This window comes from Marinobacter alkalisoli (assembly GCF_045449855.1).
Taxonomy (GTDB): Bacteria; Pseudomonadota; Gammaproteobacteria; order Pseudomonadales; family Oleiphilaceae; genus Marinobacter.
Genome location: NZ_JBJJLC010000003.1, coordinates 112,325 through 226,916 on the forward strand (window position 1 = coordinate 112,325; position 114,592 = coordinate 226,916).

Consider the following 114,592-nt stretch of genomic DNA (forward strand, 5'->3'; position numbering starts at 1 on the left):
TGTTTTCGCCAATGCCGCCAGTGAACACCAGGGCATCAAGCTGAGTCAGGGATGCCATCATGGCGCCGATATAGCGGGCCAGGCGGAAACAGAATACCTCAATGGCCAGGGCTGAGGGCTCGTGGCCGTCTTCGGCCTGCTCACTGAGGGATCTCATGTCGTTGGTTTTCCCGGACAGCCCGAGTAACCCGCTGTCGTTGTTGAGAATCCGGTGTACTTCTTCCGCGTTGATCCCCTTGCCCTTGAGGAAATCGAACAGCCCGGGGTCAATATCGCCGCTGCGGGTGCCCATCACCAGGCCTTCCAGGGGTGTAAGGCCCATGCTGGTATCCACGCTGACCCCGTCACGGATGGCCGTAATGCTGCAGCCGTTGCCGAGGTGGGCGGAGATGACAGACGTCTGGTCAGGGGCCTTCTCCAGCAGGCGGGCCGTCTCGTTCGCCATGAACTGGTGGCTGGTGCCATGGAAGCCATAGCGGCGAACGCCCCAATCCCGGTAAAACCGATAGGGTAACGCATAGAGATAGGCGTGCTTCGGCAGCGTCTGATGGAAGGCGGTGTCAAAGACCGCCACCTGCGGTACGTCCGGGAACAGATCTCTGGTCGCTTCTATGCCGGTGAGATTGACCGGATTGTGCAGCGGTGCGAGGCTGGCACAGTCCTCAATGGCCTGAAGGACATCATCGGTTATCAGCGCTGCCTGGCGAAAGGTTTCTCCCCCGTGAACCACCCGATGGCCAATGGCCACCGGCGCGGCGGTGAGCAGGCCATGGTCACGGAATGCCGTAACCACCGCACGTAGGGCGTCACGGTGGTTACAGCCGCTTTGCAGCGGGATGTCCAGTGATTGCGAAGGCACGCTGGCGAAGGCGTCTTCTGTCCCGAGCCTCTCGGCGAGCGCGGAGGCAAGCTTGTTGAAACTGGTGTCAAACAGGGCCGCTTTCAGGGACGAGCTGCCACAATTGATAACGAGTAGGGTGTCTTCCATGGATGAATCCGTTCAGTTGAATGTCAGGGCTGGACACGATGATTGGTACGTAGCCACTTTTCAAACTCTTCCTCTGGCATCGGCCGGCTGTAGAAGTAACCCTGGGAGTAGTCGCATCCTTCCTCTTGCAGGAAGTGAGTCTGGGCTTCGTTTTCAACGCCTTCGGCAATGACCGTCAGGCCCAGGCTGTGGGCCATGTTGATAATGGCTTTGACCAGCGAGGCATCGTCCTGTTCGGTCATGACATCCTGAACGAACGACTTGTCGATTTTAAGGGTATCGAACGGGTAGCTCTTCAGGTAGCTCAGAGCCGAATAGCCGGTGCCAAAATCGTCCACGGAAAGCCGTATGCCTGCAGTGTCGAGCTGTCTCAGGATATCCGCGGTTTCGATGGTGTTATCGAGAATCAGTCGCTCGGTGATTTCAAGTTCCAGTGTACTGGCTTCCAGGCCGCTGGCCTCCAGGGCGTTCATGACGGCGTCGGTGAAGCCCTGGTCCCGGAACTGGCGGGGGGACACGTTCACCGAGACACCCACTTTGGTGCCCGTGATTTCGCGCCATTTCATCGCCTTGTGGCAGGCCTCCTGAAGCACCCATTCACCGATGGGAGTAATCAAACCGGTCTCTTCCGCCAGGGGGATGAAGCGGTCTGGCATGACCATGCCCATACTGGGGTTATTCCAGCGAATCAGTGCCTCGGCGGAGCACAGTGCGCCGGTGTCGGTACGGACAATGGGCTGGAAATAGAGTTCGAATTCGTTCTGTTCCAGCGCCCGGCGCATTCGCGATTCCATTTGCAGCCGTTCATGGGAGACTTCCTTCATTTCCGGTGCAAAGTGGGCATAGGAACTCTTGCCCATGTGTTTGGCCTGGTACATGGCGGCATCGGCGTGCTGCAGCAGGGTTCCGCTGTTGTCGGAGTCGGTCGGGAAGATGGCGATGCCAATGCTGGTGGTGACGAACACTTCCTGATTATTGAGCAAGTACGGCGGCTCGAAGGTTTTCAGGATCCGTTCAGCGACCTGGGAGGTTGCGTTGGCGCCGGTCAGCCCCGGCAGGATCACCAGGAACTCATCACCACCAAGGCGTGCCACGGTGCTGGTGCCGCGAAGACAGCTTGATACCCGGCGTGCCGCTTCGATCAGCAGGTTATCGCCGGCATCGTGCCCCAGGGTGTCATTGATGTGCTTGAAGTTGTCCAGGTCCAGGAACATCACGCCGACCAGGGAATTTTCCCGCCTGGCTTGTGCCAGGGCGAGTTTCAGGCGATCCAGCGCCAGCATCCGGTTGGGTAGGCCGGTGAGGATGTCATAGTTGGCCTGCCGGAGCAGTTGTTGCTCGTACCGTTTGCGGATGCTGATATCTTCGCCGAGGATCAGGTAACCGGTTGCCTGGCCGTCGGAATTCTTGATGGGGGTGACGATCAGTTGCTCCCAGAATCGCTCTCCGTTGCGGCGTACGCTGTTGACCTCGCCCTGCCAGACACCCACCCGCTGGACCTGCAGGCGAATGGATTGCCACAGATGCTTGGTTTCACGGTGCTCCATGGCGTTCTCGGACAGTGCGCCCGGGTGTTTGCCAATAATCGCGTTGGCGTCATAACCGGTCAGTTGGGTGAACTTCTGGTTGGCGAACTCGATCCGCCATTGGCGGTCGCAGATCAGGACCGAAGACGGGCTCTGTTCAATGGCTTTGGAGAATTTCCGAATTTCCGCCGCATCCCGTTCCTGGCGGGCGACATCCTTATTTAGCCGGTCCCGCATCTGGTTGATGGCATCGGTGACCCGAGCCAGTTCATCCTGACGGTTCAGTGGGGAGTCTGGTCGATCCAGCTTCAGCGGTTCGGCCAGGTTGGTCAGGGAGATCTGACGGGCATAACTGGCCATGGTGGATAAGTGGCGGGCCACGAAGTGTTGGAAAATCCAGATGATCAGAATGGATACCAGGAATGTCTTGAAAAACTCGGTGACCAGGATCAATCCCGCTTTCCGCTTCATTTCCCCGTAAACCCGGTCCAGGTCTGCCGTAACGGTCAGTTCGCCGAGCTTGAATATCTCATCGCCATGGTGGATGAGATCGAAGCTGTGGGATCTGGTCTGTGCGTCACGGGCGACCTGGCCCATCACCAGCTCCGAGTCGGGCTCGATGCGAAGGCGCAGGTGAGCGATGTCGGGAAGGCTGAGTATTCCTTCCATCTGGGTCTGGAGCAGTTTCTGGTCCAGTGCCCACAGGCTTCGGGCCAGGCTGGTGGCGTAACCGGTCTCCACTACACGCATGCGGTTGTCAATCTGGCCAAGGTCTTTGTGGTAATCGGAATACAGTTGGATGGCGGATGCGATGAGGGTGAAAACGGAACTGAACAGCAGTATCCAGGCAAGTAACCGGAAAGACAGGGGAGATCCCGTTCGGAAGCGTCGCACACGCGTCGACAGTTTTTGCATGTCGTTACTTCAGCCACCCTGACCAGTTATTCGTGAAACGGACAGTTCATTACCTTCAGGACTATAGCAGCAGTTTCTTTCAAGTGCTTCGCAAATAAAGAAAAAACGGAAGAATTGTGGTGGGGTCCGAGTTTTAAAACGAATAAAGCGGGGTCACTGTTTGATGCAGGTCAATATCGTTGCCGGGCCTTCGGCGTAATCTGGGACTGGTTAAATGAAATGGCCGATGGAGGTCGGATTATGTATATGGACGCGGTAGTGATGGCTGGAATTGCGACCGTCTTTCTGATGGTGCTGTTTTTTGTTGGTGTTGGGCTCTTCGTGATGAAGGATTCCAGGGACCATAAGGAAAGAAAACACGGGGGAGAATCTCACCAGCCCGGAAAGGTGGTGTAGTGTCAGAAAAAAAATGGCGTCCCCTAGGGGGTTCGAACCCCTGTTGCCGCCGTGAAAGGGCGGAGTCCTGGGCCACTAGACGAAGGGGACGCATCGTTCTTACTGACTTGCCTCGTCGAGGTGGCGCGTATATTAAGTAAGGCTTTATTCTCTGTCAAACAGTTTCTTGAAAAAAATTCGGTTGTTAGCGAACGCAGCTTTCCAGTGCCGCTGTCAGGTCTGGGTAGGTAAACCGGAAATCCTGCTGTAACAGGCGTTGCGGGACAGCCTGTTGGCCTGTCAGTAAAAGCCGTGACATTTCGCCGAGTGCGGCCCTCAATACGGGCGCCGGAGCCGGAAAGATCGCGGGCCTGTTGAGGGCGCTGGCCAGGCAGCGGGTGAACTCACGGTTGGTGACCGGATTCGGACTGACCACATTGTAGGGGCCGGTGGCATTCTCGGATTCCAGCATGAAGATCAGTGCTGAAACGACATCGTCGCGGTGAACCCAGGGCATGTACTGGTTGCCACTACCCAGGCGCCCGCCAAGGCCAAGGCGGAAGGGCAACAACATGCGTCGGAGGAACCCGCCATCCGCGCCGGCGACGACACCAGTCCGGGACAGGCATACCCGAACGCCATCAGCCTCAAGCTTGTTCGCTTCCGCTTCCCAATCCCTGCAGAGCCGATGGGTAAATTCGTCGTTGGGAGGTGTGTCTTCGGTGACCCGGATCGAGCCCTGATTGCCGTAGAACCCAACCGCAGATCCCGAAACCAGCACTGTCGGCCTGGAACTCCAGGTCCTGATCACCGACACCAGTCGGCGGGTGAGGGCAATACGGCTGTCCCTGAGCTGCTGTTTGCGCTGGTTGCTCCAGCGTTTGTCGGCAATGCCTTCCCCGGCGAGATTAATCACGCCGTCGAATCCCGGATGATCCACCAGCAGGTCAAGATCCGACACCGCCTCGACCCGGCCACAGGCCGCAAGGACGTCCGCTTCACTCTGGCGGCTGAGCACCGTCAGGCTGTAGCCTTTGGCAATCAGTTTCGGGCATAGCACCTGGCCGATGAATCCGGTGCCTCCGGTTACTAGAATCCGATGGTTCATTTGAACGCCCCCTCTGGCCTGTCCGTGGTTTCCGGGTGATACTATTTTGCCAGCTCCTGCTCAACAACGTCGCGAATGGCTACGCCAAGCCGGGGATTCTCCCCGATGGGTGGTGCAAGGCTGATGGAAATACCGTGAGCTTCCTCAAGCGAGCGGATCATGGCCGGTACATCCTTGCGAAGATGCCTTCCAGCGGCCAGGAACAGAGGCACCACGGTAAAGGTTTGGACGCCTTCCTTAACACCTTGCTCGACGATTTGCTCCAGAGAAGGCGTGGCCAGTTCCATATAGGCGATCCGCGAGCCCGCTACCGAGTTGACGGTGGGCGCGGCCAGTTGTTCGAATGTCTCGCACCAACGCTTGTCGCTGCTGCCGTGGGCGAGAAGAATAATACGGTGTCCTTCGGACATGAGCTCTCCTGTGAAGAATGCTGGCCTGCATCTTATGAATTGTAGCAGGATAGATGATGTACTGACCCTTTGGCCTGGCCATAACTGACGGTGTAGCCCCTTATGTTCGATTGGAATGACATTCTGGATTTCTGGTTTGGTGAACTTGATGATGACGGGTTGCCGGACAGCTTTCATCGCAACCGCTGGTTTCGCTCGGACCGCAGGTTCGACCAGGAAATTCGTCACCGCTTTTTATCCCTTGTGCTTTTCGCATCCGAGAGCGGCCTTGTGCACTGGCGCAAGCAGGCGGGCGGTGCGTTGGCGGAGATTGTGTTGCTGGACCAGTTTTCGCGGAACATCTACCGGGGAAACGCCCTGGCATTCGAACATGACAAGGTAGCCAGAACGCTGACCCGTCAGGCCATGGATCATGGTCAGGATATGATGCTGCCCGCCGTACAACGGGCTTTCCTCTACATGCCCCTGCAGCATTCCGAACGCCGGGAAGACCAGAACCTGTCGGTGGAATGCTATGAGCAGCTGGCGGCCTCCGCCGATGGCATTCTGGGGGATTTCATGAAGAGCTTTGTTGAGGCAGCCCATGATCATCGCGATATTATCTGTAAATTTGGCCGCTTTCCCCACCGCAACGCGATACTGAAACGCCCATCCACGCCTGAAGAAGCAACCTACCTGAAGCAGGGGCGACGCTTCGGTCAGTAACGCCGCCGCTGCTGCCGTCAATGGGTCAGAGCGTGAAAAGTGCCGATTCCGTCAACGTTTGCCCCGCGTGTTTTCGTCATGATTTACAAAAAGTAACAATAACTCCGGGTGACGCCCGGCCATGCGACCGGTTCCTCGCCGGCCGTCAGGATGACGAAGCAGGATGGCAACCATGGGACACGCGCAGGCATTGAATCTATGGCATTCAAGGGAGCTTCCCGAGGATCGCTCCTTCCGGGAATCGATTCACTACAGCGGCCGCAAAACCGTCAGGGCCAAAAGTGAGAATCGACGTGTACAGATTCTCGAAGCCACGTTGCGCATCGCCGCCAGGGACGGCCTGCGGGGAATCAAGCATCGCGCTGTTGCACGCGAAGCGAAAGTTCCCCTGGCCGCAACAACCTACTACTTCCGCGACATCAATGAGCTGATCAGCGATTCGTTCATGCTGTTTGCGGAAAAAGCCCGGGAAGACCTCGGCAGATTCTATGACACCATTAACCTGGTGCTGGACAACGTTCCGCCAGACAGTCTCCATCGCGGAGGTAGCGGACGTCGTGAACTGGCGTCAAGGTTGACCGCTATTACCGCAGCTTACCTTGCCGAACAGTTTTCCGATCGTCGTGAGCAGGTGCTGGCCGAGCAGGTGTTCCTGATGGAATCGTTGCGGGATGAGCGGCTTGCGGATCTGGCGCGCAGTTACCGCAGTGCCTGGGTGGCGGGCCTGGAGCAGATCCTTCAGAGGCTGGATTCACCCACTCCGGCAAGGGACGCATCGCTACTGGTTAATGTGGTACTTGGCCTTGGCTACGATACCCTGCTGAACCGGCGAGTGGTGGAACAGGAAGTGCTTGAGGCGTCTGTGCACCGGATCGTGTGCCTGATATTGGCGGTCCATTAGCCAGTGGTGGTTCTCTATGGTGTTTTGTATAAATATTGTACATTATGACGGACATCCCGATTTTCCCTGATAGAATGCCCGACACTTGGGCTCAGGCGCGGGTTTTTATTGCCCGCTATGCTATTTGTTGAGCTGATCTGACAGGGTTTATCGAATGCTGAAAAATCGAAGGGCGGGCCGTTTCGGTCTGGTGCTGGCCACGGCGCTGTTTCTCCCCGGGCAGGGTGCTGCAGCATCTTTTGACAATTCTCTCCTGACACGACTTTCCGGCGTTGCTCCGAAACTGAATGTGGAGGTTTTGCAACGGGCATTGCAGGCTTCTTCATGCGCGGTGTCGAACGGTGTTGAAATGCCGGAGCGGCTTGCGGTGATCGATTTCTCACTGCCGTCCAGTGAGGAACGCCTTTGGATTTTTGATCTGGCCAGCGGCGAGCTCTTGCTCAAGGATCTGGTTGCCCATGGCAAGAATTCGGGAAATCTGGAATCCACGGCGTTCTCCAATATTGAAGGGAGCTACCAGTCCAGTATTGGCCTGTTCAAGGCCAGTGAATCCTATCGCGGAAAGCATGGATACTCCTTGCGACTGGATGGGCTGGAGCCCGGCATCAATGATCTGGCGCGACAGCGCGCCATCGTGATCCATGGCGCGGACTATGTGAATGACAACTGGGTCCGTGATTACGGCCGGATCGGGCGCAGCCATGGCTGTCCCGCCGTGGATCAGCAGGTGATTCAGAAGGTGGTGGATAACCTGAAGGGCGGGCAACTGGTATTCAAGTATTACCCGGATCAGAACTGGCTGCAGTCATCGGGGTATCTGAATTGCGAAAGCGGCCAGATTGCGAGCACCTCAGAGCGGAGGCAGGATAATACCTGATCAGTCACCACCGGCAGGGCCAAAAAACTTGCCAAAAAGTGGTTGACGCCCGCGAACGAATCCGTAGAATACGCCTCCGTTGTCGGCATCAAGCCAGCAACCACAAGCGGGAATAGCTCAGTTGGTAGAGCACAACCTTGCCAAGGTTGGGGTCGCGAGTTCGAATCTCGTTTCCCGCTCCAGATTCCGGAAACCTGGCCCTTAAAACGGCCGGGTTTCTTCGTTTCCAGGCACTGCATTTCCACGTTTCCCGATTTAACTCGGTTATACTCTTCGCCCGATCTTTCAGTATTTGTGGCTGCGGGAGGCATTGTGCGAATCCATTCCCTGTATATCTATCCGGTCAAGTCCCTTGCCGGCATTCCGGTCAGTTCCTTTGATATGGACGACTTCGGTCCAGCGAATGATCGTCGCTGGATGATTGTTGATTCCGAACGGCGATTCGTGACCCAGCGTGATTACCCGATGCTGGCGCGGATACATACATCGCTTGAAGGGGATTGTGTTAGGGTGAGCATCCCGGGTGAGGGCGAGTACCTGCTGCAACCTGGTGAAGACGAAGCCCGGGTGCTGGTATGGCGCGATTGGGTGAAGGCGGTTTACGGGGCGCCAGAAGTCTCAGGCGCGTTAAGCCGTTTCTGTGGCGAGGATTTCCGTTTTGTCTACATGCCGGATGCCTCTTTCCGCAGGGTTGATGCCGGGCGGGTGACCGAGGAGCGAAGAGTAAGCTTTGCCGATGGTTTTCCGTTCCTGATCACCAATCTCGCTTCGCTGGGTGAGCTGAACGGCCGGCTCGACAGACCGGTGGAGATGCGTCGGTTCCGCCCTAATATCGTGGTTGAGGGGGGAGAGCCCTGGAGCGAGGACGATTGGCGTCAGTTGCTGATCGGCGAGCAGGCATTCAGTGTGGTCAAGCCCTGTTCCCGGTGTGTCATGACGACCGTCGACCCGGATACCGGCACGAAAGGAGCGGACCTTCAGCCTTTGCGAACCCTCGGACAATATCGCCGCACCGCCGACGGCATCATTTTCGGCATGAATGCAATTCACGAGTCGCCAGGCACCATCCGTGTCGGCGACCCGGTCATCAACAGAATTACGGAGTAATAACACGGTGCCATTGTTAACGCTGGACGCCATTTCCCTGGCTTTTGGTATGCAGCCGCTGCTGGATCACGCCTCGCTGAATATCGAAGCGGGGGAGCGGGTGTGTCTGCTTGGCCGCAACGGTGAAGGCAAATCCACCCTGCTGAGGATCGTCAGCGGTGAGATAACCCCCGAAAGCGGCGTCGTGCGGTTGGATGAAGGGGCGACGCTGGCAGTGTTGCCCCAGAACCTGCCCGCCGAGGATAACCGCACATCCTACGAAGTGGTTGCCAGCGCGTTTCCGGAGACCGGTGAGCTGCTGGCCCGTTTCCATACCCTTTCGCAATTGGCGGATGAGGCGAGCCTGGATCAAATGATGAAGGTTCAGGAGCGGCTGGAGGCCCTCGACGGGTGGCGCCTGGATCAGAAGGTTAACGCGATTCTTGAGCAGTACAGCATTGACCCTGAGCAGACTCTGAACACCCTCTCCGGGGGCTGGCAGCGGCGGGTGCTGTTGGCGAAAGCGCTGGTGGCCGAACCGGATATCCTGTTGCTGGATGAGCCGACCAACCATCTGGATGTGCCGGCCATCGCCTGGCTTGAGGAAGCGCTGACGCAGTTTCGGGGCGCTATCCTGTTCGTCAGCCACGACCGGGCATTCATTCGCAAGATGGCCACCCGGATCGTCGAGCTGGATCGAGGCAAACTGATCAGTTTCGCGGCGACTTATGACAAGTACCTGGAGCTGAAAGAGAAAGCGCTGGAAGACGAGGAGCGACAAAATGCTCTGTTCGACAAGCGCCTGAAGCAGGAAGAAGCCTGGATCAGGCAAGGGATCAAAGCCAGGCGAACCCGCAACATGGGGCGGGTCAGGGCCCTGAAGGCCATGCGTGAGGAGCACCGTCAGCGTCGTGTTCGTGGCGGCACGGCCAGCTTTGTGGTGGAAGACGCGGCCCGATCAGGCAAGCTTGTTGTGGAAGCGAAGGAGGCCGGATTCCGTTACCCGGACGGCAGCCCGGTGATCAGCGACATGGACCTGACCGTGCTCCGTGGCGACAAGATTGGTCTGGTGGGCGAAAACGGTACCGGCAAAACCACCCTGGTGAGGCTCATGCTTGGAGATCTGAAGCCGACAGAGGGCTCGATCCGGCTGGGGACGAATCTGGAAGTGGCGTACTTTGACCAGCTCCGGGGGGAACTGGACCTGGAGCGCAACGCCCTCGACAATCTTTCGGAAGGGCGGGAGTTTATTGAGATCAATGGTCAGAGCAAGCACGTTTTGGGCTACCTGCAGGAGTTCCTGTTCAGTCCTCAGCGGGCCCGTTCGCCGGTCAGCGTATTTTCCGGCGGCGAGCGAGCGCGTCTGTTGCTCGCCAAGCTGTTCAGTAAACCGGCCAACATCCTGGTGCTCGATGAGCCCACCAACGACCTGGATGTAGAAACCCTGGAACTGCTTGAGGCCCAGTTGGTGGAGTTCAAGGGCACTGTGCTGGTTATCAGTCACGACCGGGAATTCCTGGATAACGTGGTCACGGATACCATTTTCCTGGATGGCTCCGGTGCTGTGCGGGAATACGTAGGTGGTTACAGTGACTGGCGCCGGCAGGGTGGTTTTTTCCCGGCAGAGCGTAAAAGCGCTCCGGAAAAGCCGGAAAAACCAGTAAAGCCGGTGGAATCGACCCGGAAAAATGTCGCAGATGTGGCGGAATCCACAAAATCAAAACCCGCTAAATTAAGTTACAAGCTTAAGCTTGAGCTTGAGGAATTACCGGGCAAAATTGAATCATTGGAGGCAGATGTTGCTGCACTCCGGAAGCAAATCTCGGATCCGGAATTTTATTCAGGCCCACCGACCGAAGTCTCGGCTACGCTGGCGGAGTTGTCGGACAAGGAAGCCCGGCTGGAACAGGTAATCGAGCGGTGGATGGAGTTGGAAGAACAGGCCAATCAATGAACGTTAATTATAATTTCAGGTTTCAGGATGGGCGGCAGGTTGAGTTCAAGGTGACCAGCCAGCCTGCGGAGGTCGTTTCACCTTTGCCATCCTGGGCTCGCCTTGAGCATTGCCAATGCTCCAACTGTCCGCTGAAACCGGCGGATTCTCCCCATTGTCCCGCAGCGACGGAAATCCTTCCGGTCGTCAACGCCTTCCAGGCCGAGGAGGCGTACCAGAAGGTCGAGGTGACGGTCACCGATGAGCGCCGCACCTATTCCAAGTCCACCTCCCTGGAGGAGGCACTGCGCTCCCTGCTCGGACTGAAGATGGCGACCAGCGGCTGCCCGGTGTTGGGAGAGCTCAAATCCATGGCGGTCCACCACCTGCCGTTCGCCAATACCGATGAATTCATCATGAGAAGCGTGTCCCATTACCTGCTTCAGCAATACTTTGCCAAACGCAACCATCAGGAGCCCGATTGGGAGCTGAAAGGTCTGGTGGAGCGGAACCAGCGGCTACAACTGGTCAACCAGGCGCTGTGGCAAAGGATTCATTCGGTGTGCAAGGGTGACAGCAACCTGAAGGCGCTGTTGAATTTCTTCTCCATGGCCTCGAGTGTCAGCTTTTCCCTTGAAAGCCAATTGCGCAAGCTGGAGAGCAAAATGGAAGGCGGATCTTGAATCCGGCGGATGTACCGGGCGGCCTGGCGGGAGCCAGCACCTGCCCGGTGAAGGGAAGGAAGGGAATCAGCGAATCCTGACAGCCAGGACATCACACTCCGTGCCATGAAGTACGCCGTTGGCGGTTGAGCCCAGTAACAGCTGAAAACCCTTGCGACCGTGGCTGCCAACGATGACGAGGTCCACATCCTGTTCCTTGGCCAGTCGGTGTATTTCCGACTCCGGCCTGCCCACGGTAATCACCTGGTTGTCGGTCGTTACGCCGTATTGATTGCCATAGGCGGCCAGTTGCTCCCTGGCTGCCTTGTCCAGTTGATCCTGCAGTTCCGTCAAATCCATCGGGATGTCGCCCCCATAGGCGTAGCCCACGGGTTCCACCACATGCACCAATAACAGTTCAGCGTCATGGGCCTTGCTGATTTCCTGGGCCTTATTGAGGACCTGGGGGGCTTCCTCGGTGAGATCGATGGCGACCAGCATTTTCTGATAGGTTGACATTGTATTACTCCTTGACGAACCGAGACTCTTAAAGCCTTGCCATGCATTGAGGATAGTCGAAAAAGTCCTTTCCGGAACTGACTGGCATCAAAAAAAACGGGGAATGGCGGACCCGGGTGCCGGCAAGCGCAGGGCCCGATGTGACGTCAGGCGTTTTGCTGAAGCAGTTCGATGGTGGCGTCCAGCCCGCGAAGGATGCCCTTGGAATAGCGATCAATCACGAATGAGACGTTGTTGGCGTTGTAGTTGATGTAGGAGCCGCGAATGAACTGCCACTTCGATGACAAATCGTCCAGGGCGGCCTTCAGTTCACCCTGACTGTTCCCCTGATTGATTTTCTCCAGCAGGGTATCGAATTTGCGGGCTTGCTCGTCAAGGGCCTCTTCAGTCGATGACCCCTGGAATGTCTGCGCCACCGTGGAATGGGTCCTGGCTGAGTACTTGGCCATCATCTGCGCCAGGGTGATGGCTGCGGATCGTGCGGCTTCGACGCGATTGTTGGTAGACGTCTGGCTGCTTTCGCTGGAGACCTGATAGAGCTCTGTGGCCATCTCGCTCATGGTCAGGGCCTGGTTGGCCATATCAGACACCAGCCGCAGATCGGGATAGCCAGTGTCGCGTACGTCGTTGATGTTGTCCCGCATCAGGCTCTTGAACGTATCGAATTCCTGGTTGAGGTTTTCGACTTCCTCATTGCTTAACACGCCTGCGGTACTTTCAGCGAGATTGTTCATGGAAGAATTGGCGCTGTTGATACTGCCGACAATCTCGTTGAGGGTGTCGGTATCGCCGTCGGTGCTGAAGCGGTAGTAGGCATCCAGGGCGAGGTAATTGCTTACCCGGAATGTGTGCAGGTCGGAAAGAAACCCGTCTGCGGTTTCCGCTCGTGCGGTAAGGGAGGTAAGGGCAAGCAGGATAAGGGCTGCAATGAGTGAGCGTACCCGAAGGCGAGCGTCGGTCATCGGATAGATCTCCGTACGTAAGTTTTATTATTGTGGACTAAAGTCTCGGTCCGAAGGTAAAGTAACTCAGCCAGCCGATCAAGCGGTTTTACAGCCTGTAACGCGGGTAAATGTAAAGAACTGCCAAATTTGCGTGACGAAGTTCCGGTTTCTTGTCCAGACCTGGATGTACCGCACAGAAAACAATAATCCGCATTATCAGTTTCCCGGTGCCTTCGCCGATTTTGAAGACTTTTGCACCGATTCTTCCAGAAACAAATTGACAAACGAGCTGTTTTTTTTCATCGTGTGCCCTCTCGATTCAAACGACTGTATGAATTTTGGATCGGTTTATCGGGCAGTGACCGAAATCTCGCTGCATCCGCAGGCGCTTGCCAGCTACTGAATTGGCGAGACGCCTGCAAGCAGTTCCAAACACAGACTGGAGATCAGTTGATGATTTACGAAGGTAAAGCCATCACGGTTAAAGAGATCGAAGGCGGGATCGCTCAGTTGAACTTTGACTTGCAGGGCGAGTCTGTCAACAAGTTCAACCGTCTCACCATCGAAGAACTGGGCGCCGCAGCTGAAGCACTCAAATCCCAGAAGAATCTGAAGGGTCTGGTCGTAACCAGCTCCAAGGACAGTTTTATTGTCGGTGCTGACATCACCGAGTTTACCGAGCTGTTTGCCGGTACCGAAGAAGACCTCATCGCCAACAACCTGAAGGCCAATGAAGTTTTCAACGCTATTGAAGACCTGCCGTTCCCGACGGTTACCGCCATCAACGGTATTGCACTGGGCGGTGGATTCGAGATGTGCCTGGCGACCGACTACCGTGTTATGGCTCCGAAGGCCAAGGTAGGTCTGCCAGAGGTCAAGCTGGGCATCTTCCCGGGCTTCGGCGGCACCGTACGCCTGTCCCGTCTGGTGGGCGTGGATAACGCCATCGAATGGATCAGCGGTGGTACCGAAAATCGCGCTGATGCCGCTCTGAAAGTAGGCGCTGTTGATGCTGTTGTAGAAGCCGACAAGCTGGTAGAAGCGGCTGTTGCCATTATCGAACAGTGCAACGAAGGCAAGCTGGACAACCAAGCTCGTCGCGAAGAGAAGAAGGGCAAGATCAAGCTCAACGCCATGGAAAGCATGATGGCGTTCGAGATTTCCAAGGCGTTCGTCGCTGGCAAGGCTGGCAAGAACTACCCGGCGCCGGTTGAAGCCATCAAGGTGATGCAGAAGCACGCCGGTATGACCCGTGACAAGGCCATCGAGGTGGAAGCCAAGGGTTTCGCCAAAATGGCCAAGACCAACGTGGCGGCCTGCCTGGTTGGCCTGTTCCTGAACGATCAGGCTCTCAAGAAGAAAGCCAGCGCCTGGGAGAAGGAAGCCGCAGACGTGAAACTGGCCGCCGTATTGGGTGCCGGCATCATGGGTGGTGGTGTGGCTTACCAGTCCGCACTGAAGGGCACACCGATCATCATGAAGGACATTGCTCAGGAGGGTATCGCCCTGGGTCTGAAGGAAGCCAAGAAGCTTCTGTCCAAGCGTGTTGATAAGGGCAAGATGGACGCCGGCAAAATGGCCGACGTGCTCAACAGCATTACTCCGACCCTGAACTACGGTGATTTCAAGAACGTAGACCTGGTTGTTGAAGCCGTTGTTGAAAACCCGAAGGTGAAAGACGCCGTGCTGCGTGAGACCGAAGAGATGGTTCGCGACGATGCCATCCTGACCTCCAACACCTCTACGATTTCCATCGACCTTCTGGCCAAGAACCTGAAGCGTCCGGAAAACTTCTGTGGCATGCACTTCTTCAACCCGGTGCATATGATGCCGCTGGTTGAGGTTATTCGTGGCTCGAAGACCAGCGACCGCGCTATCGCGACCACCGTTGCTTACGCCAAGGCCATGGGCAAGACCCCAATCGTGGTCAACGATTGCCCGGGCTTCCTGGTTAACCGTGTACTGTTCCCGTATTTCGGCGGCTTCGCTGGCCTGCTGCGTGACGGTGCGGACTTCCAGAAAGTCGACAAGGTGATGGAAAAGTTCGGTTGGCCGATGGGCCCCGCGTACCTGTTGGACGTGGTTGGCATGGACACCGCCAAGCACGCCGACGAGGTCATGGCGGAAGGCTTCCCGGAACGCATGAAGTCTGACTTCAAGTCCGGTGTCGAAGTGATGTTCGAGAACAACCGTTACGGACAGAAGAACGACAAGGGCTTCTACAAGTACGAACTGGACCGCAAGGGCAAGCAGAAGAAAATTGTCGACGAAGAGGTCTACAAACTGCTTGAGCCGGTTGTTCAGGGTAAGAACGATTTCAGCGACGAAGACATCATCGCCCGTATGATGATTCCTCTGTGTCTTGAAACCGTTCGCTGTCTGGAAGACGGCATTGTCGAGGATCCGGCAGATGCTGATATGGGTCTTATCTTCGGTATCGGCTTCCCGCCGTTCCGCGGTGGCGCCCTGCGCTATATCGACGACATGGGTGTAGACAAGTTCGTCGAACTGGCAGACAAGTTTGCAGATCTTGGTCCCCTGTACCATCCGACCGAGAAGCTGCGTGAAATGGCCAAGACTGGCGAAAAGTTCTTTGGCTAACCCTGAACGAGATTTCCGAACGGAGAAAGATCTATGAGCCTTAATCCGAGAGACGTTGTCGTCGTCGATTGCGTGCGGACTCCGATGGGGCGTGCCAAAAACGGCTGCTTCCGTAACGTGCGTGCCGAGACTCTGTCTGCCGCGCTGATCGAAGCACTGTTTGAGCGCAACCCGAAGCTCGACGCGAAAGAAGTTGAAGACGTGATTTGGGGCTGTGTTAACCAGACCAAAGAACAGGGCTTCAACGTGGCGCGTCAGATTTCACTGCTGACCCGCATCCCGCACGAATCTGCGGCACAGACCGTCAACCGTCTGTGTGGGTCCGCCATGAGCGCGATCCACACCGCCGCCCAGGCGATCCAGACCGGCAACGGTGATGTGTTCGTGGTTGGTGGTGTTGAGCACATGGGCCACGTGCCCATGACCGCCGGTTTTGATCATAACCCGGCTGCTTCCAAGTATACCGCCAAGGCGTCCAACATGATGGGCCTGACCGCGGAAATGCTGGCGAAGATGCACGGTATCACCCGTGAGCAGCAGGATGAGTTTGGCGCGCGTTCTCACCGCCTGGCCCACGAAGCGACTGTAGAAGGCCGCTTCAAGAACGAAATCGTGCCCATCGAAGGTCACGATGAGAATGGCTTCAAGGTGCTGATCGAGAACGACGAAACCATTCGTCCTGAGACCACTGCCGAGTCCCTGGGCCAACTGAAGCCGGCGTTCGATCCGAAGAACGGTACCGTGACTGCGGGTACCTCTTCACAGCTGACAGACGGCGCGGCAGCCATGGTTATGATGTCTGCAGAGCGTGCTGAAGCGCTGGGCCTGAAGCCGATTGCCAGGGTTCGCGGCATGGCGGTTGCCGGCTGTGATCCCGCAATTATGGGTTACGGACCGGTTCCTGCCACCAAGAAGGCGCTGAAGCGTGCAGGCCTGAAAGTCGAGGACATCGACTTCTGGGAACTGAACGAAGCCTTTGCTGGTCAGTCCCTGCCGGTTCTGAAAGACCTGAAACTGCTGGGCGTGATGGAAGAGAAAGTGAACCTGAACGGCGGCGCGATTGCCCTGGGCCATCCGCTGGGCTGCTCCGGTGCACGTATCTCCACAACCCTGCTGAACGTTATGCAGGCCAAGGGCGGTAAGCTTGGTGTATCCACCATGTGTATCGGCCTGGGTCAGGGCATTGCGACGGTATGGGAGCGTCTCTGATTCGGTAGGCCGAATTGGTAACGCTGTCCTGAAGGCCCGGCAATTGCCGGGCCTTCCTGTTTATGCTTCCTTTAAAAAAGCAGGGCGGAAACTAAAGAATGGGTTGTCTTGCTTTTCTTGACCCTGTAAAACAATGCACCTATACAATGTGGCGGCTATTGAGTGTTTTCTAGCCGACTGATTTTACAGCGAGTTTACGGTTTGCTGATTTTTTAACCGATTATCGCCAAGGATACAGATCTCCGATATGGGTAAAAGTCTCGTTATTGTCGAGTCGCCAGCGAAAGCGAAGACCATCAACAAATATCTGGGCTCCGACTTCATTGTGAAGTCGAGCGTCGGGCATATTCGTGATCTTCCGGTCAGCGGCAGTGGCTCTCAGTCAGATCCCAAAGAACGTGCGAAACAGGCGGCAGCGACTCGCAAGATGAATCCGGAAGAGAAGGCCGCGCACAAGAAGCGTAAGGCCCGCGAGCAGCTGGTTGCCCGTATGGGCGTGGACCCGGATCATGACTGGAGCGCGCGGTACGAGATCCTGCCCGGAAAGGAAAAGGTCGTCAGTGAGCTCAAGCGCCTGGCGAAATCCGCAGACCATATCTATCTGGCAACGGATTTGGACCGTGAAGGGGAGGCGATCGCCTGGCACCTTCAGCAAACCATTGGCGGCGAGTCTGACAAGTATCGCCGTGTTGTCTTCAACGAGATTACCAAACGCGCCATTCAGGCGGCCTTTGAAGATCCGGGCAATCTGGATAACAACCGTGTGAATGCCCAGCAGGCGCGGCGTTTCCTGGACCGGGTCGTGGGTTACATGGTGTCGCCGCTGCTGTGGGCCAAGATTGCCCGGGGTCTGTCGGCAGGTCGTGTCCAGTCTGTGGCGGTACGCCTGATCGTTGAGCGTGAGCGCGAGATCCGCAAGTTCATTCCTGAGGAGTTCTGGCAACTGCACGCGGACCTTGGTGCCAAGCAGGCGAAAGAGCCAGTGCGCTTCGAGGTGACCCGTTACCAGGACAAGCCTTACCGTCCTGAGAATGAGCAGCAAAGCAAAGAGCATGTCGATCGCCTGAAAGGGGGCTCGTTCCGCGTAGCCAAGCGGGAAGACAAGCCGACAAAGTCACGGCCGTCAGCACCTTTTATCACGTCCACACTGCAGCAGGCCGCCAGTAACCGCATGGGCTTCAGCGTCAAGAAAACCATGATGCTGGCGCAGCGGCTCTATGAAGCCGGCTATATCACCTACATGCGGACGGATTCCACCAACCTGAGCCAGGATGCCGTTGGTAGCTGTCGGGACTTTATCAAGAAGCAGTTCGGCGATCGCTACCTGCCGGAGAACCCCAGGGTCTATGGCAGCAAGGAGGGCGCTCAGGAAGCCCACGAGGCGATTCGCCCGACGGAAGTGAGTCGCAGGTCGGCTGACATTAGCGGCCTGGAGAAGGACGCTGAGAAGCTCTATGACCTGATCTGGCGACAGTTCCTTGCCTGTCAGATGGCGGACGCTGAGTTCCTGAGCACCTCGATCGTGGTGGCCAACGGGGATTACGAGCTACGTACCCGCGGCCGCATCATCAAGTTTGACGGCTTCCTCAAGGCCGCGCCCCAGTCTGCGAAGAAAGACGAGGATGTGGCACTGCCAGACATCAAGGTTGATGAGTCTCTGGATCTGGCCAAACTCGACCCGAGCCAGCACTTTACCAAGCCCGCGCCCCGCTATACGGAGGCGAGCCTGGTCAAGGAGCTGGAGAAGCAGGGGATTGGTCGTCCATCCACCTACGCCTCCATTATTTCCACCATTCAGGACCGAGGCTACGTCCGGCTGCAGAACCGCCGTTTCTACGCTGAGAAAATGGGCGAGATTGTCACCGAGCGCCTGTCCGAGTCCTTCCCGAACCTGATGGACTTCGATTTCACCGCGAAGATGGAAGACGAGCTGGATGACATCGCCGAAGGTGAGGTGGACTGGAAAAAAGTACTGAACGACTTCTACGGCCGTTTCCGCAAACAACTGGAGACCGCTGAAGGTAGCGAAGAAGGGGGGATGCGCGCCAATACCCCCACAGAGACGGACATTCCGTGCCCGACCTGTAGTCGTCCGATGCAGATTCGCGTTGCCAGCACCGGTGTGTTCCTGGGGTGCTCCGGTTACTCGCTGCCACCGAAGGAGCGCTGCAAGACCACCATCAACCTGGTGTCAGGGGATGAGGTGGTCAGCGCCGATGATGACGTGGAAGGCGAGGGCGAAACCCGCCTGCTGCGCAAGAAGCGCCGTTGCCCGAAATGCGGAACCGCCATGGACAGCTACCTGGTGGATGAAGGTCGCAAACTGCATGTGTGTGGCAACAACCCGGACTGTTCCGGTTTCGAGGTGGAGAAGGGCACCTTCCGCATCAAGGGCTATGAAGGTCCGACGCTGGACTGTGACAAGTGCGGCTCCGAGATGCAGCTGAAAACCGGCCGTTTCGGCAAGTATTTTGGCTGTACCAACACCGAGTGCAAAAACACCCGCAAACTGCTCAAAAGTGGCGAGCCAGCTCCGCCCAAGATGGATCCGGTGCCGATGCCGGAGCTGCAGTGCCAGAAGGTGGACGATACCTACGTACTGCGGGACGGCGCTTCCGGTCTGTTCCTGGCGGCCAGCAAGTTCCCGAAGAACCGGGAAACCCGGCCACCGCTGGTGATGGAGATCAAGCCGCACCGGAAGGAAATCGACCCGAAATACGATTACCTGATGGACGCGCCCGAGCGTGATCCGGAAGGCAATCCGACGGTGATCCGCTACAGCCGCAAGAGCAAGGAGCAGTACGTCATGTCCGAGAAAGAGGGCAAGGCGACGGGCTGGTCGGCGTGGTATGTCAACGGGAAGTGGCAGCCTAAGGAGAAGAAGTAGGAGAGAGGTTCACCCCCTCTCCCGCTAGGGGAGAGGGGGCGGGCCCTACCTCAACTTCCGTAAGCGCTGAATCAGCGAGGAAGTATCCCAGCGGCGCCCCCCCATATCCTGGATATCCCCATAGAACTGGTCCACCAATGCCGTTACAGGTAGCTTGGCGCCGTTCTGGCGGGCCTCCTCAAGACACATCCCCAGATCCTTGCGCATCCAGTCAACGGCAAAGCCGTAGTCGAACTTACCGTCGATCATGGTCCCGGAGCGGTTATCCATCTGCCAGGACTGAGCAGCCCCCTTGGAAATCACATCCACTACCTTGCGTACATCAAGCTCGGCCTGCTCGGCGAAATGCAGCGCCTCGGAAAGGCCTTGTACCAGTCCCGCAATGGCAATCTGGTTGACCATCTTGGTTTTCTGGCCGCTGCCGGCCGGCCCCATCAGGTTAAGGGCCTTGGAGTAGCACTCCAGAGCGGGCTTTGCCCGTTCGAACATCTCCGGCTCACCACCACACATGATGGTGAGTTGACCGTTTTCTGCACCTTGCTGACCGCCGGAAACTGGTGCATCGATAAAACCCTGATGCTTTGCTTTCGCTGATTGTGCGAGCTGTTCTGCGATGCCCGCGGATGCGGTGGTGTGGTCCACCAGGATGGCGCCTTCGGGGGCATTTGAAATAATGCCCTCGTTACCCTCATAGATTGCGTCCAGATCCTTGTCCGCCCCCACGCATGTCAGCACGATGTCGGCATTCTGGACGGCTTCGGCAATGGACTGGCAGGCGGTTCCTGAATAGTCCCTTGCCCAAGCTTCAGCCTTGGAAAAGGTCCGGTTCCAGACCCTGACGTTATATCCGGCGTTTGCCAGATGGCCTGCCATGGGATAGCCCATGACGCCCAGTCCGATAAAGACGGCTGTGGTGGTCATTCATCCTCTCCTGAACGTTGTTCTATTCGGGTTAACTTATCACAGGCCCCATACCCACACACAAAAAAAGGCCGCTGAGTCAGCGGCCTTTTCGGGGTTTCGGTTTCCCGGGTGATTACTTTTTGTCGTAATCGCGGCTTTCGGGACCGGTATACAGCTGGCGAGGGCGACCAATGCGGTAATCGCCGGACACCATTTCGTTCCAGTGGGAGAACCAGCCGATGGTGCGTGACATGGCAAAAATCACTGTGAACATGGACGTGGGGATACCGATGGCTTTCAGAATCAGGCCGGAGTAGAAGTCCACGTTCGGGTACAGTTTGCGCTGGACGAAGTATTCGTCTTCCAGTGCGATCTTCTCCAGGCGCTGGGCAATCTTCAGAAGCGGATCGTTTTCCAGGCCCAGCTCGGTCAGCACTTCGTGAGCGGTTTCTGCCATCACTTTGGCGCGCGGGTCGAAGTTCTTGTAAACCCGGTGGCCAAAGCCCATCAGGCGGAACGGGTCGTCCTTGTCCTTGGCCTTGGCGATGAACTTCTCGATGTTTTTCTCGTCACCGATTTCAGCCAGCATGTCCAGAACAGCTTCGTTGGCGCCGCCGTGAGCCGGACCCCAGAGGGCAGCAATGCCGGACGCAATACAGGCGTATGGATTGGCACCGGTGGAGCCGGCCAGACGCACGGTAGAGGTTGAAGCGTTCTGCTCGTGATCGGCGTGCAGGATGAAGATCTTGTCCATGGCTTTCGCCAGGATCGGGTTCGGCTTGTACTCTTCACAGGGCACGCCAAACATCATCTGCAGGAAGTTCTCGGAGTATGAGAGTTCGTTGCGCGGGTACATGAACGGCTGGCCGATGCTGTACTTGTAGCACCAGGCGGCGATCGTCGGCATTTTGGCGATCAGGCGGTGTGCAGTGATTTCGCGCTGGTGTACGTCAGTCACATCCATCTGGTCGTGATAGAACGCGGACAGGGCGCCCACCACACCACACATGATCGCCATCGGATGCGCATCCCGGCGGAAGCCCTGGAAGAAATTGCGCATCTGGTCGTGCAGCATGGTGTGGTTTTTGATGGTGTCGTGGAACTTGCTGTTTTCTTCTGCGGTCGGCAGTTCGCCGTTCAGCAGGAGGTAGCAGACTTCCAGGTAATCGGAATTTTCCGCCAGTTGTTCGATGGGGTAGCCGCGGTGAAGCAGAACACCGTTGGCGCCATCAATGTAGGTAATCTTGGATTCGCAGGCTGCGGTGGATACAAAACCTGGATCGTAGGTAAATACGCCTTCCTGGACCAGACTCCGTACGTCGATAACGTCGGGGCCGACGGTGCCTGAGTAAACCGGTAGCTCAATGGACTTGTCACCCACCGAGAGCGTGGCTTTCCTGTCGGTCATGGTGCTCTCCTATATATCAGCTTTGACAGCTTTTCAGTATTTGGATGCGCTAGAAGGCGCGTATTATCGCAAAACTGGCGGCAAAATATAGGGCGTTGGCTTTTTTTGTCAATGGAAGAGGGCGGAAAAACCATTATTTGACATTCCATGTAAATGAGGGAATTCACGAATATGGCCGTTTTCAGGGCAAAATTAATTTTGTCAATAATTCTTATAGCCGGTGCAAGGCCGCTGATTACAGGCGCTTGGGCGAGTTGCGCGTTTGTAATTAACAGGGGTACTCCTTATAATCCGTAGCCCGGAATCGGGGATAGACCTTGTCTGGGCGCCTTCCAATGTCGGTAGCGCCGGGCGGGCGGGTGTATTCTCCCTCCTGAGCCAATCGTGTGCCGGTTTCGTATCAGCACACCGATCCTTACATACCAACTATCCGCACCGGTCACTTCGACTGATTGTGGAACCAAGAGAGAGTGTGAGAGCGCTGTGAATAGCAAACGACCAGTTAATCTCGATCTCGGCAAGTTTCATTTTCCGCTGCCAGCCATTACGTCCATATTGCACCGTATCAGCGGCATCATCATTTTTGTTGGTGTTGCGTTCCTGCTTTACGGGCTCCAGCTTTCCCTGTCCGGGGAAGAAGGCTTCAGTCGCGTCGATGAATTGCTGAACAGCTTCCTTGCAAAGCTGATCATCTGGGGCATTTTGTCTGCTCTGCTTTACCACCTGGTGGCAGGTATCAAACACCTGTTGATGGATATGGGTATTGGTGAAGAACTCGAAAGTGGCCGCCTCGCCGCGAAAATCACCATTGTGGTTTCCGTTATTCTCATTGTTCTGGCTGGAGTCTGGGTATGGGCAGCGTAAATAGCGTAACGAATCTTGGTCGTAGTGGTGTTTTTGATTGGCTGATTCAGCGTGTCACTGCCTATGTTCTGGCACTCTACACATTGTTCCTGCTGGGCTTCATGGTGTTCAGCGACGTGAACTACGAGACCTGGTCGGCATTGTTCGGGCAGACCTGGTTCCGCATCTTCACCCTGCTGGCGCTTCTGTCTCTTGGCGCTCACGCATGGGTAGGGCTCTGGACGGTCACTACGGATTACATCAAGGCCATGGCGCCGCGTTTCCTGGTGCAGGCGGCGTGTGGTCTGGTCATGTTCGTCTATGTGGTCTGGGGCATTCAGATTCTTTGGGGGCTTTAATCGATGGCTAATATCAAGACCATGTCTTACGACGCGATTGTTATCGGTGGTGGCGGTGCCGGTATGCGAGCCGCCCTGCAGCTGACCGAGTCAGGCGTCAACACTGCGTGTATCACAAAAGTATTTCCGACCCGTTCCCACACGGTATCCGCCCAGGGCGGGATCACCTGCGCCATCGCCAGCGCGGATCCTAACGATGACTGGCGCTGGCACATGTACGACACCGTTAAGGGGTCTGATTACATTGGTGACCAGGATGCCATCGAGTACATGTGTTCTGTCGGCCCCCAGGCGGTGTTCGAGCTTGAGCACATGGGGCTGCCGTTCTCCCGGACCGAGCAGGGCCGTATCTATCAGCGTCCGTTCGGTGGTCAGTCCAAGGATTATGGTAAGGGCGGTCAGGCTGCCCGTACCTGTGCCGCAGCCGACCGTACCGGTCACGCACTGCTGCACACCCTTTATCAGGCCAACCTGAAAGGCGGCACCACGTTCCTTAACGAGTGGTACGCCGTTGATCTGGTCAAGAACAGTAAAGACGAAGTGGTTGGTGTTGTCGCCATCGAAATCGAAACCGGCGAAGTGGCCTACATCAAGTGTAAGGCAACGGTTCTCGCCACTGGCGGCGCCGGTCGTATCTACTCGTCTACCACCAACGCCCTGATCAACACCGGTGACGGTATTGGCATGGCGCTGCGCGCGGGCTACCCGGTGCAGGATATGGAGATGTGGCAGTTCCACCCGACCGGGATCCACGGTGCCGGTACGCTGGTAACGGAAGGTTGTCGGGGTGAGGGCGGTTACCTCATCAACGCCGAGGGTGAGCGTTTCATGGAGCGTTACGCTCCGAACGCGAAGGATCTGGCTGGTCGTGATGTTGTTGCCCGCTCCATGGTTATCGAGATCCTTGAAGGCCGCGGCTGTGGTCCCGACAAGGATCACGTGCTGTTGAAACTGGATCACCTGGGTGAAGAAACCCTGAACCTGCGTCTGCCGGGTATCTGTGAGCTGTCCCGCACCTTTGCCCACGTGGATCCGGTGAAAGAGCCGATTCCGGTTGTGCCGACCTGTCACTACATGATGGGTGGTATTCCGACCAATGTCGGCGGTCAGGCCCTGACTCTGGACGAGAATGGCAAAGATAAGCCGATTCCCGGTCTGTTTGCCTGTGGTGAGGCTGCCTGTGTATCCGTACACGGCGCCAACCGTCTGGGTGGTAACTCCCTGCTGGATCTGGTGGTCTTTGGTCGTGCGGCGGGTCTGCACATTGAAGAGCAGCTTCGTGGCGGCTTTGAAGTCGATGGCGCCAGCGAGGATGACATCAAGCGTGCCATGGCTCGCCTTGATCGCCTGAACAGCGCCTCTGAAGGCGAAAGCGTTGCCGAGGTCCGCAAGGACCTGCAGAACTGCATGCAGCTATACTTCGGTGTGTTCCGTGACGGTACCAGCATGGAAGAGGGTCTGAAGAAGCTCGAATCCATCGGGGAGCGTGTGCGCAAGACCAAGCTGGCTGATACCAGCAGCGCGTTCAACACCGCGCGGATCGAAGCGCTGGAGCTGGACAACCTCTACGAAGTTGCCCTGGCGACGGCTATCTCTGCCTTTGAGCGTAAGGAAAGCCGTGGTGCCCATGCCCGTAACGACTTCACAGAGCGTGATGACGAGAACTGGCTGAAGCACTCCGTATACTTCCCGCTCGAGAAGCGTGTTGGCAAGCGTGACGTGAACTTCGCACCGAAGACCGTCGACACCTTCCAGCCGAAGATCCGGACTTACTAAGGGGGACGCACGAAATGTTGGTAAGCCTTTATCGTTATAACCCGGAAACTGACAACGCGCCCTACATGCAGGACGTGGAGCTGGAGCTTCCGGAAGGCAAGGACCTGATGGTTCTGGATGTCCTGAACCTGCTGAAGGAAAAGGACCCGTCGGTTGCTTATCGTCGTTCCTGCCGCGAGGGTGTTTGCGGCTCTGACGGCATGAACATGAACGGCAAGAATGGTCTGGCGTGCATCACGCCCATGTCCCAGGTGCTGAAGAACAACAAGCTTGTTCTTCGCCCGCTGCCGGGGCTCCCGGTCATCCGGGATCTGGTGGTGGACATGAGTCTGTTCTACAAGCAGTACGAAAAGGTCATGCCGTACCTTGTAAACGACCAGCCGGCACCTGCCATTGAACGTCTGCAGTCTCCCGAGGACCGGGAGAAGCTGGACGGCCTGTACGAGTGTATTCTCTGTGCCTGCTGCTCCACCGCTTGCCCGTCATTCTGGTGGAACCCGGACAAGTTCGTTGGTCCGGCCGGTCTGCTTCAGGCCTACCGCTTCCTGGCGGACAGCCGTGATACCGCCCAGGCAGAGCGTCTTGCCAATCTGGATGACCCGTTCAGCGTCTTCCGCTGCCGGGGCATTATGAACTGTGTCAGCGTTTGTCCGAAAGGCCTGAACCCCACAAGGGCAATCGGCCATATCCGGAACCTTCTGCTCCAGCGGGCGACTTAAAAGCAGAAAATAAAACAAACGCTATACTGTTCTGATCAATTAGCATCCGGAAGGCCCCGCAACGGCGCGGGGCCTTCAACCAAAGGCTTATAGTCAATAGTCTTAACAGGGTGCACACTACGCGAGCCGTGACGGGAACTTATAAGGTTCTCTCGCGGTTTCGCTGAGTACAAAACCACCGGGGAACGGAAAACATCCTTGCTGGGTGTGGTGGCCAAAGTCGATCCCGTAAAAACCCGTATTGACTGAGATTTACCCCTGGCCGACCATACTGAGCTCCCCCGCACCAGCCCAAGGTGAGCTATTCAAAATGCACGAAAGCATAATGGAGCAGTTATGGCAGACTTCCCACTTGCAGGGTGGAAATCTGGCCTATGTTGAACAGCTTTTTGAAACCTACCTGACAGACCCCAATGCCGTTCCCGAAGAGTGGCGCAACTACTTCGACAAGCTACCCAGCGTCGACGGCTACAAAGGCCGTGATATTGATCACTCTTCCATTCGCGAACAGTTCGAGCACATCTCCCGTAATCAGCGTTTCCTGACCAATGGCGTTCCGGCCAGTGCAACCTCCGATGCTGATAGAAAGCAGATCCGTGTTCTGCAGCTGATCAATGCCTTCCGTTTCCGTGGTCATCAGGAATCGAAGCTGGATCCGCTTGGCGTATGGCAGCGTCCCACGGTAGAAGATCTTGATCCGGCCTTCCACGAACTGTCGGAAGCGGATAATGACCTGGAATTCCAGACCGGTTCACTGAGCTTTGGTTCCGAAACCATGAAGCTCGGCGATATTATCAGTGGCCTCCGCCAGACCTATTGCGGAAGCATCGGTGCCGAGTACATGCATGTAGTCGACACCCGCATCAAGCGTTGGTTCCAACAGCGCATGGAGCCGGTGCGTTCACAGCCCCAGTACGAAGCGAAAACCCGTAAACATATTCTTGAGCGCCTGTCAGCCGCGGAAGGCCTGGAAAAATATCTGGGATCCCGTTACCCCGGCGTCAAGCGTTTCGGCCTCGAAGGCGCTGAGAGCCTGATTCCCTGTCTTGACGAGTTGATCCAGCGTTCCGGTTCCTATGGCGCCAAAGAGATTGTTCTCGGGATGGCTCACCGTGGCCGTCTGAATGTCCTGGTGAATACCCTCGGCAAGAACCCGAAAGAACTTTTCGACGAATTCGAAGGCAAGAAGCTGGCTGATTCCGGCTCAGGTGACGTGAAATACCACCAGGGCTTCTCGTCCAACGTGATGACGCCGGGCGGCGAAGTCCACCTGGCGATGGCGTTCAACCCGTCCCACCTGGAGATCGTTTCTCCGGTTGTTGAGGGTTCGGTTCGCGCACGCCAGACCCGTCGTAATGATAATGATGGTACCCAGGTTGTGCCGATCATCATGCACGGTGATGCGGCCTTTGCCGGCCAGGGCGTGGTAATGGAAACCTTCCAGATGTCCCAGACCCGGGGCTATGGTATTGGCGGTACGATTCACATCGTCATCAACAACCAGGTCGGCTTCACCACCAGCAAGCAGGAAGACGCCCGCTCGACCGAGTACTGTACCGACGTGGCCAAGATGGTCCAGGCGCCGATTCTGCACGTGAACGCAGATGATCCGGAAGCGGTCATGTTCGTTACCCAGATGGCGATGGACTACCGCAACGAGTTCAAGCGTGATGTGGTGATCGATCTGGTCTGCTACCGTCGCCGTGGGCACAACGAGGCGGATGAGCCGGCCGCTACCCAGCCGCTCATGTATGAAAAGATTCGCAAGCTGAAAACCACCCGTGGGCTTTATGCCGACGTGCTGATTGCCGATGGCGTAATTTCAGAAGACGAATCGAAGGAGATAGATCTCGACTACCGGGACGCCCTGGACAAGGGAGACCACGTGGTCAAGTCCCTGGTCAAGGAACCGAACAAAGAGCTCTACGTGGACTGGACGCCTTACCTCGGCCACGAGTGGACCGCCAAGTGTAAGTCCAGCGTTTCGCTCAAGACTATCCAGGCGCTGGGCAAGAAACTGACCCAGGTTCCGGAAGGGTTCAGTATTCAGCGCCAGGTTTCCAAGATCGTTTCCGACCGTGAAAAGATGACTGCCGGTGCGTTGCCCATTAACTGGGGCTACGGCGAAGTCATGGCCTATGCCACGTTGCTGGAAGAAGGTCATCCTATCCGGATAACCGGTCAGGACGTGGGTCGTGGCACCTTCTCCCACCGCCATGCGGTCTTGCACAACCAGAAAGATGGGTCTACCCATATTGCTCTGGAGCACCTGTCGGAGAATCAGCCGCAATTTGAAATCTACGACTCACTGCTGTCTGAAGAAGCCGTGATGGCGTTCGAATACGGCTACTCCACGACGGCTCCCAGTGGTCTGGTCGTCTGGGAAGCCCAGTTCGGTGATTTTGCCAACGGCGCCCAGGTGGTTATCGACCAGTTCCTCACCAGTGGGGAGCACAAGTGGGGGCGTCTCTGCGGCCTGACGCTGCTGTTGCCGCACGGTTACGAAGGGCAGGGGCCGGAGCACAGTTCCGCGCGTCTGGAGCGCTTCCTGCAGCTGTGTGCCGAGCACAACATCCAGGTGTGTGTGCCAACAACGCCCTCCCAGGTTTTCCATATGCTTCGCCGTCAGGTGAAGCGTCCGCTACGCAAGCCGCTGGTAGCGATTACTCCGAAGAGTCTGCTGCGTCACAAGGAGGCGACCTCTGACCTGGACGACCTGACCTCCGGAACGTTCCAGACCGTGCTGCAAGAGAAAGAGCCATCTGATCCGAAGAAGATCACTCGTCTGATCCTGTGCAGCGGCAAGGTCTATTTTGACCTGCTGGAGCGCAAGAAGGCGGACGAGCGGGAAGATGTTGCGATTGTTCGTATCGAGCAGCTGTATCCCTTCCCGGGGGATGACCTGGACGAGGTTCTGGCCCTGTATCCCAAGCTCAAGCACGTGGTTTGGTGTCAGGAAGAGCCGATGAACCAGGGCGCCTGGTACTGCAGTCAGCACCATATGCGTAATGCACTGCACCGCAAGAACCCGAAACTGTATCTTGAGTATGCCGGTCGTGATGCTTCTGCTGCCCCTGCGTGTGGACACATGTCCGTGCACATTGAAGAGCAGAAGAAACTGGTTAACGACGCGTTTGAAATCTGACGAGCTACCGAACTAAGGATCCGAGATGTCAACTGAGATTAAAGCCCCCGTTTTCCCAGAGTCGGTCGCAGAGGGCACCGTCGCGACCTGGCACAAGCAGCCGGGTGAAGCCTGTTCCCGCGATGAACTGATTGTCGATATCGAAACCGACAAGGTAGTTCTGGAAGTGGTTGCACCGGCTGACGGCGTGATTGAAGAGATTGTCAAAGGCGAAGGCGACACCGTGGAAAGCGGCGAAGTCGTCGGCAAGTTCAAGGAAGGCGCCGCTGGTGAATCCAAGCCGGCTGAAAGCAAGAAGGAAGAGGCTCCGAAGGAAGAGTCCAAGAGCCAGGCTGCATCCGGCGATGCCATTCTCAGCCCGGCAGCCCGTAAGCTGGCCGAAGAGAATGACGTCGATCCGAATGCCGTCAAGGGCACCGGCAAGGACGGTCGCGTCACTAAAGAAGACGTTCAGAATCATGTAGATAGTGGAAAGTCTTCAGCACCTGCTTCAAGTTCCAAGCCGGCGGGCGACATGCCCAAGGTTGAGCTGGCAAGCGGCGAGCGCGCGGAGAAGCGCGTACCGATGACGCGTCTGCGGGCCAGCATTGCCAAGCGTCTGGTCAGTGCCCAGCAGAATGCTGCGATGCTCACCACCTTCAATGAGGTGAACATGGCGCCGATCATGGAGCTGCGCAAGCAGTACCAGGACAGCTTCGTGAAGCGTCATGGCATCAAGCTTGGCTTCATGTCTTTCTTCACCAAGGCCGCTACCGAGGCTCTGAAGCGTTTCCCGGCCGTGAATGCCTCCATTGATGGCAATGACATGGTGTATCACGGATACCAGGACATCGGTGTGGCTGTTTCCACCGACCGTGGTCTGGTGGTTCCGGTGGTGCGTGACGTCGACGCCCTGGGCCTGGCGGATATCGAGAAGAAAATCGTCGAGTACGGCACCAAGGCCAAGGACGGTAAGCTGGGCATTGAGGAAATGACCGGTGGTACCTTTACCATCACCAACGGCGGCATTTTCGGCTCGCTGATCTCCACGCCGATCCTGAACCCGCCGCAAACTGCGATTCTGGGTATGCACAAAATCCAGGAACGCCCGATGGCGGTCAATGGCAAAGTTGAAATCCAGCCCATGATGTACCTGGCGCTGTCCTATGACCATCGCATGATTGATGGCAAGGAAGCGGTGCAGTTCCTGGTGGCGATCAAGGAAATGCTTGAGGATCCGGCGCGTATTCTGCTGGACGTCTGAGCTGACACTTAACGAATTGGAAAACGGGATCAAATATGTCTGATAAGTACGACGTCATTGTCATTGGTGCAGGCCCTGGTGGTTACGTAGCTGCTATCAAAGCCGCCCAACTCGGTCTGAAGACTGCGTGTGTGGAATCCTGGACCTCTGAAGACGGCAAAGCGCAAGTGCTTGGCGGCACCTGCCTGAACGTGGGCTGTATTCCTTCCAAGGCCCTGCTGGAGATTTCCCACAAGTTTGAGGAAGCCAGCCACGATTACGAAACCCAGGGCATCATCGCCAAGGATGTCAAAATCGACATCGCGAAGATGATGGAGCGCAAGAGCGGTATCGTGAAGCAATTGACCGGCGGTATCGCCGGTCTGTTCAAGGCCAACGGCGTAACCTCTATTCATGGCCACGGTAAGTTGCTGGCCAATCGTCAGGTTGAAGTCACCGATAAGGGTGGCAAGACCACCACTTACGAAGCGGACAACGTCATCCTGGCGACCGGTTCCAAGCCGATCGAAATTCCACCGGCACCGTTTGACGGTGATTACATCGTGGATTCCGAGGGTGCGCTGGAGTTCACTGAAGTGCCCAAGCGTCTTGGCGTCATCGGCGCCGGCGTTATCGGCCTTGAGCTGGGCAGCGTATGGTCCCGTCTGGGATCGGAAGTGACTGTGATCGAAGCCCAGGACACGTTCCTGCCGATGGTTGATCAGCAGGTTGCCAAGGATGCGCAAAAGCAGTTCAAGAAACAGGGACTGGACATTGTCATGGGTGCACGTATGACCGGTGCTGAAGTCAAGCGCAAGCTGGTTAACGTGGCCTATGAAGACTCGAACGGTAAGCAGGAGAAGAAATTCGACAAGCTGATCGTGGCTGTTGGTCGTCGTCCGTACACCGATAATCTGTTGGCTGAAGACTCCGGTGTAAAGATGGACGAACGCGGCTTCATCTTCGTGGACGATAACTGCAAGACCGAAGCACCGGGTGTCTGGGCGATTGGCGATGTGGTTCGTGGTCCGATGCTGGCACACAAGGCATCCGAAGAGGGTGTCATGGTTGCCGAGCGAATCGCTGGCCATAAGCCACAGGTCAACTACGACTGCATTCCAAACGTCATCTATACGGCGCCGGAAGTAGCCTGGGTTGGCAAATCCGAGGAAGAGCTGAAGGCAGAAGGCGAAGCTTACAAGGTGGGTACTTTCCCATTTGCGGCCAACGGCCGTGCCATGGCAGCTAACGCAGCGTCCGGTCTGGTGAAGATCATCGCCGATGAAAAGACCGACCGCATCCTCGGTTTCTACGTGGTTGGACCACAGGCGTCCGAGATTGTGGCGCAGGGTGTGATCGCCATGGAGTTCGGCTCCAGTGCAGAAGATCTGGCCCTGACCTGTTTCGCGCACCCGACTCTGTCCGAGTCAGTGCATGAGGCAGCTTTGGCTGTCGATGACGGCGCGATTCACATCGCCAACCGTCGCAAAAAGAAGTAACGCAGGGCAGGGAACAGGGGCGCCAAAGAGGGCGCCCCGCTGCCATAAAACGGCAGGTTTCCGACTGCGTCAGTGGTGTGTTGAGGTGATCCCCGGCATGCCTAACCGAATTCGCACCAGATTGTTGTCGGATTTATGGCCTAAATTCGACAGGATCCGGCGGGTTCAACTCCGTACGTGGTTATCCTCCATCAAAAAGCGGGACATTAACTATGAATTTGCATGAATATCAGGGCAAGCAGCTGTTCGCTGAATATGGCCTGCCAGTATCCAAGGGCATTGCCTGCGATACTCCGAAAGAAGCAGTGGACGCAGCCGGTGAAATCGGCGGAGACGCATGGGTCGTCAAGGCACAGGTTCACGCCGGTGGCCGTGGTAAGGCCGGCGGTGTAAAGCTGGTCAAGAGCAAAGACGAGATTCGCGAGTTCGCCGAGAACTGGCTGGGCAAGAACCTGGTGACCTACCAGACCGACGAAAACGGTCAGCCGGTCAGCAAGATTCTGGTTGAATCCCTCACCGACATCGATCAGGAACTGTACCTGGGCGCCGTGGTAGACCGTGGTACCCGTCGTATCGTGTTCATGGCCTCCACCGAAGGCGGTGTTGAGATCGAGCAGGTTGCCGAAGAAACCCCGGAAAAAATCCTGAAAGCGGAAGTTGATCCGCTGGTCGGCGCACAGCCGTACCAGGGCCGCGAGCTGGCTTTCAAACTGGGCCTGGAAGGCAAGCAGATCGGTCAGTTCACCAAGATTTTCCTGGGCCTGGCGAAACTGTTTGAAGACCGTGACCTGGCGCTGCTGGAAATCAACCCGCTGGTGATCACTCCGGCCGGTGACCTGCACTGCCTGGACGCCAAGATTGGCGTTGACGGTAATGCTCTGTACCGCCAGAAGAAAATCCACGAGATGCACGATCCCTCCCAGGAAGATTCCCGGGAAGCGGAAGCGGCCAAGTGGGAACTCAACTACGTTGCGCTGGAAGGCAACATCGGCTGCATGGTTAACGGCGCTGGTCTGGCCATGGGTACCATGGACATCATCAAGCTGTCCGGCGGCCAGCCTGCCAACTTCCTGGACGTAGGCGGCGGCGCGACCAAAGAGCGCGTTTCCGAAGCGTTCAAGATCATCCTGTCCGACGACAATGTACAGGCGGTTCTGGTTAACATTTTCGGTGGTATCGTCCGCTGCGACATGATCGCAGAGGGCATCATCGGTGCGGTCAAGGAAGTGGGCGTCAAGGTTCCCGTGGTTGTTCGCCTTGAAGGCAACAACGCCGAAGTCGGCACCAAGGTACTCGCTGACAGTGGCCTGAATATCATTGCCGCCACCAGTCTGGCGGATGCCGCAGAGCAAGTCGTTAAAGCCGCAGGGGGTAAATAATGAGCATCCTGATCAACAAAGACACCAAGGTTATCTGCCAGGGCTTTACCGGCGCACAGGGTACTTTCCACTCTGAGCAGGCGATTGAGTACGGCACCAAGATGGTTGGTGGCGTAAGCCCGGGTAAGGGCGGCACCGAGCACCTGGGCCTGCCAGTGTTCAACACCGTACGTGAAGCCGTTGAGCAGACCGGCGCTGAAGCAACCGTGATCTACGTGCCGGCTCCGTTCTGTAAGGACGCCATCATTGAAGCCGCGGACGCTGGCATCCAGCTGATCGTGTGCATCACCGAGGGTATCCCGACCATCGACATGCTCTACGCCAAAGAGTATGTGGATCGTAAAGGCGTGCGCATGATCGGTCCGAACTGTCCGGGCGTGATCACGCCGGGTGAGTGCAAGATCGGCATCATGCCGGGTCATATCCACAAGCCGGGCAAGGTGGGCATCGTCTCCCGTTCAGGCACCCTGACTTACGAAGCGGTCAAGCAGACCACAGACTTCGGCTACGGTCAGTCCACCTGTATCGGTATTGGTGGTGACCCGATTCCGGGCTCCAACTTCATCGATATCCTGAAGCTGCTGCAGGAAGATCCGCAGACCGAAGCCATCGTGATGATCGGTGAAATCGGCGGCACCGCTGAAGAAGAAGCGGCGGCGTTCATCAAGGAAAACGTCACCAAGCCGGTGGTTTCCTACATCGCTGGTGTGACTGCGCCTCCTGGTAAGCGTATGGGCCATGCCGGTGCGATTATCTCTGGTGGCAAGGGTACCGCAGACGAGAAGTTTGCTGCCCTGAATGACGCCGGTGTCAAAACCGTGCGCAGCCTGGCCGAAATCGGCAAGGCACTGAAGGAAGCAACTGGCTGGTAAATCATTACCGCCAGTTATAAAAGCCCCCGGGTCTGCCGCAAGGCGCCGGGGGCTTTTTCGTTCTGTGATTACGGCCTGGCGCCGGTTTTTCAAAGGCTTCTTAACGCCGGCGTCACATAAGACTATAATGCCCGGTCAGCCTGCACTAAGATGGGCTGGTCTAAAACCACCAGAAGGAGTTCATGCTTTGAGTTCTGTAGATTCCCAGCAACGGGTTTTGTCCGGGATGCGTCCGACCGGCAAACTTCACCTTGGCCACTACCATGGTGTTCTGAAAAACTGGGTGAAACTCCAGCATGAGTATGAGTGCTTCTTCTTTGTCGCTGACTGGCATGCGTTAACCACCGACTACGAAGACACCTCGGGCGTCGAGCAGAGTGTCTGGGACATGGTCATCGACTGGCTGGCAGCGGGTGTGAACCCCGGCTCTTCCACCATGTTTATTCAGTCCCGGGTGCCGGAGCACGCTGAGCTGCATCTGCTGCTGTCCATGATTACCCCGCTGGGGTGGCTGGAGCGCATCCCCACCTATAAGGACCAGCAGGAAAAGCTGCGGGAGAAGGACCTGGCCACCTACGGCTTCCTGGGTTATCCGCTGCTGCAAAGTGCGGACATCCTGATGTACCGTGCCGGCAAGGTTCCGGTCGGAGCCGATCAGGTATCCCACGTGGAGATTACCCGGGAAATAGCCCGTCGCTTCAATCATATCTATGGTCGTGAGCCTGGTTTTGAAGAACAGGCCGAAGGCGCCATCGTGAAGATGGGCAAGAAAAACGCCAAACTGTATCGCAATCTTAAGAAGCGATATCAGGAAGAGGGCGATATGGAAGCCCTGGAGACCGCCAGGGCGTTACTGAAAGAGCAGCAGAATATATCCCTCGGCGATCGTGAGCGTCTGTACGGTTACATCGAGGGCGGCGGCAAGGTGATTCTGCCGGAGCCCCAGCCACTGTTGACTCCGGAATCGAAAATGCCGGGGCTGGACGGACAGAAGATGTCCAAGTCGTACAACAACTACATCGGTTTGCGGGAAGACCAGGACTCGGTCGCCCAGAAAATCCGCACCATGCAAACCGATCCCCAGCGCGTACGCCGGACCGATCCGGGCGAACCGGAGAAGTGCCCGGTATGGGGTATGCACAAGATCTATTCCGATGCGGAAACCCAGGAATGGGTGCAGACCGGTTGCCGCAGCGCCGGGATTGGCTGCCTGGACTGCAAGAAGCCCCTGATCGACGCCATCATTGAGGAGCAGCGTCCGCTTCATGAGCGTGCCCGTGAGTATGAAGGGAATCCCGACCTTGTACATTCGATTATCGAGGAAGGGTGCGAGCAGGCCCGGGATGCTGCCAGGGGCACCCTGGAAGAGGTTCGCAGCGCCATGGGCCTGAACTACCGTTAACGACGGAGTGCACGCCATCATCTGCCGGATACCGGAGAAAGTATGACCGATGACACTGTGAGCACATCGCAGCCCGAGGCGGGAGAAGACGCTCCATCACCCGCTCCCGAGCAGGCGCCCCTGGCTCTCGTGTCCGGCAAGCCGGTGGTGGACCTGCCGCGGGATCTGTACATTCCGCCCGATGCCCTGGCGGTGTTCCTGGAGGCCTTCGAGGGGCCCCTGGATCTGTTGTTGTACCTGATCCGCCGCCAGAACATGGATATCCTGAATATCGATGTCAGTGAAATTACCCGCCAGTACATGGACTACATTGGCGCCGTCGAGGCCATGCGGTTTGAGTTGGCAGCGGAATACCTGGTGATGGCAGCGACTCTGGCGGAGATCAAATCCCGCATGTTGCTGCCAAGGCAGGAAAGTGACGACGAGGAAGAGGTTGACCCCCGTGCTGAACTGATCCGGCGACTGCAGCAATACGAGCGTTTCAAGCAGGCTGCGGAAGACATTGATGAACTGCCGCGGATGGAGCGGGATACCTTTGCCGGTTCCGCAGCCTTGCCGAAGCTGCCTTCCAGCCAGCCACATCCTGATGTGGACCTGAAGGAGCTGTTGTTTGCCCTGCAGGGCGTCCTCAAGCGGGCGGATCTGTTCTCCAGCCACCATGTTGAGCGTGAAAAACTGTCCACGCGAGAGCGCATGTCCGCGATCCTCTCGGTGCTGCAGGATGATCGCTTTGTGAACTTTGAAAGCCTGTTTACGCCCGAGGAGGGGCGACTGGGGGTGGTGGTGTCATTCCTCGCGACCCTTGAGTTGGTAAAGGAACAGCTGATAGAGGTTGTCCAGGGGGAAGTCCTTGGTCCCATTCATGTCAGGGCCAGAGCGGCCAGTTAAGCGAAAGCACGGGTGTCATGAACGAAGAGAACCTGAAAAAGATCCAGGCGATTGTCGAGGCTGCGCTGTTGGCGGCGGGAAGACCGCTGTCATTTGACCAGTTGAGGGAGCTGTTCCCGGAGGATGAACGGCCTGCCCGACAGGTTATGGAGCATGTCCTGGTGTTGCTGGAGAGCGCCTGCGAAGGCCGTGGGTTTGAGTTGAAAAAGGTTGCCAGCGGCTATCGTTTTCAGGTGCGCGAAGAGTTTGCTCCCTGGGTAGGGCGGTTGTTTGAAGAAAAGCCGCAGCGATACTCGCGGGCCTTGTTGGAAACCCTGGCGTTGATTGCGTATCGCCAGCCGATTACCCGGGGTGAAATCGAGGATATTCGCGGGGTAACCGTCAGCAGTAACATCGTGCGAACCCTGTTGGAGCGCGAGTGGGTCAGGGTGGTCGGCCATCGGGATGTGCCCGGCAGGCCCGCCATGTACGCTACGACGCGCCAGTTCCTGGATTACTTCAACCTGCAGGGGCTGGACCAGTTGCCGCCCTTGTCGGAGGTGCGGGACCTGGAAGAGATCGGACGGGAAATTGAAAAAAACATACAGGCGGAGATCAAGTTCGAATCTTCGGCCGATGAAGGGGAAAATGGCTCCGATCAGCCGGACCAGGACGCCCCGTCAAGTCAGACACTTCACTGATGCCCGTCGGGATACCGGGGCATCAGCCCATATGAAAGGATGAATTCATGGCGTCAGAGCGCCCGGGTAAGCCAGGAGGAAAGTCCTCCGCTACCAGTAAAACATCGTCGGCCACTGCCGGTGGTCCGGAGAGAATCCAGAAATTGCTGTCCCGTGCGGGGGTTGGTTCCCGGCGTGAGGTTGAGAGCTGGGTGGAGGCTGGCCGTTTAACGGTGAATGGCGAACTCCCTGATCCTGGCCAGAAGGTGACCCTCGGTGACCGTATCGAGCTGGATGGTAAGCGCCTTGATCTGGCATCGGGGTCTGAAGTGGTGCGCCGAGTGCTGATTTATAACAAGCCGGAGGGCGAAGTCACTACCCGCCGTGACCCGGAAGGCCGACCCACAGTATTTGACAGTCTGCCGCGGCTGAAAGATCACCGATGGATTTCCATTGGTCGCCTGGACATCAACACCACGGGGCTGGTGCTGTTCACCACTGATGGCGAACTGGCAAACCGGCTTATGCATCCGTCCAGCGAGATCGACCGGGAGTATGCCGTCCGGGTATTTGGTGAGGTCGATGATGCGATGTTGCAGCGGCTGATGGACGGCGTGTTGCTGGAAGACGGCATGGCGAAGTTCTCGGATATCTCCCCGGCCGGCGGCAGCGGTATCAACCGGTGGTTCCATGTCACACTGCTGGAAGGGCGTAACCGGGAGGTCCGTCGCCTGTGGGAATCCCAGGGTGTCCGGGTGAGCCGGTTGAAGCGTGTTCGCTACGGCCCGATATTCCTGCCGAGCCGGTTGAGCGTTGGAAAGTGGGAAGAGCTCGACCAAAAGGCCGTTGATACCCTGAGTCGCTCAGTCGGGCTGGATTCGGTGGCCATTCCTGCCAAGACGCCCAACGAACAGGCGGCGCTTGAGCGCAAGCGTAACAAGCAACCGGGCCGCCCCGCCGCCCGCAAAGCCGGCGGCCGGAAATGGGATGTCAGCTCGACAAAGCCGGCAGGTCAGGGCAGGAAACCGGCCCGTAAGTCGGGGCGCAGCATCAAGAAGAGTTAGCCGATACTGGCGAAGACCCGGGTGCAATTGCGGCCGTGGTCTTTCGCCTGATACAGCGCTTCATCGGCGCGAGCCAGCCACTGGTCTGCCACTTCGCCCGTCAGGTGCGTGGCGACGCCACAGCTCGCGGTGACCGAAACGTCAATGTCGCCACAGTTGACGACGATGGCGTCAATGTTTTCGCGGATCCGGTCTGCCACCTTGCGTGCTTCCTGTTCGGCGGTGTGGGGCAGCAGGATGGCGAACTCCTCACCACCGAACCGGTAAACCGAGTCTGAACTCCGCACCGCTTTTTCCAGCTCCCGAGCCGCCAGTTTCAGGAGATGGTCTCCCACTACATGGCCATGGCTGTCATTCACAGCCTTGAAATGATCCAGGTCGCAGAGAATCAGTGAGTACTTGTCACCGTGGCGGTCCGAGAGCTGACGGGCCCGCTGCATAGCCTCGTCCATGGCGCGTTTATTGGGAACTCCGGTCAGTGAGTCCGTCAGTGCGGCCTGCTCTATGGTGATAAATCGGCAGGCATTCCTGATCGGGCAGATGGCTGCGCCCAATATCAATTCAATCGCTTCAAGTTCCGGTTCCGCGAACTTCTGCCGGCGTCGCAGGGAAAGCGTGCCATAGAACTCGCCTTCCAGGTTAAGGCGATAGTCGCAACGGTGGGGGCCGCCCACTCCGGATGCGTAGATAAAATCCGTTCCGCTGATCTGATGCCGATACTGCAGCGCGTCAAAAGGTACGACACCGCCAATCTCCTCCGCCAGAATTGCCATCTGGTTGTCGAGGGAGAGAGTGGTGGATAGCCTTCTGGTCAGGCGCGTCAGAATGTCGGGAGAATCGTTCCATTCCTGATGAGCCTGTCGCAGGACTGCGAGTTTTTGGGGTTGCGATCCATTCCTGGCAATAGAAGGGATGTGTTTCACGGGTGAGTCGCCATGTGTCAGAATTCTTTACTCTTTAAGCACAAAGCGTGCCGAGTGAATAATTGATATATTAAACAGTCGGATATCGGGCGTATGCTGTCTGAATTATCGACTATGCTGCAAAATGATGACAAAGCGTCAGAATGTCGGCAGTTCCTTGCCGCTGTACGGTATGGTCGAAATGTCAGACAAGGGGATGGGGTCAGCCAATCCCTGTGGTAAACTTTTGCGCTTATTATCGTGCCGTCTGCAGCAAGTGAGCGACCAACTTTATGAGGTTCCAGGCCCCCGAAAGTCTATCCGAGCAAATCGCCCAGCATCTGGGCCAGCGCATCATGACCGGTGAACTCAAACCCGGCGAGCGGATCCAGGAGCTCAAGGTAGCGGGTGATTTGAACGTCAGTCGCGGCTCCGTCCGTGAGGCGTTGCTGATTCTTCAGCGTCGGCACCTGGTCGAGATTTTCCCCCGTCGGGGTGCGGTGGTCTCAAGACTGACGCCGGAGCTGGTAAACAGCCTTTACGATATCTATATCGATCTCCTGTGTATGCTTGGTCGTAAGGTCATGGAGCGCTGGTCCTCCCAGGAGCTGGCGGGTATTGTCGGCCAGGCCCGGGAGCTTCAGGCGGTCACCGATGCTTTGAACTCGTCCGGAGGCGATGCCGCCGAGCAGGTAATCGAAGCCGGCTTCGGCGTCATGCGCTATGCCTACACCCTGGTGGATAATCCGTTTCTTGAGGAAACCCTGGAAAACTTCCGGCCTGCCATCAGCCGTACCTACTTTGTTGCCCTGGAGAATTTCCGCGAGGAACTGACGGAAACCGGCCGGTTCTTTACCGATGTTGCCGATGCGGCAGTGAACGGTGATGCCGACAAGGTCGAGGCTGCCATTATCCGGTTCGGGGAACATCAGCGGCACCAGGTGTTGAGCATACTCAGGGAGGAGGCAAGCGCCTGATATGCGCCTGAAATCCATCAAGCTGTCCGGCTTCAAATCCTTTGTTGATCCGACCACGGTGCCGTTTCCCTCCAATATGACCGCCGTGGTTGGTCCGAACGGGTGTGGCAAGTCCAATATCATCGATGCGGTTCGCTGGGTCATGGGGGAGAGTTCCGCCAAGTACCTGCGTGGCGAATCCATGACCGACGTTATCTTCAACGGCTCCAGTGCCCGCAAGCCGGTGGGGCAGGCGTCCATCGAACTGGTGTTTGATAACAGCGATGGTTCCGCACCCGGCGAGTTTGTCCGCTTTAACGAAATTTCCGTTCGCCGGCGGGTGTCCCGCGAAGGCCAGTCTGAATACTTCCTCAACGGCTCGAAATGCCGTCGTCGCGACATCACCGATCTGTTCCTGGGCACCGGCCTGGGTCCGCGAAGCTATGCCATCATCGAGCAGGGCATGATTTCCCGCCTGATTGAGGCAAAACCCGAAGAACTGCGGATCTATATCGAGGAAGCGGCAGGCATTTCCAAGTACAAGGAACGGCGCCGTGAAACCGAGAATCGCATTCGGCGCACCCAGGAAAACCTTGAGCGCCTGACCGATCTGCGGGAAGAGCTCGGTCGCCAGCTGCAACACCTGGAGCGTCAGGCTGCCGCAGCGGAAAAGTACAAGGCCTACAAGCAGGAAGAGCGCCAGAAGAAGGCTGAACTGACGGTCCTGCGCTGGAAGTCCCTGGACAATGACCTGCAGACCTGGCGTTCGAAAATCCGTGATACCGAACTGGAGCTTGAGAAATACCTGACCGATCGGGTGAGCCTGGAAACGTCCCTGGAGTCCCTGCGGGACCGCCATCAGGAGCGCACCGAGCACTTTAACCGGGCGCAGGCGCGGTTCTATGAAGCGGGCGCCGATATTGCCCGGATAGAGCAAAGCCTCGAGCACCAGCGGGAGCGGGGCCGGCAGATTGCCACCGAACTGGATCAGGCCATGGCAAACCAGCGAGAGCTGGCCAGGGAGCTGGAACAGGACGAAGAGAAGCTGTCCGGTATCCAGGAAGAGCTGGACATGATCGAGCCGGAACAGGAAGCGCTGTCGATTCGCGCCGAGGAGTCCGGGGAAAAGCTGCAACTGGCGGAAGACGCCATGAGCGATTGGCAGCAGAGCTGGGAAGAGTTCAGTTCCCGTTCCGCGGATGCCCGACGTCAGGCTGAGCTGGCCCAGTCCAGAATACGCTCCCTGGAAGATGCGATTACCCAGTTAAAGACCCGCCAGCAGAGGCTGGCAGACGAACAGGAACTGCTGGACGGTCAGTTGGATCGCGCAGAGCTGGAGGATTTGCTGGAGCAGCAGGAAACGCTGGAGCTTCAGCGTGAAGAAGCGGCGGAACGAATCACAGCGGTTCAGGACGAATTGTACGGGGCTCGCCAGCAACAGAAGGACGCCGAACAGAAGGCGTCCGATTATCGCCAGAAGGTGCAAAGTCTTCGTGCGTCCCTGGAATCCCAGCAGGCACTGCTGGATGAGCAGATGGGCGCTCAGGACGATGCGCTGCAATCCTGGTTACGGGAGTTTGGCCTGGAGTCAGCCCCCCGGATTGCCCAGCAGCTGACGATCGATAATGGCTGGGAGTTTGCCGTAGAACAGGTGATTAACCGCTTCAGCCAGGGCGTGAGCGTTGCTGGCATGGAATCGCTTCATCACGCACTGTCTGGCGCTCCCAAGGGGTTGGCGCTGGTTACTGCCGACGGCCAGGGTATGGCAGGTTCGGGCGGCTTGGCTTCGAGGGTTTCCGGCGCCTCGGGAATTGGTGGATTGTTGGCGGGCATAGACACCGCCGAGTCCCTGGATGACGCGCTGGCCCGTCAGGATGCCCTGAACAATGGTGACAGTGTGATTACCCGGGAAGGTGTCTGGGTGTCCCGGGACTGGATTCTGATGCCGGACTCCGACGCCGGTCAGGTCGGGGTTATCGAGCGCCAGAAAAAAGTCAGTCAGTTGGCGGAAGAGCTCGACGAAGCTGAGGCATTGCTGCAGGAGGCCAACGAACAACTGGACGATCTGCAGGAGAAATCCGAACGGGCGGAAGCCAACCGGGATGATGCCCAGGGTCGTCTCAGCGACGCGGAGCGCGAGCTTGGCGGGTTGTCCTCGAAAATCAGCGGCCTGAAAGCCCGGGCGGAACAGATCAATGACCGTCTTCAGCGTATCCGGGATGATGCTGAAGACGTGGCGCTCAGCCTTGAGGAACAACAGGAGCAGTTGCAGGAAGCGCGGGAAGAGTGGCAGGAGGCGCTGGCGTCCACGGAAGACAGTGACGAGGAAAAAGAGCAGCTGCTCGAACGGCGGGATTCGCTTCGGGAGAACCTGGATCATCTGCGCCAGGAAGCCCGGCACGACCGCGATCACGCCCACCAACTGCAATTGCAGTTACAGTCCCTGAACAGCCAGCGGGACGGGTTGCGCCAGACCATTGACCGGATGCAGATGCAGAAGGAGCGGCTGGAAGAGCGCCTGGAAATCCTTCGAGAGTCCCGCGAAAGTGCCGAAGAGCCCATTGAGGATCTCCAGATGCAGCTCGAAGGGCTGCTGGACCGGCGCCTCGCCGAGGAAGAGAAACTCGGTGTCGCCAGGGATGCCCTGGAGGAAATTGACCGGGAAGTCCGGGAGAAGGAGCAGGGCAGAAGTCGCACCGAACATGAAGTGCAGGATATTCGCGCCCGGCTTGAGAAGCTGAAAATGGAATCCCAGGCACTGGAGATTCGTTCCGGCAACCACATCGAACAGCTTCAGGAGCTTGATGTGAAGTTGCAGGACATTCTCGAACAACTCCCGGAAGAGGCCACGGAACAGGCGTGGGCCGATGAGCTGGAAAAAATCGGCAACCGGATCCAGCGGCTGGGCGCCATTAACCTGGCGGCGATTGAGGAATACCAGGTCCAGAGCGAGCGTAAGACCTACCTGGACAGTCAGCATGAAGACCTGATGGAAGCGCTTGAGACCCTGGACAATGCGATCCGGCGGATTGACCGGGAGACCCGCCAGCGTTTCAAGGAAACCTTTGACCAGGTCAATGGCGGACTGCAGGCATTGTTCCCCAAAGTGTTCGGTGGCGGCAACGCCTACCTCGAGCTGACCGGGGAAGACCTGCTGGAAACCGGGGTTACCATCATGGCGCGCCCGCCGGGTAAGAAGAACAGTACCATTCACCTGTTATCCGGTGGTGAAAAGGCACTGACCGCCATTGCGCTGGTATTTTCCATTTTCCAGCTCAATCCGGCTCCGTTCTGTATGCTGGACGAGGTAGACGCGCCGCTGGACGACGCCAACGTTGGCCGCTATGCCAACATGGTGAAGGAGATGTCAAAGCAGGTTCAGTTCATCTACATTACCCATAACAAGATCGCCATGGAAATGGCGGACCAGTTGATGGGGGTTACCATGCATGAGCCCGGCTGTTCACGGCTGGTATCGGTGGATGTGGATGAGGCGGCCGCCCTGGCGGAAGCGTAGGGCTCCGGGCTCAGGGGGCCTGGAATACCGCCAAAGATGACAAAACGGCCATCTGGCCCACCTGTGCGTTGTATTCATTACAGGCTTTTCTTAGAGTAGCAACGATATCCGATCTGCAAACAGGACAGCATCACTATGTCACTAAGGGAATGGTTAATTGCCATAGGTACCCTGGTTATCATCGGCATTGTTATCGACGGCCTCCGTCGAATGCGCCGGGCTCGCAAGGAATCCATCGCGATTTCATCCGGTATGGGCGCCAATGACCTGGATGAGTCCCCACTGGACGACGAATACAACCCGGAGTTGCCCAATGGCGGCGCCCGCACGATTTCCAGGGATACCCTGGAAGAGCGGGGCTATCTGAAGCGCGAGCGCTCCAGTCGCTTCGGCAACCCGGTGCAAAAGCCGACGCGCCCGATTGTCAGCGATGCAGAGAAAAAGGCCTTGGCTGAAGAGTCACAACCGGATACTTCGCAAACGGATGTCGGAGAAGACGGTGTGGCTTTCGAGTCCGATGATCGTGACGATTACGAAACCGCTGATACCGGTTGGGGCGCAAGGGACGATGACCCGGAACCGGATGAGGGCATTGTCGACGAGCCCTGGCAGGAAGAGCCTCCGGAAACGGTTCCCGAGCCAGAAAGTGAACCTGCGGCCCGTAAGCCGGACACCGAGACAACGCCGCCCCCGATGGTGACCAGCGAAGTGCAGGAGGACACTGCCCGGCGTGATCAGACGCCAAAACGATCCGGGCAGCCCCTGGCGGGCGCAAACCGCCCGGAGGCGCGGGAGGTTGTGGTGATTAACGTTCTGGCGCGTAAGGGCGAGGATTTCAAAGGCAGCGTCCTGAAGGAACTGTTTGAAGCCTGTGGCCTGGAATACGGTGACATGGACATCTACCATCGCCACGAGGAATCGGATACCACCAGCCCGGTGCAGTTCAGTGTGGCAAGCGCGGTAGAGCCGGGCACCTTCCGGCCCGAGGACATGCCTGCCATGTCGACCCCCGGTATCAGCTTTTTCATGAGCATGCCTGGCCCGTCCAATGCGTTACAGGCCTTTGAATTCATGCTTGAAACTGCCCAGTGCGTGGTCCGCAACATGGGCGGGGAGCTGAAAGACGAGCGGCGCAGTGTGATGACACCACAGACCATCGAGCACTGTCGCCAGCGGATACGAGAGTTTGAACGTAAACAGCGGTCGCCACGCCACTGAGCGCTGAAGCGATCGTTAAGAGTAAAATACCCGGTAAAATCCGGGTATTTTTTTGTAGCTCCAAGGGATGACAGGTATGAGTACAGCGACACCCGAGACGGCAAACCGGGTACAGGAACTGCGGCAAACCATAGACGAGCATAATTATCGCTATTACGTGCTTGACGATCCGCAGGTACCGGATGCCGAGTACGATCGCCTGTTCCGTGAGCTGCAGGATCTGGAGGCGAGCCACCCCGAGCTGGTCACGGATGACTCTCCCACGCGGCGTGTCGGCGCCAATGCGGAAACCAGCTTTGAAGAGGTGGTGCACCGGGTCCCCATGCTGTCGCTCGACAATGCGTTCAACGATGAGGAACTGCGGGACTTTGACCGCCGGGTGAAAGACCGCCTGAAAACCGGTGAAGACATCGAATACGTTTGTGAACCCAAGCTGGATGGTCTGGCGGTCAGCCTGCATTACGAACAGGGGGTTCTTACCCGGGCAGCCACCCGGGGCGATGGCTACGCCGGCGAGGATATCACCGCCAATATCCGCACCATCCCTTCCGTTCCCTTGAGGCTCCGGGGTAGAGACGTGCCGGAGATGGTGGAGGTGAGGGGCGAGGTGTATATGCCCAAAGCCGGTTTCGAGAAGCTGAACCAGACCCTGGCGAATCAGGGTGAGAAGACATTTGTGAATCCTCGCAACGCGGCAGCCGGCAGCCTCAGACAGAAAAAACCGTCGGTCACCGCCCGTCGGCCACTGGAACTCTGCGCCTACAGTGTTGCCGTTGCCGATGATTCCATTCTGCCCGGTACCCACTGGGACTGCCTGCAGCAGGTTCGTGAATGGGGGTTCCGGATCAACCCGGAAATGCGTAAGGCGACCGGAGCCGATGAATGCCTCGCCGCCTACGAGGCTTTAATGGAAAAGCGCGCTGAGCTTCCGTACGAAATCGACGGGATCGTATTCAAGGTTAACAGCCTGGAACAGCAGCAGGCCCTGGGTTTTGTATCGCGCGCGCCGCGCTGGGCGATCGCCCACAAGTTTCCGGCCCAGGAAGAGCTCACCGTCATCGAGGACGTGGAGTTCCAGGTCGGCCGCACCGGCGCGGTCACACCGGTGGCGCGGCTCAAGCCGGTGTTTGTGGGCGGTGTGACGGTCAGTAACGCCACCCTGCACAATATGGATGAGATTCGTCGTCTGGATGCCCGTATCGGCGATACCGTGTTTATCCGCCGTGCCGGTGATGTGATCCCCCAGGTGGTCAAAGTGGTGCTGGAAAAGCGGCCTGGTGATGCCCGCGAGGTTGAGCTGCCCGACACCTGTCCGGTTTGCGATTCGGACGTTATCCAGATTGAAGGCGAGGCGGTGGCGCGGTGCTCCGGTGGCCTGTACTGCCCGGCGCAGCGAAAGGAAGCGATCCGGCACTATGCCTCCCGCAAGGCGCTCGACATCGAGGGGCTGGGGGATAAATGGATCGATATCCTGGTGGACAAGGGCCTGGTGGAGACCGTGGCGGATATTTACGGTTTGACCAAAGACAATCTAACCGGTCTGGAGCGCATGGGCGACAAGTCCGCAACGAACCTTCTGGCGGCAATTGATAAGTCCCGGAATCCGGTGCTTTGGCGGTTTGTCTACGCCCTGGGAATCCGCGAAGTAGGTGAGGCAACTGCCAAGTCCCTGGCCAGTCACTTTGGGACCCTGGAGGCGATTGGCGAAGCGGATGAAGACGCGCTTCAGCAGGTGCAGGATGTTGGGCCCATCGTGGCCGGCCATATCCGCAGCTTCTTTGATCAGCCCCACAATCAGGAAACCATTGCCGCCCTGAGAAACGCAGGCGTTCAGTGGCAGACGGAAGAGATCACTGCTGAGCCAAAGCCGTTGCTTGGAGAAACCTGGGTATTGACGGGAACGCTGACGGAAATGACTCGGGACGAGGCAAAAGAACGCCTGGAAAAGCTGGGTGCCAAGGTTGCCGGCAGTGTTTCCAAAAAAACATCGTGTGTCGTCGCCGGAGAGGCCGCCGGTTCCAAGCTGACCAAAGCCGAGTCCCTTGGGGTCAAGGTACTGGATGAAGACGGTTTCCGCACCCTCCTGGAATCTCTCGGCGCATAGTCAATCAGGCCGGGATCCTCAGCAGGGCTCCCGGCCTGCGAATCTGAGAACTCGCGCAGATCCCCCCGTGTACAAATTGATTACCATGGCGTTGTTCTGTAACGGTGTGTAACGCAGGCCCACTGTCCTGCTTGCGCGCCCATAATAACAACGCTTTAAAACGGACTTTTCCATGCGCGCCGACTTGCTACCACGCATTGCCTTTCTGGCCAGATGCCATGGCCTGCTGATTGTTCTGGCCCTGATTTCCACCGGATGCAAGACCGACAAGGGTTCCGATGATCCGACCGTTCTCGGCGTGCCGCCGGGGGAAGCCTACCTTGGCGTGGAGTATTACTACAATTTCGGTGCCTATGGCGGCGAGCGGCTACTGGACTTTTCCCTGACCAACGCGCCGTCCTGGCTGGCATTGGAAGACACCAGCAACAAGGCGCGCCCGGGCATTATTGTACGGGGGGTTCCGGGGCTCAGTGGCGGTAACCGGGGCGACGCCGATCTGGGCAAGGTCGAGAATATCAACCTGATTACCACCGATGGTGAGCGCGCGGGTGTCCAGCCGTTCGATATTGAGGTCAAGCGCAACCCACTATCACTCGACGCCGATACTATTGCCGAAGGTCAGTCAGCGGAAACGCCTGAAGCCGGAGAAACCCGCTGCGAGGCGCCGGAGCTCGATGAGACCGGCTCACACAGTTACCACATCAACCTGTACGACGATGAGGGTGCGGTGACCGCTACCGAGCCCCGTACAACCGACACCAACCCGGTGCTGGTCCGGGTGTTACTGGAACAGCCATCGGTGACGCGGGTAGCGGTTGCCTTCGAGTTGTCTTCGGATTTCGACCCGGATTCCTGCGACGAGGGTTTTGATCCGGAGCATCAGCGCTGCGAGGAGGGCGATGCCAACCGCGATGATGCCATTATCGGCAAGGATATCGTGGCCCTGGGCAGTGACAGCGAGGACGCATTACCGGTTCCGGACTACCTGGATTATCAGCAGGACGAAAACGGTGTCTATTCGAAGGGCGTGGTGACCCTGGAGCCGGGAATTACCGAATGCTATATCCGCCTGGAGGTGGTTGACGATACCGTGCCTGAGCCCTCGGAGTCCCTGCAGATTGCTCTCACGGAAGTACGAAACGGCCTGGCGGCCCTTGGGCCATCCGACAGCGGCGTAAGGACCACCCTGGTGGTTGATGACAACGAACCCCGGGTACGCCTTGAAACGGTCAGTGGTCGTCAGCGCGATGCGCTCACGGTGGGGACGAAACGGCAGTTCGAGGCCATCCTCAGTGGCGAAAGGGAAGGGAGCATTCGCGCCCGGCTGGGAGAGAGTGAGGATTCCGTTGCCAAGGCCGGTGACTATTACATCCAGGTTCTTAACGACGCGGGTGAGTGGGAAGATAACGACATAATCGAATTCCCCGCGGAGACAGACCGGGTTCGCTTCCGCGTAAGAATTCCCGATGCCGATGAATACGCCAATATCGGGATGGACGACCGCTTCCTGTTACTCGGGGTTGATCAGACGTACCAGGCAGGCCGCGAGGGGTTTGCGGGGGGCGAGGAAGACGGGGAGTTGCGGATCAACATCAACGAGTTATCGAGCCCGCTGGTCCTGAACGAGACGGATGACTTTGTGCCAACCGATATTGCCCTTGGGCACGAGGGCAGGCTGTACGTAACCGGGTACAACGACGCCGCGAATGATCAGGTTCTGGTCCGCATATTCGACCAGAAGGGGGAGCTGCTACAGGAAGTGGCGGTCAGCGACGGCGCGACAGTGCTGAACGAGCCGCAACCGGTGATCCACTATACCCGGCGTCAGGTGACCCAGGGCAGTACCCGGGTGGATCGTTTTGAATTTGTTGTTGCCTACGCCGCTGAAGCCGACATGCCAGGGCAGCCTGCCCACGGTGGACTGGATGTGGTCACCAGCCTGTACTGGTTTGATTCGGCTGCCGCAGAGGGCAGCGAGTATTCACCGGTCTGGACACTTCGTACCGGCACATCGGCGGACGACATCCCCCGCTGGGTTGGTATCAACGACGACAGCGGGTTTGTGGCGGTTGCCGGGGAAACCAGCGGCCGCTGGACTGGCGAATCCCGGGTAGGCGGGGTCGACAGCTTTCTGCAGCGAATAGACACCGACACCGATGGTGACGACCGGGTGCCCAAACTGGCCTGGACGAGGCAGATCGGCTCTGGCCAGGATGATTCCGTGGTGGCCGGCAGTGCGGTTAATGCCAGTCCATACCTGTTCGGGGCTTCGAGTGGCGCCGTCGCGGGCCAGAGTAGCGCGGGCTCCACTGATGTGTTCTTTTATAATGCGTCCGCCGCGAACAGCAATATCACGGTATACCAGCGTGGAACCGATGGCGGGGAAGCGTTAACGGATGGGCTCTATGGTCTCAGCAACATCTGGCTGGCGGGAAACAGCGACCGGCGCTACTCCATCGATGAATCGGGTGATGATGACAATGTCCTGCTAGGCGGGCCCGTGGCTGGAAGTAACGGATTCGTCCTTGGGTATTCCGTCTCGGGTCATGTGAATTATGCATTCTCCTATGCAGATCCTTCGCGGACCGGTAAGGACCACCTGTTGACGCTGCAGGCGTTCGATAATGACCTTGTTGTTGCCGGGGCGACAACGGGTGCCTTTGCCGAAGACGCGGTGGACAGCGGCATTCAGCAACCGGTTATTGCGCGTATTTCCCCGGGCGAGACGGTAACCAGCGAAGAGGACAATCCGGATGCCTGGGATCTCTGGAGAATACAGCCGAAAATTGATGGTGCCCGCATCGAAGCGCTGGCCAATTACCGTGATGACGAGATTGTTACCCTGCTGCGCGAGAGCGTCGGAGGGAGCATCGAATGGAAAATCGTACTGTTCTCTGCGGAGGGCGAGCGGCTGAACTAAACGTTACCCTGCTGACGACCTGCGGCGGCGTACAGCTTCAGATAATCGGTACTGGTGACGATCCCGGCGGGAGCTCCCTGCTTGTCGATGACCAGCGCGGCATTCAGTTGATGGGCCAGCATCAGCCTTGCCAACTGGTGGGCGTCGGTTTCAGGCGATGCCGTCAAGAATGCCGGCAGCTCGATATGTGCCAGGCTATAACTCATGGCGTTGGCCTGGTTCTCGTGTAACCAGGCGAGAAGCCAGCGCAGGTCGATCAGCCCGGCGACGTTGTCCTCCGCGGTGACCACCAGGTGGTGCACGCCATGGGCATCCATGATGGTCAGGGCTTCCGACAGGGTAGCGGTGGCCGGCAGTGAGTGGATAGCCGGTGTACAGATTGTCGATACTGGAAGGTAACTGCGTTGTTCCCTGGGCTCGTCATAGGCTGCGGAGCCGTACTCTTCCATCGCCCGATAATGAGCAGGAGAATGGCTGGCCCGCTGAAATTCCGCGTCCGTCACTTCACTGTGGCCAGTGTTAATGGCGTGGGATTCCGTCATTTCCGTAACGTTACCCACGCGCCGTCCCCGGAACATCTCCGGTAAGCGTGTTCCGACAGGTCTGCCGGGTTCACTGACAAATATGGCCATGGGTATCTCCGGGGTGTGAGCGCCCTTTCATCGGTTATCGGCCGTGTTGTGGAAACCTTCAGTCCAATCACCCACTGGATCTGGAAATTTTCATCTTATAACACCTGTGCGGGTCCACCCGTTTCGATAACGAACGGGGCAGGCATGGCGGCTGCCCCGTGAGCTTATCCGCAAGGAATTCCGCGAGCAACGGGGCATAGGTGAGCCCCTTGCTGCCGAGCCCGGTGAATACGAACAGGCCATCGAGAGTACTGCCTTCAAGATTCGTCAGCTCGCCCGCAGCCGGTTGATAGTCATGGGTCGTGCACCGGAACCCGACCCGTCCCTGAAGTCGGGCTATCTCTGACTCTGCTGGTGGCTTGTCTGGCCAAAGGTCGGGAAGCATGGCCGTCAGTTCGTTGAGATTTTCCCGATGGCTGTCCAGGCTTTGCTGTGGTGACAGGTCATGAAGGTCAAAGGTGGCGCCGGTCACGCAGAGTCCGTTGCGGGCAGGGTTGATGTACCTGGGGCCGCAAATCACAGCACTTGGTGCGCGGACGCTGTCTTCGGGCAAGTGGCTGACCTGGCCGCGTATTGCTTTAAACCGGAATGCGCCCGTGCCACCCGCCATGGGAATCAGTTCCGGTGTCTGATGACCGGCGCAGAGGACGACCTTGTCGGCGCTGATGTCGGTTCCAGCGCCCGAGATCAGCCACCGATCTTCCAGCTGCGTGAGGCGGTGGACATCCATGGAAAAATGGTGGCGGATGTTGGGATGATCCGTCAGTGTCCGGCAGAGGGATGCTGGTTCCAGCCAGCCACTGTGGGGAAACCATAACCCGCCCGTGCCTATGGGGATGCCGGTCAGCTTGCCGGCGGTTGCCGAATCCACCGGTGTCACTATGTCCGACGGGTAGCGGTTACGATTCAGGAATCGCTCCTGGCGCTGTTGTTCCTGATCACTCCAGGCCGTTTGCAACAGCCCGGTAGGGTGCCAGCCGTTGCCCGTTAACGGTGAGTAATAGCGTTGACTGAACAGCAGGGAGGCCAATGCCAGCTGGGTCTGGGCATTGAATTCAACGCCCAGTTTGACGTACAGCGCACCCTGCAGGTTGCCGGATGCGGCCGTGCCGGCATCACCGGCTTTGTCTATCAGGGTGACTTCAATCCCTCTCTCGGCGAGGTTTCTGGCCAACAGGCTGCCTGCGATACCGGCGCCGATAACCGCGACGGAGCCCGGTTTGCCGGCCTCTGGTTCCAACGTGGCGGACGCGGGAAGCGGGATTTCACCTGTAATCATTTCCCGTTTACGGCCGAACCCGGCGGTTTTGATCATCGTAAAGCCGATGTCCGTGAGCGCACGCCGGATGCGGCCAACAGCCGTGAAGGTGGCCAGAGTGGTGCCCGGTTTGCTGTGTTGGCGGACCTGACTGATGGCATCGTCCAGCCACATACCCGGATTCAGAGAGGGGGCGAAGCCATCCAGGAACCATGCATCGGCGGTGAATTCCAGTTCCCGCCAGGCATCGAGAACATCCCCGAAATACAGCGTAAGACGAACCCGCCCCCCATCCAGCAATATTCGGTGGACTCCCGCCACCAGTGGCGGGTACTGATCGATCAACTGGCTACTGAGGTCAGCCAGTTCCGGCCATAATCTCATCGCCCGGACCAGGTCGTCCCGGGTCAGGGGATAACGTTCCGCAGACACAAAGTGGAGGGTGGCGTGCTGGCTGGCGGGACTGTTCCGCCAGGCCTGCCAGGTCGCCAGGAAGTTCAGGCCGGTACCAAAGCCTGATTCCGCGACAACAAACGAGGCGTGCTTTCCGACCCGGGCAAAGCGTTCCGGTAATCGATTGTGCCCGATAAATATGTATCGGGTCTCTTCCAGCCCGTTGTCCCGGTTGAAATAGAGATCACCGAACAGCCGGGATTCCGGAACGCCGTCATGCCAAAGGATATCGGCCGGCTCCATGGCCGGCGCTGTTACTTCTGCCATCAGTTCCCGGCTGCGTTGCCGCTATTGATAATGGTGATGTTGCTGATGGTGACCGGTTCCCGGGGAACATCCGCCATGCCGCCGGAGTGACTGGTTGGCGTACTGGCGATCGCATCCACGACACCCATGCCTTCGGTTACTTTTCCAAAGACTGCATATCCCCATTTTTGGGGGTTGTCCGATGCGTTCAGGTATGGGTTGTCGACAACATTGATAAAGAACTGGGAGGTGGCCGAGTGGGGCTGGCCGGTACGCGCCATGGCAATGGTTCCTCTCAGGTTTTTCAGGGTGGGGCTGCCTTCGTTGGGGATCGGGCTGCGGGTGTCCTTGCGAGCCAGGTTGCGATCGAAGCCACCGCCCTGAATCATGAATCCGGGAATCACCCGATGAAAGATCGTGTCCCGGTAATAGCCGCTTTTCACATATTCAAGGAAGTTCGCCACGGTTTTCGGAGCCACATCCGGACGAAGCATGATCTCGATAACGCCTTCACTGGTCTCCATGCGGATCTGGGGCAACGGGTTGTCCGCGGAGCGGGGTTCTTCCGCCAAGACCTGAGTGCTGAACGAAAGTGACGCCATCAGGATCAGGATGATGCGGGTCACAAAAAGCGGGGAAGCGGCCTTGGATTGCGATTGATTCTGGGTCACCTTGTTCACTCCGTGGAAAGTGCTGGCCATCGCGAAGCGGTAGCTATGGGTAGTCGGATGTTAGCAGATATTCCTTCGGGAACGGGTAATCTCCAGGCACGATGCGTCGTGATCGTCTAACCTTCTTAAGATTGTTTAACAACAAAGTAGCGCCGGGCCGGGATGTACGGTGAGTACAATCAAGGGAGGGGCCAAGTGAACATCCGTCAGGGATTTGAAGAGAGATCAAGGCTGGGGCGATTGCTCATCAACCGGGGGTATCTATCCCCGGTACAGCTGGAAGAGGGATTGCGCCTTCAGGAGGAAACCGGGCAGCGTCTTGGGGAGGTGCTGGTCCAGGCCGGGTGGATCACCGAGCGGGAGCTCTACAGGGTTCTTAAGCACCAGTCCCGGTACCGCAACGCTGCAGCGTTGATCACCATGGTGGCATTGCCGCTGCAGCCGCTGGTCAGTTTTGCGGCCAGTAGTGGTGCAGACTCTCCGCAGGCGGCTTCGCCGGACTCCGGAGAGATGTATCGGAGCAAGGGATTCTCACCGTTGAGTGATGACGATCTGGCGAGGGTGGCCGGGCAGGGGGATAGCGCGTTGGCGCAACGTATTGCTGCCGCCACCGCCATGGTGCCGGGGGGCGGTGAAGGCAGCCAGGAGCCGGATGTGGTGGAAGGTATCAAGCTGACGGCCCATATTTTTGTTCCGATCCTGAACTTCCTGGACTCCGACCTGACGATTACCGGGGTTCACTATCGCGATGACGAACCCCGACACCAGCTCGGAAGCGATGGATCGCTCACCCTGGCTTTCCCGGAGCGGATAGAAGAGATCCGCATGGATAATATCCGGGTCAGTGGCGGGCGAACGCCGGCCCTTGGCAACGTCAGCATCCACGATATCCGCTTCGATCCGGATTCGCGGATGACGATCTATACCAGGTAAGGTCAGCAGGCGCTCTGCAGGTATTCTGGAGAGTGCGCTGGTCGGGATCAGGCGCTGGCCAGGATGGTTCTCTGGGAGGCGCCGGTCTGTTCGCCATGGGCGCCGTAAAGCTTTTGCTGGCTGCTGGCGCCGCGGAAGATGTCTGTCAGGCGCGCCAGGCGCTTCTGCATGTGGCTGATGACGCGACCGTTGTTCTGGTTGATCTCCTGGCAGAACGTCAGGCGTTCATTGGCCTGCGACCACAGCGACGCAAGATCGGATAATCCGGCGCTGCGGATAAAACGGGATGGTGCTCCGCTTTCGGGGCGATAGCCCATGGCAACGAGGGTATGGATTTTCTGCCTGGCACGGCCACGGATCTGATCGAGAAGGGTATTTTTCTCAGTCGTTATCGCTTGCAGTGCCTGCATGTCCGAAGAAGAGAGGCAGGACTTTTCCTGCTCCAGAATATCCGCCAGTGCATCCAGTTGACGGATATCCTGAGAAAGAAGATCTTTCAGTTCATCGATTGCGGCCATGATTTACTCACCCGAATATGCTTTTATCCATCTCAAGCATTTTCTGGGCCAGTTTCTCGGCGTCAATCTTGTATGAACCATCGGCCAGCGCCGCACGGATCTGCTCAATGCGGTCATCATCCATTTCCGGATAGTCACCCAGCTTCTGTTCCAGCTGTTTCAGGTTCTTGGCCTGATTGCTCAGGTTCACGTTCTCACCACGGGCACCCTGGCTCTTGGCCTGCTCGGGTGCCTGTGGCTGGGTATTCTGGGTGGAGCCAGACTTGTCGGCCGTGGTTCTCTGGGTGTTGACCTGGCCGGGGCCAATTCCATTAAAGTCAACTGACATATCGGTACCTGCTTACCTTATTGACTGTACGGGGGACAGCATTCGCGAATTTTATACCTGCGTATCGGCCGCGAGGCCGGAAGCTTTAGCGAATTTTTAGCTCCAGAAGATTACACTTCTGTCATTCGCAGAGCGTGGAGCGGCAAGACTCTGCCGCCTGCGGAAAAAGCGCGCCGCACCTACATTGGAATTTCAACCTGGCCCGGGGCGGTCACCAATGCTTTCACGGTGCGGGACGATGACAGATTCTCTACCAGTACCTGGTCGCCCACACCTGCGTCGGCCATGGCCTTGCCGCGAGAATTGACCGAGAAATTTCCACTTCTGGCGGTGATGATAACATGATCGCCTCTGGTCACCGCTGCCGGAGCTGAGAGCAGATCTGGCGTCATCAGTGTGCCGGCGTTGACGCCGCGTCGCATCTCCATGCCCACCAGTTGGTCAACGTTGGTAATCACACCCTTGCGGGTGGCATTAACCACGACTGAGTCCGTTTCGATCATGTTCGCCATGACCCGCTCTCCCCTGGCCAGTGGGCGCGCGGCCACAAGGCCTTCTCCGGTAATGGACACGGACGCGTTGAGAAACATGCGCCACGGCCGTTCGCCGCGACAGGAGACCTGTAGCGTCGGTTGCGTGGTTTTCCAGGGATCACCGCTGAAACTGACGTCCAGGGGGGCGTTACAGGTCGCCAGGGCCAGTCGGCTGTCCAGTCGGCCGGTTTTGTGTATGACCTCGAAACCGTTGTCCGCCTGTTGTTTCGAGAACTCGTCAAGGAACGAAGCCGCAGCGCTCCTGATCTGTTCGGCGGTGGTGTTTGCGGCCTGCACCAGCACCGGGACAGACGTTAACAGTGTGACGACAAAAATGGTGATGCGCATACGCTGCGGTTTGTCCTATGCTGTCAATTGTCGGTGGAAAATCCCGAAAAACTTAAGGGTTCGGGGGAATCGGCCGTTAACTTCACATAGTGAGTCAAAATTCCGGCGAAAAGCTGGCTTCATCCGCTCTTGAGAGCAAAAAAAGCAAAATGCATGCCGGCATGTCCGCGGGCAGACCTGGGGGAAAAGTAATGGCAGGGGTACTCGACAGTGTAAATCAGCGCACGCAGCTGGTAGGGCAGAACCGCCTGGAGCTCCTGTTGTTCCGTCTTCGCGGCAGGCAGATGTATGGCATCAACGTTTTCAAGGTAAAGGAAGTCCTGCAGTGCCCCAAACTGTCGTCGATTCCCAAAAGTCGTAGCGTGGTTCGGGGGGTTGCCCATATCCGCGGTGAAACCATCCCCGTCATTGATCTGGCCATGGCCATTGGCCATCCTGGAGTTCCCCGTGAGGAACTGGCGAACAGCTTCGTCATCATCACCGAGTACAACCGCAAGACCCAGGGGTTCATGGTTACCGGTGTGGACCAGATTGTGAACATGAACTGGGAAGATATCCTGCCGCCGCCCAAGGGTGCCGGCAACGATGTGTACCTGACATCGGTCACAAAAATGGATGATAAACTGGTTGAAATCATCGATGTAGAAAAGATTCTTGCGGAAGTTTCTCCACTCAGGGAAGATGTAACCGAGGAGTTGTTGACCCGTAGCGCCCAACGCGTTCAGGCGCATCTGCCGGTTCTGGTGGCGGATGATTCCAGCGTGGCCCGGAGGCAGATAGAGCGGTGCCTGACCGCTATCGGCATGGAAGTGATCACCAGGGACGATGGCAAGCAGGCTTTCGATTACCTGAAAGAAATCACGGCAGACGGCACAAAGGCCAGTGATCATCTTTCGCTGATCATTTCCGATGTCGAAATGCCCGAGATGGACGGCTACACTCTGGCTACCCGGTGCAAAAACGATCCGGCGTTGCGGGATACCTTTATCATGCTCCACACTTCGCTGAGCGGTGTACTGGACAGTGCGATGGTGCAGAAGGTCGGGGCGGATGAGTTTATGGCCAAGTTCAGTGCGGATGAATTGGCCGAAAAGGTTATGGAGATCATCGATCGGAACTAATACCGTCGATCATCCTCGATTCACCTGGCGCAGAGATTCAATGAAAGCGGACATTACGCCACAGGAATACGAAGCTTTTAAGACGTTCCTGCAGGATGCCTGTGGCATTCTGTTGGGCGAGAACAAACAATACCTCGTAAAAAGCCGTCTGCGTCGCATTCTCGAAGAAAATCAGTTAACAACACTCGGGGATTTGCTGGGGCAGCTCAAACGTCCGGGGCGCAGCAATCTCAGGGAACTGGTCATCGACGCGATGACGACCAACGAAACCCTGTGGTTCCGCGACAACCACCCGTTCCGGATCCTTCAGGAAAAGCTGCTGCCAGAGTTTGCTGAACGCAACTCCATGCAGCCTTTGAGGATCTGGTCGGCTGCCTGTTCCACGGGGCAGGAGCCGTACTCGGTGGCCATGATCATCGAGGAGTTCCGGCGTCAGCGCCCGGGTAAACTCCGGGACGTGAAGCTGACTGCAACGGATATATCCAAAAGCGTTCTGGAAGTTGCCCGCAAAGGTGAGTACGAAATGATCGCGATTGGTCGCGGGTTGTCGCCGGAGCGCCAGAAGCAGTTCTTCACGCCCTCGCTGAATGGTGGCTGGCAGATACGCCCCCAGATCAAGAGCATGGTAGAGTTCAAGGAGCTGAACCTGCTGGAGCGGTATATGCTGGGCAAGTTCGATATTGTCATGTGCCGCAACGTGTTGATCTATTTTTCCGCGGAACTCAAAAAGGACATTCTGACGCGCATCCACGCCACCCTGAATCCCGGTGGTTACCTTGTTCTGGGCGCGTCGGAATCACTCAATGGACTGCCCCACCTGTACGAAATGGTGCAGTGCCACCCGGGCATTATCTACAGGAAGAGATAATTCACCATTATGCCTCTCAACGTCTGGATACTGGTTGCCGCCCAGGCACTGGCCATGTGTACGGCGCCCTTCATCGTCTTTATCGGCAGCATCCATGGCCGGATCCTGGCACCGTCCCCCGAGTGGGCCACTCTACCGGTAGGGCTGGTTGTCGTCGGCACGGTGCTCGCCATCAAGCCAGCGACCTGGTTGATGGAACGCCTGGGTCGAATGCCGGTCATGCTTCTTGGCGCATTGATGGGCGTGCTGGCGGGCCTGACAGGCGGGGCCTCGGCCTGGTTTTCCAGTTTTCCGATGCTGTGTCTGGCAGCCGTCGTCGGCGGGACAGGGCTGGCGGTGGTTCATCAGTACCGCTTTGCCGCGATGGAATCCGTAAAGCCGGAGTTGGCGGGTTCAGCCGCGGCCCGGGTGTTACTTGGTGGCCTGATTGCTGCGTGGCTGGGACCTGAAATTGCTCTCCTCGGCAGCGCCGGGCAGGGAGATCACCCGTTTCTTGAAGGCTGGCTGGGGCTGGGCGTCGTCCAGTTACTGGCGATGGGGGTGCTGGCGCTGGGGTATCGTTCGAAGGGGGAACTGGTCAGGGAAACCCCGGCGGGTGGTGGTCGTCCGCTGAAGGAGATCCTGCGGGCGCCTGTGGTGTGGACTGCTATCAGCGGAGCAGCCATTGGTTATGCCGTGATGAGCTTTATCATGACAGCTACTCCGCTAAGCATGACCGAGATGGCCGGTCACGAACTTCCGGACGCCAAGCGGGTGATCCAGATTCATATCGTTGCGATGTATCTGCCGTCGCTGATCAGTGGCTGGCTGACCCGGGTGGTTGGCATTCCCCTGATGATGGCCGGCGGGTTGCTAGCCTACCTTGCCTGTATACTGCTGGCGTTCAGTGGCATCACTTTCCACCATTACCTGTTTGCGCTTATTCTGCTGGGTGTGGGCTGGAATTTCCTGTTCGTCGGCGGCACCACCCTGTTGCCGAGGGGGTACAGGGATGAGGAGCGTTTCCGGGTTCAGGGGCTGAACGACATGATGGTGTTCAGTTCCCAGGCTGTCGCGGCGCTCAGCGCCGGAGCGGTGCTGACGTCGCTGGGCTGGACCGGCCTATTGCTGGCGTCGCTCCCATTGCTGCTGCTACACGCTGTATTGATGGCCGTCTGGCTTCTCCATTCCAGGAAACCGGTCGCGCCCAAACCCCGAACCGACTGAGCTGACAGGAGCCTGTAATGCTTATCGATTTTGACGGCATGGCACCACAGAACATCTACCACATCCTGACCCAGACGGTGATCCCGCGCCCGGTGGCCTGGGTATTGAGTGAAAATCCGGACGGCGATTACAACCTTGCACCGTTTTCCTTTTTCACGCCGATTACCAGCAATCCACCGTTATTGATGTTCTCCGTGGGAAAAAAGCCGACGGATGGCGCCTTCAAGGACACCCGCGTCAATATTGAGCAACGCAAGCGTTTTGTTGTCCATATTGCTCATCGTGAGCTCGCTTCCGCGATGACGGAAACCTCCAGGACCATGCCCCACGGCGAATCCGAGCTTGTTAATACGGACCTTGAGCTGACCAACTTCGAGGGCTCCGAATTGCCCCGCCTCAAAGACTGTCGGGTGGCGATGGCTTGCGAGCTGTATGACATCAAGGAAATCGGCCCGACTCCGCAAACCCTGGTGTTTGGCAAGATCCTGAGTGTCTATGTGGCCGATGAAGCAGCCAGGCACGATGACAAGGGGCGGTTGGTGTTCGATGCGGCGGCCATCGACCCGATTGGCAGGCTCGGGGGTAGCGAATACGTGACCTTTGGTGAGGTGCTCAAGATCCCACGCCCCGCATAGCAGGCCAGCACTGCATTATTCGGTAAGTAGCCGCAAGGTTTCCGGCGCCGTCAGCGCGGTGTAGTGGCCAGCTGTACCGAGCAGGCTGAGTTCGCAATCTGGAAGGTGGCTTGCCAGGCAGCGGGCGTGTTCGGGGAACACCAGGTTGTCGTGCAGCCCATGAACCACATGGACCTTCCGCTTGATTTGCCCGGCCTTGAATGGCCAGTCTTTGGCCATCAGGGCTATGTCCCGCGCAAATGACAGGGCTGCGATCCGGGGCCCTTGAACCGTTGCCGCTTTGATTTCATCAAGATAGGCGGACCGCAAAGGCTCCTGTGAGAGCAGGGCTGTGTCGTTGGCCGACATGGCCTGGTGCATGGCGTCACACAGGGATTCGGCGCTTGTCAGAAGTGGTTCGAGCTGGCCTGGAAGGGTTTCGGGGTTATCCCGCCCGAGGCGCCACGTGCCTGCTGACAGCTCCCCGCCGTGGGCAAAAGGATCCTCCATCAGCGGGATGGCCGGCATCCCGACAACCACCAGGTTATCCATTCGGGAAGCCGCCTCCTGCGCACAGGCGAGAGCGAATACCCCGCCCCCGGAAAATCCCAGCACTGAAAAACGCTCCAGTTCCAGGTGGTCCGCCAATGCCAGGAGGTCGCTGGTGTGGTCGGCCAATCCATAGTGCCTGGTGGGGGTGGAATCACCGTATCCCGGCCTGTCAGGACTGATCAGGCGAAGGCCCAAAGCGCTGGCTTCTGTTGCCAACCCGGCGGGCGCCACACGTGATCCGGGAATGCCGTGGAGAAAAAATACCGGTTTGCCGTCACGGGGGCCGTGGTCAAACCACGACAGCCATCGATCGTTGCCCCTTTCAAGCACGGTGATGCTCCGGCGCCAGGGAAGCGGCCCCCAGAAGCAGGCAGCGGACCAGGTCGGCCTGGCGCGTTACCTGCGTTTTCTGCATCACCGCTTTGAGGTGCGTTCTCGCGGTATGAACCGAAATGCTCAGGCTGGCGCTGGCTTCCTTGAGATCATGCCCTCTGACCAGCTCCCCGGCCAGTCGGATTTCTGCGGGGGTCAGGCGGTAGGTCGCCATCAGGTGGTTGGCGTCCAGAGTCACGGGGCGATCCGGATTCAGAAGGAAGGCCAGTATTGTGTCGCCACCGTATGCAGTGGTGCCGAAACTCGATGGCCCCTGGCGGTAGTCAACCAGCACCAGTGATGCGCCCCCGGGGGAAACTGAAATGCTGTGGGTGTTGCTGGTCCCATCCTGGAGCAGGCGGACAGCGGCGCGCAACTGGTTATGCATGCTCTCGTTGCTGAATGCGAGTTTGCCCCCGTGAAGTCCCAGCCCAAAAGCTCGGGTTCTCGCGCATTCTTCCGCAACTTCATTCAGCCACTGACAACGCAAATGATGATCCAGAATCCAGACACCAAAGGGCAGGCGGTCGAGCGCGGCGTGTGCCTGCTGGAGAGCAGATTCAAACTGGCCGATCAGGCGCGTCAGGTCCGCCGCTCTTTTCAGGTGTGGTGAGAAAAATTCAAGGGTTTGCTGCTCGTCCGGGCTAAAAGCGCCCGCCCGCCGGGAGCGATGAACACCGATGTGCATGGCGCATTGCTGACCCCGATCGAATTGCGCGCCCATAGCGTAGAAATTGCCGTTAGGCCGGAAAATGCTCTGGTAGTGGGAACTTTGCTCGAATTCCCGATCCGCAACAATCTGGTGGCTGACCTGAATCTTGCCGAGGGGGCCTTCAGATAGCGGGACGCGGAACGGGTCGTGGTAGAAAGCCCCTTCATGATAGGTTGCGTTGGCCGTGTCATCGAAACCCACAGTGTAAGAGCGGTGAATCACGGGGTCACGGATATCCGTTACCCTCAATGACGCAGTCCCGGTATGGAACAGCCTGGCCAGCTTCCCGAGGAAGACCGGCCAGCCGTCCGGATTCATGGCACCGCCGTACAGATCGTTCAGCATTGCCGGTGCAGCTGTTTTGATACTGCCCAAAACCTGCGACTCCTGATACCAGTGCATCCAATTGCGACAGGTCCATTTAAGCACAATTCTGCGGGACCAGCGAATGGCTCCTTCGACAATACGACGTGCGCGATGGGTCAGAGGCTATTTGATCAGTCCCTGAATGTCGCGAAAACGCGGGTGCTTGCAATGCCTTAGCCATTCAAAAGCCACCATCTCGACCGTCACAATCCTGGCGCCGCTCTGGTGCAGGCGATCCAGCGCCACATCCCGGTCAAGCTCGTTACGTGACCCGGTGGCGTCCGCGACCACCCAGACCTTGTAACCGGCGTCCACCAGGCTCAACGCGGTCTGCATCATGCAGACATGGGCTTCACAGCCACCGATGACGATTTGTTGGCGACCTTCCGGCAATTCATCAATCAGCCCGTCGGGACAGGCATCGAAATGGTATTTCCCGATGACCTGATCGCACAGCTCAAGAATGTCCGGCACGTTATGCCCGAGCTTTTCCGGCAGCTGCTCGGTCGCTACCACGGGCACCTCCAACAGTCCGGCCATAGTCGCCAGCTTCAGACTCTGGCTGATGACGGAAGCGCCATCGGCGATGGCTGGCATCAGCTTTTCCTGCAGGTCGATCAGGATCAGGATGGATTGGTCGGCTTTCATCAGCATTATTGTTCTCCTTATATTGGCTGGTAGTATCTGACGCCCATCAGGCCGCTTCAATACAGTAACGATAGCCCTGAAAACGCTCAATCGTTAACCGATGTCGCGTTGCAGTGTAATTTTTTCTACGATTTTTCCAAAGAGAGTTGCCAAACGCCTGAAAATTCATTAGAGTTTGCGCCCTCAAATCAGTGACGACATCACTGATTTGGAACAGTTTATTGGAGAGGTGGCCGAGTGGCTGAAGGCGCACGCCTGGAAAGTGTGTATACGTTAATAGCGTATCGAGGGTTCGAATCCCTCCCTCTCCGCCAATACAAAACCCCAGCAGAAATGCTGGGGTTTTTTATTGGCCGTGAGGGCGGGTGAGAAGCCTCGCCGGGTTCGACCGCAGGCTGCGAAGCAGCCGAAGGAACGTCGGAGCAAAGCGACGACGGCCCCGAAGGGGTGAGGGCCGAAGGCCCGAATAATCCCTCCCTCTCCGCCAATACAAAACCCCAGCAGAAATGCTGGGGTTTTTTATTACAGCACTTCAGTCTTTTATCCTGAACTCCCGAAATTCATCGGATACAGGCGCTTCGCGAACCTCCACTCCCGTGACTCTGGCAGCCGGTGGCCCTTCCTCGCACCAATCCTTCAGCGCCTGAAGATCCTCCTGCAAGCCCTCCGCCACAATTTCCACCCGACCGTCGGACAGGTTTTTTGCGTAACCCGTGAGGTTCAGTCGCCTGGCGACATCCTCAGTGGAAGAGCGGTAATACACCCCTTGTACCTTACCTGAAACCACTATTACCCAGCGTGTTCGCATCATGGTCTTTCCCGTGTTATGTGGCATGGTACGCTAATTATCAATGTACAAGCCCTGGACAGGAAAGCTCAAGCGCGGAAATGAGGGAAATGGCGACTTACCGTAAATACAATCACTCCGGGTACCCGAATGCGTTGATCCGTGAAGCAGAGGGGCTGGCATTGCTGCGGTCGGAACTGCTGAATGCCGGGCAGGCCGCAATGATTCGTGTGCCGGAGGTGTTTCACGTCGACGAATCGGTGCTGGAGATGGAAGCCATTGCGGCAGGATCTTCCTCGGATGATGCACTGGCAAAACTGGGGGAGGGGCTTGCGACCCTGCATTGGGTGGTGCAGCCGTTCTATGGTCTCGAGGCTGACAACTACATTGGCCTGTCTCCACAGGTGAATGGCAGGTTCAGGAGTTGGGGGCATTTCTTTGTAAACAACCGGCTTGGTTACCAGGTGGCGCTGATCCGCAATGCGGGAGTGCGGCGGGATTTTCAGGCTATTCTGGACAGAAGCGCGACTGCGCTGGAGAGCTGGCTGGACGCCCGTTGCGAACAGCCCAGTCTGTTACACGGTGACCTGTGGGGTGGTAATGCGCTGTTTGAAGGCCACACACCCTGGCTGATCGACCCGGCGGTGTACTTTGGGGACCGGGAAGCAGACGTGGCGATGACAGAAATGTTTGGCGGGTTTGGCGCGGCATTCTACGCCGCATACGACTCCGTATGGCTCCGTAGCACGGATTACCCGCTGAAGAAGGAGATCTACAATCTCTATCATTACCTGAACCACTACAACCTTTTTGGCGGCAGTTACCTGGATGGGTGCCGTCGGGGCTTTGACCTCCTGACTGACATGCACTAATCAGCGTTTGCGCCAGACCAGGAAGCGGTTGTTGGCGGGCATTTCGAAATCACTTTCCAGAAACAGGTCATTTTCGCCAGCCATTACTTCCATGTCCTCAATGTGACGAATGCCCATATGGGGATAACGGGCCTTCAGGTACTGGTCAAATTGTCGGTTGCTGTCACTGGTGTAGGTCCCGTTATAGTTGAATGGGCCGTACAGGCAGAAAGCGCCGTTTTCCGGCAACCGTTGGGCCAGGCCTGAGAACATGGCCTCAACTTCCTCCCAGGCCATGATGTGGGCGGTATTGGCGGAAAACGCGCCATGGATCTCAGGTATTGGCCAGTCCGCTTCACCAACGTCCAGCGCCACCGGCGCCAGGATGTTGCCGAGCCGGGAGTCCTCAAGCCAGGGCAGGCAAAGCTGGTAGTTATCCGGATGGTCACTGGGCTGCCAGGTCAGGTGGGGTATATGACCGGCAAAGTGCACCGCATGCTGCCCGGTCCCCGTGCCCACCTCAAGAATGGTGGCGGGCGTGCGGAAGATCAGGGTCAGCTTCTCGAGAATAAAGGGTTTGTTGTTTTCACACGCCTGTGAGTAGGGCTTTTCCTGCTGCATAAATCGCCTCTGCGTTGTGTAGTGAGAATTGCGCTGGTACACGTTGTCGAATCAGATGACGCCCTGGCTCCGCAACAGGAAAACCCCGACCGTTACGGTTACGCTCGCCATCAAGGTGGTTAATGCAATGATGTTGGCAGCCAGCCGGTCATTGCCGCCCAGCGCTTTGACCATAACAAAACTGGCTGCCGCAGTGGGGCTGGCGAAGAACAGAAACATCAGCCCGAGTTCGGCATCCCGGAAACCTGACAGCCAGGCCGCGCCGGTGCACAGGGCAGGAAGAGCCACCATCTTCATAACGCTGGAACTGATGGCGGTGCGGCTGTCACTGCGAATAGCGCTGAGGGAGACGGTTGCGCCTATGCAAAGCAGGGCAAGCGGTAATGTGAGAGAAGCGAAGTAGTCGCCGCTGGTCATGACCCAGGTCGGGAAAGACACCTGCCACCAGGCGAACGGGATGGCCAGGAAGACCGAGATAATCAATGGATTGCGGACGATGTCGCTGAGGATACGGCGCCAGCTGGCGGATTTGCCTGGTTGATAGGCCAGCAGGACCATTACCGATAAGGCGTTGTAGGAGATAATCACCAGCCCGAGCAATATACCTCCGGCGGACAGCCCGTAGTCGCCGTAGAGGCTTGCTGCCAGCGCAAGGCCCACAATGCCGCAGTTGCCGCGAAACGCTCCCTGCACATACACACCGCGGTCTTCCCCGGGCACCCGCCAAACAGCCCAGCCCCATGCCAGGGCGAAACTCGCCAGGGTTGCTGCCAGGAAGAACATCAGCAGGTGGACGTTCAGTGCCGTTTCCAGATCCGCCCGAATAATGCTGAGGAACACCAGGGTTGGCAGAGTCGCCTTGAACACCAGCGCGGAAGCGGTATTAACGAAATCATTGTTGATCCAGCCAATGTGCTTCAGGCCGAGGCCGATAAAGACCATGGCAAATACCGGCAGGGTGGTTTCCAGGGTTTGATAGAAAATATCGAGAAGTGTCATAGCGTTACTGTGGACGGATGTGGGTGGGGATGAAGAGGGTAATCACTGGCACAGGATCCTGTTTCGAGCCGAAAAAGGGAATTGCACAAAGGGCTTAGAGGGACAGGTTGGTTTGTATAATACGCTCAAGGCCTGCATCGACCAAGCTTTGGCCAGGGACTTGTATTGATACCAGGGCTCGGGCTGTAGTCCGGAGGTTGATCCAGGTTGAATGAAATGTAATTGAAAGGTCTTGGTGGCCGGGGGGCATGCTGCGCTATAGTGACGGGCACATATCCAAAATATAACGAACGTTCAGAGCCTGATAGACCATGGAAACCTTTAATCCGACTCCCGAACAGCTTCAGAAAGTTCTGGCGAATACCCCCAAAGACCAGCCCGTCGTTATGCTTAACCTGTTGCGGTTTCGTGATCGCGCCCAGTACAAGGATGAGGCTCCGGACCGGTCCGGGCGTGAAGCCTACTCACTCTACATGCAGGAAGCGGCAGCCTGTGTGCGGGCCGTCGGTGCGGAGGTGATCTGGTCCGGGCGTAGCGTCGGTTCACTGATTGCGCCCCCCGACGAGTCCTGGGATCAGGTTCTGCTGGTTCGGTACCCATCCGTGGATGCATTCATGGCGATGATCGAGAGCCCTGAGTACAAGGGCGTCGTAAAGCATCGGACAGCCGCACTGAAAGATTCACGGCTGGTGGCCAATCTGGAAGGGAGCGCGGGCTAGTTCCACCTGCCACCCTGGCTGCTGAATCATAATACAGGTTACATGGCCCGCCGCAATGGAGGGCAATGGCGTTCTGTTCCTCTGCAATAAAAGTGTCACCGAATTGGCATAACCTCCACCGCAAAGCCTGCATGTGGAGTTGTCATGCTCAGAACTGTCCGTAGTCGTATCCTGTTTTTCTCATGCCTGTCGGTGGTGGCCGTGTTTGGACTGGCGTTATTGTCCTGGTCCATCATTACCAGGGCTGAGCAAGCCTCCGAGCAGCTGATCAAAGACAACCTGACGGAATCCTGGTCACTGGAAGATCTCGAGGCGGACCACCGACGACTGCAGGACCTGGCGTACAAGGTAAAGTCGCAATTGTTGCTCTGGAATGAGATCGACGAAGAATTCCAGTCCATTCAGCACTCCGTTGCGGAAAACTGGAGCACGATACGCTCAAACCCGCTGCTGGCGGATTGGGCGACAGAAAACGCCGACAGATTTGCCGCCGTTAAGTCTCTGCTGGCCGACCTGGCTCCGGGCATTGAGGAGCAGAGTTATTATCGGGTAGGGCAGGTGGTTGACTTCAAACTTTTCCCCGCATTGGACCCCATGCTCGAATCCATAGCCGATCGTCGTAACGCCAGTCGCAAACGTATCGACTCCGGCGCTCAGGAGTTGCTGGCGTTTCTGGAGACCCAACAGGTTTATCTGGTGGTGGGATCAATCATCTTTATGCTGGCGGTGCTACTGATGACTCTGTGGCTGAGAGCGACTGTGATTGTGCGCTTGAGGCGAATAGAGCGGGACCTGCATCAGATGGAGAAAACCGCGGATCTGACGAACGTCCCCGCGGTTTCGGGGCAGGATGAGGTGGCCGGCGTCAGCGTTGCGCTGGGTGGTCTGGTCACTCGCTTCAACGGTTTTATCGGCGACATCCGGGAGGCTTCCCGTACCCTGGACCATCGCTCGGCATCCCTGGATACTCAGGCGGAGGAAGTCCAGAAGTCTTCCGATCGCACTCGCACCCAGATAAGGGACGTCAGCCAGTCCATGGCAGTCATTGCCGATCAGGCGACGGCCATAGAGGCGGCCTCGGCTAATGCTGCTGATACTGTGCGCGAGGCTTCATCCGCCAACGATGAAGTACACAGCGGTCTACGCAACAGCGAGCGGGGCGCCGAACACGCCAACGAAGTCATTGGTCGTGTCTCTGCTGCCATTCAGGCGCTTGGCGGCTCTACATCCAGGATCGAACAGGTTATCGGGGTGATTGCCGATATCGCCGAACAGACCAACCTGCTGGCACTCAATGCAGCCATTGAGGCTGCCAGGGCGGGAGAGCACGGCCGGGGCTTTGCGGTGGTGGCTGATGAAGTCCGAACCCTGTCCCGGCGCACAGCGGATTCGACAACGGAAATCCGTCAATGGGTCCATGATCTGGTCCAGGGAGTTGGTAATGTCGATGGGCTGCTTGAGGAGATGAGCGAGGCCGGAGCGAGCAATCGGAACAACCTCAACGCTCTGAAAGATCACCTGATCGAGCTTGGCGCACGTTTTGAGGCGCTGCAAACCCGGACAGGGGAAATCAACGCTGCAGTCAGCCATCAACGGGGTGAAATCGAGCGGGTTGGCAGGCGCTCTGCCGCACTGGACGACAGTGCCGGTGTGCTGAGCAGTAGCGTGGATAGTACTCGGGAAATCAGTGAGGCGCTCCGTCAGGAGTCATTGTCTATGCGACAATTAATTGCAAGGTTTCGCACAACTTAACAGTAACACCACTTCACCGAGTCCTCCTCAGGCCTTATGATAAGTCACTGTAACGGAGGAATCATGATCGACGACGCCAGCCAGCAACCTGAGTCCGACCCCAGGCAGGAAAAGTTCGTGGTTGATACGGAGCTGCTCTCCGATGATCAGGTAGACGGGCTTGTAGACGAATATTGCACCCGTTACCACGGCCTGAATGACACCGAAAGCCCAATGGATGAGCGGGGCCGGGTAAAAGCGGCCGTTAAGCGGGGGGATCTGGTGGTGTGGTTTGATCCGGTTGAGAATGCTGCCGGGTTGGGTGTTCCCGCTTGAACGCTCATTCATGTTTCATCGATCCGCGAGAACACCTACCCCGGGGTTCTTATAAACGGTACAATCCCGCTGTTTTTACCAGAAGCCGTGTGCGAGGTGAGTTTTGATCAGGGTATTGGTTGTTGATGACCATGAGCTGGTGCGTTCCGGGATTACCCGGATGCTGGCGGATAACCCCGATATCGACGTCATCGGCCAGGCCTCCTCCGGTGAGGACGCCATTGAGTTTGTGCGCAAGCAAACGCCGGACATTGTCCTGATGGACATTCGCATGCCCGGTATCGGCGGTCTCGAGGCTACTCGCCGGATTCTGCGCATTGACGATACTACCCGGGTCATTGTGGTAACGGCGTGCGCCGACGATCCCTATCCCACCCGGGTGATGCAGAGTGGCGCGTCGGCTTATATCACCAAGGGCGCTGATATCAAGGAAATGGTACGTGCGATCCGGATGGCCCATTCCGGCCAGCGCTACATCAGTCCCGAGATTGCCCAGAAAATGGCGCTCAAGCAGTTGGGGGGCGATCCCAACGGCGAAGATGGTGATCTGTCATTGTTTGACCGCTTGTCGGAACGGGAAATGCAAATCGCCATGATGGTGGTGGATTGCCAGAAAGTTCAGGACATTTCCGACAAACTGTGCCTCAGCCCCAAAACCGTCAACAGTTACCGTTACCGAATATTCGAGAAGCTGGAAATTTCCAGTGACGTTGAGCTCGCTTTGATGGCGGTACGGCTCGGGTTGCTCGATGCCGACAAGGTCTGAATTCGACTCCAGAAATTTTCTGAAACAGCTTACGGAACGGCCTGGCGTATATCGAATGTACGACGAGGGCGGGTCGGTCCTGTACGTGGGCAAGGCGCGCAATCTCAGGAAGCGGGTGGGCAGCTACTTCCGCAAGTCTGGCCTGGCGCCGAAAACCGAAGCGCTGGTGGCGAAAATTGCATCCATTGAGGTCACCATTACCGGTAGCGAGACCGAAGCGCTGCTGCTGGAACAGAACCTCATCAAATCCCTTCGGCCGCCCTACAATATCCTGCTTCGGGATGATAAGTCCTACCCGTATATTTACCTGTCTTCCCATGAAGATTACCCGTCACTGACGTTTCGGCGGGGGCGCACGAAAAAAGGCGGCGGCACCTGGTTCGGGCCGTTTCCCAGTTCCGGCGCGGTCAAGGAAAGTCTTAATGTCCTGCAAAAGGTTTTCCGTATAAGATCTTGTAGTGAAAGCTTTTTCAGGAACAGAACCCGCCCCTGTCTTCAATACCAGATCCACCGCTGCACGGCCCCGTGTGTGGAATATATTTCTCCGGAGGATTATCGGGAGGACATCCGTCACGCCACCATGTTCCTGGAAGGGAAAAATCCCGCCATCATCCATGATCTTATGGAAGCGATGGAGAAGGCCTCACAGAACCTGGAATTCGAGAAAGCAGCAGCCTATCGTGATCAGATTAATCACCTCCGCCATGTCCAGGAACAACAATCCGTGGACGGCGAAGGGGGAGACGCCGACGTGGTCGCCATTTCCCAGGATGCGGGGGTCGTCTGCATCGTGGTGATTGTTGTCCGGGGTGGCCGGGTTCTCGGCACCAAGGACTACTTCCCCCGTTACTCGATAGAACAGTCGGAAGGCGAACTGCTGAGCGCGTTCCTGGGGCAGTACTATTTCGGTGGCAGTACCCGCAGGGAAATTCCCCAGGATATTCTGGTGCCGGTGGAAGTCGAGGGGGAATCATTGCTGGCGCAGGCGTTAAGCGAGTCGGCAGGCCGGGACACCCGAATCCGTCGCAACGTTCGTGGCGAACGGCGCAAATGGCTGGAACTGGCGATGACCAATGCCCGCCAGACCCTGCTGAGCCACCTGGCCAGCAAGGAAACCGTCTATCGGCGATTACTGGCATTGAGGGACATGCTGGAACTGACAGAAACGCCGTCACGAATGGAGTGTTTCGACATCAGTCACAGCCATGGCGAAAACACGGTCGCATCTTGCGTGGTTTTCGACGAAAATGGGCCGCTTAAGAGTGACTACCGGCTGTATAACATTGAGGGCGTTACCGCCGGGGACGACTACGCCGCCATGCGTCAGGTCCTGACCCGTCGCTACAGGCGGATGGTTTCAGGTGACGGCAAACGCCCTGACCTGGTGTTTATCGACGGTGGTAAAGGACAGTTGAACATTGCCCGGGAAGTCTTTGATGAATTGGGGATTTCCGATATTCCGCTGATCGGTGTGGCCAAAGGCGTCACCCGCCGGGCCGGTATGGAGCAGTTAATTGATGCCATGACCGGGGATGTCTTTCGGGTGCCGGCGGATTCGCCCGCACTGCACCTGATTCAGCACATCCGGGATGAGTCCCACCGCTTCGCGATTACCGGCCACCGTGCCCGCCGAGACAAAAAGCGCCGGCAATCGACGCTGGAAGGTATCGAGGGTGTGGGACCCAAGCGCCGGCGGGATCTCATTCGCTACTTCGGTGGCATACAGGAACTTCGTAAAGCCAGCGTCGATGAGATGGCCAAGGTTCAGGGCATCAGCAAATCACTGGCGGAAACCATCTACGCAGCATTGCACGACGAGTAAGGACAGCATGAATTTACCAAACGTACTGACGCTATCCCGCATTGTGATGATCCCGGTTTTTGTGGTGATTTTTTACCTGCCGGTGCAATGGAGTTATCTGGTTAGCGCGGCTATTTTCGCTCTGGCGGGCGCCACCGACTGGCTCGATGGCTACCTGGCCAGAAAACTGGACCAGAGCACCCCCTTCGGGGCGTTCCTGGATCCGGTGGCGGACAAGCTGATGGTAGCGGTTGCCCTGACCGTACTGATTGAGGAGCATGCCAGCCTGATCCTGACCATTCCCGCTACCGTGATTATCGGCCGCGAAATCGTCATTTCCGCACTGCGGGAATGGATGGCCGAGATCGGCAGCCGGGCCAGCGTTGCCGTGTCTTACATCGGCAAGATAAAAACCACGGCACAGATGGTGTCCATCATTACGCTGTTGGCCTTTCCTCCGGGCGAGTTCTGGTCGTGGATCGGGATAGGGCTGCTTTACGTAGCCGCTGGTCTGACATTCTGGTCAATGATCCTGTACCTGCAGGCGGCATGGCCGGATCTGTTCCCCAGGCAGGAGTCCTGATCACGCTTCCAGGCAGTCGCTGAGCCAGTCGCGTAGCTGCTGGCCCAGCTTTTCGCCGCCACGGCCAAAGGCCTCGACTACCTGATCTATCCCGGGACCTGTCGCATCTGCGGTTATTCTGAAGTTGCCGGTGCAGACCGTCTGCCTTGTGCGGTTGTCCATCAACTGGGCGTACAGGGAAACGAACACCTGAACACCGTTTCTTCCCGTTTCACTGTGAAACCCATACAGGTCACTGACCAGGGTAACGTCGCTGCCAGTGGGGCTGGTTTCATTGACCACGCCCTGGAGACGTCCTTCCTGGCGGAATGTCCCTATCATCAACTCCCGTAATAGTACCGGGGCCGTATCGCGCCAGCGCACGCCGCCGTATATCTGGTATTCATGGGGGGCAGGCTTGGTCAGAATCCGCGAACTGTCAAAGGGTTCAGTTGCCTGGGGGGTGTCGATTCTCAGGGTTGTATCGAACGCGGGATGGCTATCATTTGGTGGAACGGCCGGTGTCGGGATGTCCATGACCCGCGGCGCTTCGTAATCCGGGAATACCGTGCATCCGGCGAGTGCGGTTGTGATTGCCAGAGCGGTGAACGTTTGCGCATGGCGAACACTCATTGTGGCACCTCCTGAATGTTTTCCCGGTTCCAGATGGTGCTGGAAGGATCATCTTCAAGGCGCCGGGTGAAATGATTGAGGTTGCGGAGCGTACTTCGCAGCTCCCGGAGAGCGGGCGAGAGCTCGGCCAGGCCCTGAAGGCCTTCATCCAGCGCGCCTTTATTGCTGGCGGTCAGTTGCTCGATGCGGGTTGCTGTGGTCTGGATCGAGGCAATGGCGCTGTTGAGGGATGCCAGGGTGTTCTTGCCCTCGCTCTGTAATAACTGGTCGGCGTTGTTGGCAAATGCCGATACTCGTGCTGAGGCTTCCGCGGCCCGCACGCTGGCGTCGTTCATCCGTTCGAGTAACTGCTCCAGTTCTCCCCGCCGGTCCATCAGCCCGTCCGTGGCTACCCGGGCATTGCGGAGGATGCGGGTCAGATTTTCGCTATTCTCTTCCGAGAACAAAATGTTGGCGTTGGTCAGGAGGCGTTCGGCTTTACTTAACAGAGCCTCGCCGTTATCCAGCAGGGAGGTGAATACAGAAGGTTCAGCCGTGATCAATGGCGGATCGCTACGACTGCCTTCCAGTACCGGGCTATCGATCGTGCCGCCCTGGAAGCGTACGCTCATGCTGCCGGTGATATTGGCGAGCACCAGTCCGACGCGGGTGTTTTCGCGGATCTTCACGTTCTCGTCCACACGAATCAGCACTCTCACGTGACTGGGGTTTTCAGAATCCAGGGACAGGTCCACCACTTCGCCAACTTCGACGCCGCTGTACTGTACCGGGTTGCCCTTGGAAAGACCGCTGACCGGGTGATCGAACCCGATTTCGTACCAGGCCCAGTCACGATCGGTCGCGGATTTTCCCAGCCAGAGCGCAAATATCAGGGCTGCGGCGGCAATGATGACCGTAAACAGTCCGATGATAATATGGTGAGCTTTAGGCTCCATACTCTACTGCTCCTGCATCCCGGCTGCTGCTGAATGTGCGGCGGCGCGGCCACGGGGGCCGTGGAAATAGTCGTGCACCCATTCGTCGTCGGTTGCTTCCACCACCTCAAGGCTATCGGCTACCAGCACTTTTTTCTGTGACAATACCGCAACCCGGTCGCAGGTGCTGTATAGCGTGTCGAGGTCGTGGGTAACCATGAATACCGTCAGGCCCAAAGCATCCCGCAGGGTCTTGATGAGCCCGTCGAACGCCGCGGCGCCAATGGGGTCAAGCCCGGCGGTGGGCTCGTCCAGGAACAGGATTTCCGGATCCAGCGCGAGGGCTCTGGCAAGGGCCGCGCGCTTGACCATGCCGCCGGACAATTCCGCCGGATACTGCAGGGCCGCCTCTGGCGGCAACCCCGCGAGGGCGAGCTTCATCTGCGCCAGGTGTTCCGCCATGGGGCGGGTGAGACCGGCGTGTTCCATCAACGGGACGGCAATGTTTTCCCGAAGATTGAGTGAGGTGAACAACGCTCCGCCCTGAAACAGAATGCCAAACCGCTGTTCGATCCGGGCCCGCTCCCTGTCCGGTAAACTGTGCAGATCCTGGCCAAATACCCGGATCTCACCGCTGGTGGGGCGATGCAGGCCAACGATGCTGCGAAGCAGTACGGATTTACCCGTGCCTGAGCCGCCAACGACACCAAGAATTTCCCCGCGCCGGATATCCAGATCCAGGCCATCGTGGACCACATGGGAGTCAAACCGGTTTTCCAAGCCCCGGACTTCGACCAGAATGTTCTCGCGGCTGTTGCCCATCGCTGAGTTTTCCTGCCTCATGCTCACCATCCCATTTCCATGAAGAATAGCGCAGCGATGGAATCCAGCAGAATCACCATGAAAATGGACTGCACCACGCTGGATGTGGTGTGTTCGCCCACCGACTGTGCGCTGCCACTGACCTTGAAGCCTTCCAGGCAGCCAATAACGGCGATCAGGAAGGCGAAGACCGGCGCCTTGCCGAGGCCAACCAGAAAGTGTTTGAGAGCAATGTCCTGCTCAACGATGGCGAGGAACTGGGTCGGGGAGATGTCCAGCACGAGGGCACACACTGCTGCTCCGCCGGCCATCCCCGATAGCATACCGACGAAGGTCAGCAACGGCAGGCTGATCATCATCGCCAGCACCCTGGGCAGCACCAGCAATTCAACGGGACTCAGCCCCAGGGTGCGGATGGCATCCAGTTCCTCGTTGACCTTCATGGCGCCGAGGTGGGCGGTAAAGGAGCTGGCGGTACGACCAGCGAGGAGGATAGCGGCCAGCAGTACGCCGAACTCCCGCAGGAACGAGAAAGCCACTAGGTTAACGGTATAGATGGTCGCGCCGAACGCTTCCAGCACCGTGGCGCCGAGGAACGCCACCACTGCCCCCACCAGGAATGTCAGCAGGGCAACAATGGGGAGTGCGTTCAGCCCGGTGTCCTGAATTGCCGCCACAAACGCGGTAACCCGCCAGCGTCGCGGGCGGGGAAGGTTGTATGCCAGTGCCGCCAGAGTCTCACCGATAAAGGCCAGCAGTAACCGGAGCAGGTCGTATAGCTCTTCAACGCGTTGCCCGAGGGTGGACAGCATTGCCACCACCGGGTTGTAGGCGGGAGGTTGCGGCTCGTTTCTGTCGCCCATTGCCCTGGCGACTGCGCGGAGCAGGGCGCGCCTTTCATCCGCAAGCCCCGGGGTGCTGTCCGCAAGACCGGCCAGTACCTTAGCGCCCAACAGTTCCGCCAGCAGGGCGGCGCCGGCGGTATCAACCCGGCCAAGGTTGGTGATATTGCCGCTGCAACCTTCAACTGACCCGGACGTTTGGAGCCGGGCAATCAAAGTCTTCAGTTCCGGGTAATGGCCAAGTACCCAGTCCCCCTGAATCGTCAGTTGGCTACCATCCGTCAGGATCTCGCCGGGAACAGAGCTGGCGGTCCGGGATGAGGGTGGTGGCGTCATAATGCTCCCCGATATTGTTCAATTATTGTTCATAAAAACCAGGCAAAACAAAAAGTTGAAAAAAGTGGTTGACGCAATCGGTCGAATCCGTAGAATACGCCCTCGTTGACCAAGCGGGAATAGCTCAGTTGGTAGAGCACAACCTTGCCAAGGTTGGGGTCGCGAGTTCGAATCTCGTTTCCCGCTCCAATTTAACACAGTCTCTCACAGCCCACCTGAGAGCATGAAAGTCCTTAAAACTCCTCGGACTTTTCCCCGGCGCGGTGGCAGAGTGGTTATGCAGCGGACTGCAACTCCGTGTACGCCGGTTCGATTCCGACCCGCGCCTCCATTTTTTCCTTATCTAAACCGCACCGGTCACGGTGAGTTCTGGTTGTCGCACGAGTGCAATGCTCTCGTCGCCTTGACGCCCTCCGTTTGTCTTTCTATACCAAAGTAATACCAATGACCGCCATTTCCAGCCAGTACTGACCTCAGAGTTTCGTGAGCGGTAGTGGCGTCGATTCTGGCAGGGGACCCTGCCGGATTCGTTTCTCCACGGAGGCACGTATGACGGACGAGGCTGAAGAGAGTAGCGGGGCTAATCGGGAAGATCGCCTGAATCCCATTGTGTTCTATGGTTCAGCGGCGGCCATTGTGGTGTTCGCGGTGTGGACCATTCTGTTTACCGAGTCGTCGAGCGCCGTTATTTATAGCGTGCTGGCCTGGATATCCGATAGCTTCGGCTGGTTCTATTTTATCTCTGTTGTGGCCTATCTGGTGTTTGTGATCGCTATTGGCTGCTCACGGTTCGGAAAGTTAAGGCTGGGCCCGGCTCATTCCAAACCGGATTTCAACGTGCTGACCTGGGCGGCCATGCTGTTCTCGGCCGGTATCGGGATTGATTTGCTGTTTTTCTGCATCGCGGAACCGGTTACTCAGTACCTTGCGCCTCCGGCCGGAGATCCGGAGACGGTGGCGGCTGCCAGGCACGCCATGGAAATCACCTTCCTGCATTGGGGGCTGTCCGGCTGGGGCGTGTACACCCTGGTGGGCATGGCGCTCGCTTTTTTCAGTTACCGGCACGGCCTGCCGCTTACCATCCGCTCAACCCTGTATCCAATATTCGGCAAACGCATAAAAGGCCCGATCGGCCACACCGTCGATGCGGCCGCGGTGCTGGGTACGGTGTTCGGTGTTGCCACCAGTCTCGGAATCGGGATCATTCAGCTGAACTTTGGTCTCAACTACATGTTTGGCGTATCAGAGAGCACGCTGACCCAAACTGTATTGGCTATTTTGATTGTTATTTTCTCGGCGATTTCGGCGTTTACCGGCGTGGACAGAGGTATCCGCCGTCTTTCCGAATTCAACATGGCACTGGCGCTGCTGCTGATGCTGTTCATTTTGTTCAGCGGCAAGACGATTTTTCTTTTGAATGCCTTGGTCATGAACGTGGGGGATTACCTCTCCAGCTTCATCACGATGTCTTTCAATACCTATGCCTTTGATCCACCCACAGACTGGTTGAACGCCTGGACGGTGTTTTTCTGGGCCTGGTGGATTGCCTGGGGGCCGTTCGTCGGTCTTTTTCTGGCGAGGATTTCACGGGGCAGAACCATCCGGCAGTTTGTGGCGGGCACACTGATGCTGCCGCTGGCCTTCATGATGGCCTGGATGTCCATCATGGGAAACAGCGCCATCGACCTCGTAATGAATGACAGCGGCGTGGTGGGGTTCGGCCAGGAGGCGATGGAGCATCCCGGTTCATCCATCTATCTTTTCCTGGAAAGTTTTCCCTGGGTGGGTCTTACCACCATCGTGGTGACCATTCTGGCGATTGTGTTCTTTGTGACCTCCGGTGACTCCGGCTCGCTGGTATTGTCCAATCTTACGTCAGTTCTCCGCGACCCCAACCACGATGCGCCGGGCTGGATGCGGGTGCTTTGGGCCGCCATTATCGGGGTGTTAACGGTGGCGTTGCTGATGGCCGGCGGGCTCAGCGCGTTGCAAGGTACGGTGGTGATCATGGGCTTGCCGTTTGCTTTCGTGCTGTTTCTGATGATGCTCGGTTTATTCAAGGCGTTGCAGCTCGAAGGATTGAAGGAGGACAGCCATCGCGGCAGCATGGCCGGGCATCTGTCGGGGCGGACCGACCCCGGCAAGAACGCTGCCCTGAACTGGCAGCAGCGCCTGACCCGCAGCGTGAGTTTCCCGACTCTGAATCAATCCCGTCGCTTCCTGGGAGACGTAGCAAAACCGGCGATGGAAGAGATCAAACAGGTCCTTTCACAGCAGGGATTCGCCGTGGACATTGAAGAAGGAGGGCAGGGCAATGAGCACATCGTCCTGCGCGTTAACCTGGGCGGCGAGCAGGATTTCAGCTACGGCATCTGGCCCGCCAGATGCAAGATGCCAGCATTTTCGATCCGCGCAACCCGATCCGATACTCATTATTACCGCCTGGAGGTTCACCTCACAGAGGGCGGTCAGGGTTATGACCTCTACGGGTACTCCCGCGAGCAGGTGATTGCGGACATTCTCGACCAGTATGAGCGTCACCTGTACTTCCTGCACACGCAACGCGAAATGCCGGGCGGCGATACCATTATGCCCGCGGGGAATGACGAAAACTGATTGGCGGGGAATGTTGCCATGGATAACTCGAAATCAGAGGACGTGTTCGACTACATCATAGTCGGGGCCGGCTCAGCGGGATCGGTGCTGGCGGATCGTCTGAGTGCAGATGGACAGCATCGGGTTCTGGTGCTGGAGTACGGCGGCAAAGATAACTCGGTATTCATTCAGATGCCGACGGCGTTTTCGATTCCGTTGAACAAGCCCAAGTTTGACTGGGAGTTGTATACCGAGGCGGAACCCGGGCTGAATGGCCGGAAAATTCACCAGGCTCGGGGCAAGGTCATTGGGGGGTCGTCATCCATCAACGGCATGGCCTATGTGCGAGGGTGTGCCGGAGATTACGAGGAGTGGGTTGAACAAGGCGCGAAAGGCTGGAGTTATGAAGAGGTGTTGCCGTATTTCCGGCGCGCCGAAGACTGCATTTACGGTTCCGATGACTACCGCGATACGGGAGGGCCACTCGGGGTATGTAACGGCAATAATATGAAGAATCCCCTATACCGCGCTTTTATTCAGGCCGGACGACAGGCCGGTTATGGCGAGACCAAGGACTACAACGGATATCGCCAGGAGGGGTTCTGCAGGATGGACATGACAGTGCGCGATGGCATACGTTGCTCCACGGCCAATGCGTACCTCAAGCCCGCACTGACGCGGCAGAATCTCGATCTCCGGATGCATGCGCTGACCACCAGGATATTGCTTGAGGGCAAGCGCGCGACGGGTGTTGAATACCGGCACGGCGGCCAGTTGATTACTGTGCAGGCGCGTCGTGAGGTGATCCTCAGCGCCAGTGCCTTCAACTCACCGAAACTGCTGATGTTGTCGGGCATAGGACCGGCCGACCATTTGCGGGAAATGGGGGTTGAGCCGGTCCACGATCTGCCGGGCGTGGGCCAGAACCTTCATGACCACCTGGAAGTCTGGATTCAACAGGCGTGTACTCAGAAAATCACGCTCAACAGCTGGCTGAATCCATTCGGGCAGGCTCTGATTGGCGCACGCTGGTTGTTCTTCAAAAGCGGTCTGGGCGCCACTAACCATTTTGAATCCAACGGCTACATCCGCAGTCGGGCCGGTCTCAAGTACCCCGACCTGCAGTTCCATTTTCTGGCCGGCGCCATTGCTTATGACGGCTCCAGCTCGGCCGAGGGGCATGGTTTCCAGGCGCACCTGGGTGCGAACAAACCGAAAAGCCGTGGTTGGGTCAGGTTGGCGTCCAGTGATCCCCAGGCGCCCCCGCGGATGTGCTTCAACTATCTGCAGGAGGAAGAAGACCGGCAGGCGTACAGGGCTGGTATACGGCTGACCCGGGAAATCTTCGCGCAACCGGCGTTTGATCCGTATCGAGGCGAGGAGCTGATGCCCGGTGACCAGGTGCAGACCGATGCCGAGATCGATGCCTGGGTCGCGGACAACGCTGAAACCGCCTATCACCCGTGCGGCAGTTGCCGGATGGGCTCGGACCCGATGGCGGTGGTCGACTCCGAATGCCGGGTTCATGGCATTGAAGCCCTGCGGGTGGTGGATTCGTCGATCATGCCGACGGTGACCAACGGCAACATCAACGCACCGACCATCATGATCGGCGAGAAGGCGGCGGATCACATTCTTGAACGCCAATTACTGGCACCGTCGGCTGCGCCGGTATTCTCTCCGGATGACTGGGCGGATCGCCAAAGAGAAGGCTCGCCAGAACGTTCGGGCCCGGATTAAACCGGGTAGATACAAACGGACTATACTGAAGGACTGCCAGTTAGCCTAACCGGGGAGTGCACCACTCATGAAGCCCGACTTTTCCGGATTGTCCCAATTGCTGCTCCAGAAAGAGCAATCGATACCCGCTGCATGGCATTTCGAGCCCGGCGCCGGCGTCGTGCTGCTGGTGTCCGACGGTAATCGGGAAGCCATAGCGAACACGCCCTGGGGTGATTTCCTGCAAGAACGCCTTTCGGCTTATCCGCAAACCGCCAATCCGGTGTTTCTCTCCAGCACTAGTGGTCAACGTACCGCGCTGGCCTTCGTGCCTGACGACCTCGATGGATTCAAAGCGCTGAGTCAGGCACGCAAAGTGCTCGGTCCTTTGATTGCGGAGCGCCTGGAGCAGATCAATGTCATCTCCCTTCTGGGTGATGTCATGGCCGCGAATGCCATGGCCGAGGCCCTTGTGGCGGCCGCCCACGCTGCGCTGTTCCAATTGCCCAAAATCACCGACGAACCGGCGGAAGCGATGGACCTCAAGGCAATCAGCTTTTTCGGGGATTTTGACAACGCCGACTTTCGCTACGCCGAAGCGACCGCCGAGGGCAACAATCTGGCGCGCTGGCTAACCCATTTACCGGGCAACTACCTGACCCCGGGTATCTATCGCGATTTCGCCGAGTCACTCGCCAGCCAGGAAGGCTGGAAAACCGAGTTCTATGACCGCGACGAACTGGAAGAACTCGGTGCCGGCGCCTTTCTGTCCGTGGTTGAAGCCAGCCCGAACAGAGACGCAGGCATACTTCACCTGGAGTACCGGCCCCCGGGGGCCGCAGGCAAACCGCTTGCACTGGTGGGCAAAGGAATCTGCTTTGATACGGGTGGCAGCAACCTCAAGGTAGGCGGCAGCATGCTGGGCATGCATGGCGATATGCAAGGCAGCGCCGTAGCACTTGGCACCCTGCTCGCCGTGACCCGGCTGAAATTCGATCAGCCGGTGGATTGCTGGCTGGCGCTGGCGGAGAACCATATCGGCTCACGGGCGGTTAAATGCAATGATGTGGTAACCGCGCTGAACGGAACGACGATCGAGCTGATTAATACCGATGCTGAGGGCCGTATGGTGCTCTCGGATACATTGGCCCTGGTCTCCCGGGGAAAACCCCGTGCCATCCTTGATTATGCCACCTTGACCGGGGCGGTCGTGGCAGCCCTGGGCCAACGAATGGCCGGCGCCATCACCAATCGTCGGCACTGGGTTGAACCCATCATCCAGGCTGGAGAACGGTGTGGGGAACGGGTCTGGCCGTTCCCGTATGAAGACGATTACGACGAAGACCTGAAATCAAAGGCTGCCGACACCCTGCAATGCCGGACGGAAGGGGCGGGTGATCACATCTATGCGGCGCGCTTGCTTGGGCGCTTTGTGGACAAAGACATTGGCTGGGTTCACGTGGATATGGCCTCGACCGGCACCCACAAAGGTGGACTGGGTCACATACCAACAGACCTTCAGGGCTTTGGTGTACGCTTTGGGGTGGAATGGCTTAAAACGGCAGCAAGCGAGTGACTTGATCGCGTGGCCATCCAGCAACCGCAGCGAGAGCACCTGCAGGGACCAGATGCTTCGAATACCTGTTGGGTAAGTATTGGCTTGTTTACCCATAGGTTTACTGGTGGTGCATCCCCTGTGGTCCTTACCGAGCGGTTCAATCGTCGTCTTCCATGAGCATTCTTTCCTTCCGCTCCATCTCCTCCAGCTTCGCGGCATCGATTACTGCCATGAGTTCATCGACATCCGCGCTGTGGGCGTCATGCTCGAAGCAGCCGGTCAGCTTGCTGTCAGAGCTTAGTTCGCCACTTTCATAGAGCGCCCAGATCTCCTGGCCGTAATCCGTTGCCAGCAGGTCTGGTGTGTATTTGCCAAAGTGGCGGCGCATGTTGTCGACATCCCGCAGTAGCATGCGCTGGGCACTGTTATTGCCTGCGGCGTTGACGGCCTGGGGCAGGTCAATGATCACCGGGCCCTGGGCATCCACCAGCACATTGAACTCGGACAGGTCGCCATGGATAAGGCCAGCGGCGAGCATGCGGACGATCTCCGCCAGGACCCGGTCGTGGTAAAGTCGGGCCAGATCCGGGGTAAGCGTGACGTCATCGAGCCGTGGCGCGGCTTTGCCGTCTTCATCGGCAATCATTTCCATTAACAGCACACCATCCACAAATCCCAGAGGCTGGGGCACCCGGACGCCGGCTGCTTCCAGCCGGTACAAGGCATCGACCTCAGCATTGAGCCAGGCATCTTCCTGCTCTTTCTGGCCGTAGCGTGTTTTCTTGCTCATGGCTCTGGCACGTCGGCTGTTCCGTACTTTGCGGCCTTCCTGGTATTCCACGGCTTGCTTGAAGCTACGCTTCTGAGCTTCCTTGAACACCTTGGCGCAGCGCAGATCGTCGCCGCAGCGCACCACATAAACCTGTGCTTCCTTGCCGCTCATCAGCTGGTACATCACTTCGTCCACCATGCCGTCGTCGACAAGGGGCTGTAATCTCTTCGGTACTTTCATAAAGCCTTTCTGGTTAACCGTAAGTTGATCTGGCACAAGGCGTCATATATACCACGTTTGACTCGCCGATACTGTCGCAAAGAGAGGGTGGGTCAGGTTCTTAACTCGCCGGGCACGGTAACCTGCCATCCACCAGAAATGTTTCCCGGCTGAACGCTGAAGCCGTTTTCTTTCCATCCTCGTTGGTCAGGCTCATGGTCACGGTGCTCGGGTCTGCCATCATGATCAGGCGATAGCGACTTCTCGGCTTCCTGTCTTTCAGCGCCCGCGGGGAAAACAGGGCGGCGTTTACCCCTTCCATGCCATTTGATGGCGAATAGGGCAATCGATAGAGATCAGCTTGCCGGGCCCGTGCCGAAAGGAACTGAAACCCTTCGATTCCGGATTCCCTCATTGCCGTCCCCAGTTGTTGGCAGGCGTCATAACGGGCGGGATGGGTGAGATCTTCGTGGAGATCTGCCCAGGCGTTGTCCTGTAAGCGAATCCCGCGGCTGGTGCGCATCCTTGTGGCGAACAGGGTGTGCAGGGTTTTTAGTGGCCTGGGGTAGGGCGACACCATGTCGTTGATAAAAACGAAACGGTAGAACGCCGCTTCCGCCAGTGCTGTATTGACCGTCATGGCGCCGTAGAAAAGGCTTTTTTCGAAGGGGCGGCCGTAGCGGGAGCCATATTTAAGGGGAGGATAGCGGAAGGGCGTGGCCAGCAGGTAGTGAAGGTCTTCAGTGCCTTCGGGCCGTGGCGGCTTGCTGCGCTCAAGCAGCGCTTCGAGCCGCATCTGCTCTTCGATGTTATCCACCAGTTCGGTGGTGGCAATTTCCTCCTGGGATTCCACGACCCGGTAGATGGTGCCCTGAACCACCGTGGCGTCAGATTCGATGCGATTCCGAAGATTCAAATCTTGCCCCGCATGGCGTCAAGATAGTAAAGCACACGTACCAGTCCTTCGGCGCTACGAATCATGTCCCTGGGAACATCGGAGAAGTAACGGTTCTCCGTGTTGAGCCAGTGCTGCATGGCGGCCTCATCACCTCCCACCAGAGCGTACACGCTGCGATACAGGCGAATGAACAGCAAGGCGAGTTCGCCGGCCTTGCTGGATGGGTCGACTCCGTCCCGGGCCAGGCCGGTGCGATTGCGCCCCACGATTTCAGCCAGATCCGCCTGCGTCAGCCCCATGGCTTTGCCGGCATTAACCAGGGCCTTGCCCAGCAGCGCGCGGTCACTGGTTTGCTGTTTGAGGTCGGAAACGGTGGTCATGTGCAGTCTCCGTTATTGATGTCTGTTTTTCACATTATAGTCGATATGAGTGAAAAATACACAAACAAAAAATTACCGGAGGGCCTCAATCAACCGCTTGTTCACATCCTGCCAATGTTCAAGCTTGCCGGCTTCGCCAATGCGTTTTTGCCTGCCTCCGGACCGGTTAAGCCACAAGCCCTCGCCGTTGAAACTGTAGACCGGTTCCAGGTCATTTCTCTGGGAGGCGGGTCTGATCTCATTGATGAGGTTGTCCAGGATCAGAGGATCGGCGTCCGGTTCCGGATACCAGGCGAGGACCATGTGGGCCTGGTTCAGTTCCAGCGCCTTGACGTAGACAATCCTGAGTTCCTCGTCGGGAACGCCCATGGATTTGAGGGTCAGGTACTTGGCGATCGAGAAGTCCTCGCAGTCACCGCCATTGGTGGTCAGCAGTTCCACCGGGGTTGCCCAGTAGTCTTCCTCCCCCCAATGTTCCATGTCGGTAACAAAGCGGGCCCGGTTAAAGAATGAATTCACCAGGGCCAGCTGCCGCTGCCTTGGGGCATTTTTAGCCACTTGATGGAGGTTCTGCCAGCTTTCCAGTCGGCCGCGGGCTTCCTGCCCGAACTCTTCCTGGACGTAGCTTAGCAGGCGGTCGCCAAGCTCGAAGGCGGCCACTGCGGTGACCAGTAATAATACGGGAAACAGGAAGCTGCGGCGGCGAAACGTCCGGGCTGCCGTTTCCATGGTCGGACTCAGTTGTTGTTGTTCCGCAGGCGTTCGCGGAGTTGTTCGAGTCGCCGACGGATTTCCTCTCTGCGCTGTTCATCGGCGGCGGGGGAGGACGTGTTGCTCGCCGGTGATGCGCTGGGGGCTTCTTCCTGCGCCTGTGGTTCGGCAGCGTCGGACTCATCTGCGGCGAACTCCAGTCCGGTGCGGTCTTCAGATTCGGGAAAGTACAGGTTCTCCAGTTTTCCGCTACGCTCAATAATGACCCGGTTGGCGTGAACCGAGCGTAGTTTGGCATTGCCGGGCAGCTCGTCACCGATCAGGTAGGCTTCCGTCTGGCTTTTATCGTCTTCGATCAGGGCGCTGCCGGGGAATTCTCCGTCTGCTGCCAGGACCCCGCGTAAAAATAGCCGCAGGTTGGTTTCAGGCAGGTTTTCGGTGTCAATTTGCTGGCCACCCGCAGATTCTCCGGCGATGCCGAAAAGGTCAAGAGAGGCCAGTTCCACCTCTGGGGTGGTCTGTTCCCCGGAATCTGCTTCCCTATCGGCGGCCGCCCGCTGTTGCTGGCTGTCGCGCTGGGATTCCTGCTGCCAGAAGCGGTAGGCCTGCCAGGACGTCAGGGCGATCATCGCGACGACAGCGGCAGCGGCCAAGAGCACGGGTAACCGGGTGTTGTTCAAAGGCATTGGATGTCCCGATAGTGAATTTACGACCCTGGAAAAAGATCACAGGTTATCAGACTGCAAAGGTTAAATGGCAGTATAGTGTATAGAGTTATTCAGCGGGTCCATATCCTATGGTAGCCTTTCTGAATCAATTGAATAAAAAGGGTTTCCGGATACTTCATCCGCGCCTGGCAACAAAACGGGGACGACCTTGAATACAGACCACGAACTTCAGCCGCAGGATGCTCCGCTGGGCCGTCTTCCTTTCGCGTTCGCCAAACGCAACGGCGTGATACTGACCCGCGAGGAAGATGGTGAGCCGGTTATTCTTGTGCGTCCCGGAGCCAGCCATTCGGCCCTGGCCGAGGCCAACCGTATCAGTGGTGGCCGCGCCCGGTTCTCCACCATTGATCCCGATCGCTTTGATGCGGCCCTGAATGCGGCCTACCAGAACGACTCCGCCGAGGCCATGCAGATGGTGGAAGGCATCGGCGATGATATGGATCTCGCTTCCCTGGCGGACTCCGTGCCCGAGACGGAAGACCTGCTGGAGCAGGAGGACGACGCACCGATCATCCGTCTGATTAACGCCATCCTGACCGAAGCGGTCAAGACCAACGCCTCGGACGTGCACATCGAAACCTATGAAAAGCGCCTGGTGGTCCGTTTCCGTGTGGATGGCGTGCTGCGGGAAGTGGTTCAGCCGAAACGCGCACTGGCGCCTTTGCTGGTTTCCCGTATCAAGGTCATGGCGAAGCTGGATATCGCCGAGAAGCGTGTGCCCCAGGACGGTCGGATTGCGTTGCGGGTTGCCGGGCGGGAGGTGGATATCCGGGTATCCACCATGCCGTCCTCCAGCGGGGAGCGCGTAGTGCTTCGTCTGCTGGACAAGCAGGCAGGCAATATCCGCCTGGAATCCCTCGGCATGGCCGGGCGGGATCTCAAGGTCCTTCGCCGACTAATTTATCGCCCTTACGGGATCTTGCTGGTGACCGGTCCCACCGGTTCTGGTAAATCCACAACCTTGTATGCGTCGCTACAGGAGATCAACGACCGCAGCCGCAATATCCTGACGGTCGAGGACCCCATTGAGTACAACCTGCCGGGTATCGGCCAGACCCAGGTGAACACCAAGGTCGATATGACCTTCGCCCGGGGACTGCGGGCGATTCTGCGCCAGGACCCGGATGTGGTCATGATCGGTGAGATTCGCGACCTGGAAACCGCTGAGATTGCCGTTCAGGCGAGTCTCACCGGCCACCTGGTACTCTCTACGCTGCACACCAACACCGCTGTGGGCGCCATTACCCGCCTGATGGATATGGGCATCGAGCCGTTCCTCATTTCATCCAGCCTGGTGGGTATCGTGGCCCAGCGTCTGGTCAGGGTGCTTTGCAAAGAGTGTTGTGAACCCTATACGCCGAGCGAAGAGCATTGCGAATTCCTGCAACAGGATCCGGCTAACCCTCCAACCATCTACCGTGCAAAGGGTTGTGATCACTGCAATCAATTGGGCTATCGCGGCCGAATCGGTATTTACGAAGTGGTTGAGATCACCGACGAAATCAGCGCTCTCATCCATAAACGGGCAGGGGAGCTGGATCTGGAGCACGAGGCCCGCTTGTCCGGCCCCAGTATCCACGCAGACGGTGTTCTCAAGATTCTTGAAGGCGTCACAACCGTTGAAGAGGTCCTTCGCGTGACCCACCGGAGCCAGTAACCCCATGCCCGCATTTGATTACAAGGCCCTCGACGCCCGCGGTAAACAGAAACAGGGCGTACTGGAAGCGGATGCTCCGCGGGCGGTCAGGCAACAACTAAGGGAACGGGGGCTGACACCGCTGGAAGTGGCGCCGTCCACCGAAAAACAGGCCCATGGCAAGAACCCTCTGAGCAGCCGCGGCAGTCTTGCGGCTGCTGATCTGGCGCTGGTGACACGACAGCTGTCAACGCTGATCCAGTCCGGTATCCCGGTGGAACAGGCCCTGTCTGCAGCCGCCCAGCAGTCCTCCAAACCCCGTATCCGCAGCATGCTGATCGCCATTCGCGCCAAGGTGATGGAAGGCTATAGCCTTGCGGACAGTCTGGGTGAGTTTCCCCGGGCCTTTCCCCGACTGTACCGTTCCACGGTTTCTGCCGGGGAACACGCAGGCCACCTGGACCTGGTACTGAACCGGTTAGCAGATTACACGGAAGCCCGGCAGGAGGCCCGCCAGAAAATCCAGCTGGCGGCGATCTACCCGATTATCCTGAGCGTGGTTGCCATCGCCATTGTTGTCTTTCTGCTGACCTATGTGGTGCCGGATATCATCGAAGTTTTCGTGAAACAAGGCCAGGATTTGCCGGGCCTGACGGTGGCCATGTTGTCGGTTTCGGAATTTCTCGGAAACTTCGGTGTCTACCTTCTGATACTGATCATCGCTGGCATTGTCGGGTTCCGGCTATCGCTGCGTAAGCCTGCGTTCAGGCTGAAGTTTCACCGCTGGTTGCTGAACATGCCGCTGTTTTCCGGCATGGTGCGGGGGGTGAATACCGCTCGCTATGCCAGTACGCTCAGTATCCTGACCACCAGTGGCGTGCCATTGGTGGATGCCATGCGTATTGCCGGGGAGGTGTTGTCCAACGATTACCTGCGCCAGGAACTGCGTGATGCGGCCCGAAAAGTCAGTGAAGGCGGTTCCCTTCACCGCTCGCTCGATCAGACGGGGTATTTCCCGCCAATGATGCTTCACATGATCGCCAGCGGTGAGGCGAGTGGTGAGCTGGACAGCATGCTGGAACGGACCGCGAAAATGCAGGAAAACACCCTGCAATCAAAAATTGCAGCGATTGTTGGTCTGTTTGAACCCATGATGCTGCTATTCATGGGCGTGGTGGTGCTGATCATTGTACTGGCCATCATGCTGCCGATTCTCAACATGAGCAATCTGGTCGGCTGATCCCGACATCGTTATCCCCAGAAAATGGAAAGAGAGCCCTTGCAAATGACGAGTAAAACTATGAAGCCTGACGTTACCCGGAATCCGCGCGACATCCGCCGTAAGCACGGTGGCTTTACCCTGATCGAGATCATGGTGGTTATGGTCATCCTCGGTCTGCTGGTCGCGATTGTGGCCCCCAACATCATGGGGCGTAGTGACCAGGCCAAGGTGACTGTCGCGGAAACCCAGTTGAGCAATATCGCGAACGCACTGGACCTCTATCGCCTGGACAACAGCCATTACCCCTCAACCCAGCAGGGCTTGGAGGCGCTGGTCAGCAAGCCCAGCGGCAGCCCGGAACCGAGGAACTGGAATCCGGACGGGTACCTGAAGAATGTGCCGGAAGATCCCTGGGGTTCTGAGTACCAGTATGTGAGCCCGGGCACCGAAGGCCCGTATGATCTTTATTCCTATGGCTCCGACGCCCAGGAAGGCGGCGATGGCGATGCCGCTGACATCAGTGTCTGGAAAACCCGGGATTAAGCAATAATGAGGAAGCGGGCATCGGCCTCGGGCTTTACGCTGATTGAGATTCTGGTTGTCCTGATCGTTGTCGGATTGCTTGCTGCCCTGGCAGTACTGAACCTGGGCGGCGGGTCCCAACAGCGGGAGATGGAAAATCATGTTCGCGAGATGTTTTTGCTGATGCAAACCGCCTCGGAGCAGGCTGTGCTGAATAACAAGGAATTGGGGCTCCTTCTTGAGGAAGGCAGCTACCGGTTCGTGACCCTCAACGAGCAGGCCAACGAATGGGCGCAGCCGGATGAGCGGATGTTTCGCCAACGTAGCTTTCCCGACTGGCTTTTGGCGACTGAGTTTATCGAAAGTGATACCCCCAGGCTTGCCTCTGAGGAAGACAAGTTAAGGCCGGATATTGTGTTTTTCTCCAGTGGCGAGACCACGCCGTTTGAAGTGGAATTCACCATTGGCAGTGACAGCTCCTACATGCACGTACTCGCCTCCGATGGGATCTCTCCCCTGGAGTGGCGTCGCCCGGGCGATGATGAGGAGGAGCAGTGAGCAACCAGCGTGGCTTTACACTGATTGAAGTGCTGGTGGCGCTCCTGGTCTTCGGGTTAATAGCCACCGCTGCCGCCGAGGTGGGCAGTCAGTACATTGCCAGTTACGAGCGTATCCGGGATAAAACCATGGCAGGCTGGATTGCCGATAACCGGATCAGCGAACTCCGGCTCGCAGAGGAAATGCCAGGCATTGCCGAGAATTCCGATGACCTGGATTACGGTCCTTTCCGCTGGCAGGTGACCACCGATGTCCTTGGCACGGAAGAACCCACCATGCGGCGTGTCGAGGTCACTGTTGCCCGTATCAGGGAGGACGGCAGTGATCCGGTGCCGGTTCACACGTTGTCCGCCTTCATTGGAGAGAATTGATGTCACAGAAGGGCTTCACCCTGATGGAGGTGTTGATCGCTGTGACGATTACAGCGGTGATCGGGCTCGGCGTGTGGCAGGTTCTCAGTAGCGTGGTGCAATCCCGGGACCGGGTGAACGATGTCGCCGACGAGTTCGACCAGTTGCAGCGCACCATGTTGCTTCTGGAGCGGGACCTGACGCAGATCATCAACCGGCCTGTACGTGACATGTACGGCGATTACCAGCCAGCAATGACCAGCCGTGAAGACGATTTTGCCCTGATCCTGACCCGGCAGGGGTGGCGTAATCCGCTGGGTACCCGGCGGAGTTCCCTGCAGCGGGCCGGCTGGGAATATACCGGCGAGGAGTTGCGTCGCAGGTACTGGATCACCCTGGACCAGGGCCAGGAAGAAAACAGCCAGGATGTGTTGCTGCTGTCCGATGTGACCTCGTTCGAGATCCGCTTTCTCGATGATCAGCGAAACTGGACGGATGGCTGGCCCACTGAAGAAGCCATGGCAAGCCTAAGCCCGGGAGCAAGACCCGATATACCGCTGCCACTGGGCCTTGAAATTACCCTGGAGCACGAGCGCTTCGGCGAACTGGTTCGCACCTTCGCTTTTCCGGATTTTGACACCAGGGAGGCCCAGGGCATGGTGAATACGGTTAACGCGGGTGGCGCTCAAACGGATTCGGGTACCGATGAGCAGGAAGATGAGGAGAATCAGAGCCAGGATCAGAATGGCCCATCCGCCTTGGGGAATCCCCAATGACGGCGCAAAGAGGTCTTTCCCTGCGTCGTGAGCGTGGTGTCGCCCTGATCATGGTGTTATTGGCGATGGCCCTGGTGGTGATGCTGGCCACTGGCATGACCCAGCAGCAAAGCGTGCGGGTTTTTCGTGCCGGTCATTATCTGGCGCAACAGCAGGGGCAAAGCGTTGCCCTCGGCACGGAAGCCTTTGCCCGGCAAATCCTGGTCCGGGATTTCGAGGAGGACAAGGAAGAAAACCTGATGGTCGACAGTCTGGACGAATTCTGGGCTGCCAATGCGGCCATTCTGCCTCTGGATGACAATGGCGTGGCCGAAGTCCAGATTGATGACCTCGGCGGCCGTATCAACCTGAACGATCTGGTATCCGCTAACGGCCAGGTGGATCCGCTTACCCGCGACCGCCTCGCCCGGTTGCTGGTTGCATTGGGTATATCGGAAATCACGGTTGATGTCCTGATAGACTGGATTGATCCGGATGACCAGACGGTAAGCGCCTACGGTGCGGAGGATGGACAGTACCTGATGGCGGATCCCGGCTTCCGCTCGGCGAACCAGCCATTCGTCAGCGTAACCGAACTCCGGCTCATTGAGGGGATGACCGAAGAAATCTACCGTTCTTTAAGGCGCCATGTGACGGCATTGCCGGTAACGGGCCTGGGGATTAACGTAAACACCGCAACAGCTCCGGTGTTGCGTTCGCTGCACGCGGAACTGACACAGGCCCAGGCAGAGTCTATTCTTGAAAAACGGGAGGAAGAGCGGTTTGAAAATATTCAGGATTTCCTGGCCTTGCCGGAATTTGCCGGTCTTGGGCTGAAAGCCAACGGCCTGGGGCTGCAAACCCGTTTTTTTGAGGTCGTTTCGCGGATTACCTATGATGATCGCGTGGCGAATCTGGTGAGCACCGTTTTCCGCAGTCCGGAGGGTGAGGTGCAGACGGTTCACCGGGATACCGGGCAAAAGAACCGGATTACCAAAGAGCCTTATACTATTTCAGAAGGATAGACATGTCTTACCGCCTTTATGTCAGGCCGCTGCCACCCTTTGCCGACCCTGAGCAGACACCGGATGCGCAGCTGTACAACTGGGTTCTTCATGATGCCAGTGGTGACACCCAGGCTCATGGGCGAGGGGATCCCCGGGACCTTATTGAGCAAACCCTTGGTCAGAATGCCCTGGACAATGTCTTGTTGATTGGCCTGGTGCCTGGCGATGAGGCGTTGTTTTGCGTGGCGGATATTCCTGCCAAACAAACGCGTTTTATCCAGCAGGCATTGCCGTACGCCGTGGAAGAGCAGATCGCCCAGGACATAGATACCGTTCACCTGGCCCTGGGCAGACGGACGGACAGTGGCTTCAGGGTGGCGGCCATTGACCGCAACCGCATGTCGGACTGGGTGGATCTTTTCAGTGGCTGGGAACACGCCCGGCTGGATGCAATTTACCCCGACGCAGCGCTGCTGCCGGAGACCGGGGGTGGCTGGTCCATTTGCCTGGATGGTGAGATTGCGATGCTGATCAGTGATCGCGGTGAATGGCTGAGCATCCAGTCACGCAATCTGGGGATGTTTGGTTATACCCTGGCAGCTCCGCCATCGGAAGACGTTGTCGCGGAGATGCCGGTGACCATCTTCGGCACCGAGCAAGAGCTGGAACAGCAGCAGTCCGCGATCAGTGAGTTGCGGGGCGCCGGCCGGCTTGCCATCAAGCTGGAAACCATTGATCTCATGCCCCTGGAGCTACTGGCCCACGCCCATCACCATCACCTGTCCCACCCGATCAACCTGTGCCAGGGCGGTTATGGCGTCAACGGTGGTCAGGCCAGTCCGTTGCGGGCCTGGAAGCCCCTGATTGCAGTGGCCTGCGTCTGGTTTGTCATTCAGCTGGGCGTGGAGCTGGGCCTGGGCTTTTATCACCAGCAAAAGGCCGATGAGACCCGGGAGCAGGCTATGGCGATCTACCGCGATGCTTTCCCGGGAGACCGCCGTACCCATGCAGGCAATGTTCGCCGGGTGATTGAGGGGCAGCTTCGCACAATCGGTTCCGGCGGGCCGGACGCCGATTTCATAACGCTGATGAAGTACACCGGGGATCAGTACACCAAAGTGCCGCAGAATCAATCGCTGACTTTCAATTCCATTAACTACAGTCGCTCAAGGGGAGAACTCGTGGTCGATATCCGGGCTGACAGTTATGACCGGATGAGCGCCTTACGCAGTGGGCTGGCGAAACAGGGACTGGAAGCCCAGATTGGCTCGGTGGTCAATGAATCCAGTGGCGCCCGCGGGCGCCTGACGGTCTCGGGGGGTTGAAGCGATGCTGACGAAACTGAAAGACCAGCCAGCGGTTGGCAAACTGATTGCCCAGTATGACCAGCTCCCCCGCCGTGATCAGCAGGCGTTGGCGGTTCTGGCTGTTGCGGTATTGCTCGGGGTGCTGTATTTCCTGATCTGGCGGCCGGTGGCAGGTTTTCATGATCAGGCCGTGAGTTCGCGGGAAAACGCTGGAGAGTTGTTGGCCTGGATGGAGGCAAACCAGGAGGATCTCGAACGGCTGGCGGCGAGTGAAGGCGGTGAAGGACCGGCCGCGAACGCTCCGGAGAATGGCCGTGCACTCATGGCGCTGGTCACTCGCAGCGCCGGAGAGTCGGGTTTATCACTGCAACGGTTCGAGCCCAGTGGCGACAGCGCCATTCGTGTGTGGCTTGAAGACGTTCCGTTTGCCGAAGTTGCTGCTTGGCTGGAGGATCTTAACAACAATCATGGCGTGGTGATCGATCAGGCCGCCATGGACCGGAAAAATGATCCGGGGATCGTATCCGTGCGGCTTACCCTTACGATCTGAAGATGTTGGTGAAGTGCGAACCGTATAAACGGGTGAGTAAACAGGAGTAAACCTGATGAGTGACGGCAAAGACAAAAATAACAAACCGGAGCCAGTGATTGTCCGCCTTGATGAGGGCGCACGAAACGAGGCGAGGTCCATTCTCTTCCATTCGTACCTTCGTGAGCCGACGTTTCAGTACCTGTTCGATCACCGTCGGCCGGGGTATGAACAAAGGGTGAGGGCGACCATTCGGGAACTGATCGACCTCTATTTCGATCTCGATCAGGAGGCCGTCGGTGTTATGGTCGATGATACCCTGGTCGCCGTGGCCTTCATTGGCGAACCGGAGTTGCGTCTTAACCTGGCCGAACAGATCAGCTGGCGCATACGCATGGTGCTGACCGCAGGCTTCGCCTGTACCCGCCGTTACCTGGATTACCATGAGAAAATCAAGGCGATGCTGCCCCAGCCTCTGGCGCACCAGCTGCCATTGATGGGTGTTAACCCCCAGTACCAGAATCGCGGTTATGGCCGGCTTCTACTCTCCGCCGTAGAGCGCTTGTGTGCGGATAATCCGCGGGGCAGCGGTCTGGTACTGGATACCGGCAATAGCCGCTATCTGCCATTTTACGAGTCTGAAGGTTTTCACAGCCTCGGAAAAATCCGGCTGGGGGATTTTGAGGACCATGTGCTGTTCCGGGAAGTAAGCCCTGAGGAAAAACAGGCGGTTCCCGGATGATGTTTTTGACCCAATGATGTTCAGGAGACGCTGTGTCTGACAACCAGGATTTCGATCTGATAGTAATTGGCGCCGGTTCCGGCGGCGTACGGCTCGCGAGAATGTCTGCCCAGAGGGGTGCCCGGGTCGCGATTGTCGAGTCCCGATACCTTGGCGGTACCTGCGTTAACGTTGGGTGCGTGCCCAAGAAGCTGTTCGTTTATGGTGCCCATGTCAGCGAAGATCTTGAGGACGCAGCCGGGTATGGCTGGAAGGTGCCCCTTGATCAGGTCAGCTTCGACTGGCCAACACTGGTGGCCAACAAGAACGCCGAGATTGAGCGGTTGAACGGTATTTATGGTCGCATGCTGGAGAATGCCGGTGTCACCATTATTGAGGGCACGGCATCCCTGGCTGACGCCAACACCGTTGTTGTCGGCAACCAGCGCTACACCACCCGGCACATCACGGTAGCAACCGGCAGCTGGCCGGTGATTCCGGATATTCCCGGCAAAGAGAGCATCCTGACCTCCAACGAAATGTTCTACCTGCCCCAGTTGCCACGACAAGCCGTGGTGTGGGGCGGCGGTTACATCGCCGTGGAATTTGCCGGTATCCTGGCCGGGCTTGGTGTAGAGACCACGCTGCTGTACCGGGGGGACCTGTTCCTGCGGGGGTTTGACCACGATGTACGCGAGTTTGTTGCCAACGAAATGCGCAGGAAAGGTGTGGATCTGCGGTTCGGGGTGACCATCGAAGCCGTGGAAAGCGACGGCACCCATTATGACGTTACCCTGAATGACGGAACCCACATGACCACCGGCCTGGTGATGGCGGCAACCGGTCGTCGCGCGCTTGTTGAGGGTCTGGGCCTGGAGGCGCTGGGCGTCCGGCTGAGCGAATCTGGCCATGTCGAGGTGGATGATCACTTCCAGACTTCGGTTCCGTCCATTACCGCATTGGGGGATGTCATCGGTACCCCTCAGTTGACCCCGGTTGCACTTGCCCAGGGCATGGTGCTGTCACGGCGCCTGTTTGGTGACGGTGAGGGCGAGATGGATTACAATTGCATTCCGACCGCTGTCTTCTGCCAACCGAATATCGGGACGGTGGGGCTTACGGAAGAGGAAGCAAGGGAGGCAGGGCACACGGTGAGTATTTACCGCTCCGAGTTCCGACCGATGAAACACACCCTCAGCGGTCGCGAGGAGCGCTGCCTGATGAAACTGGTGGTGGACGCCGGGACTGACAGGGTTCTGGGTGCTCACATGGTAGGGCCGGATGCCGGTGAAATCACCCAGGGGCTCGCCGTGGCAATAAAAGCCGGGGCGACCAAAGCTCAGTTCGACAGCACCCTTGGCATTCACCCCACATCCGCGGAAGAATTTGTCACCATGCGTGAACCGGTCGCCTGACCGGACGCGCATTATGCTGATGTCCAGCCGCCGGTTATAGCTTTATCCAGCGGCTGAGTACGTTCCTCAGACTTTCCTTTCGAACGGGTTTGGCCAGGTAGTCGTTCATGCCCGCATTTTGGCAATTCGCTTCCGTTCCGGGCAAGGCATCCGCGGTAAGGGCGATGATGGGCGTACCGCCCTGACCGTTACTCTGCTCCCATTCCCGGATGCACCGTGTGGTTTCATAGCCGTCCATGATGGGCATCTGGCAATCCATCAGGATCACATCATAACCGTGGTGATTGGTCTGGATCAGCTCCAGTGCTTCCTTGCCGTTGTTGGCGGCGTCGGTTTCGAAACCAAGGCGGGAAAGGAGGGCCGTGGCGACTCTCTGGTTCACCGGGTTGTCCTCAACCACCAAAGCCCTGGAAGAATTGCCGTGTGACGGTGGCCTGCCTTCACCGGGAGGACGGGGCCGCGGAGCCTTGTTCGCCAATTCAAAGGGCACTTCAAACTGGAATGAAGAGCCTTTACCCAGATCTGTTTCCACCTGCACATGCCCGCCCATCAGTTCGACCAGCCTCTGTACCAGCGATAACCCCATGCCGGTACCGCCGTGCCCACGATTGTCGCCGCTGTCGAGTTGCTCAAAGGAGTTGAAAATATCATTGAGGCGATCGGTGGGAATGCCCGATCCGGAATCGCTGACAGCGCAACTCAGCACTACGCAATTGTCTTCCAGATAGAGCCAGCCTGCCTGAACGGTAATGTAGCCGGCATTGGTGAACTTGATGGCATTGTCGATCAGCCCGGCCAGGATCTGTCTGAGGCGGGGGGCGTCACCGACAACAAATGGCTTTTCTGGCCAGTTACCATAGTAGGTCAGAGTCAGCGCAAGTCCCTGTTGTTCCGCCAGTAATTTGTAGCTGGCGGTACAGTTGTTGAGCAACTGGCGAAGATCGAACTCCCGGTTTTCCAGTTGCAGCATGTCCCGGTCGATCCTTGAATAATCCAGAATGTCGCCAATCACCGTCAGCAGGTCTTCCGTTGACTGCCGGGCAGTCAGCAAATAATCCTTCTGACGCGGGGAGAGGGGCTCTTCGGAGACCAGTTCAATCATGCCGAGCACGCCGTTCAATGGCGTGCGCAGCTCATGACTCATGGCTGCCAGGAACTCAGATTTCGCCTGGTTGGCCGACTCTGCTTTTGTCCGGGCACTTTCCGAGGCGGCGAGAGTGTGGGCCCTGGATTCCTGCAGGGAGTTCAGATGGCTGGCCAGAGCATTAAGATTCTCTTCCAACTCCAGGATTTCTCTCGTTTTATGGCTTTTGCTTACAGGCGCCTGACTGTAATCCAGGTCAATAAGCCGTTTAACCCGGCTGGAGAGTCCGCGAATCGGCGCCAGTATGCCAGACAGCGTCTGGTTTACGATCAGCATGGTGAACAGCAAAAGCGCTATGCCAACGGCAACCGACGTCCAGAGGATGTCGCTTCGCCGCGCCGCCAGCTGTTCCTTGCTGACGCCCACCTGGACGGTTCCCACCCGCAGGGCGCCATTGCCAAATCCGTAATCGGGCTCAAACCACTCGGTTTGCCGGCTACCTCCCAGATCCAGTGGTTGCTGAAGGATTTCGGCCTCGAATATGTCGAAAGTGTCACTGGCGTTAATGGTGTCATCGTCGGTGCTGGTTACAAAGCCGACTTCGTCCCCCATGACATCGGATACGCGTATCCATTGCACACGGCTACGCCGCAGAGACTGTGTCAGGATCTGTTGCAAGGCTACGGTATTGCCGGAAACCACTGCGTACTCAACCGCGGGCGCCAGGCTGTCAGCGAGCATCTGACTGCTGTCCGCCAGATCCCGGCGCGCGTCATCAAGGCGGGCAGAGGTAAAGAACGCCATGAGCACGACGAACATGACAATGGCGGGGGCTGCCCCAAGGAGCATCAGCTTTCTGACCAGGGGAGCTGGCTTGCTCGTTGACTTAGTCATCGTCGCCCTCCGTCAATGAGGCGAGTCTGGCCTTGATGGCCATGACAAGTTCCTGCCCGGGAGGAAGGGGGATATTCAGCGAGCGGGCGACCTGCTGGTTAACCTCCAGTCTGAACGATTCCGGGTGTTGCGCTGGTGGAAAATGGCCTGTTTTCTGATAGTCATTGATGACTTTCGCAGCCAGTTCAGCCACCCGTGTCAGCGGAGCGTAGGTGGAGGCCAGGGCGCCGGCCTTGACGTAAGCTTGGCTGGGGCCGATGACAATGCGATTACGCCGGTAGGTCGTCAGTAAAATATGCTTGATCGTTCGCGGGTTGTAGATGGTGTTATCGGGTGCGGCGAGAAGAAAATCGCCGTAATCCAGTGCCCTGATGAGGGTAGGGATCAGGTTGTCTGTATTGTTGACGACAAAGATCTGTCCTTCCATACCAAAGTCCGGTAGCTGGCTCACAACCTCCTCATACAGTGCCGCACTGTCAGGAGTGGCCAGCATGGCTACCCGGGTGGCGTGGGGCAGGATGACCTTGCCGGTGATCGCCTGTCGAATCAGCGGGGGCGCATACAGAATCGCGCCCAGGTGGGCTTCGGTGTCTACAGAGTACCCCTGTACGAAGTGTTGATTCACGAGCAGCGCCAGTATGGGAACGTTACGGCTTTCCTGATGGACGAAACTGAACGCCTCGGGGCCGAGGGTGATAACGATACTGTTGTCGTCCTGGGAGGTTTGGCCGGGCTTGAAGGGCCTGAGGCTGAAGCGGTCGCCCAGGGCGTCGTTCAGCAGACCGGTCATGTGTTTTGTGAGTGCGGCGTTGGTATTCGCACCGGCAATGTAAATGGCGGTAGCCGGTTCAGGCTCGCTCAATGCCGGGCGCCATGCCGCCAGCAGCACAAGAAGCACAAGGCAAATAATCACCCTGACAGGCATCCTGCCTGAGTCGCGGGTGTTGATTGACTGGTTGTCGAATTTCATACCGTCCCGGGTTCAGTGCATTCCATTGGCTGTATCAGAATCGGATACCAGCTTCGACAAAAAACTGGTTGTGGTTCTGAATAATGTTATCCGGACTCAGGTCCGTTTCCCTGTTCAGATAGTGTTGCACGGTAAAGGCCAGTTCGTAACTGTAGTTAGAGGCGAACATTCTACGCGCAAGCCTGAAATCCGCACGTTCGAATTGGGATCTCCGGAATTCGTCCGCCCAGTAGAACGTGGCAGACGACGTAAGATCGAAAGGTAACTGCTGTATCCAGGCAAAGCTTCCTGAGTGGCGAACGGACAGCCGACCGAGAAGCTCAACGACATATTCCTGATCTCTGGAGTCAAGTGCGTCGGGGGCGCCGGTATAACGGCCATCCTGATCAAGGTAAGCATAGGTGGCGCGAAGTTTGGTGCCGGCGTAGTCGATCGACGATTCGACTTCGAAGCCTTCCTGGTCAAGATCGACGTTGTTGGCGATGAACCACTCTTCCTCATTGATGATGCCGCTGATCATGTCCGTCAGGTGATCGTTGAAATAGCGAACCTCCAGGGACAACAAGGCCTGGTTTACAAAGAGCTGACCAAAATAGCTTATTTCTCGGGAGATTATGCGCTCTTCTTCAAGTTCTTCCCCAAAAGTTGAGGTTTGCGGATTAACCAGATCTTCGACCTCGAACCGTGTGCCTTCCAGAAAATCGTAGGGTGGGCGTATGTTTCTCGGTTGGTATCCCCAATCAGGATGTTGCTCAAAGGCATCCGGGGTGCGAACGGCTTCCGAATACACGAACCTCAGTGCCTGGTTATTGGTGATAAGGAAATTGGCTGCGACCCGTGGCGATAAATAGTCGTCATCGGTGGTTGTGGTGCTCTCCCAGTTACCGCCAGCATTGAATGTGACCCACTCAGCCGGCGTGTATTCCAGGTTGGCAAACACCCGAGACTGATAATTGTTGCCCCGGCCATTAAAGAAAGTCTCGGAGCGATAGGTGTCTTTACGATACCCCAGCCCTGATACCAGCTTGAAATTGGGGTTGAGATACAGGGTGTCCTGAATCTCGAACTCAAGCCGCGACTCTTCGATATCTTCATTCAGGTCAGCAACGAAGGGCGCCGGGTTGTCTCCCGGCATGCAATCGCCGGGTTCGAAATCAAATTCGGGCGCATCTCCGGCAAGGATACCGTCGATCACCGGGCCGGAAATACACACAGGCCAACGTTGACGACGCTGATAATTCTGGTAACTGGTTTGAAAATGGAAGAAGTGGTTTGCCGAGGTATGTACGTTCAAGCGTGTCTGCAGGTAGTAATCATCAACGATGATGTCAGGGTGATCCGTGGCTCCCAGCTTGCCATTCTTTCGCAGGTCTTCTTCGTTGATACCGTCAACAACTCCGCCGCGCAGCTCCAGGTTGGTACTGTCCGAGGTACGGACGACGCCATCGTAGCTGAAGGTGTTGATATCGTACCCGTCATTAAACGGATAGAACTGATCATCGTCTTCCTGTTTGTCGAAACCGTCGGATTTGCGCTTTTCATAGGCCAGTCGCCAGCTGTAGGGGTCACTGGCGCCGCCAACGGAGCCGAAAGTCCTCAGGTGGCCGCGGGACCCTGAAACGGCCCCGAGCTGAACCCCCGCCGTGTCGTCAGGCGAGCGGGTAATGATGTTGATGGTGCCCAGGAAAGCGTTAATGCCATCAGCCGCCGAGTTGGGCCCGCGGCTGACTTCAATCCGTTCTATGAGTTCCAGAGGCACGGGCATGGTATGCCAGTCGGTATCAGAGAGGCTGGCGCGGTACGAGGTCCGGCCATCCACCAGAACCTGAAGCCGGCGCTGTTCGTAGTGCACCGTACCGTGGTAGCTGGTCACCGGGTTGTTGCTGCCCACTTCGGCAACCGTCATGCCGGGTACCAGCCGGAATACCTCTACGAGGTTCATTACTCCGAGATCTCTGATGAGATCCCCTTCGATAATCGTGGTTGTGCCCGGAACCCGGGATTTTGGCTGACGGAGCCGGGTAGTCGTCAGCACCTCCGGCAGGGGAGGGTCGATGGATGACAAGCCGGAGAAGTCCGTTGTAGGCTCCGGGGCATCCGCGTGGGCCGGGGTGGAAACCAGCAGCGAGCTTGCCAAAACCATGGTCAGACAGGATAGGGGAACGACGGTTTTGTGCAGGCCGGGTGACGTTTTGGCAACAGAGTTCGTAACAGGCATGGCAGTCGTTTTATAATCGGCTGAGTAAGGGTTGGACAGTGTCTTGCTTGAATGCCTTTTGTGTATCGTAGGTGACAGCACTGCATTTGTCTCTCAAAATTGTAATGAATCTCTGATATGAGCGTTACGCGTCTATGACATGTTGGGAAATCCTCGGTATTGAGCCGACCCGCGATCCTCGGCAAATTGAAGCCGCCTATGAAAAGCAGAGCAAATTTGCCAGCGGCGAAGAAGCCGAGCGCCTGAAACAGGCGTACCGGGAAGCGCTGGGCCGGGAACCCGCGCCACAGGCTGAGCGGTCACAGCCTGAAGAATCCGCTCCGGCAGCTGGCCGGGAGGTTGAGCCGGTTACCGCCGTTTCCGATGAGCAGCCGTTGGACGCCGATGAGCAGCAAGTGGTTCGCGAAGTGGTGATTCAGGTAAACGCGCTGTTGAACGACTCGGGGCGCAGCAAGGATCCACAAATCTGGAAAGCGATCCTTGGCGAACCTCCCGCGGATCATCCCCGGTTCAGGCGCGAGATAGGCCGATCCCTGGAACAGCAGGTGCGGCCGATGGCTGAAAATGGCACTTTTCCGGCTCCCGTTGCCAGGTTCCTGGGTGAGTGGTTCGACTGGAACAGTCTGACCGAGGTGGTCAGGAAAAACCGGGAAGAAGAGGAGGCTGCGCGGGAAGCGCAGGATCAGGAAGCGGCGGAAGATCTGCCGCCCCAAATGGTCAATTTCTGGCCGGCGGTGATTGGCTGGATTGTCGGGTTAGCCGTTCTGGCGACCCTCTTCGGTGGCATGGGAGGCGGCGGCTGAAGCTGCCTCGATCTTTTCCCGGTACTTCTGGGCCAGAATGGCTCCGACAATCACCTGAATCTGGTTGTAGCACATAATCGGCAGCACGATCATGCCGAATCCGGGGTGGCCCGAGAACAGCACCTTGGCCATGGGCAACCCGGATGCCAGGCTCTTCTTCGAGCCGCAGAACACCACCGCCGCCTCATCCTCCAGGCTGAAGCCGAAACGCCTTACCAGGAAACGCGCCATCACCATAAAGAACCCAAGCAGGGCGAAGCACAACAGGATGGTCAGTATGATCGCCGATACTGGCAGGTTCTGCCACAGACCGCTTTCCACTGAGTGGGAGAATGCGGAGTACACGATAATCCAGATAACGCACTGATCGTACCGCGACATCAGACCTTCGTTGCGGGCCAGAAATCCCCCCAGCAATGGCCTCAGGGCGTGGCCGGCTGCAAACGGCAATAACAGCTGCAACACAATGTCCTTCAGCGCTTCGGCCACCGAAAAGTTACCGCCCCCGGACGTGCTGACCAGCAGTAACAGCAGGAACGGCGTCAACATCATCCCGAACACATTGGAAGCTGCCGCGCTGCAAATGGCCGCCGGCACATTCCCTCTCGCCATGGCGGTGTATGCGATTGACGATGACACGGCGGAAGGGAGCACGCCGAGGTACAGAAAACCCAGACCCAGGTCCTCCGGCATCCACTGTGGGGCAAAATCGCTGATGCCGTTGATCGGCAGCACGGCCAGTGGAAAGAATACGAAGGTGAGGGAAGTGATCAGTATGTGCAGCCGCCAGTGAGTCGCCCCTGCGACGATCTGTTCGCGGGACAGAGCTGCGCCGTGAAGGAAGAACAGTAATGCGACGGCCAGCGTGCCAACGGTTGCGAGCAGGTCCGCTGCCCCACCTTTAACCGGCAGGAAAGAAGCCAGAACAATGGCGCCCAGCAACAGCAGGGTGAATGGATCAACCCTCAACTTCATGACCGACTTTCCCGCAAAGTATCCAGGCTGGGCTTAAGAAGCGCTTTTGCCAGGGTTTCCGCCTTTTCCTCGTCCTGGCGCCGGATGGCTGCCAATAGCAGCTCATGATCTTCCTGGGAGGGTTCTGGCAGGTCAGGCTCTGTTTCCGTGCTTTCAATAGTGCGGGAGACAGCGTGGGCGAAATAGTCGTACAGCTCTGTCAGCGCGGGATTGTGGGACGCGGCTACCAGGGCATGGTGAAACGCCTCGTCGTGGCGGATGCGAGCCGCCAGGTTCTCCCCGGCCTTTGCCCGGGCATCCAGCGCTTTGGTCATTGCCACCAGATCGGATTCTGTGCGCCGACGGGCTGCAAGTCGGGACGCTTCAGTTTCCAGCATGATTCTCACTTCCAACTGATCCCCCAGCTGGGCCCGGGCAATACGGCGCAGGGTTTCTCCGGCGTCTTTGGTGGACCGCACGTAGGTGCCGTCTCCCTGGCGTGTTTCAAGCATACCCACGTGTACCAGTACGCGCACCGCTTCCCGAACCGTGTTACGGCTGACGCCGAGCGCCTCAGACAGGTTTGCTTCCACGGGAAGCCGGGCGCCGATTGGCCATTGCCCTTGCTCAATGGCGGAGCGGAGGCTTTCGATGGCTGTTTCGACCAGGGAACCTTTTTTGATGGGTACAAGAGCCATGTCTATGATCCGTTGAAATGATGAACCAATCATCCTATGAATGTGCGTAAACGTCAACTCCCGCCGGTCAGGGCGGGAGTCTGTTGGGTGTGGTGGGCTTACTTAATGGGCTTCGGCGGGATACAGAAACTGATAATCCGTGGTGTCCACCCGGCGTGTCGCCAGCCGGTAGTTGAAGGTGAAGCCAGGCCAGTTAATGGTATTACGGCCGTTTTCGTCCAGATACCAGGAGGTGCAGCCGGAATTCCAGGCCCGTCTGGACGGAGTCTGAAAACGCCTTCTGGCGCTCGGGCAACACATCCATGGCCGACCCCGGGTACTTATCCAGGGTGCTGAGACAGCTCATGACGTAGCGCACCTGGGACTCCAGCATATACACAATGGAGTTATGGGCCAGGTTCGTATTGGGACCGTAAAGTACGAAGAGGTTCGGGAATCCGGTGACGGAAATACCTTTGTAGGCTTCGACACCGTTCGCCCAGGCTTCATTAAGGGTGGCGTTGTCACGACCAGTGATGGTCATTGGCGCCAGGAATTCTGACGCCGCGAAGCCGGTGCCCAGAATAATCGCATCGACGGCATGGTGTTTACCATCAGACGTCACTACGCCCGACTCGTCAATTCGGTCTATCGACGTGGTAACCAGATCCAGGTGAGGCTGGTTAATGGCCGGATACCAGTCATTGGAAATCAGAATCCGCTTACAGCCGATCTTGTAATCGGGAATGATGTGCTTGAACTTCGCCGGGTCGGTAACGTGTTTTCTGGCTTCCTTTCTGGCCTGGCGAGCAAACAGTTCCAGCAGACCGCTGAAGCGGGTGAAGGCCAGCGCGCGGCTCTCGTTTTTCCAGTAGATCATGTAGCGATAGAGGCGGTCCCATGCGGGAACGGACCGGAACAAAGCCTGTTCCCAGGCTTTGAATGGCCGGTCGGCCTTGGGCAATACCCACGCAGCGGAACGCTGGAACAGGCTGAGTGATTTCACCTGCTTGATGATTTCGGGCACAAACTGGATGGCGCTTGCCCCGGTGCCGATCACGGCAACCCGTTTGTCGGTCAGATCATAGTCATGATCCCAGCGTGCGGAGTGGAACAGTTTCCCCTTGAAGTGGTCCATTCCCGGAATATTCGGGTACGCAGGCTGATTCAGCTGCCCGGTGGCGGACACTACCACGTCCGCGATGCGCTGCTGGCCATCCTGGGTGGTTACGGTCCAGGTGTTACTGGCTTCATCAAAGGCGGCGCGTGTGACCTCCTGGTGAAACTGGATATGGCTTGTAAGCTCGTACTTGGCCACGCAGTTTTCCATGTAGCCCAGCAACTCCTTCTGGAGCCCGAACTTGCGGGACCAATCGTGCTTTGGCTCAAAGGAATAGGAATAGAAGTGTGACTGCACGTCACAGGCGGCACCCGGGTAGGTGTTGTCACGCCAGGTTCCGCCGACGTTGCCGGCTTTCTCCAGCAGGGTGAAGTTTTCGAAACCCGCCTGTTTTAACTGGATGGCCATGCACAGACCACCGAAGCCGGTTCCGATGATTATCACGGATGGCTTCTTTGCACTTGCCTTGTTCGTCATCGCCTGAATCCTGTTTGTTATTGGCACTACACTTTTAATAACGAGTATATAGCGCCAACAGGGCTTCAGGGATGGCTAATGTGTGCAAACCAGGTGGTCAGAACGATCAATAACGGAGCAGGGCCGATCCCCAGGTGAAACCGCCACCGAATGCTTCCAGCAGGACGACTTCGTTCTTTTTGATGCGACCGTCACGAACGGCCACGTCCAGGGCGAGGGGGATAGAGGCGGCTGAAGTGTTGCCGTGCTTGTTCACGGTCACCACGACCTGGTCCATGGACATATTCAGCTTCCTGGCCGTGGCGGCGATGATGCGCAGGTTAGCCTGATGGGGAACCAGCCAGTCAATATCCGACTTCTGCATCTGGTTCGCTTCCAGGGTTTCATCGACAATTTTGCCGAGGGTATTAACCGCGATCTTGAAAACCTCGTTGCCTTTCATGTGCACATGGCCTTTACCGGCCCGGACCTGGTCAAAGCCGTCGCCAATGCCGTAGGGCACATGCAGCAGATCTTCATACTGGCCGTCGGCATGGATATGGGTGGACAGAATGCCGGTTTCCTCACTGGCCTCCAGCACCACGGCGCCAGCGCCGTCACCGAAGAGCACGCAGGTGCCACGATCTTCCCAGTCCAGAATACGGGAGAACAGTTCCGCACCAACCACCAGAGCCCGCTTGCTGCTGCCGGTCTTGATGAACTTGTCGGCCACGGAAAGGGCGTAGACAAACCCGCTGCACACCGCCTGGATATCGAAGGCAGGGCAGCCATGAATATCAAGGCGAGCCTGGAGGATGCACGCGGAGCTGGGGAAAATCTTGTCGGGTGTTGACGTGGCAAACACGATCAGGTCGATGTCATCAGGCTGCAGTCCGGCGGCCTCGATCGCGAGTCGTGACGCCTTTTCGGCGAGATCAACGGTGGTTTCGCCCTCTACCGCAATATGTCGCTGTTCAATGCCGGTACGCTCACGAATCCATTGGTCGCTGGTGTCGACAATTTTTTCCATATCTTTGTTTGTCATGACATTCTCGGGCAGATACGAGCCCGTGCCGACAATTCGCGCGTACGTCATGTGCAATCTTCCTCAGAATAGACAGATCAATACTCAGGTTCTTTCAATCATCCTATACCCAATTGATGGGGCCCAGCTATTAGCGGTTTGTCAAAGGCGAAGGCTGTCGTCCACAAAGCTGGTACTCGGCCCATAATAAGCTATACCTTAAAGGAGGAATCCCTGATGAGAAGGAGTGTTGATGACAGACCTTCCACTCGGCATGAAGTATTATCTGCTAATCCTTACCTCCAGCCTGATTGAAGACCTCAATGATTACGGCGTCAGATGGGTGGCGAACGAATCCGGCGTTGCCATTCGTGATGTTGAGAAGGCGTTCTTCAGCGCCCGTGCAATCGGGAATCGCCTGCCTGACGAACCGGAAGAGGCGGATCCCCGCCTGTGGCCGGATGTCATGAAATCCATTCATACCATTCGCCGGGTACTGGATCTGGTCGAGAAAACCACATTTGATGCGGTTATCGCTGAAGCCATGGAGAGTACGTCAGAGGTGGCCCGGGCGGATATCAGGCAGATTTTTGAGCAGAAGCGGGCGGCAGGAGAGATCGACTTCCGGCTCCACGGCATTCTCAACACCCAACCGGAAGCCGATGAGCCAGACCCCGCCGTTCAGGAATCCTTCATGCTCAAGAGGGCGCGGCGTTATCAGAGCTTCATGATGTTTGACGGCGCAAGCCTGAACCAGGAGGAGAAAGTGATACTGGAGGATGCCAGGATACTGGCGCGCCATATTATGGACGGCGACAGGAAGAACCGGAGGATTGATGCCCTGTTGGTGATGGGGGCCGTACTGATTGAGACCGCCAGTGTGCGGCTGAAGCCCAGTATTCCCGTGTTGATACGGGAGAGCTTCGACCGCATGGCCACCAAGGCGGCGATGGCTCTGGGGGCAATTGTATACCGGGACGAGTACCAGAGCTTCAAGGCCTCACTGGGGCTGGGGCGTCTGGCATCGGATCTGTAGGGCGACGGATTTGAACCTCCTGAGGTTGTTCACAAATCCGGAGTAAGAATGGCATCCTGAATAAACACGCTGCGAGATAAAGGAGACGAGGTAATGGGCATTTCCAGCCATGAGCTTCACGACGAATTTCCCCAGTACGGAGAACTGATCGACGAACTGAACAGGAACGACCCCAGATTCCAGGAAGAATTCAAAAGGTATGCGGAGCTGGACCAGGAAATCGAGGGGTTGGAACGTAGGGATGCCCCCATCGGCGATGACAAGCTACACCGGATGAAGCAGCAGCGCCTTCAACTGAAGGACGATCTCTATCAGACGCTCGTGAAGAAATCCAACGGACAGGGATAGGTATAATCAGCTAGTCCCTCCAGCCTGGAAGCCACGCGCCGTAGTGGTTTCCAAGTATAGGGTCGGTAAGGCTTTTTTTATAACATAGGTAACTAATGAAAGCCGGTTGCGGCTTGCCCTTTGTCGTTACCTATGAATGGATGATTGATATGAAAAAAGCTGCGTCGTTGTACAAAGGGTGGAGAATGAAACGTGACTTCCTCCACCTCGTTCATACCACTGATCCCCGCCTGCTGTTGGACGTGGGAATCTCACCAGATGTTGTTGAACAACGTCGGAAAACGCCTTTCTGGAAGTTCTGAGCGACCGGTGCTGGACGACACACGCAGCACCGGATCTGTTCCGAATCTACGTCGCCGATTGCCGCTCCAGGGAATCCGGCTCTGCCTCACCTGATTGTTGGCGCCACGCCATCAGAAAAATGGCCAGCCCGGCTACCGCCGTTGCCGCGCCCACGTAAGCGGTGGATTGCCAGCCCAGGCCGGCGCTTATGGCCAGCCCACCCAGCCACGGTCCCAGTGCGTTAGCGACATTAAACGCCGCATGATGGGAAGCGGCAGCCAGGGTCTGGGCGCCGCCGGCCACATCCATCAGGTGGGTTTGCAGGGCAGGTCCCAGGGCCACCATCAAGGCGACCAGGAAACAGAGAATCAGCAGGGTCCAGATGGATCCCGTCGCGTAGGGGTACAGCAACAGCATGACGGTACTCCACAGCAGCATCCAGCCAACGGCCTGGAACCGCAGACGGTCAAATAACCAGCCACCGAGAATGTTACCCACGAACCCGCCGAGGCCGAATACTGCCAGCGCAACCGGTATCCAGAACGTATCCACGTCCGTTACGTGCAACAGTGTCGGTGCCAGGTAACTGAACACGCAGAACATGCCTGCAAAGCCGATGGATCCGATGGCCAGCGGATACCAGATTTTCGCCCGATTGAAGGCCTTGATCTCAGACAGCGGGCTTTGTTTTTCTTCCTGGCGGTCCAGGGGCAGGAAAACAATAATCATCAACGCGGTCAGAGTGGCTATCGCTCCAACGAAGCCGAAGGCGTAGCGCCAGTCCAGGTGTTGGCCGAGCGCCGTGGCGAGCGGGTTTCCCAGCAGCAAGGCCAGTGTCAGCCCCATCATGACCTGACTAACAGCTTTGGCACGCTGGTTGGCCGGAACCAGAGAGGCAGCCACCAATGCCGCAACTCCGAAATAGGCGCCGTGTGGCAATCCCGCGATGAACCGGAAAATCAGCAATGAGCCATAACCGCTCGCCAGGGCACTTGCCAGGTTGCCCAGGGCATAGAAGCCCATGAGCGCGATCAGCAGGTGTCGGCGATAGAATCGTGCGCCAATGATGGCCAGCACCGGGGCGCCAACCACAACACCGAGGGCATAAGCACTGATGAGGTGCCCGACCTGTGGTTCCGTAACCCCAAGATCCTGCGCCACACTGGGCATGAGCCCCATAATGGCGAACTCTCCGGTACCGATCCCGAACCCACCCATCGCAAGGGAAAACACGATCAACATGATTTTTACGGGGGAGTACCGAGGTTCTGAAGAATGCATGGACAGCAGGCCCTTGTTTCCGGATTGGCTGGAAAAGAAGGACGCTATTGTCGGTGATGGTGCGCAGGCTAAGTATAAGAGATTGTTCCGATACCATGGGAACAATCGTTTCTATTCGGGGTTAGATCCAGGCCGGGTGTTCTTTTCGCCAGGTCGCCGGTGGTGTGCCATAAACCCGTTTGAAGGCACGGCTGAATGCCGCTTCGGATTCGTAACCGATTGCGGAAGCGATGGCGGGGATGGAAGCCGAGCTGTTTCTCAATTCTATCGATGCCTGTTCAAGCCGCCGGCGACACAGGTAGGTCATGGGCGGCTCCTTTAACGCCCGGGTAAACCGTTCCGCAAAAGCCGACCGTGATAGCCCGACCTCCCGCGCCAGGCGCTCTGTTGTCCAATGCTCAGCGATACGGCTGTGTATCAGGTCCAGTGCGCGGGCAACCTTCGAATCCTCCAGACCTTGCGTCCATGCCCGATGCCGGCCTGGATCTTCTGTGATATAGCGACTGACGGCGTCCAGGAACAGCAGCTCGGCCAGTCTGGCCAGTATCGAGCCGGATCGGGCTTCGTTCCGGGATTGCTCACGGACACCGAAGCGGAAGGCGCTTTCTATCCATACATCGGAGATGCCATGGGTAACATTCAGCTTCAGTACACTGGGCAACATTGCAAACACCGGGTTCTCTGGCTGATCGTTGCCCAGGAAACCACAGAACACCTGTGTGGACTCCCCACCGCCACCATGGACGATCCGTGCAGTCCCTCCATCATTACCCGCCTGGATTAATCCGGCTGCATCGACCGGTTCGAGAGTCACGTCACTGCCAAGGATATGAACATCGTTTCTGGGTAACACCACCAGATCACCCGCGTCGACAATCAGCGGAGGCTGTCCGTTGACCAGCAATTCCAGGTGCCCAAGGGACACAAAATGATAGGCAATGACATGGCGGGGCTGCGGGGTGAACGGGGCGCAATCTTCTGGCCCGACTTGCGCGGTAATGCACCAGGGTGCTGTGAACTGTGCTTCCAGGAAAACACCGCCCGTCAGATGTATATCCCGGAGCCTGTCATGGTGGGCGTTCATGGGCGCCTCCGTCTGCCGATGCACCCGATGGGAAAATCGGCGGATCGGTCAAAAGTTCCGGCGGATCGCTCATGGTCAGCGTGGCCGGTGGAATCCAATAATAGCACCGGGACTGAAGATCGGTCACAAATAACAACGCCCAAGAGGGAACAGAGACATGCAGACAGATAAACAAGGTAATGCACTCCCGGGAGCCAACGCACAAGCTGCCGACAAATATGACCAGGCCCTGGAGGCTTTCAATGTCTACCGCAACGACCCGGTCGCGCTGATTGACGAGGCCATGGATTTGTCGCCGGAATTCACCATGGCCAATATTTTCAAGGCCTACCTGCTTGGACTTGCCACGGAGCCGGAGGCTTCCCGGGGTGCGGACGACATCATCAGCCAACTTGAAGAGTGGCAACTGTCGGAGCGGGAGGCGTCCCACGTTTCTGCACTGAAACATTTACTGAACGGGCAATGGACAGCGGCTGCGGTGGCACTGGATTGGCACAACATGGCGTACCCCCATGACCTGCTGGCGATCCAGGCGGGACACCTGATGGATTTCTACCGGGCCAACTCCCAGAATCTGCGGGATCGGCTGGCCCGGGTTCTCCCCAAATGGACGCCGGACATTCCGGGATACTCGATTTTACTGGGTATGCAGGCTTTCGGTCTGGAAGAAACCGGGCACTACCAGCGCGCAGAAGAGGTTGGTCGGCAGGCAGTGGATTTGCAGCCTCTGGATTGCTGGGCGCATCATGCCGTAGCCCACGTTATGGAGATGCAGGGCAGGGCTGAGGATGGCATTGGCTGGATGATCGCACGTCACCCACACTGGTCCGGTGACGACAATTTCTTCAGGGTTCATAACGTTTGGCACCAGTGCCTGTTCCATATGGACGTAGGGCAAGCCGATAGGGCCCTGGGTCTTTACGACCGTTCCATTCGCGGAACCCAGAGTATGGTTGCACTGGATCTCATCGACGCGTCCGCACTCCTGTGGCGTCTGCATTTGTCGGGCGTCGATGTTGGCGATCGTTGGCAGGAGCTGGCCGTGTGCTGGGACATCCACATGACCGACAGCACCTACCCCTTCAATGACTGGCATGCGGCCATGGCTTATGCGGGCGCAGGCCGGCATCAGAACCTCGATCGGGTGATAGCCGCACTTCAGAACCTTGCCCGGGGCCAAAATGAAGTGGCCGTTTGGGCGAAGGATCTGGGGCTTCCCCTGGTACTGGGGTTTGTCGACTTCTGGCGCGGAGAGTATCGCCAGGCGGCCGAGAGGCTGTATCCAACCCTGTTCATCGCCAATCGCTTCGGAGGCAGTCATGCCCAGCGGGACATCGTCAACCTCACACTGACGGAGACGGCCATCCGCGGCAACATCAGGCACCTTGCCGAAGCGCTGGTCAATTGCAGGGTGGATAGCCGGCCCAGGGGGGCTATTAACCAGAGCTTGCTGGCGCGTTGTCGCGGGGACCGTATCAGTATCCAGGCGGCGTAAAAGGCGATTCCGCCCTGGTAGTTACAGTCGCCCGGGCATGTCAGAAATACATTTTCCGAAGCATTGCTGGCACCACGCGCGCACTCGCCCGAAGGAAGTCGAATGGTGAACGTGGTGCCACCATATGTAACGCGTTATGAATAGCGTTGTGACTGGCCTCATCCTGCGGGTACCACCACAGGTTGCGCTTGGCTTTCAGCCAGTCCCAGTTCACCACTTTGGGGCGGGTCATCTCCAGCAGACCCTCCGGGCCATGGGTGCGGCCAATACCCGACTCCTTGGGGCCTCCCCAGGGCAGGTCGGACATACCGTGCGTGTAGAGGTGATCGTTAATGGCGACCACGCCACCGTTAATACGATCTGCCAGTTTCTTGCCCCGACCGGTGTTGCGTGTCCAGATGGACGCAGTCAGGGCCATGGTGCAGTCATTGGCCAGGGCCACCGCTTCATCCTCGGTCTTGAACGGCATGACAGGTATCACCGGCCCAAAGGTTTCTTCACGCATCAGGTCCATGTCGTGATTCACATCCGTCACCAGGGTAGCGGGATGGAATTCGCCTTGCTGATCGCTGACGGCCCGGGATTGGGCCACGACCTTCGCCCCGTCCCTGACTGCGTCGGCCAGCTGTCCTTCAACGAACTGGCGTTGTTTGGCCGTGGTCATCGAGCCGATGTCGACGGAGCACTGGTCATCGGGAACACCGTGGCGTAACGCCTGTGTTTTCTCCGCCATCAGCTCAACAAACCGCGGATACACCGACTCGTGAACATAGACCCGCTCAACCCCACCGCAGGACTGTCCGGCGTTTTGATAGCCCGCCCAGGCGGCGCCATTGGCGGCCCGTTCCAGGTCAGCATCGTCCAGGACTATCATCGGGTCCTTTCCGCCGAGCTCCAGCGAGACCGGGGTCAGCGTGGCGGCGGCCTGGGCCATGATCTGTTTGCCGGTGGGCACGGAACCGGTGAAAAACAGCTTGTCGATACCATGTTCAAACATCGCGCTGGACACCTGCCCGCCGGAACCGACGATATGGTGGAACAGGCCATCCGGCAGCTCAGCGGCGGCCACGATATCCTCGATGGCCTTGCCAACCAGCGGTGTGGCGGCAGCTACTTTCAGAATGATGGCATTACCCGCCATCAGGCCCATGACCACTTCGCCGAAAGGAATGGACAATGGGTAGTTCCAGGGGCTGACAATGCCCACCACCCCCAGCGGTTCATGACGGATTTCCGAACGCTTGCCAATCCATAGCAGGCTGGAGGGGCCACGGTATTCGGGCTTCAGAACACCGGCCGCCTGCTTGCCATACCAGTCACAGGCCATCAGGCAGGGCAATACCTCGGTGGCCAGGGCGTCCATACGGGTCTTGCCGTTGCTTTCACTGACGATGCGGGCCAGTTCGTCGGCATTGTCACGGATATAGTCCCGCATTTTCTTCATATGCTGGCGGCGCTCGGCAAAGGAACGCTCTGCCCATACGGCCTGGGCCGCCCGGGCCTGATCGAAGATCGCGGGAATCCGACCGGGCAGCGTGTGGGGAAGGGTGCCCAGCGTCTCGCCGTTTGCGGGGTTGGTGGCCGTGATTTCACGGTTCTGAATGTCTTGTTTAACCGTTTCCATTACTGAGATCCTCCTTTGGGGGGATAAAGCTCATGGCACGTTCAGCCAGTGCAGTGATTGTCAGGCTCGGATTCACACCCAGATTGGCACCGAGCATTGAACCGTCAATGACGTAGAGATTCTGGTAGTTGAACACACGGTTTTGTGAGTCAATCACGCCGTGTTCAGGGCTGTCGGCCATCGCACAACCACCCATGCAGTGTGCAGTGAATGGCACGTTAAAGAAAATTTCCGTGGCCGTGGTGAACGGGATGCCATTGAAATGCGCGGCCATCTTTTTCGTAAACTCGTTGGCTTGCGGGATGTTGGTCGGAATCCGGTCGCCTTCGCTGCACAGCAGCTTGCTGAAAGGCCAGTACCAACGGCGCTTCAGGCGCATTGACAGTGAGGCGTCCACGGTCTGCATGACCAGGAAGATCATTGACTGTCTGGCCCAGCCAAAGGGATTGGCGGCCCTGAAAAAGGTCACCGGATGGCGCAGCAGCGCCCACAGCCAGTGCAGGATGCGCATAGGCCCTTCGCCACCGACCATCAGCGCGGTCAGGGTGCTGTTCAGATCGTGCCCGTTGCCGTAGCGGGTGGCCTCAATGTGGGTGTGTTTGTCGATGTGTATGCCCGAACCGATGGCAACGCCGGGGCTCATGTCGACCTCTTTGCCCGGGAAGCGGATGCCAAGCACGGATTCCGCGTTGGTGCGGACCCGGTTGCCCAGGTCATCGGAAATATTTGGTAGCGAGCCGTTCTGTTTGAGCTTGAACAGCAGTTCCTGGGTCCCCAGCGAAGAGGCAGCGAAAACGACGCGACCGGCACGGAACGTCCGGCGCTGTTTGTTGAGTCGGGCGGTTGAGCATTCCGTGGTTACTTCGTAGCCATCACGACCATCGTCCTGGCCATTCAGAGGCCGCACATCCACGACGCGGGTTTCCTCGAAAACCTCCGCGCCGTTCTTCTCGGCGAAGTACAGGTAATTCTTGTCCAGAGTGTTCTTGGCGTTATAGCGACAACCGGTCATACAACCACCGCAACCGGTGCAGGTAGCGCGCTCGGGACCTTCGCCGCCAAAGTAGGGGTCGGGATAGGTTTCGCCGCCGGATTCACCCTTGGGAGGAAAGAACGTGGCCACTCGCGTGGGTTTGAAGGTATCGCCAACGCCCTCTATCTCAGCCATTTCTTTCAGCAGATTGTCGGCAGGACCAAACAATTCGTTCTCAGTCACGCCGAGCATGCGCTCAGCCTCGGTAAAATGGGCCGGCATTTCCTCTGTCCAGTCAGACAGCCCGGCCCAGGTGCCTTCGCCCCAGATGGAATCCGGTGGCACAAGCAAGGTATTGGCGTAGGTGATTGAGCCACCGCCAACGGCATTGCCGCAGATCACCATCACATGGCGGAACGGCCGCAGGTTAAAGAACCCTTTCAGGCCAAGGCGGGGTCGCCAGTAAAAGCGGCGAGCGTTCCAGTTGGATTCGGGAAAATCCTCGGCGCGCCAGCGCCTACCCATTTCCATAACGGCCACCGAGTAGCCCTTTTCCGCCAGCCGGTGTGCCGAAACACTCCCTCCGAAACCGGAGCCAATGATCAGGTAGTCAAAATCATAGTTACTCATAGCATTCCTGTTGTCGCTACGTAACGAACAGGGATGAAAGCCCTGGCGCACGCCAATTGTTGTTCTTTTGGTGACTCGTGGTCTGAAAAATAGCTGATCAAATCGGTCTCACAATAGGGTACCGACTCTCTGACGCTGGAGTTGGGTTATTTAATGACATTTTGGGGTTATAAAATGACAACCGGGTTATTCTGCGTGTTCTCCTTGCAGGGTGGGCACCGGCTGCAGTTCATAGTCCTGCAGGTCCAGTGCGCCGGTTATCAGACGATAACTGAAGGTGAAGCCCGGCCAGTTATTGGTGTTCTTGCCCGAGGCAGTCTTATACCAGGAGGTGCAGCCCGCCTCCCATACACTTGCTTTCAGTTTTTCCTGAATGCGTTCTGAGTACTCGTTTTGCGGGCCGGCTTTGACATTCATGTAATGCAGGCCGGGGTCCAGCAGCATCCGGACGCACTGCATCACATAGCGAATCTGTGATTCCAGCATGAACACAATGGAACTGTGCGCCAGATTGGTGTTCGGGCCGTAGAGAATGAACAGGTTGGGGAAACCCGATACGCACATGCCCTTGTACGCTTCCGCGCCGTCCCTCCAGGCTTCATTTAAGTCCAGACCGTTCAACCCCTTGATTTTCATAGGTGCCAGGAAGTCGGTGGCCTTGAAGCCGGTGCCGTAAATGATGGTGTCTACTTCGTGACGAGTGCCACCCCTGGTGACTATGGCATTTTCTTCCACGTGGTCCAGCTCGTCGGTGACGACGTCCAGATGATCCTGATTGATGGCCTGGTACCAGTCATTGGAAATCAACAGTCGCTTACAACCTACCGGGTAATCCGGAATGATTTTCCGGCGTTTGACCGGATCTTTGATGGTCCGACGAGCAATTCGTTTGGCCTGCCACTTGAACGTGTTGAGCAGGAACCCGAAGCGTGTAAAGGCCAGCGCCCGGCTTTCGTTGCGCCAATAGATAAGGGAACGATAAGCACGGTCTGCGGCAGGAACGGCCTCGAACAACCATTGTTCAAACCCCGTGAAAGGCCGGTCGGGCTTTGGAATGACCCAGGCTCCGGACCGCTGGAACAGTTTCAGTTGTTTCACCTTGGGTACGATCTGCGGCACGAACTGAATGGCACTTGCTCCCGTGCCAATCACGGCAACGGACCTGCCAGACAGATCATAGTCATGATCCCAACGGGCAGAATGGAAAACCTTGCCCTTGAACTGTTCGATGCCTTCGATGCGGGGATAGGCAGGTTGGTTCAGCTGCCCGGTGGCAGATATGAGCAGGTTGGCTGTTAAGGTATCACCAGCCCTGGTTTTGATCATCCACTCCCCGGCACTCTTGTTGAATTCGGCGGATTCCACTTCCTGATTAAACTGGATGTGGTCTTTTAGGCGATACTTCGTAGCACAGTTCTCAAGGTACGAGCGGATCTCCGGTTGTAGCCCGAACTTGCGGGTCCAGTCGCTTTTGGGTTCGAAGGAAAAAGAGTACAGATGTGACTGTACATCGCAGGCTGCTCCGGGATAGGTATTG

Annotated in this window: 100 protein-coding genes, 5 tRNA genes and 1 other RNA gene (2 of these 106 cut by a window edge); 63 read left to right on the top strand and 43 right to left on the bottom strand. The window is 57.6% G+C overall.

Annotation, left to right across the window (positions count from 1 at the left end; all coding sequences use genetic code 11):
• Positions 1-988, bottom strand: partial view of an acetate/propionate family kinase gene (locus tag ACJO5Y_RS00655; protein WP_406984256.1) — the 5' portion only. It extends 209 nt beyond the left edge of the window; the window shows 988 of its 1,197 coding nt (coding positions 1-988); it begins with the start codon at positions 986-988; its stop codon lies beyond the left edge, outside the window.
• Between the two features lie 23 nt (positions 989-1,011).
• Positions 1,012-3,429 (bottom strand): bifunctional diguanylate cyclase/phosphodiesterase, encoded by a 2,418-nt coding sequence (locus ACJO5Y_RS00660; RefSeq protein ID WP_406984257.1) that lies wholly within the window; start codon positions 3,427-3,429, stop codon positions 1,012-1,014.
• A 246-nt stretch (positions 3,430-3,675) separates the two neighbouring features.
• On the opposite strand from ACJO5Y_RS00660, the gene ccoM reads away from it, so the two are divergent.
• On the top strand, positions 3,676-3,825 hold the full coding sequence (gene ccoM, locus ACJO5Y_RS00665) for a cytochrome c oxidase subunit CcoM (protein ID WP_406984258.1): 150 nt from the start codon (positions 3,676-3,678) through the stop codon (positions 3,823-3,825).
• 14 nt (positions 3,826-3,839) lie between these two features.
• On the opposite strand, the gene ACJO5Y_RS00670 is transcribed toward ccoM, so the two are convergent.
• The 3 genes from ACJO5Y_RS00670 to ACJO5Y_RS00680 all read right to left on the bottom strand — a co-directional run bounded on the left by ACJO5Y_RS00670 (position 3,840) and on the right by ACJO5Y_RS00680 (position 5,322).
• Positions 3,840-3,915 (bottom strand) — tRNA-Glu (locus tag ACJO5Y_RS00670).
• 94 nt (positions 3,916-4,009) lie between these two features.
• Positions 4,010-4,912: a TIGR01777 family oxidoreductase gene (locus ACJO5Y_RS00675; RefSeq protein WP_406984259.1), complete on the bottom strand. Its 903-nt coding sequence runs from the start codon at positions 4,910-4,912 to the stop codon at positions 4,010-4,012.
• Between the two features lie 41 nt (positions 4,913-4,953).
• Positions 4,954-5,322 (bottom strand): sirohydrochlorin chelatase, encoded by a 369-nt coding sequence (locus ACJO5Y_RS00680; protein WP_406984260.1) that lies wholly within the window; start codon positions 5,320-5,322, stop codon positions 4,954-4,956.
• 102 nt (positions 5,323-5,424) lie between these two features.
• Here ACJO5Y_RS00680 and ACJO5Y_RS00685 point away from each other — a divergent pair, with 102 nt between their 5' ends.
• From ACJO5Y_RS00685 to ACJO5Y_RS00715, 7 genes are all read left to right on the top strand, one after another.
• Entirely contained in the window at positions 5,425-6,027 is a 603-nt protein-coding gene (locus ACJO5Y_RS00685) for a DUF924 family protein (RefSeq protein ID WP_406984261.1), read from the top strand.
• A 172-nt stretch (positions 6,028-6,199) separates the two neighbouring features.
• Positions 6,200-6,928: a TetR/AcrR family transcriptional regulator gene (locus ACJO5Y_RS00690; protein ID WP_406984262.1), complete on the top strand. Its 729-nt coding sequence runs from the start codon at positions 6,200-6,202 to the stop codon at positions 6,926-6,928.
• Between the two features lie 154 nt (positions 6,929-7,082).
• Positions 7,083-7,805: a murein L,D-transpeptidase catalytic domain family protein gene (locus tag ACJO5Y_RS00695; RefSeq protein ID WP_406984263.1), complete on the top strand. Its 723-nt coding sequence runs from the start codon at positions 7,083-7,085 to the stop codon at positions 7,803-7,805.
• A gap of 106 nt (positions 7,806-7,911) precedes the next feature.
• Positions 7,912-7,987 (top strand) — tRNA-Gly (locus tag ACJO5Y_RS00700).
• Between the two features lie 130 nt (positions 7,988-8,117).
• Entirely contained in the window at positions 8,118-8,912 is a 795-nt protein-coding gene (locus tag ACJO5Y_RS00705) for an MOSC domain-containing protein (RefSeq protein WP_406984264.1), read from the top strand.
• Positions 8,913-8,919: 7 nt separating this feature from the next.
• Positions 8,920-10,845: an ATP-binding cassette domain-containing protein gene (locus ACJO5Y_RS00710; RefSeq protein WP_406984265.1), complete on the top strand. Its 1,926-nt coding sequence runs from the start codon at positions 8,920-8,922 to the stop codon at positions 10,843-10,845.
• Positions 10,842-11,507 carry a DUF6901 family protein gene (locus ACJO5Y_RS00715; RefSeq protein ID WP_406984266.1) on the top strand — a complete coding sequence of 222 codons (666 nt, stop codon included), beginning with the start codon at positions 10,842-10,844 and terminating at the stop codon, positions 11,505-11,507. The genes ACJO5Y_RS00710 and ACJO5Y_RS00715 overlap by 4 nt, the downstream gene beginning before the upstream one ends.
• A gap of 66 nt (positions 11,508-11,573) precedes the next feature.
• Here ACJO5Y_RS00715 and ACJO5Y_RS00720 read toward each other — a convergent pair whose 3' ends face one another.
• Together ACJO5Y_RS00720 and ACJO5Y_RS00725 are read right to left on the bottom strand one after the other, a co-directional pair.
• Positions 11,574-12,005, bottom strand: coding sequence for a universal stress protein (locus ACJO5Y_RS00720; RefSeq protein WP_406984267.1), 432 nt, complete (start codon positions 12,003-12,005; stop codon positions 11,574-11,576).
• A 146-nt stretch (positions 12,006-12,151) separates the two neighbouring features.
• The gene (locus tag ACJO5Y_RS00725) at positions 12,152-12,967 is read right to left on the bottom strand and encodes a hypothetical protein (protein ID WP_406984268.1); all 816 of its coding nucleotides are present in this window, start codon (positions 12,965-12,967) and stop codon (positions 12,152-12,154) included.
• Between the two features lie 435 nt (positions 12,968-13,402).
• Between ACJO5Y_RS00725 and fadB the strand changes: the two genes are divergently transcribed.
• The 3 genes from fadB to topA all read left to right on the top strand — a co-directional run bounded on the left by fadB (position 13,403) and on the right by topA (position 19,646).
• Positions 13,403-15,550, top strand: coding sequence for a fatty acid oxidation complex subunit alpha FadB (fadB, locus tag ACJO5Y_RS00730; protein WP_406984269.1), 2,148 nt, complete (start codon positions 13,403-13,405; stop codon positions 15,548-15,550).
• Between the two features lie 33 nt (positions 15,551-15,583).
• Positions 15,584-16,759: an acetyl-CoA C-acyltransferase FadA gene (gene fadA / locus ACJO5Y_RS00735; RefSeq protein WP_406984270.1), complete on the top strand. Its 1,176-nt coding sequence runs from the start codon at positions 15,584-15,586 to the stop codon at positions 16,757-16,759.
• Between the two features lie 247 nt (positions 16,760-17,006).
• A complete protein-coding gene (gene topA / locus ACJO5Y_RS00740; RefSeq protein ID WP_406984271.1) occupies positions 17,007-19,646 on the top strand; it encodes a type I DNA topoisomerase in 2,640 nt (879 codons plus the stop codon).
• A gap of 45 nt (positions 19,647-19,691) precedes the next feature.
• Here the strand turns inward: topA and ACJO5Y_RS00745 are convergent, their stop codons facing one another.
• Together ACJO5Y_RS00745 and gltA are read right to left on the bottom strand one after the other, a co-directional pair.
• Positions 19,692-20,567, bottom strand: a complete 876-nt coding sequence (locus tag ACJO5Y_RS00745) for an NAD(P)-dependent oxidoreductase (RefSeq protein ID WP_406984272.1) — start codon at positions 20,565-20,567, stop codon at positions 19,692-19,694.
• A 115-nt stretch (positions 20,568-20,682) separates the two neighbouring features.
• Positions 20,683-21,957, bottom strand: a complete 1,275-nt coding sequence (gene gltA, locus ACJO5Y_RS00750; RefSeq protein ID WP_406984273.1) for a citrate synthase — start codon at positions 21,955-21,957, stop codon at positions 20,683-20,685.
• A gap of 483 nt (positions 21,958-22,440) precedes the next feature.
• Between gltA and sdhC the strand changes: the two genes are divergently transcribed.
• From sdhC to rluB, 13 genes are all read left to right on the top strand, one after another.
• On the top strand, positions 22,441-22,821 hold the full coding sequence (gene sdhC / locus ACJO5Y_RS00755) for a succinate dehydrogenase, cytochrome b556 subunit (RefSeq protein WP_406984274.1): 381 nt from the start codon (positions 22,441-22,443) through the stop codon (positions 22,819-22,821).
• On the top strand, positions 22,809-23,159 hold the full coding sequence (gene sdhD, locus ACJO5Y_RS00760) for a succinate dehydrogenase, hydrophobic membrane anchor protein (protein WP_406984275.1): 351 nt from the start codon (positions 22,809-22,811) through the stop codon (positions 23,157-23,159). The genes sdhC and sdhD overlap by 13 nt, the downstream gene beginning before the upstream one ends.
• Positions 23,160-23,162: 3 nt before the next feature.
• Positions 23,163-24,935 carry a succinate dehydrogenase flavoprotein subunit gene (gene sdhA / locus ACJO5Y_RS00765; RefSeq protein ID WP_406984276.1) on the top strand — a complete coding sequence of 591 codons (1,773 nt, stop codon included), beginning with the start codon at positions 23,163-23,165 and terminating at the stop codon, positions 24,933-24,935.
• Between the two features lie 14 nt (positions 24,936-24,949).
• Positions 24,950-25,654 carry a succinate dehydrogenase iron-sulfur subunit gene (locus ACJO5Y_RS00770; protein ID WP_406984277.1) on the top strand — a complete coding sequence of 235 codons (705 nt, stop codon included), beginning with the start codon at positions 24,950-24,952 and terminating at the stop codon, positions 25,652-25,654.
• Between the two features lie 310 nt (positions 25,655-25,964).
• A complete protein-coding gene (locus ACJO5Y_RS00775; protein WP_406984278.1) occupies positions 25,965-28,799 on the top strand; it encodes a 2-oxoglutarate dehydrogenase E1 component in 2,835 nt (944 codons plus the stop codon).
• A 25-nt stretch (positions 28,800-28,824) separates the two neighbouring features.
• Positions 28,825-30,042, top strand: a complete 1,218-nt coding sequence (gene odhB / locus ACJO5Y_RS00780) for a 2-oxoglutarate dehydrogenase complex dihydrolipoyllysine-residue succinyltransferase (RefSeq protein ID WP_406984279.1) — start codon at positions 28,825-28,827, stop codon at positions 30,040-30,042.
• A gap of 35 nt (positions 30,043-30,077) precedes the next feature.
• Positions 30,078-31,520 (top strand): dihydrolipoyl dehydrogenase, encoded by a 1,443-nt coding sequence (gene lpdA / locus ACJO5Y_RS00785; RefSeq protein ID WP_406984280.1) that lies wholly within the window; start codon positions 30,078-30,080, stop codon positions 31,518-31,520.
• Between the two features lie 212 nt (positions 31,521-31,732).
• Positions 31,733-32,899, top strand: a complete 1,167-nt coding sequence (gene sucC, locus ACJO5Y_RS00790; RefSeq protein WP_406984281.1) for an ADP-forming succinate--CoA ligase subunit beta — start codon at positions 31,733-31,735, stop codon at positions 32,897-32,899.
• Positions 32,899-33,771 (top strand): succinate--CoA ligase subunit alpha, encoded by an 873-nt coding sequence (sucD, locus tag ACJO5Y_RS00795; protein WP_406984283.1) that lies wholly within the window; start codon positions 32,899-32,901, stop codon positions 33,769-33,771. The genes sucC and sucD overlap by 1 nt, the downstream gene beginning before the upstream one ends.
• Before the next feature lie 187 nt (positions 33,772-33,958).
• Positions 33,959-35,173 (top strand): tryptophan--tRNA ligase, encoded by a 1,215-nt coding sequence (locus tag ACJO5Y_RS00800; RefSeq protein WP_406984285.1) that lies wholly within the window; start codon positions 33,959-33,961, stop codon positions 35,171-35,173.
• Positions 35,174-35,215: 42 nt separating this feature from the next.
• Positions 35,216-36,061, top strand: coding sequence for a segregation and condensation protein A (locus ACJO5Y_RS00805; protein ID WP_406984287.1), 846 nt, complete (start codon positions 35,216-35,218; stop codon positions 36,059-36,061).
• 17 nt (positions 36,062-36,078) lie between these two features.
• Positions 36,079-36,741, top strand: coding sequence for an SMC-Scp complex subunit ScpB (gene scpB, locus ACJO5Y_RS00810; protein WP_406984289.1), 663 nt, complete (start codon positions 36,079-36,081; stop codon positions 36,739-36,741).
• A gap of 47 nt (positions 36,742-36,788) precedes the next feature.
• Entirely contained in the window at positions 36,789-37,784 is a 996-nt protein-coding gene (gene rluB / locus ACJO5Y_RS00815) for a 23S rRNA pseudouridine(2605) synthase RluB (RefSeq protein ID WP_406984291.1), read from the top strand.
• Here the strand turns inward: rluB and ACJO5Y_RS00820 are convergent.
• Positions 37,781-38,707, bottom strand: a complete 927-nt coding sequence (locus ACJO5Y_RS00820; RefSeq protein ID WP_406984293.1) for a GGDEF domain-containing protein — start codon at positions 38,705-38,707, stop codon at positions 37,781-37,783. The genes rluB and ACJO5Y_RS00820 overlap by 4 nt on opposite strands.
• A gap of 272 nt (positions 38,708-38,979) precedes the next feature.
• Between ACJO5Y_RS00820 and ACJO5Y_RS00825 the strand changes: the two genes are divergently transcribed.
• The 5 genes from ACJO5Y_RS00825 to ACJO5Y_RS00845 all read left to right on the top strand — a co-directional run bounded on the left by ACJO5Y_RS00825 (position 38,980) and on the right by ACJO5Y_RS00845 (position 49,401).
• The gene (locus ACJO5Y_RS00825) at positions 38,980-39,663 is read left to right on the top strand and encodes a GntR family transcriptional regulator (protein WP_406984295.1); all 684 of its coding nucleotides are present in this window, start codon (positions 38,980-38,982) and stop codon (positions 39,661-39,663) included.
• Position 39,664: 1 nt separating this feature from the next.
• The gene (smc, locus tag ACJO5Y_RS00830; protein ID WP_406984297.1) at positions 39,665-43,159 is read left to right on the top strand and encodes a chromosome segregation protein SMC; all 3,495 of its coding nucleotides are present in this window, start codon (positions 39,665-39,667) and stop codon (positions 43,157-43,159) included.
• A gap of 135 nt (positions 43,160-43,294) precedes the next feature.
• Entirely contained in the window at positions 43,295-44,377 is a 1,083-nt protein-coding gene (gene zipA / locus ACJO5Y_RS00835) for a cell division protein ZipA (RefSeq protein ID WP_406984299.1), read from the top strand.
• 76 nt (positions 44,378-44,453) lie between these two features.
• Positions 44,454-46,481 carry an NAD-dependent DNA ligase LigA gene (ligA, locus tag ACJO5Y_RS00840; RefSeq protein ID WP_406984301.1) on the top strand — a complete coding sequence of 676 codons (2,028 nt, stop codon included), beginning with the start codon at positions 44,454-44,456 and terminating at the stop codon, positions 46,479-46,481.
• Between the two features lie 172 nt (positions 46,482-46,653).
• Positions 46,654-49,401, top strand: coding sequence for a hypothetical protein (locus ACJO5Y_RS00845; protein ID WP_406984303.1), 2,748 nt, complete (start codon positions 46,654-46,656; stop codon positions 49,399-49,401).
• Here the strand turns inward: ACJO5Y_RS00845 and ACJO5Y_RS00850 are convergent.
• The 3 genes from ACJO5Y_RS00850 to ACJO5Y_RS00860 form a co-directional block, all read right to left on the bottom strand.
• On the bottom strand, positions 49,398-50,033 hold the full coding sequence (locus ACJO5Y_RS00850) for a CBS domain-containing protein (RefSeq protein WP_406984305.1): 636 nt from the start codon (positions 50,031-50,033) through the stop codon (positions 49,398-49,400). The two genes, ACJO5Y_RS00845 and ACJO5Y_RS00850, sit on opposite strands and share 4 nt — an antisense overlap.
• 67 nt (positions 50,034-50,100) lie before the next feature.
• Complete coding sequence (mnmC, locus tag ACJO5Y_RS00855) at positions 50,101-52,014, bottom strand: bifunctional tRNA (5-methylaminomethyl-2-thiouridine)(34)-methyltransferase MnmC2/FAD-dependent 5-carboxymethylaminomethyl-2-thiouridine(34) oxidoreductase MnmC1 (protein ID WP_406984493.1); 1,914 nt, start codon at positions 52,012-52,014, stop codon at positions 50,101-50,103.
• A complete protein-coding gene (locus ACJO5Y_RS00860) occupies positions 52,011-52,616 on the bottom strand; it encodes a peptidylprolyl isomerase (RefSeq protein ID WP_406984495.1) in 606 nt (201 codons plus the stop codon). The genes mnmC and ACJO5Y_RS00860 overlap by 4 nt, the downstream gene beginning before the upstream one ends.
• Positions 52,617-52,856: 240 nt before the next feature.
• Here ACJO5Y_RS00860 and ACJO5Y_RS00865 point away from each other — a divergent pair, with 240 nt between their 5' ends.
• Positions 52,857-53,594 carry a cyclic di-GMP-binding domain-containing protein, MshE-related gene (locus tag ACJO5Y_RS00865; RefSeq protein ID WP_406984307.1) on the top strand — a complete coding sequence of 246 codons (738 nt, stop codon included), beginning with the start codon at positions 52,857-52,859 and terminating at the stop codon, positions 53,592-53,594.
• Positions 53,595-53,641: 47 nt separating this feature from the next.
• Here the strand turns inward: ACJO5Y_RS00865 and ACJO5Y_RS00870 are convergent, their stop codons facing one another.
• The 3 genes from ACJO5Y_RS00870 to flgA form a co-directional block, all read right to left on the bottom strand.
• On the bottom strand, positions 53,642-54,112 hold the full coding sequence (locus tag ACJO5Y_RS00870; RefSeq protein ID WP_406984309.1) for a flagella synthesis protein FlgN: 471 nt from the start codon (positions 54,110-54,112) through the stop codon (positions 53,642-53,644).
• A 7-nt stretch (positions 54,113-54,119) separates the two neighbouring features.
• A complete protein-coding gene (gene flgM, locus ACJO5Y_RS00875; RefSeq protein ID WP_406984311.1) occupies positions 54,120-54,440 on the bottom strand; it encodes a flagellar biosynthesis anti-sigma factor FlgM in 321 nt (106 codons plus the stop codon).
• A 179-nt stretch (positions 54,441-54,619) separates the two neighbouring features.
• On the bottom strand, positions 54,620-55,321 hold the full coding sequence (gene flgA, locus ACJO5Y_RS00880) for a flagellar basal body P-ring formation chaperone FlgA (protein WP_406984313.1): 702 nt from the start codon (positions 55,319-55,321) through the stop codon (positions 54,620-54,622).
• 191 nt (positions 55,322-55,512) lie between these two features.
• Here flgA and ACJO5Y_RS00885 point away from each other — a divergent pair, with 191 nt between their 5' ends.
• From ACJO5Y_RS00885 to ACJO5Y_RS00900, 4 genes are read left to right on the top strand one after another with little or no spacing between them, the layout of a single operon-like run.
• Positions 55,513-56,442, top strand: coding sequence for a chemotaxis protein CheV (locus ACJO5Y_RS00885; RefSeq protein WP_406984314.1), 930 nt, complete (start codon positions 55,513-55,515; stop codon positions 56,440-56,442).
• 40 nt (positions 56,443-56,482) lie between these two features.
• Positions 56,483-57,310: a CheR family methyltransferase gene (locus tag ACJO5Y_RS00890; RefSeq protein ID WP_406984316.1), complete on the top strand. Its 828-nt coding sequence runs from the start codon at positions 56,483-56,485 to the stop codon at positions 57,308-57,310.
• Between the two features lie 9 nt (positions 57,311-57,319).
• Positions 57,320-58,516, top strand: a complete 1,197-nt coding sequence (locus tag ACJO5Y_RS00895) for an MFS transporter (RefSeq protein WP_406984318.1) — start codon at positions 57,320-57,322, stop codon at positions 58,514-58,516.
• A gap of 17 nt (positions 58,517-58,533) precedes the next feature.
• Complete coding sequence (locus tag ACJO5Y_RS00900; RefSeq protein ID WP_406984320.1) at positions 58,534-59,151, top strand: flavin reductase family protein; 618 nt, start codon at positions 58,534-58,536, stop codon at positions 59,149-59,151.
• A gap of 15 nt (positions 59,152-59,166) precedes the next feature.
• On the opposite strand, the gene ACJO5Y_RS00905 is transcribed toward ACJO5Y_RS00900, so the two are convergent.
• The 3 genes from ACJO5Y_RS00905 to ACJO5Y_RS00915 form a co-directional block, all read right to left on the bottom strand.
• A complete protein-coding gene (locus ACJO5Y_RS00905; protein ID WP_406984322.1) occupies positions 59,167-60,012 on the bottom strand; it encodes an alpha/beta fold hydrolase in 846 nt (281 codons plus the stop codon).
• Entirely contained in the window at positions 60,005-61,141 is a 1,137-nt protein-coding gene (locus tag ACJO5Y_RS00910) for a helix-turn-helix transcriptional regulator (protein WP_406984324.1), read from the bottom strand. The genes ACJO5Y_RS00905 and ACJO5Y_RS00910 overlap by 8 nt, the downstream gene beginning before the upstream one ends.
• A gap of 114 nt (positions 61,142-61,255) precedes the next feature.
• Entirely contained in the window at positions 61,256-61,786 is a 531-nt protein-coding gene (locus ACJO5Y_RS00915) for a hydrolase (RefSeq protein WP_406984326.1), read from the bottom strand.
• 217 nt (positions 61,787-62,003) lie between these two features.
• Between ACJO5Y_RS00915 and ACJO5Y_RS00920 the strand changes: the two genes are divergently transcribed.
• Positions 62,004-62,094 (top strand) — tRNA-Ser (locus ACJO5Y_RS00920).
• Between the two features lie 31 nt (positions 62,095-62,125).
• Positions 62,126-62,267: non-coding RNA, RtT sRNA (locus tag ACJO5Y_RS00925), on the top strand.
• A 45-nt stretch (positions 62,268-62,312) separates the two neighbouring features.
• On the opposite strand, the gene ACJO5Y_RS00930 is transcribed toward ACJO5Y_RS00925, so the two are convergent.
• A complete protein-coding gene (locus ACJO5Y_RS00930) occupies positions 62,313-62,591 on the bottom strand; it encodes an acylphosphatase (RefSeq protein WP_406984327.1) in 279 nt (92 codons plus the stop codon).
• 86 nt (positions 62,592-62,677) lie between these two features.
• Between ACJO5Y_RS00930 and ACJO5Y_RS00935 the strand changes: the two genes are divergently transcribed.
• Positions 62,678-63,439: a fructosamine kinase family protein gene (locus ACJO5Y_RS00935; protein ID WP_406984329.1), complete on the top strand. Its 762-nt coding sequence runs from the start codon at positions 62,678-62,680 to the stop codon at positions 63,437-63,439.
• Here the strand turns inward: ACJO5Y_RS00935 and ACJO5Y_RS00940 are convergent, their stop codons facing one another.
• Together ACJO5Y_RS00940 and ACJO5Y_RS00945 are read right to left on the bottom strand one after the other, a co-directional pair.
• Entirely contained in the window at positions 63,440-64,039 is a 600-nt protein-coding gene (locus ACJO5Y_RS00940; RefSeq protein ID WP_406984330.1) for a DUF938 domain-containing protein, read from the bottom strand.
• A gap of 51 nt (positions 64,040-64,090) precedes the next feature.
• Positions 64,091-65,038: an AEC family transporter gene (locus ACJO5Y_RS00945; RefSeq protein WP_406984332.1), complete on the bottom strand. Its 948-nt coding sequence runs from the start codon at positions 65,036-65,038 to the stop codon at positions 64,091-64,093.
• 311 nt (positions 65,039-65,349) lie between these two features.
• Between ACJO5Y_RS00945 and ACJO5Y_RS00950 the strand changes: the two genes are divergently transcribed.
• The 6 genes from ACJO5Y_RS00950 (at position 65,350) to pgsA (ending at position 70,974) form a co-directional block, all read left to right on the top strand.
• Complete coding sequence (locus ACJO5Y_RS00950; RefSeq protein WP_406984334.1) at positions 65,350-65,757, top strand: DUF1330 domain-containing protein; 408 nt, start codon at positions 65,350-65,352, stop codon at positions 65,755-65,757.
• Between the two features lie 144 nt (positions 65,758-65,901).
• On the top strand, positions 65,902-67,509 hold the full coding sequence (locus tag ACJO5Y_RS00955; RefSeq protein WP_406984336.1) for a methyl-accepting chemotaxis protein: 1,608 nt from the start codon (positions 65,902-65,904) through the stop codon (positions 67,507-67,509).
• 63 nt (positions 67,510-67,572) lie between these two features.
• Positions 67,573-67,824, top strand: a complete 252-nt coding sequence (locus tag ACJO5Y_RS00960; protein ID WP_406984338.1) for a YheU family protein — start codon at positions 67,573-67,575, stop codon at positions 67,822-67,824.
• A 103-nt stretch (positions 67,825-67,927) separates the two neighbouring features.
• The gene (uvrY, locus tag ACJO5Y_RS00965) at positions 67,928-68,590 is read left to right on the top strand and encodes a UvrY/SirA/GacA family response regulator transcription factor (protein ID WP_406984340.1); all 663 of its coding nucleotides are present in this window, start codon (positions 67,928-67,930) and stop codon (positions 68,588-68,590) included.
• Positions 68,574-70,412, top strand: coding sequence for an excinuclease ABC subunit UvrC (uvrC, locus tag ACJO5Y_RS00970; RefSeq protein ID WP_406984342.1), 1,839 nt, complete (start codon positions 68,574-68,576; stop codon positions 70,410-70,412). Before uvrY ends, uvrC begins: the two co-directional genes overlap by 17 nt.
• Positions 70,413-70,419: 7 nt before the next feature.
• Positions 70,420-70,974 carry a CDP-diacylglycerol--glycerol-3-phosphate 3-phosphatidyltransferase gene (pgsA, locus tag ACJO5Y_RS00975; RefSeq protein WP_406984344.1) on the top strand — a complete coding sequence of 185 codons (555 nt, stop codon included), beginning with the start codon at positions 70,420-70,422 and terminating at the stop codon, positions 70,972-70,974.
• On the opposite strand, the gene ACJO5Y_RS00980 is transcribed toward pgsA, so the two are convergent.
• Genes ACJO5Y_RS00980 through ACJO5Y_RS00995 form a run of 4 tightly spaced genes read right to left on the bottom strand, consistent with a single transcriptional unit; the run spans position 70,975 to position 74,500 of the window.
• Positions 70,975-71,586: an ABC-type transport auxiliary lipoprotein family protein gene (locus tag ACJO5Y_RS00980; RefSeq protein WP_406984346.1), complete on the bottom strand. Its 612-nt coding sequence runs from the start codon at positions 71,584-71,586 to the stop codon at positions 70,975-70,977. It lies immediately after the preceding gene.
• On the bottom strand, positions 71,583-72,521 hold the full coding sequence (locus tag ACJO5Y_RS00985) for an MlaD family protein (protein WP_406984348.1): 939 nt from the start codon (positions 72,519-72,521) through the stop codon (positions 71,583-71,585). Before ACJO5Y_RS00985 ends, ACJO5Y_RS00980 begins: the two co-directional genes overlap by 4 nt.
• A gap of 3 nt (positions 72,522-72,524) precedes the next feature.
• On the bottom strand, positions 72,525-73,343 hold the full coding sequence (locus tag ACJO5Y_RS00990; protein WP_406984350.1) for an ABC transporter ATP-binding protein: 819 nt from the start codon (positions 73,341-73,343) through the stop codon (positions 72,525-72,527).
• A 2-nt stretch (positions 73,344-73,345) separates the two neighbouring features.
• A complete protein-coding gene (locus tag ACJO5Y_RS00995; protein ID WP_406984352.1) occupies positions 73,346-74,500 on the bottom strand; it encodes an MlaE family ABC transporter permease in 1,155 nt (384 codons plus the stop codon).
• Positions 74,501-74,613: 113 nt separating this feature from the next.
• Between ACJO5Y_RS00995 and ACJO5Y_RS01000 the strand changes: the two genes are divergently transcribed.
• The 5 genes from ACJO5Y_RS01000 to ACJO5Y_RS01020 all read left to right on the top strand — a co-directional run bounded on the left by ACJO5Y_RS01000 (position 74,614) and on the right by ACJO5Y_RS01020 (position 80,390).
• Positions 74,614-74,689: transfer RNA gene (locus tag ACJO5Y_RS01000), tRNA-Gly, on the top strand.
• Between the two features lie 68 nt (positions 74,690-74,757).
• Positions 74,758-74,831 (top strand) — tRNA-Cys (locus ACJO5Y_RS01005).
• Between the two features lie 218 nt (positions 74,832-75,049).
• Positions 75,050-77,116 (top strand): choline BCCT transporter BetT, encoded by a 2,067-nt coding sequence (betT, locus tag ACJO5Y_RS01010; protein ID WP_406984354.1) that lies wholly within the window; start codon positions 75,050-75,052, stop codon positions 77,114-77,116.
• Positions 77,117-77,134: 18 nt separating this feature from the next.
• Positions 77,135-78,835 (top strand): choline dehydrogenase, encoded by a 1,701-nt coding sequence (betA, locus tag ACJO5Y_RS01015; protein ID WP_406984356.1) that lies wholly within the window; start codon positions 77,135-77,137, stop codon positions 78,833-78,835.
• Positions 78,836-78,902: 67 nt separating this feature from the next.
• Positions 78,903-80,390, top strand: a complete 1,488-nt coding sequence (locus tag ACJO5Y_RS01020) for a M17 family metallopeptidase (RefSeq protein ID WP_406984358.1) — start codon at positions 78,903-78,905, stop codon at positions 80,388-80,390.
• Positions 80,391-80,529: 139 nt separating this feature from the next.
• Here ACJO5Y_RS01020 and ACJO5Y_RS01025 read toward each other — a convergent pair whose 3' ends face one another.
• The 5 genes from ACJO5Y_RS01025 to ACJO5Y_RS01045 all read right to left on the bottom strand — a co-directional run bounded on the left by ACJO5Y_RS01025 (position 80,530) and on the right by ACJO5Y_RS01045 (position 84,038).
• Entirely contained in the window at positions 80,530-81,384 is an 855-nt protein-coding gene (locus ACJO5Y_RS01025) for a PA4780 family RIO1-like protein kinase (protein ID WP_406984360.1), read from the bottom strand.
• 100 nt (positions 81,385-81,484) lie between these two features.
• On the bottom strand, positions 81,485-82,279 hold the full coding sequence (locus ACJO5Y_RS01030; RefSeq protein WP_406984362.1) for an RES family NAD+ phosphorylase: 795 nt from the start codon (positions 82,277-82,279) through the stop codon (positions 81,485-81,487).
• Positions 82,276-82,641 carry an antitoxin Xre/MbcA/ParS toxin-binding domain-containing protein gene (locus ACJO5Y_RS01035; RefSeq protein WP_406984364.1) on the bottom strand — a complete coding sequence of 122 codons (366 nt, stop codon included), beginning with the start codon at positions 82,639-82,641 and terminating at the stop codon, positions 82,276-82,278. The genes ACJO5Y_RS01030 and ACJO5Y_RS01035 overlap by 4 nt, the downstream gene beginning before the upstream one ends.
• A gap of 72 nt (positions 82,642-82,713) precedes the next feature.
• Positions 82,714-83,370 carry a transglutaminase-like cysteine peptidase gene (locus ACJO5Y_RS01040; protein ID WP_406984366.1) on the bottom strand — a complete coding sequence of 219 codons (657 nt, stop codon included), beginning with the start codon at positions 83,368-83,370 and terminating at the stop codon, positions 82,714-82,716.
• Between the two features lie 8 nt (positions 83,371-83,378).
• Positions 83,379-84,038, bottom strand: a complete 660-nt coding sequence (locus ACJO5Y_RS01045; RefSeq protein ID WP_406984368.1) for a type II secretion system protein N — start codon at positions 84,036-84,038, stop codon at positions 83,379-83,381.
• Between the two features lie 190 nt (positions 84,039-84,228).
• On the opposite strand from ACJO5Y_RS01045, the gene gspE reads away from it, so the two are divergent.
• From gspE to gorA, 11 genes are read left to right on the top strand one after another with little or no spacing between them, the layout of a single operon-like run.
• Entirely contained in the window at positions 84,229-85,737 is a 1,509-nt protein-coding gene (gene gspE, locus ACJO5Y_RS01050) for a type II secretion system ATPase GspE (protein WP_406984369.1), read from the top strand.
• A gap of 4 nt (positions 85,738-85,741) precedes the next feature.
• Positions 85,742-86,956, top strand: a complete 1,215-nt coding sequence (gspF, locus tag ACJO5Y_RS01055) for a type II secretion system inner membrane protein GspF (RefSeq protein ID WP_406984371.1) — start codon at positions 85,742-85,744, stop codon at positions 86,954-86,956.
• A gap of 60 nt (positions 86,957-87,016) precedes the next feature.
• Positions 87,017-87,481 (top strand): type II secretion system major pseudopilin GspG, encoded by a 465-nt coding sequence (gene gspG / locus ACJO5Y_RS01060; RefSeq protein ID WP_406984497.1) that lies wholly within the window; start codon positions 87,017-87,019, stop codon positions 87,479-87,481.
• Between the two features lie 6 nt (positions 87,482-87,487).
• Complete coding sequence (gene gspH / locus ACJO5Y_RS01065; RefSeq protein ID WP_406984373.1) at positions 87,488-88,018, top strand: type II secretion system minor pseudopilin GspH; 531 nt, start codon at positions 87,488-87,490, stop codon at positions 88,016-88,018.
• Positions 88,015-88,389, top strand: coding sequence for a type II secretion system minor pseudopilin GspI (gspI, locus tag ACJO5Y_RS01070; RefSeq protein WP_406984375.1), 375 nt, complete (start codon positions 88,015-88,017; stop codon positions 88,387-88,389). The genes gspH and gspI overlap by 4 nt, the downstream gene beginning before the upstream one ends.
• Positions 88,389-89,144 carry a type II secretion system minor pseudopilin GspJ gene (gspJ, locus tag ACJO5Y_RS01075; protein ID WP_406984377.1) on the top strand — a complete coding sequence of 252 codons (756 nt, stop codon included), beginning with the start codon at positions 88,389-88,391 and terminating at the stop codon, positions 89,142-89,144. Before gspI ends, gspJ begins: the two co-directional genes overlap by 1 nt.
• Positions 89,141-90,148 (top strand): type II secretion system minor pseudopilin GspK, encoded by a 1,008-nt coding sequence (gene gspK, locus ACJO5Y_RS01080; protein ID WP_406984379.1) that lies wholly within the window; start codon positions 89,141-89,143, stop codon positions 90,146-90,148. The genes gspJ and gspK overlap by 4 nt, the downstream gene beginning before the upstream one ends.
• Positions 90,149-90,150: 2 nt before the next feature.
• The gene (gspL, locus tag ACJO5Y_RS01085) at positions 90,151-91,455 is read left to right on the top strand and encodes a type II secretion system protein GspL (protein WP_406984381.1); all 1,305 of its coding nucleotides are present in this window, start codon (positions 90,151-90,153) and stop codon (positions 91,453-91,455) included.
• A gap of 4 nt (positions 91,456-91,459) precedes the next feature.
• The gene (locus ACJO5Y_RS01090) at positions 91,460-91,987 is read left to right on the top strand and encodes a type II secretion system protein M (protein WP_406984383.1); all 528 of its coding nucleotides are present in this window, start codon (positions 91,460-91,462) and stop codon (positions 91,985-91,987) included.
• 55 nt (positions 91,988-92,042) lie between these two features.
• Positions 92,043-92,708, top strand: coding sequence for a GNAT family N-acetyltransferase (locus ACJO5Y_RS01095; protein WP_406984385.1), 666 nt, complete (start codon positions 92,043-92,045; stop codon positions 92,706-92,708).
• A 32-nt stretch (positions 92,709-92,740) separates the two neighbouring features.
• Positions 92,741-94,102 carry a glutathione-disulfide reductase gene (gene gorA, locus ACJO5Y_RS01100; protein WP_406984387.1) on the top strand — a complete coding sequence of 454 codons (1,362 nt, stop codon included), beginning with the start codon at positions 92,741-92,743 and terminating at the stop codon, positions 94,100-94,102.
• A 34-nt stretch (positions 94,103-94,136) separates the two neighbouring features.
• Here gorA and ACJO5Y_RS01105 read toward each other — a convergent pair whose 3' ends face one another.
• The 3 genes from ACJO5Y_RS01105 to ACJO5Y_RS01115 are packed head-to-tail and all read right to left on the bottom strand — an operon-like array spanning position 94,137 to position 99,268.
• On the bottom strand, positions 94,137-96,080 hold the full coding sequence (locus tag ACJO5Y_RS01105; RefSeq protein WP_406984389.1) for an ATP-binding protein: 1,944 nt from the start codon (positions 96,078-96,080) through the stop codon (positions 94,137-94,139).
• Positions 96,073-97,050: an ABC transporter substrate-binding protein gene (locus ACJO5Y_RS01110; protein WP_406984391.1), complete on the bottom strand. Its 978-nt coding sequence runs from the start codon at positions 97,048-97,050 to the stop codon at positions 96,073-96,075. The genes ACJO5Y_RS01105 and ACJO5Y_RS01110 overlap by 8 nt, the downstream gene beginning before the upstream one ends.
• A 34-nt stretch (positions 97,051-97,084) precedes the next feature.
• Positions 97,085-99,268: a TonB-dependent receptor plug domain-containing protein gene (locus ACJO5Y_RS01115; RefSeq protein ID WP_406984393.1), complete on the bottom strand. Its 2,184-nt coding sequence runs from the start codon at positions 99,266-99,268 to the stop codon at positions 97,085-97,087.
• A 134-nt stretch (positions 99,269-99,402) separates the two neighbouring features.
• Between ACJO5Y_RS01115 and ACJO5Y_RS01120 the strand changes: the two genes are divergently transcribed.
• Entirely contained in the window at positions 99,403-100,071 is a 669-nt protein-coding gene (locus ACJO5Y_RS01120; protein WP_406984395.1) for a J domain-containing protein, read from the top strand.
• On the opposite strand, the gene ACJO5Y_RS01125 is transcribed toward ACJO5Y_RS01120, so the two are convergent.
• From ACJO5Y_RS01125 to ACJO5Y_RS01140, 4 genes are all read right to left on the bottom strand, one after another.
• The gene (locus ACJO5Y_RS01125; protein ID WP_406984397.1) at positions 100,024-101,046 is read right to left on the bottom strand and encodes a bile acid:sodium symporter family protein; all 1,023 of its coding nucleotides are present in this window, start codon (positions 101,044-101,046) and stop codon (positions 100,024-100,026) included. The genes ACJO5Y_RS01120 and ACJO5Y_RS01125 overlap by 48 nt on opposite strands.
• On the bottom strand, positions 101,043-101,723 hold the full coding sequence (locus tag ACJO5Y_RS01130; protein WP_406984399.1) for a FadR/GntR family transcriptional regulator: 681 nt from the start codon (positions 101,721-101,723) through the stop codon (positions 101,043-101,045). The genes ACJO5Y_RS01125 and ACJO5Y_RS01130 overlap by 4 nt, the downstream gene beginning before the upstream one ends.
• A gap of 202 nt (positions 101,724-101,925) precedes the next feature.
• Positions 101,926-103,299 carry a flavin-containing monooxygenase gene (locus ACJO5Y_RS01135; RefSeq protein ID WP_406984401.1) on the bottom strand — a complete coding sequence of 458 codons (1,374 nt, stop codon included), beginning with the start codon at positions 103,297-103,299 and terminating at the stop codon, positions 101,926-101,928.
• A 106-nt stretch (positions 103,300-103,405) separates the two neighbouring features.
• Positions 103,406-104,374, bottom strand: a complete 969-nt coding sequence (locus tag ACJO5Y_RS01140; RefSeq protein ID WP_406984403.1) for a beta-ketoacyl-ACP synthase III — start codon at positions 104,372-104,374, stop codon at positions 103,406-103,408.
• Between the two features lie 181 nt (positions 104,375-104,555).
• Here ACJO5Y_RS01140 and ACJO5Y_RS01145 point away from each other — a divergent pair, with 181 nt between their 5' ends.
• Both ACJO5Y_RS01145 and ACJO5Y_RS01150 read left to right on the top strand, forming a co-directional pair.
• Positions 104,556-105,338, top strand: coding sequence for a hypothetical protein (locus tag ACJO5Y_RS01145; protein WP_406984405.1), 783 nt, complete (start codon positions 104,556-104,558; stop codon positions 105,336-105,338).
• 93 nt (positions 105,339-105,431) lie between these two features.
• A complete protein-coding gene (locus ACJO5Y_RS01150; protein WP_406984407.1) occupies positions 105,432-105,686 on the top strand; it encodes an HP1242/YdcH family protein in 255 nt (84 codons plus the stop codon).
• 348 nt (positions 105,687-106,034) lie between these two features.
• On the opposite strand, the gene ACJO5Y_RS01155 is transcribed toward ACJO5Y_RS01150, so the two are convergent.
• Both ACJO5Y_RS01155 and ACJO5Y_RS01160 read right to left on the bottom strand, forming a co-directional pair.
• Positions 106,035-107,210, bottom strand: coding sequence for an MFS transporter (locus ACJO5Y_RS01155; protein WP_406984408.1), 1,176 nt, complete (start codon positions 107,208-107,210; stop codon positions 106,035-106,037).
• A gap of 160 nt (positions 107,211-107,370) precedes the next feature.
• Positions 107,371-108,333, bottom strand: coding sequence for an AraC family transcriptional regulator (locus ACJO5Y_RS01160; protein ID WP_406984410.1), 963 nt, complete (start codon positions 108,331-108,333; stop codon positions 107,371-107,373).
• 157 nt (positions 108,334-108,490) lie between these two features.
• Here ACJO5Y_RS01160 and ACJO5Y_RS01165 point away from each other — a divergent pair, with 157 nt between their 5' ends.
• Positions 108,491-109,828 (top strand): tetratricopeptide repeat protein, encoded by a 1,338-nt coding sequence (locus ACJO5Y_RS01165; RefSeq protein ID WP_406984412.1) that lies wholly within the window; start codon positions 108,491-108,493, stop codon positions 109,826-109,828.
• Positions 109,829-109,868: 40 nt separating this feature from the next.
• On the opposite strand, the gene ACJO5Y_RS01170 is transcribed toward ACJO5Y_RS01165, so the two are convergent.
• From ACJO5Y_RS01170 to ACJO5Y_RS01180, 3 genes are all read right to left on the bottom strand, one after another.
• Positions 109,869-111,452, bottom strand: a complete 1,584-nt coding sequence (locus ACJO5Y_RS01170) for an aldehyde dehydrogenase family protein (protein ID WP_406984414.1) — start codon at positions 111,450-111,452, stop codon at positions 109,869-109,871.
• Positions 111,439-113,055, bottom strand: a complete 1,617-nt coding sequence (choxAB, locus tag ACJO5Y_RS01175) for a cholesterol oxidase (RefSeq protein ID WP_406984416.1) — start codon at positions 113,053-113,055, stop codon at positions 111,439-111,441. The genes ACJO5Y_RS01170 and choxAB overlap by 14 nt, the downstream gene beginning before the upstream one ends.
• A gap of 186 nt (positions 113,056-113,241) precedes the next feature.
• Positions 113,242-114,592: the 3' portion of a flavin-containing monooxygenase gene (locus tag ACJO5Y_RS01180; RefSeq protein WP_406984418.1), read on the bottom strand. Its footprint extends 164 nt past the window's final position; only the last 1,351 of its 1,515 coding nucleotides appear in the window; the start codon falls outside the window, past its right edge; the stop codon is at positions 113,242-113,244.

What these genes read in the sequence shown, in the direction of transcription:
- gspF (WP_406984371.1), top strand. Translation starts at nt 85,742, where the DNA reads ATGCCCGCATTTGATTACAAGGCCCTCGACGCCCGCGGTAAACAGAAA.
- ACJO5Y_RS01115 (WP_406984393.1), bottom strand. Translation starts at nt 99,268, where the DNA reads ATGCCTGTTACGAACTCTGTTGCCAAAACGTCACCCGGCCTGCACAAA.
- ACJO5Y_RS00845 (WP_406984303.1), top strand. Translation starts at nt 46,654, where the DNA reads ATGCGCGCCGACTTGCTACCACGCATTGCCTTTCTGGCCAGATGCCAT.
- ACJO5Y_RS01120 (WP_406984395.1), top strand. Translation starts at nt 99,403, where the DNA reads ATGACATGTTGGGAAATCCTCGGTATTGAGCCGACCCGCGATCCTCGG.
- ACJO5Y_RS00890 (WP_406984316.1), top strand. Translation starts at nt 56,483, where the DNA reads ATGAAAGCGGACATTACGCCACAGGAATACGAAGCTTTTAAGACGTTC.
- ACJO5Y_RS00775 (WP_406984278.1), top strand. Translation starts at nt 25,965, where the DNA reads ATGCACGAAAGCATAATGGAGCAGTTATGGCAGACTTCCCACTTGCAG.
- gspG (WP_406984497.1), top strand. Translation starts at nt 87,017, where the DNA reads ATGAAGCCTGACGTTACCCGGAATCCGCGCGACATCCGCCGTAAGCAC.
- ACJO5Y_RS01090 (WP_406984383.1), top strand. Translation starts at nt 91,460, where the DNA reads ATGCTGACGAAACTGAAAGACCAGCCAGCGGTTGGCAAACTGATTGCC.
- ACJO5Y_RS00745 (WP_406984272.1), bottom strand. Translation starts at nt 20,567, where the DNA reads ATGACCACCACAGCCGTCTTTATCGGACTGGGCGTCATGGGCTATCCC.
- ACJO5Y_RS00870 (WP_406984309.1), bottom strand. Translation starts at nt 54,112, where the DNA reads ATGGCCGCAATCGATGAACTGAAAGATCTTCTTTCTCAGGATATCCGT.
- ACJO5Y_RS00915 (WP_406984326.1), bottom strand. Translation starts at nt 61,786, where the DNA reads ATGCTGATGAAAGCCGACCAATCCATCCTGATCCTGATCGACCTGCAG.
- ccoM (WP_406984258.1), top strand. Translation starts at nt 3,676, where the DNA reads ATGGACGCGGTAGTGATGGCTGGAATTGCGACCGTCTTTCTGATGGTG.
- ACJO5Y_RS01155 (WP_406984408.1), bottom strand. Translation starts at nt 107,210, where the DNA reads ATGTTGATCGTGTTTTCCCTTGCGATGGGTGGGTTCGGGATCGGTACC.
- ACJO5Y_RS00825 (WP_406984295.1), top strand. Translation starts at nt 38,980, where the DNA reads ATGAGGTTCCAGGCCCCCGAAAGTCTATCCGAGCAAATCGCCCAGCAT.
- ACJO5Y_RS00805 (WP_406984287.1), top strand. Translation starts at nt 35,216, where the DNA reads ATGACCGATGACACTGTGAGCACATCGCAGCCCGAGGCGGGAGAAGAC.
- ACJO5Y_RS01140 (WP_406984403.1), bottom strand. Translation starts at nt 104,374, where the DNA reads ATGACGTACGCGCGAATTGTCGGCACGGGCTCGTATCTGCCCGAGAAT.
- ACJO5Y_RS01110 (WP_406984391.1), bottom strand. Translation starts at nt 97,050, where the DNA reads ATGAAATTCGACAACCAGTCAATCAACACCCGCGACTCAGGCAGGATG.
- ACJO5Y_RS01135 (WP_406984401.1), bottom strand. Translation starts at nt 103,299, where the DNA reads ATGACGAACAAGGCAAGTGCAAAGAAGCCATCCGTGATAATCATCGGA.
- scpB (WP_406984289.1), top strand. Translation starts at nt 36,079, where the DNA reads ATGAACGAAGAGAACCTGAAAAAGATCCAGGCGATTGTCGAGGCTGCG.
- ACJO5Y_RS00945 (WP_406984332.1), bottom strand. Translation starts at nt 65,038, where the DNA reads ATGACACTTCTCGATATTTTCTATCAAACCCTGGAAACCACCCTGCCG.
- ACJO5Y_RS00980 (WP_406984346.1), bottom strand. Translation starts at nt 71,586, where the DNA reads ATGAGTGTTCGCCATGCGCAAACGTTCACCGCTCTGGCAATCACAACC.
- ACJO5Y_RS01025 (WP_406984360.1), bottom strand. Translation starts at nt 81,384, where the DNA reads ATGAAAGTACCGAAGAGATTACAGCCCCTTGTCGACGACGGCATGGTG.
- ACJO5Y_RS00660 (WP_406984257.1), bottom strand. Translation starts at nt 3,429, where the DNA reads ATGCAAAAACTGTCGACGCGTGTGCGACGCTTCCGAACGGGATCTCCC.
- ACJO5Y_RS00960 (WP_406984338.1), top strand. Translation starts at nt 67,573, where the DNA reads ATGATCGACGACGCCAGCCAGCAACCTGAGTCCGACCCCAGGCAGGAA.
- ACJO5Y_RS01165 (WP_406984412.1), top strand. Translation starts at nt 108,491, where the DNA reads ATGCAGACAGATAAACAAGGTAATGCACTCCCGGGAGCCAACGCACAA.
- gspL (WP_406984381.1), top strand. Translation starts at nt 90,151, where the DNA reads ATGTCTTACCGCCTTTATGTCAGGCCGCTGCCACCCTTTGCCGACCCT.
- sdhD (WP_406984275.1), top strand. Translation starts at nt 22,809, where the DNA reads ATGGGCAGCGTAAATAGCGTAACGAATCTTGGTCGTAGTGGTGTTTTT.
- ACJO5Y_RS01160 (WP_406984410.1), bottom strand. Translation starts at nt 108,333, where the DNA reads ATGAACGCCCACCATGACAGGCTCCGGGATATACATCTGACGGGCGGT.
- lpdA (WP_406984280.1), top strand. Translation starts at nt 30,078, where the DNA reads ATGTCTGATAAGTACGACGTCATTGTCATTGGTGCAGGCCCTGGTGGT.
- ACJO5Y_RS00725 (WP_406984268.1), bottom strand. Translation starts at nt 12,967, where the DNA reads ATGACCGACGCTCGCCTTCGGGTACGCTCACTCATTGCAGCCCTTATC.
- ACJO5Y_RS01020 (WP_406984358.1), top strand. Translation starts at nt 78,903, where the DNA reads ATGAAGCCCGACTTTTCCGGATTGTCCCAATTGCTGCTCCAGAAAGAG.
- ACJO5Y_RS00990 (WP_406984350.1), bottom strand. Translation starts at nt 73,343, where the DNA reads ATGAGGCAGGAAAACTCAGCGATGGGCAACAGCCGCGAGAACATTCTG.
- zipA (WP_406984299.1), top strand. Translation starts at nt 43,295, where the DNA reads ATGTCACTAAGGGAATGGTTAATTGCCATAGGTACCCTGGTTATCATC.
- pgsA (WP_406984344.1), top strand. Translation starts at nt 70,420, where the DNA reads ATGAATTTACCAAACGTACTGACGCTATCCCGCATTGTGATGATCCCG.
- ACJO5Y_RS00685 (WP_406984261.1), top strand. Translation starts at nt 5,425, where the DNA reads ATGTTCGATTGGAATGACATTCTGGATTTCTGGTTTGGTGAACTTGAT.
- ACJO5Y_RS00895 (WP_406984318.1), top strand. Translation starts at nt 57,320, where the DNA reads ATGCCTCTCAACGTCTGGATACTGGTTGCCGCCCAGGCACTGGCCATG.
- betA (WP_406984356.1), top strand. Translation starts at nt 77,135, where the DNA reads ATGGATAACTCGAAATCAGAGGACGTGTTCGACTACATCATAGTCGGG.
- flgM (WP_406984311.1), bottom strand. Translation starts at nt 54,440, where the DNA reads ATGTCAGTTGACTTTAATGGAATTGGCCCCGGCCAGGTCAACACCCAG.
- ACJO5Y_RS01045 (WP_406984368.1), bottom strand. Translation starts at nt 84,038, where the DNA reads ATGCCTTTGAACAACACCCGGTTACCCGTGCTCTTGGCCGCTGCCGCT.
- ACJO5Y_RS00985 (WP_406984348.1), bottom strand. Translation starts at nt 72,521, where the DNA reads ATGGAGCCTAAAGCTCACCATATTATCATCGGACTGTTTACGGTCATC.
- ACJO5Y_RS00950 (WP_406984334.1), top strand. Translation starts at nt 65,350, where the DNA reads ATGGAAACCTTTAATCCGACTCCCGAACAGCTTCAGAAAGTTCTGGCG.
- ACJO5Y_RS00850 (WP_406984305.1), bottom strand. Translation starts at nt 50,033, where the DNA reads ATGGCCATATTTGTCAGTGAACCCGGCAGACCTGTCGGAACACGCTTA.
- fadA (WP_406984270.1), top strand. Translation starts at nt 15,584, where the DNA reads ATGAGCCTTAATCCGAGAGACGTTGTCGTCGTCGATTGCGTGCGGACT.
- ACJO5Y_RS01130 (WP_406984399.1), bottom strand. Translation starts at nt 101,723, where the DNA reads ATGGCTCTTGTACCCATCAAAAAAGGTTCCCTGGTCGAAACAGCCATC.
- ACJO5Y_RS01095 (WP_406984385.1), top strand. Translation starts at nt 92,043, where the DNA reads ATGAGTGACGGCAAAGACAAAAATAACAAACCGGAGCCAGTGATTGTC.
- sucC (WP_406984281.1), top strand. Translation starts at nt 31,733, where the DNA reads ATGAATTTGCATGAATATCAGGGCAAGCAGCTGTTCGCTGAATATGGC.
- sdhA (WP_406984276.1), top strand. Translation starts at nt 23,163, where the DNA reads ATGGCTAATATCAAGACCATGTCTTACGACGCGATTGTTATCGGTGGT.
- ACJO5Y_RS00680 (WP_406984260.1), bottom strand. Translation starts at nt 5,322, where the DNA reads ATGTCCGAAGGACACCGTATTATTCTTCTCGCCCACGGCAGCAGCGAC.
- betT (WP_406984354.1), top strand. Translation starts at nt 75,050, where the DNA reads ATGACGGACGAGGCTGAAGAGAGTAGCGGGGCTAATCGGGAAGATCGC.
- ACJO5Y_RS00675 (WP_406984259.1), bottom strand. Translation starts at nt 4,912, where the DNA reads ATGAACCATCGGATTCTAGTAACCGGAGGCACCGGATTCATCGGCCAG.
- ligA (WP_406984301.1), top strand. Translation starts at nt 44,454, where the DNA reads ATGAGTACAGCGACACCCGAGACGGCAAACCGGGTACAGGAACTGCGG.
- ACJO5Y_RS00720 (WP_406984267.1), bottom strand. Translation starts at nt 12,005, where the DNA reads ATGTCAACCTATCAGAAAATGCTGGTCGCCATCGATCTCACCGAGGAA.
- ACJO5Y_RS00900 (WP_406984320.1), top strand. Translation starts at nt 58,534, where the DNA reads ATGCTTATCGATTTTGACGGCATGGCACCACAGAACATCTACCACATC.
- ACJO5Y_RS00885 (WP_406984314.1), top strand. Translation starts at nt 55,513, where the DNA reads ATGGCAGGGGTACTCGACAGTGTAAATCAGCGCACGCAGCTGGTAGGG.
- ACJO5Y_RS00695 (WP_406984263.1), top strand. Translation starts at nt 7,083, where the DNA reads ATGCTGAAAAATCGAAGGGCGGGCCGTTTCGGTCTGGTGCTGGCCACG.
- ACJO5Y_RS00930 (WP_406984327.1), bottom strand. Translation starts at nt 62,591, where the DNA reads ATGATGCGAACACGCTGGGTAATAGTGGTTTCAGGTAAGGTACAAGGG.
- gspH (WP_406984373.1), top strand. Translation starts at nt 87,488, where the DNA reads ATGAGGAAGCGGGCATCGGCCTCGGGCTTTACGCTGATTGAGATTCTG.
- ACJO5Y_RS00995 (WP_406984352.1), bottom strand. Translation starts at nt 74,500, where the DNA reads ATGACGCCACCACCCTCATCCCGGACCGCCAGCTCTGTTCCCGGCGAG.
- gspJ (WP_406984377.1), top strand. Translation starts at nt 88,389, where the DNA reads ATGTCACAGAAGGGCTTCACCCTGATGGAGGTGTTGATCGCTGTGACG.
- topA (WP_406984271.1), top strand. Translation starts at nt 17,007, where the DNA reads ATGGGTAAAAGTCTCGTTATTGTCGAGTCGCCAGCGAAAGCGAAGACC.
- ACJO5Y_RS01125 (WP_406984397.1), bottom strand. Translation starts at nt 101,046, where the DNA reads ATGAAGTTGAGGGTTGATCCATTCACCCTGCTGTTGCTGGGCGCCATT.
- rluB (WP_406984291.1), top strand. Translation starts at nt 36,789, where the DNA reads ATGGCGTCAGAGCGCCCGGGTAAGCCAGGAGGAAAGTCCTCCGCTACC.
- ACJO5Y_RS01105 (WP_406984389.1), bottom strand. Translation starts at nt 96,080, where the DNA reads ATGACTAAGTCAACGAGCAAGCCAGCTCCCCTGGTCAGAAAGCTGATG.
- uvrC (WP_406984342.1), top strand. Translation starts at nt 68,574, where the DNA reads ATGCCGACAAGGTCTGAATTCGACTCCAGAAATTTTCTGAAACAGCTT.
- ACJO5Y_RS00935 (WP_406984329.1), top strand. Translation starts at nt 62,678, where the DNA reads ATGGCGACTTACCGTAAATACAATCACTCCGGGTACCCGAATGCGTTG.
- choxAB (WP_406984416.1), bottom strand. Translation starts at nt 113,055, where the DNA reads ATGAGTAACTATGATTTTGACTACCTGATCATTGGCTCCGGTTTCGGA.
- flgA (WP_406984313.1), bottom strand. Translation starts at nt 55,321, where the DNA reads ATGCGCATCACCATTTTTGTCGTCACACTGTTAACGTCTGTCCCGGTG.
- gltA (WP_406984273.1), bottom strand. Translation starts at nt 21,957, where the DNA reads ATGACCGACAGGAAAGCCACGCTCTCGGTGGGTGACAAGTCCATTGAG.
- odhB (WP_406984279.1), top strand. Translation starts at nt 28,825, where the DNA reads ATGTCAACTGAGATTAAAGCCCCCGTTTTCCCAGAGTCGGTCGCAGAG.
- smc (WP_406984297.1), top strand. Translation starts at nt 39,665, where the DNA reads ATGCGCCTGAAATCCATCAAGCTGTCCGGCTTCAAATCCTTTGTTGAT.
- ACJO5Y_RS00690 (WP_406984262.1), top strand. Translation starts at nt 6,200, where the DNA reads ATGGGACACGCGCAGGCATTGAATCTATGGCATTCAAGGGAGCTTCCC.
- ACJO5Y_RS00955 (WP_406984336.1), top strand. Translation starts at nt 65,902, where the DNA reads ATGCTCAGAACTGTCCGTAGTCGTATCCTGTTTTTCTCATGCCTGTCG.
- sucD (WP_406984283.1), top strand. Translation starts at nt 32,899, where the DNA reads ATGAGCATCCTGATCAACAAAGACACCAAGGTTATCTGCCAGGGCTTT.
- ACJO5Y_RS00770 (WP_406984277.1), top strand. Translation starts at nt 24,950, where the DNA reads ATGTTGGTAAGCCTTTATCGTTATAACCCGGAAACTGACAACGCGCCC.
- gspK (WP_406984379.1), top strand. Translation starts at nt 89,141, where the DNA reads ATGACGGCGCAAAGAGGTCTTTCCCTGCGTCGTGAGCGTGGTGTCGCC.
- ACJO5Y_RS00940 (WP_406984330.1), bottom strand. Translation starts at nt 64,039, where the DNA reads ATGCAGCAGGAAAAGCCCTACTCACAGGCGTGTGAAAACAACAAACCC.
- fadB (WP_406984269.1), top strand. Translation starts at nt 13,403, where the DNA reads ATGATTTACGAAGGTAAAGCCATCACGGTTAAAGAGATCGAAGGCGGG.
- ACJO5Y_RS01040 (WP_406984366.1), bottom strand. Translation starts at nt 83,370, where the DNA reads ATGGAAACGGCAGCCCGGACGTTTCGCCGCCGCAGCTTCCTGTTTCCC.
- ACJO5Y_RS00715 (WP_406984266.1), top strand. Translation starts at nt 10,842, where the DNA reads ATGAACGTTAATTATAATTTCAGGTTTCAGGATGGGCGGCAGGTTGAG.
- ACJO5Y_RS01145 (WP_406984405.1), top strand. Translation starts at nt 104,556, where the DNA reads ATGACAGACCTTCCACTCGGCATGAAGTATTATCTGCTAATCCTTACC.
- ACJO5Y_RS01150 (WP_406984407.1), top strand. Translation starts at nt 105,432, where the DNA reads ATGGGCATTTCCAGCCATGAGCTTCACGACGAATTTCCCCAGTACGGA.
- ACJO5Y_RS01170 (WP_406984414.1), bottom strand. Translation starts at nt 111,452, where the DNA reads ATGGAAACGGTTAAACAAGACATTCAGAACCGTGAAATCACGGCCACC.
- ACJO5Y_RS01035 (WP_406984364.1), bottom strand. Translation starts at nt 82,641, where the DNA reads ATGACCACCGTTTCCGACCTCAAACAGCAAACCAGTGACCGCGCGCTG.